Here is a 114567-nt window from a genome sequence, read left to right on the forward strand (position 1 = left end):
GAACGGACGACCTGGTGCGCCGAGCCGATCGCGACATCGCTGACCTTGAGCACGCCGAGATCATGCTGGCTGAGCCGGGCCGAGAGCAACGGGTCGCTGGATCGGAAGTCGAGCTCGAAGATGGCCTCGCAGATCGCCTCGCGCCAGTATTCGACGCTGCTTCCGCTGGCTGTGGCCGCAGTTGACCAAGAGCGCATGTTGTCCTCCACCCCGTGACCGTTGCTTGCGCCGGTCATCGACATAAAGGCTAACCCTAAGGCAGGTTGCCAGCAAGCCAATTGTACGAACTGGTTATGACAACGATTGCTGTCGCACGAAACCGGCCCCGGACCGGAGTCCGGGGCCAGCCTGCGATCGCCTCTGGTGCGCCCTCAGAACCGCTTGGTCACTTCGAAGGTCCAGATCCTGCCCCAGACGTTGTGATTGTTGGTGTCGATCGCATTGGTCCCCGACAGGACGATCGGGGGTGCCTTGTTGCCGAGGTTCTGGACAGTCAGCGCGATGCGGGTACCGCCCAGGATCGGGCTGTCGTCATCAAAGTCATAGGCCAGGTTGGCGTCGAGCGTGGTCCAGGCCGGGATCCTGGTGTCGGGCAGCCGCACCCCGGCAACGGTGATCGTCGCGTTATTCAGGTAAGATCCTACGTAGTTCGCCGCGAGAGCAGCATGCAGCCCGCCATTGGCATAGCCGATCTGGCCGCGCCCGCGCCCGCTCACCTGGAAGCCGAACGTGTCGAGCGCGTCGAACAGCGGCCCGGACCGGGTCAGGCTCTTCTGGAGATTGAGGATCTTGGAAAAGGACCCGTCGAACGTGAAAGTCCCGACCGGCGTCTCGTGCTTCCAGTTGAGCGTGAAGTCCAGTCCGCTCTGTTTGACCCGGCCAAGGTTCTGCCGTCCGCCGTTGACGATGCCTTCGAGCTGGCAGTCGTTGGTCGTGAACGGGGTGAACACGGCATTGGGGTCGTTGAGAAACGGCAGGTAGGCCGGGTTGTAGGTGCTGAAGTTGCCGTTGACGCAGGTTGAGGGCTGCGGGGCGACGATGAAATAGTCTTTGAACAACGCCTGGTTGGTCGGGCTCGAGATGACCAGCGCGGTCGCTGCGGTCTGGTTGGGCAGGTTCTCGATGCGATCCTTGTAGTCGACATTGTAGTAGGTGACACCGAACCGCAGGTCCGGCGCGAAATCGGGCGCGAAATCGGCACCGAGCGACCAGATCTTGGCCGTTTCCGGACGCAGGCCCGGGGTGTTGCCGGTGCGGTTGAGCACCAGGGTCTGCCCGGTGGCGACGTTGGTCACCGGGATGGTGGTCACTCCGTTGGGGATGAACACGCGGTTGGTCTGCCCGATCGTGGCGGGGTTGTTCTCGATCAGCGTCGGCATGCGGAAGCTGCTGCCCCAGCTCGCGCGGATCTTGACCCCTTGGGTTGGCTGCCAGGTCAGGCCGAACTTGGGATTGAGCGAGTGCGCCGTGGTGAGGGTCTTGGGAGCCCCGGCGGCCAGGTACGACCGGATGAAATCCGAATAGTCGTCGTAACGCACCGCGGCCGACAGGTCGAGCTGGTCGAACAGCGTGGTCGCATTGCTCGATCCGAAGATCGGGACGAACACCTCGGCATAGAGCGACTTGACCTTGCGCCCGCTGTCGGTGTTGCGCGAGATCTGGAACGTGTTGGTGAAATTGAGCTTGTTCTGCGCCTTCAGCGAGAACCAGGTCTGCATGTACTCGCCGCCAACCGCGATCTTCGCCGACCCGCCGGGCAGGTCGAACAGGGCGCCCGAGAGCTTGGTGCCGGCATCGAGGGTGCGGAACACGCCTTCCTGGAGGAAGCCCGCGATCAGCATCTCGGCCGCGCTCTGCGCCCCGCCGACATAGGGGTTGAAGCCCGCGTTGTACCCGGTCAGCCCGGGGTTGGCGATGTTCGCCGCGATCGTGGTATTGGCCTGGGCCTGGCACACGTTGCAGCCGGTGCTCACCCCGTAGGAGACGAAGCTGTCGAGCGAGAACCCGCTGAACACCTTGGCGCTCAGCTCGAAGGTGGAGTTGAACGTGTCCTCCTTGTTGCGCTGGGTCAGTTCGCGGTCGTTCGCGAAATTCAGGCCCAGATTGTAGACATAGGTCTGGTTCGCGGTCGGGTTGGGCAGGCCGCTGATGTAGAAGGGACTCGACGGAGTGAGGCGAACGGCGATGTTCTGCAGCGCCTCGGTCGCCCGGGCCGAGCCCTGGCGGCGGTTGTAGTTGACCGTCAGCTTCGCCTCGACGGCATCGCCGAACTCCTGGTGGGCCTTGAGCAGCGCCGAGAGCTGCTGGCGGCTGGCGAAGTAGTCGTAGAAGTTGCCGGTATCGAACAGGAACGAGTTGTAGAGGGCGGGATTGCTCGCCGCCAGAGCTGGATTGAGCAGCACGGCCTGCGCCGCGGTGGGCTTTGCTCCGTTGGTCACCGGCAGCCCATAGACCGAGGTGCCGATGATCAACGCGCCGCCCGCCGCCGGGGTGACCGAGGTCCCGACCAGACGGTTGTCGTTGCCGCCATAGGGGCGCAGGTCCTGCAGCAGGTAGGGCCGCTCGTTGCGCTTCACCCGGTTGCGGTCGAGATAGGAGAAGCCGACCATCAGGCCGCCGGTGTCCCACTTGTGCCCGACCACGCCTTCGATGGTGTACTGGTTGTAGAGCGTGGAGTTGAGCCGCGCGGTCACCTCCGCGCCTTCGTAGTCCTTGCGCAGGATGTAGTTGACCACACCGGCCACCGCGTCGGAGCCGTAGATCGCCGAGGCGCCGTCGGTGACCACCTCGATCCGCTCGATCGCGGCGAAGGGAATGATCGTCGGGTCCGAGATCTGGTCGACCACGCCCTGTGGCACCCAGCGGTGACCATCGAACAGCAGCAGCGTGGCATTGTTGCCAAGGCCGCGCAGGTTGACGCCCTGCTGGCGTCCGCCGGTCGAGTTCTGGCTGGTTCCAAGGTTGGAGCCTTGCGGCAATAGCGCGATGAGCTGGCTGGTGTCGCGGATGCCGCTCTGCACCATGCTGGTGCGATCGAGCGTGACCGTGGCCGAGCCGACCGGTGCGACGCCCTTGATCGCGGTGCCGGTGACGATGATGTCCTGGGTCGCCTCGTCTTCGGCGGCGGATGCGGGGGCCTGCTGAGCCGCCGCGGCCAGCGACCAGCCGGCAACGACGAGGCCAATCAAGGACGCGCCAGTCCTGGCGGCGGTGCGGATGGAAATCACGTCGGGTCCTCCCTCTCTCCGAGCATGTCCCGCTTTTGCGGGCTTTGCCGGAACGGCGCGATGCAGCCGTCCCATTGCCGGTCTTAGAGGGGCAGGCCGGGACCGGGGCGTGCTGGTGCTGCCCTAGTGCTGGCCCATTAGTGCACTATCGGGCAGGTTCCGCGTCCCGCTCGGCGGGGCTGCGGGCATCGGCCTTGACCAGGCCGAGCGCCCAGCGGATGCCTTGGCGGGCCAGCTCGCGGAACGCGGCATCGTCCCAGACCTCCTCGCGATGGCCAATGGTCAGGTTGTAGACCCGGCCCTTGCCGTAGGTCTTGGCCCAGACGACCGGAATATCACCATCGGGCCGGTGCGAGCGCTGCTCCGGGGTCAGCGCATCGGCATCGAGCCGCAGGATCACGTGCACGTCCTTGCTGGAGAAGGGCGCACGCATGACCGGGAACTGGTCGTTGAAGACGAACCGGCGCGGGAAGGCGCGGGCGCCGGGAAAGGCCGGATCCTCGGTCAGCAGCGCCATCGGCGCTGGGCGGTACTCATAGTCCATGAACCCGCCGATCATGTCGAGGTAGGCCGGCCAGTCATAGTAGGCCACGCTCGCGGCATGTCCGGCAACGAAGCCTTTGCCGTCTTCGCGCACGAACGACAGCAGGTCGGCCTTCTGCTGCTCGGTCAGCGTGCTCGTGCCCGAGCCGAGGAAGAACACCGCATCGAACTGCGTGAGGTTGCGGGCATTGACCGGGCGTCCGGCATAGCGGGTGCCCTGTCCGACGATCGGCGCCTTGGTCAGCAGCTGCGAATCCGTGCGGATCACCGTCGCCCATTCGTGATGCTCGCGGCCAAGCTGTTCGATCACGCCGATCGCGTGATTGATCGAATCGTGATGGAACCCGGTCTGGACGTCCGCGATCACCAGCAGCCGCTTCATGCCCGGCCAGGGGTCGGCAGGATTGATCGCGGCCATCGCGCCGGGACCGGAGGGTGCCGCGGCGGGGCTGGCGGCCGGCGCGGGGCTGGCGGGCGCGGCGGGCTGGCCAAGCGCGGCCGCCGGGGCAAGGGCGATGGCGGCCAGGGCGGCGGCGGCGGCGACGCAGGCGGCGGGGCGGCTGGGCATGGCGGGGTCTCCGGGAGGTCAGGGCAGGCGGAAGGCGACCAGCGTGTCGGACATGTCCGGCCCGCCAGCCGTGGTTCCGCCGCCCGCGGCGACCACCACGTACTGCTTGCCGTCCTGGCCCATATAGGTGATCGGCGTGGAATGGGCGCTCGCCTCGAGCGGCGCCTCCCACAGCAGCTTGCCGCTGCGTGCGTCGAAGGCCCGCAGGCGGCGGTCGTTGGCCGCGCCGATGAACACCAGTCCCCCGGCCGTGGCGATATTGCCGCCGAGGTTCGGGGCGCCGGTGGTCAGCCCCGCCTTGCCGAGCGCGGGCGTGGTGCCGAGCGGCACGCGCCAGGCGATCTTGCGGCTGTTGACGTCGACCGCGACGAGCTCACCCCAGGGCGTCGCGCCGCAGGTCAGCGTCAGCCCCTCGGGGGTGGTGTAGCTGAAGCCCTGCGGCGGGCGCGGCCGCGCGGCGCGCGGCCCGGGCGGAGCGCTGCGGTTCATCATCGCGGGACCGGCGCCCGGCGCGGCCTTGGGGCGATAGGTCGGCCGGTTCTGCACGTTGACGAAGTAGTAGCCAAGCGCCGGGTTGTACGAACCGCCGCCCCAGTTCGGACCGCCGGTGGGCGAGGGATAGGTGATCACCGCCGAACGCGAACTCTGCCGCGGGGCATAGAGCGGCGCGCTGACGATCCCGTTCTCGTCCCAGAAGCGCTGGCAGGCGGCCTTCATGCCGGGCACCAGATCGGGGATTTCATCGCGGGTCATCTGGGTGCGGGCGATCGGGCCGGGCGCTTCGGGGAACGGCTGGGTCGGCCAGATGCGCGGATCGGGCCCGTCGGGATGCGGCGTCTCCCGCTCGGCCACGCCGTTGAGCGGTTCGCCGGTCACGCGGTTGAACATGAAGAACAGGCTGTGCTTGCCGGCCACCAGCAGGGCCGGGACCGGCTGGCCGCCGATCGTCAGATCGACCAGCGCCGGCGGGACCGGGGCGTCCCAGTCCCAGATGTCGCCATGGGTCAGCTGGTGGTACCATTTGAGCTTGCCGGTCGCCGCGTCGAGCGCGACGACCGACGAGGAGTAGAGCTGCGAGCCGGGCGCGTCCGAGTTGGCGTCGCCGGTCGGAGCATAGAGGATGCCCCGCTCGGCATCGATCGCCATGGTCGACCAGACATTGCCACCGGTGACGTCGCGCCAGTCGTCGCCCGACCAGCTTTCGTGGCCCGGTTCGCCGGGCTGCGGGATCACGTGGAAAGTCCAGACCAGCCGCCCGGTGCGGACGTCGAAGGCGCGGATGTCGCCGCGCGGTCCGGGCGGTCCGGCCTCGCCCGGGCGCGCCCCGGTGATGACCAGGTTGCGCCAGATCGTCACCGGGTTGGGGATGGTGAAGGAGTTGCGGCGCGATTCCCCGACGATTTCGGAGGCCACGCCGATATAGGCGTCGATCGCGCCGTCCCGGCCGAAGCCGCGCGCCGGTTGGCCGGTGGTCATGTCGAGCGCGACGAGGTAGCCCTTGTCCGTTCCGAACAGCAGCCGCGGCGCCGTGGTGGCATCACCCGGCCAGTACGCCAGGCCCCGGCCATGGATGTTCAGCGGGCTTTCGTACTTCCACAGCACCTCCCCGGTCTCCGGGCGCAGCGCGACGACCGAGGCCTTGAGGTCGGGCTTGAGCGGTGAGGCGGGGGTGGACACGTAGAGCACCCCGCCGATCAGCAGCGGCGTGCCCTCGAAGCGGGCGTCGAGTCCCTGGTCGCCCGCGGTGCTCGGCCCGGTCCCGTAGCGGTAGGTCCAGGCCGGCTGGAGGCGGGCGACGTTGCGGGTGTTGATCTGCTGCAGCGGCGACCAGTTGGTGTTGGCCCCGCCGCCGCCATAGGCAGGCCACTGATCGGGTCCGTTCGGTCGCGGAAAGCGCGGCGTGGCGGCGGCCACCGGGCCGGATGGCGGCACCGCCACCGGCGCGGTCCCGCCGCCAGCCGGCTCGGTGAGCTGGTAATGAGCCAACAGATAGCGCTCCACCGCGGCATTGTCGGCGTCGGAGATGACCAGGCCGAGCTGGCGCATCTTGACCAGTAGCTGGCGCCATTCGTCGGCCGAGCGGCGCTTGGCGACAACGTTGCCGAGCGCATGGCAGCGCACGCAGTTTTCCTCGACCAGCGCGCGGCCTGGTCCATCCGGCAGCCGTGGCGCGCCAGGTCCCGGGGCTTGTCCCTGCCCCTGCGCCAGGAGCGAAGCCGAGAGCAGCAGCCCCGCGGCGCCGATCGGCAGTCCGTAGCGCCCTGCGGGCCGCCCGGTGCGTGTTCGGTTTGCCGTCGCTCGACCCATCTCAGACTCCCGGGATTATCCTGGGCTCTGCCTAGACCACCCCGAGCGCCCTGCAACGTGCTGCCGCTGAACCAGCGATGTGCCATGGCTGCACTGGGCTGGCAGGACCGCAGCGGGGGGCGCCGACCGGGCCTGGCGCGGCGCCGCTGCGCTGGTCGTGGCGGGGGGCGCGGATCCAGGCCCAAGGCGAACGCTGCACCGCCCCGACGGTCAGTCCTCGCGCCGGCGCCTCAGCCCCCGGGGATGCCGCCCGGGTGCGCCGGTCCGGTGTGATGGTCCAGCCGCAGGCGGCATGGCTGCAGGTCGGACGCTGCCAGCGTCTGGCCAAGCTGCATGAGGCAGAGGGTCAGCGGTCCCACGGCGTCCTCCTCGACCAGCAGCTCGACGCTGTGCCGGATCGCACTGGCCGGCCGCTGGCCCAGATCGCCGACCAGCGCGACGATCAGGGCCTCGTGTTCGGACACCTGCGGACAGGTCAGCGCACAGAACCCGAACGTCTCGCGGCCATGCCGGTTGAACAGCGCCATCATCCGCAGGAACGGCGGCAATGCACCCAGGAGGCGCCAGCGCGCAAAACCGGGCGCGATCGGAGCGGCCGGACAGGTCCGAGCCCGCATCGCCTCCACCCAGCGACGCATCGCCCAGACCAGCAACTGGCCGCCATGGTTGAGCGAGGCCACGGGACGGTCGACGTAGTCGTACATGACGGAGCTCCTTGGTCTGGTTGGGCGCGGCAGCCGCTGGCGGCTGACCGGCCGTTCAGGGCTGACGGGTCGTTTCGGCGATCAATCGCCGCGCCGCCGCGCTGGCCTGCGGCGTGGCGGACTTGCCGGTCAGCACATCATCGGCGAGCTGCATCAGCCGCGCGCTGATCACGGTGCCGGTCTCGGCCTCCTCGGCAATCGCGATGCCGCCGCGTTCGCGGGCCACGCGCTCCCACTCCTGCCGCACGGCTGCCCAGTAGTCGCGCGTCGCGGCCCAGTATTCATCGGCGGCCCGGGCGTTGTAGCTGTCCGAGCGGGTGTAGGTATTGAGGACGTATTCCTGCACGATCGGCGCCAGCTTGCCGTCCTTCGGCCCCAGCTTGGTGTTGTCCTGCCAGTGGATCCAGCCATCGGGCGTGATCTGGTGCCGGTTGATCGCCAGATAGCGGTCGTAGACCGGGTGTCGCACGGCATCGCGGCGGGCGAGCGGGCGCCAGGTCCAGTTCGAGCGCCAGCGCCGCACCCCGCCCTGCGTCTCGAACTGGCCCCAGCCGCCGTAACGCGGGCTGTCGTCGACCTGGTAGACCGTCTGCGCCCAGCGACCGGTGCGCATGGCCTCGGGGACGGTTTCCCAGCGCCAGGTTCCCGTGTCGGCATAGACCAGCACCCGGGCGGGCTCATACTCCCAGTCCTGCCGCCAGTGCTTGATCACCACGTCGCGTCCGTCCGCCTGCACCACCAGCAGGTGCTGCAGGACGATCCGGCGGCCGTCGTCCACGATCACGCGCACGGATTCGTAACCCCCCGAGGTCTTGGCGGCGAGCGGGGTATAGCCCGCGTCCCAGCGGGTCGATTCCTGCATGTCGAAACGGACCTTGTAATTGCCGGCCATCGCGAGGATGTCGGCGCGGTCCTGGGCGAAGCTGGCGGCGGCCTGTTCCGCGGCGATCGGCGGATGGGCGTGGGCCGGGCCGGCGGTGGTGGCGAGCGCCACGGCGAGCAGGCTGGCGCGCAAGACGGTGGAGATGCGGTTCATCGGAAGGCTCCCTGTCGATCAGAAACGGTAGCTCAGCGAGACGCTCGCGTTGCGTCCCGGCTGGGTATAGGCGTCGGTCACGGTCGAGCTGGCGGCGAGCCCGCGCACGTCGCTCCACCAGGCGTAGGTGCGGTCAAGGATGTTGAAGAGGCCGGCGCGCAGCGTCAGCGCGTCGCTGGCCTTGAGGAAGACCGTGGCATCAAGGATGGTGAAGGCGGCGGGTCGATAGGCGCCTGCCACGGCGCGGCTTTCCTCCTTGCGCGCGGCATGGGTCAGGGTCAGCTGCCCGCCCAGACGCTCGGCGGGGTCGCGCCAGCCCAGGCCCAGCACCAGCTTCAGCGGATCGATCGAGGCGAGCGGGGTGGCAACGCCGCCCCGGCGGCTGTCGCCCCGCGCCCAGGACACCGCGACCTGACCCGTCAGGCCATGGCCGGCCGCAAGGTCGAGCTTGCCCTCCAGGCCGTCGATCCGGACATCGGTCAGATTGATGAACTGGAAGATGATCGGATCGGCAACCGTGCCGGTGCCGCGGATCGTTTCCTGGCTGATGAAGTTGTCGAAGCGGCCGCTGAAGGCGGTCAGGCTGGCGACGACGCGCGGGCTGGTCAGCCGCAGACCGCCCTCGATCGTCCGGCTGGTTTCGGGCTTCAGCGCGGGGTTGGTGATCGAGCGATAGGCCCCGAACTGGGAGCCGGGGTTCTCGAAGAACTGGTTGACCTGCGAAGGGGCCGGGGCCTTGAAGCCGTGCGCATAGTTGGCGAACAGGCTGACCGCCGGCACGATCGTCACGACCGCGCCGATCTTGGGCGATACCCGCGATCCGCTTTGCCGGGCTGCGGCGAAGCCGGGGAGCAGCGGGTCGGCCTGCGGGCGCAGGGCATAGTGATCGAAGCGCAGGGCCGGGTAGAGCTGCACCCGTCCGCCGGCCAGCGTGATGCGGTCGGACAGGTAGGCCCCCGCCAGAATGAAGTCGGTCACCGGAAAGGCCCGCGTCGGGAACACGTCGGGCGGTGTCGGCACGGTGCCGTCGCGCAGCCCGGTCTGGCGCGTGATCGAAGCATCGGCGCCCCAGGCCAGTTGGTGCGCGAGCTGCCCCGTCACAAAATTGCTGCGCAGCTCCGCGGCACCGCCGATTACCCGGTTGCGGAACAGGTTCAGCCGGGTCCGGTCGGCCGCGCTATTGCGATCCTCCGCGGTGAACTGCCGGCTCTCGCCGTCCTGCCAGTAGAGGGCGAGCTGGATGACATCGATGGATCCCGCCGCCTCCCGGCGCCAGTCGAGCGCAAGGCGCTGCCGTGCGGTCGTATCGCGGGCGGTCAGGGCGATCACGCTGGTGGCAGCCGAGGCGACCGGCGCGACGCCGCTCAGCACGTCGGTGGCGACGGTTCCGCGCTCGTATTCGCCGGTCAGGCGCAGCCGGCTGGACGGCCCGGTTTCGAGCACGAGCTTGCCCAGCAGCGCATTCGTGCGGGTGTCCTGCGGATTGGGCGCGGTGCGGGTGGCATTCGGGGCCGTTATCGTCCCCTGGTTGGCCAGTTCGTGCCCGTCGCGCCGGGAATAGGCGATCATCCCCGAGAGCGCCCCGCTCCTGGCGGCGATCAGGGCAGTCTCGCTGAACTCGCGGTCGGCGGCCTCATAGCCGGCCTGGACCCGTCCCCCCAGCATCGCGCCGCCGCGCAGCAGGTCGGCCGGGTCCGCCGTGGTGAAGCTGACCGCCCCGGCCAGGCCATCGCTGCCATAGAGCGCCGAGGCCGGACCGCGCAGGATCTCGACCGACTTGATCAGCCCGAGATCGACATAGTTGCCGCGCCCTGCCGCCTGCGCGCCGAACTCGAAGCCATCGGGGACGCGGATCCCGTCGACCTGGATCAGCACGCGGTTGCCCTCAAGACCGCGGATGGTGAAACCCGAGGCGCCATCGCGTCCGGTCGCGCCCAGCGTCGCCCCGAACCGGGCAGGGGCCTGACGGACACTCACGCCGGGTTCGAACCGGACCAGGTCCTTGATGTCCGAAACCAGTTCGTCCGCGATCTGGGTGTCCGTCTTGATCGTCACGAAGGCTGGCACATCCTGCACGCGCACCGGGGTGCGGGTGGCGGTGACCACAATCTGGTTCATCCGCTCAAGCCAGTAGAAGCCGTCATTGTCCTGCGCCCGGGCCGGACCTGACAGCAGCGCGAAGGCCAGCGCCAGGGCCGCGCAGGCGGGACGGGCCTGCCGGTGCAGCCGCGGCGTCCCGGCCGCGTCCCTGCAGGTGTGGCCGCAAGGCGACGAAGGCTGGACATGCGTGATTGGCCCCATGTTTTCCTATCCAATATGCTAATGCGAATCAGTCGCAATAAAAGCGGGATAGAGACGGGCCGTGGGTCTGGTCAAGCGTTAATCGTTGGCTGGGCGCGCGCCGGGCTCCGGGCGCGGCGCGGCGCCTGCGCCGCTCCCGGCGGGGTGCGAGGGTCCGTCTCCGGGCCGCGTCACGCGATGCCCGGTTGGCGCTGGACGGGCGACCTGGCCGGGCCGCGTCACCCAGGGGACAGGATCAGGCCCGGGAGCCGGGCGCCGCGCGGGGGAGGTCTTGCCCCGCGAGATGGGTGCCGAGGCGGTGGCCCGAGAGCCAGGCCGCCTCGACCCGCGGACCGATCAGCCAGTCGCCGCAGACCGCCAGCCCCTCGGCCGGGGCATGGCGGAACCCCGGCCCGCCAGCCGCGCCCGAGCGCGCATAGCGCCAGCGATGCGATCCGGCGTGGACCGGCGTCGGCAGCGCGATCCCCAGCGCCGCGCCGAGTTCGGCGGTCAGCGTCGCGGTGACCCAGTCCGCCGCGGCCTCGAGATGGGCGCGCGACCACGCGGGACTGGCCTGGACCACCCAGCTCTCCGGTCCCGTGCGCCCGGGCTTGCCCGAATTGCGCGCCGCCCAGCCGATCGCTCCCTGGTCGCGCAGCGTGGCGGCCGGCGTGGGCAGGGGCGCGGCAAAGGCCAGCATGGTGGTCCAGCACGGCGCCGAAACCGTCGCGCCGGCCTCGGCCGCCAGGTCGGCGTGCCACGGTTCGAGCAGCACGGCGGCCTGTTCGGCCGGGAGCGCGACGATCACCGCGGCGAACGCGTCGTCCGGCAGGCCCTCGCCGATCAGCTGCCAGCCGCCGGCGATGCGGGTGAGCCGGTCGACCCGGGCAGACCAGCGCACGGCCTGCGCCGCGGCCATATGCCGGACCGGCGCATTCATCGCCGGCACGCCCACCCAGGCCTCGTCACCGGCCTCGGGCCAGCGCGCGGCCAGGCCCAGCGCGGCCCAGCGCGCCACGCAGGCGTGGAAGTCCGGGTCCCTGACCGTGAAGTACTGCGCCCCGTGATCGAAACTCGCCTCGCCCATGGCCGTCGCCACCCGGCGGGTCGACATCCGCCCACCCGGCCCGCGCGCCTTGTCGAACAGGGCCACGCGATGGCCGGCACCGGTCAGGACCTCGGCACAGGCCAGCCCGGCGAGGCCGGCGCCGACGATCGCAACTGAGGTGGCGGGCGCGGCGGCAGGGCCGGGGGCGGGCAGGTCGGGCAGGTCGGGCGGGGTCATGCCCCGGCCATAGGCACGCGGCCGGCCCGGCTCCACAGCCCGATGGGGCGGGATCGCAGATCACGCCCATGATCCCGCCCGGATCGACAGGCGCTGGCCTTGTCGCCCGATCCGGGGGTACAAGGCCGGCAACGCGCAGCAAGCGCGGCAGGGCAGAGGAGCGCACACGATGGCACGGATCAGCATTCCCGAAGACCAGCAGGCCGACCCCTTCGGCTATACCGCGCGGACGCATGCCGTGCCGATCGTGGCCGCCAGCGGCGCCTTCGCCGCCGCGGTCTATCGCCATAGCGCGCTGCCCCTGCGCGAGTTCGAGGGCGCCCGGATGCGCACGGCGCAGATCAACGGCTGCATGGTGTGCAAGAGCCTGCGGGCCGAGCGCGACGTGCCGCAGCTCTACAGCGTGGCGGGCGATCCGAACCAGCCGCTGGTCACCGCGAACGGCCCTGCGCCCGACGAGGCCTTCTATGCGGCCATTGCCGAGTGGCGCACCTCGCCGGTGTTCTCCGTGCGCGAAAGGCTCGCGATCGAGTTCGCCGAGCGCTTCGGGACCGAGCCGCAGGCCCTCGCTGCCGACGAGCACTTCTGGGCGCGGATGAACGCAGCCTTCAGCGATGCCGAGATCGTCGACCTGGCGCACTGCACCGCGGCCTGGGCCGGGCTCGGCCGGGTCGCCCATGTGCTCGGCTTCGATACGGTCTGCCTCGCCGGGCTGAGCGGGGCGCAGGCGGCGGCCTGAGCCCCGGCCAGGGCTGGTCGCGGCCCTGACCCGGAGCCGCTTGCCTCGCCGTATGCCCCCCCCGCGCGACAGCGGTGCGGCGGTTCGGCGTTGACGGCGCCGTCCGCTTGTGTGCAAGGGGCCGGCTCGCACGACCGGGCTGGTTGCGTGGGTTGAACGCAACAGGTCCGTTCGCGCCGGCAAGCCTGGATGTCCATGGGCGGCAGCACCGTCCTTCTCAGGCGCAAGGCACAAGGCATGGCAGGATACAAGGCTCCCGGGTTCGCGGAGCGGACAGCAGCGGCAGCCGCCGCGCGCACGGCCGCGCTGGCGCGGCTCAAGGCGGTTCCGGCGCCCACGGCCGAGGAGCTGGCCGAACGCGCCCGCAAGGCGGCCGAGCGCGAGGCGCTGGCCGCGGGCAAGCGCGATGCCGCGCGTGCGGCGCGCGAGGCCCGCGAGCTGGTCGCCCGGGAGCGCAAGCAGGCGGCCGAAGCCGCGGCACAGGGCAAGCCGCAGCCCACCGAGGAGGAGCGCAAGGCCGCGCGCGACGCGCGCTACGCCGCGCGCAAGAACCGGGCGAAGTAGCGCGGCGGGCCGGCTGGGCGGCGGCCGGAACGCGCCGCAACGGGGGCGAGACAAACCGCCACACGGTGCACGGGCCAGCAACACTTCGCACACAAAAATGCAATAAAACCATGGACTAGAGTGCAGGGTGCCGCTCTTGGGACGGCTCCCTATCTCCGCCTCGCTGCGAGATGCGGCGGGGTTCACCCGGCGTGTTTCCCGGCGTCAACAGACCTAGCGGGAGTCCTGATATGCGCACATCCATCGGCCGCAGCCTTGCTGCGGTGGCGATCCTTTCCGCCGCCAGCCCGGCGCTGGCCCAGGAGGCCAGCTGGTCCGGCCCCTATGTCGGCGCGACCATCGGCGGCAATCTGCCGCACGGCGGCGATGCCCGTACCGTGGGGACCCCGGCGTTCCTGACCCTGGTGCCCTCGCTCGCCCCGGCGACGCTCGATACCAGCCGCAACTCGATCGCGGCCGGCGCCCACATCGGCTACAATCTGGAATCGGGCGGTCTTGTCTATGGCGTGGAGGCCGATCTGAGCTATCTCGGCGCCAAGAAGACCAGCAGCTTCACCAGCACGGCCACCGTGCTCGGCACCACGCTGTCCACCACGGCGGCCCACCAGATCGACTACCTCGGCACGGTGCGCGCCCGACTGGGCTATGCGCCGAACGCCAAAGCCCTGGTCTATGCCACCGGCGGTCTCGCCTATGGCCGGGTCAAGGACACCGCCACCGTGATCGGCAATGCTGCGCCCAGCTCGCTGGTCTGGAACGGCGTGTCGAGCGGCACCCGCACCGGCTTCACCCTTGGCGGCGGCGCCGAGTTCAAGGTCGGCGACCGGGTCTCGCTGCGCGGCGAGTACCTCTACTACGACCTCGGCAGCCAGACCACCACGGCTGCCGGCAGCGCCGGCGTGCGCGGGATCGCGGCGCTCAACGGCATCGACTACAGCCAGCGCACCTCGGCCAAGGGCTCGATCGTGCGGGTTGGGCTCAACTTCGCCCTGTGATCGGGCGGTCTCCCGCCGGGCTCCATCCGGGCGGGAGACAGCGGCCACGGCCGGTGGCGGGCTGCGGGCCCGGCCACCGGCCGCTGGCTCCGGACGTGCCCCGCCGGCCGGTGTGGTCAGCCTAGGACAGGCCAGCCCGGGACAGGCCAGCCCGGGACAGGTCAGCGGGCCGGGCGGGGTCCGGAAACCGGCGCGGGCAGGAACTGCCGCACCTCGGCGATGAACCGGGTCGGGGCGTCGAGCATGATGAAATGGGCGGAATCGGGCACGCGGGTCAGCGTGACCTGGCGCAACGCGGCATATTGCGCCTTGTACAGACCGTCGAACTGCTCGTCCGGCACCGCCGCCGCCATGGCCGGCTTCACATAGAGCACCGTCACCGGCACCGTCACCGCGGCCAGCTCGCTGCGCAGATCGGTGCCCTGCAGATCGGCATAGGCGCGGGCCACCAGGGCCGGATCGCTGGTCCGGGCATCGTCGATCACCGCCGGACGTTCCGCCGCGCTGTTGACCATCCCCGCGATCATCTGGGTCATCATCGTTCTGGCGCCCTCGGGATTGCTGGCCATGCTGGCCTGCATGCCCATGACGATCGCCCGGGCCGAGGGTCCGTCCTTGGCGCCGAAGAAGGCGCCGCTGAACGGCACCATGTCCACCACCATCAGCCGGCCGAGCGCGGCGGGATGCCGACTGGCCAGCATCATGCCGATGGTTCCGCCGAGCGAATGGCCGATCAGGCTGGGGGCGACCAGCCTGTCCTCGCGGATGTAGCGGGCCAGTTCCTCGGCCACCGCGGCCGCAACGTCGCCCTGCGCATTGGCTGCGGGCGCCGTGCCGGAGAAGCCGCGGACCTGGATCCGATGGTAGCGATAGCCCGGCACGGCGGCGACCATCGCTGCATAGATCCGGGGATTGGAGGTGAGCCCGGGGACCAGAATCACGTCGGGCCCGGAGCCCTCGACCGTGACGATGATCCGCTCCGAGGTGAAGGCCGCGGCCGGGACGGCGAACAGGCTGGCAACAAGCATCGCGGCGGCGACGAGGTGGCGGAACATCGGGTCGTCTCCTCAACAGGCAGGCGGGGAAGGGTGCCGCTGCGGGCGCCCGTCCGGTGGCACGGGATCGCGCCCGCGCCGAGATTTCATGACGCGTAGCCGGCCAGCGCGCTGATGTCCGCGGCGGAACGGGCCACCGCTGCGATCAGGCGGGTCGTGTCGGTCTCGGCATAGTACTGCGCGGCGCCAGCGATCGAGATGGCCATCACGATCCGGCCCTTGGCGTTGCGCACCGGCGCGGCGATCGAATGGACCCCGTCGCCCAGTTCGCTGTCGTGATCGACAATCTGGCGCCGCCGGCTGTCGCGCATGCGATCGATCCAGCGCTGGATCTCGGCCTCGGTGACGTGGCCGGCACGGGCGGCGACGTAGAGCCGCCGCCAGCTTTCCTCGCCTTCATCGAGCAGCAAGGCCTTGCCAAGGCCGGTCTCGGCGATCGGGCGCACGTCTCCGGGGATCGTCGCGACGCGCAGGCGTTGCCGCCCGTTGACCCGGTCGAGATGGCGCGACCAGTCACCCTCGCGCTGGCCGGCGAAGGAACAGAAGCCGGTTTCCGCACTCAGCGCCTCCAGGATCGGGCGGGCGAGGCGGACCAGATCGGTCTGCGATTCCGCCAATGCCCCAAGCTGGAGCAGCTTGGGCCCCAGCGCGAAGCCGTCGGGGGTGATCGACAGATAATCGCGCGATTTGAGCGCGTGCGCGAGGCGGTGCGCGGTGGTCTTGCTCATGCCGAGCTTGCGGGCAATGTCGACGGCCTTGATCGGGCCGGCGATGACCTCGTCGAGGATGTCCAGCGCACGCATCAGCGTTTGCGCGCCCTTGACCGCATAGCGCGCGTCCGCGTCAGGCACCGCCCCGCCGGCCATGACTGGGTCGGCCAGGACGGTGTCGGGGGCGCTGTCCAGCGGGTCGCGTGAGTCGGTCATTGGCAGCATGTTCCCCTGCGCCCCGCGATGGCTGGGGGCCTTGTCCACGCGCGGCTGTACCGTGCCGGAGGCCGCCGGCGCAATGCACAACCCGCCTATCCCGACGCGATGATCCTTTATATGGAATATTCTCGCACATTACGGAACAGGATTTCACCCCATGGCCGTTCACGCCTTTCGCATGCAGCTCAAGCCCGGCACCATCGCCGAATATCGCCGCCGGCATGATGCCATCTGGCCCGACCTGGCCGCGCTGCTGCGCGCGGCGGGGATCAGCGACTACCGGATCTTCGTCGATCCGCAGAGCCATGCCCTGTTCGCCTGTCTGACCGTGGCGGAACCCGACCGCCGGGGCGGCCTCGCGCACGCGCCGGTGATGCAGCGCTGGTGGGATCACATGGCCGATCTGATGGAGGTCGATCCGGCCGGGACCCCGCCCAACCGCCCGCGCGAGTGGCCGCTCGAGCCGGTTTTTCACCTTCCCTGATCGTCCGCCGATTCGGGGTTCGGTGCAATGTTCGTGCATCTCGGGTTCACAAAATGGGCACAAATCGATCGAATCCACCCATTTCGTCCCACAATATGGATTTGCACTTCACATTTTCCTTTACAGGCGGATCAATGCCCGGCATCTAGGCTGGGCAACAGACGGCAAAGCCGTTGATGTCCGGGGGCAGGATCAGGTGTCGGCAGTGGCCCTATTCCGCCTCCCGTTGGTCTTGAGGGAGGATGACATGATGGCCCCGATGAACCCCGTTTCGCGCCTGCGCCTGGCTCAGGTGTCCTCGGCCACGCTGGCCGTGGCGCTGGCTGTGGCTGCGGCCAGCCCGGTCGCGGCCCAGACCAAGCCGGCTGCCGATGCGGCCGTGAACGAGGAGGCCGAGGCCATCGTCGTTCAGGGGTTCCGCGCCTCGCTGGAAAGCGCCGTCGCCGCCAAGCGGCTCTCGAACAACATCGTCGATGTCATCAAGGCCGACGACATCGCCTCGATGCCCGACGCCAACCTCGCGGAATCGATCCAGCGCATCCCCGGCGTGTCGATCCAGCGCGACGCGGGTGAAGGCCGCAACGTCACGGTGCGCGGCCTCGGCGGCGATTTCGTGCGGACCACGCTGAACGGGATCGAGGCCTTCTCGGCCACGACCGGATCGACCCTCGGCGTGGTTGCGGGGATCAACCGGACCCGCGGTTTCGACTTCTCGACCTTCGCGTCCGAGCTGTTCAACGCGATCACCGTGAGCAAGTCGCAGTCGGCCGAGATGGACGAGGGCTCGCTGGCCGCCACGATCGACCTGCAGACCGCCAAGCCGTTCGACAAGCCCGGCTTCCGCGCCGCCATCAGTGCCCAGGGCGCGTACTATGACAACAACCGCACGGCCGCGCCGCGCCTCGCTGGTCTGCTCAGCAACACCTGGGGGGATTTCGGGGTGCTGGTGTCGGCCGCCTATTCCAAGCGCAAGGCGCAGGAGGATGGCTACTCGGATACGTCGCAGTCGGACTATTCGGACGCGCTCAACGGTTTCTGCGGCACGGCCGCGGACATCGCCAGCCAGGCCGGCAGCCAGGTCGTCAACACCGCGATCCCCTTCGTCAACCCGCTGGCCGGAACCGGCAACCGCCCGGCCAACCAGTGCTTCTCGGGTCGGCCGTCGGACGCGACCGCCTATGCCGCGATCAACCAGCCCAACGTGTTCCTGCCGCGCAACCCCGGCCTCGGCCGCTTCAACCTTGACCAGGAGCGCATCGGCCTGACCGGGGCGATCCAGTACCAGCCGTCCGACGCGACGCACATCACGATCGATGGCGTGTTCTCGCAGTTCCGCCAGGATCGCACCGACTATGCCCTGTCGCTGGCTTCCAACAACCGCAACGTGAATGGCGCCTCGGCGGCGTTCCCGCTGTTCGCCGGCCGCGTCGACAGCCAGATCATGGAAGTGAACGTGCTGCCCACCGGGCAGGTCGACTACATGAAGCTCAACAATGTCGACATCAAGCACATCCAGGAGCGCACCAAGAGCACCACGCGCACCTACGAGCTGGCGCTGCATCTCGAGCAGACCCTGACCGACCGGCTGAGCTTCGACGGCAAGGTCGGTTTCGCCGGATCGGACTACAACCAGCCCTACACCGTGCTGATGTCCTATGACGGGTTCAACAAGGACGGCTACGTCTGGGACAGCCGCGAGGACCCGCGCCGGCCCTTCATCAATTACGGCTACGACGTCACCAACGTGAACAACGTCACCTTCACCAATGCCGGGACCGGGCTGACCCCCGACATCCGCATCACCCGGGCGCGGGTGAAGAACTACATGAAGACCGCCGCCGGCAACTTCAAGTTCGAGCTCAATGACCAGTTCACGCTCAAGGCCGGCGTGATGTACAAGGACTTCACCTTCCGCTCGGAACAGACCCAGCGGCTGTTCGGCAACAACGGCCCGCCGTGCACGGTGTCCTCGACCAACACCAATGCCGCCGCCTGCACCGCGGCCGGGGCCTATCCGACCTTCAACTTCGCCCAGTTCGCCGCCGACTTCCCGACCCTGGGCGGCTTGAGCGAGACCCTGACCGGGTTCGGCAACCAGCTGGGCCTGCCGGCCGGATCGGTGACGAGCTGGGTCGTGCCCAACGTCGCCGCCTACATCGACAAGCTCAACCTGCTGTGCAACTGCGCCAACAAGTACGGCGACTTCACCCTCGCCATCAACTCGGCGCTGGGCAACAACCGCTCGGTCTCGGAAAAGGACCTGTCGTTCTACGGGCAGACCGACTTCGACATCGATCTGGGCGGCCATGCGCTGCGCGGCAACTTCGGCCTGCGCTATGTCCGCACCCGGGTCGCCTCGACCGGCTTCACCTCGCTGACCTCGCAGATCACCGTGCCCAACTCGTACACCGACCTGCTGCCCTCGGCCAACGTCAGCTACGAGATCCGCAGCGACCTGCTGCTGCGCGGCGCCTTCGCCAAGGTGATGGCGCGCCCGGGGCTGGGCTCGCTCAACCCCGGCGGCTCGCTCAACACCAACTTCGGCGCGCAGTCGGCCGCGATCGGCAACCCGCTGCTGGCCCCCTACCGGGCCAAGAACTACGACCTGAGCCTCGAGTGGTATCCGCGCCGCGGCATGTTCTATGCCGTCACCCTGTTCTACAAGGACGTCGGCAGCACGATCCAGAGCCTCGCCGCCCAGGAGCCGTTCGGCAACACCGGTCTGCCGGTCAGCCTGCTGCCCACCGGGCAGGATGCCTCGACGATCTACATCGTCACCCGCTTCCGCAACACCAGCGGTGGCTACATCAAGGGCCTCGAGCTCAGCATGCAGCAGCCGCTCGACTTCCTGCCGGGGCCGCTCAGCCATCTCGGGGTGGCAGCGAACTACACCTACGTGAAGTCGCGGGTGCTCTACTTCCTGTCGAGCGGGCTGACCGCGACCACCACGCGCGACCAGTTCATCAACGTCTCGCCCCATTCGGTCAACGCCACCGTCTTCTACGACGACGACAAGTTCTCGGCCCGCGTCTCGGTGGCCTACCGCGATGCCTACCTGACCGCCCTGCCGTTCCGGGCCGAAGTGCCTGACGGGAACTACAGCTACGCAACGACCAACGTCGACGCCGCGCTGTCCTACCGGCTCACGCCGCGGCTGCAGCTGACCGCCGACCTGCTCAACCTGACCAACCAGGCCTCCGACCAGTTCAGCGGCGCGGTGCGCCAGTCGCAGCGGGTGTTCTCGACCACCGGCCGCCAGTTCTTCGTGGGTGCCTCCTACACCTTCTGATCCCCGCCCAACCCTGAGCCTTGGGCCCGTCCGGCATTCGTGCCGGGCGGGCCTGCTTGTCGAGATCGGGATCCGCGCGGCGAAAGGTCGGCTGGCGCGGCGGGAGGTTTGCCTCAGCGGATCACGACTGCCGGCAGTCCCGGGTGCGCGGCTGTCCCGGCCAGCCCGGCGTGATCGAGCCCGGGCGCATCGACCGCCTCGAGCAGGTGGGTGAAGCTGTCCGGCGGATTGGGCCCCCAGTTGACCTGCGAGCGCCGGATCGTCACCCGGTCGGCGTGACGGATCGAGACGCCGCAGGTGGCATGCGGCTCGAGCGGCTCGACCACCCGGGTCGGGCGGTTGTCGAACACCCCGCCGGGATAGGCCGTGGTGCGCTGCAGCGTCACGGCCACGCCGTCGAGCAGGATGTCGGACACGCGCGCGCCGCCGAGGCCCTCGATGCGGATCGCGTTCTCCGCGGTGCCGCGCACGTTCTCGACCCGCACGTTGCGGATCGTGCCGACCCGGGTGGCGGCATCGCGCGGGATCGCGGTGAACGAGATCGCCTCGCCGCGGCCCCACCACGGCGCCGAATGATAGCGCGCGGCGAAAGTGATGTCGCGGAAGGTGATGTCATGCACCGACCCGCCGTCGCGCAGCTGGATGCACAGGCCGCGGCAACCGGTCACGATGCGGCAGCGCTCGAACACCACGTCGTGGATGTCGCGGTGCGTTTCGGTGCCGATCTTGAGCCCGCTGTCCTGGGTGGTCAGCACGCAGGCGCTCACCCGGATCGCGTGCGACCCGCCATAGTGCTCGTGCCCGGCAGTGGCCTTGATGACGATGGCGTCGTCGCCGCAGGTGATCGCGCAGTGGCGGATCACCACCTGCTGGCAGTGGTCCGGATCGATCCCGTCGCAGTTCGGCACGTCGGGCCGGTTGCGGATCGTCACGTGCTCGACCAGCACCTCGCGGCAGCCGAGGAGGTGGACCGTCCAGCTCGGCGCGTCGCGCAGGGTGAGGTCGCGGATGGTCAGCCGCCGGCAGTTCTCCAGCACCACCAGGCGCGGGCGGAAGCCCTTGGGGATCCACCACTCGTCCGCGGCGTCATAGCGCTCCATGAAGGCCAGCGAGCGGCCGTCGATCGTGCCGGTGCCGCTGATCGTCAGGTCATCGGCGCCGAAGGCGTGGAGCAGCGCGCCGGGCCCGGAGATGCCCTCGGCGGCCAGCCCCGAGGGGCCCGCCGCGGCGGCATAGTCGGCCGGATCGGTGCTGACCAGCAGCCGCGACCCGGCGGCGAGGTGGAAGTCGATCCCGCCGCGCAGGGTGAGCGAACCGGCCAGGTAGGTGCGGCCGCGGGCCAGCCGCACCTGCGCCCCGCCGCCGACCGCGGCGGCCGCGTCGATCGCGCGCTGGAGCGCGGCGGTGTCGTTGGTGGTGCCATCGCCGCGGGCGCCAAAGCGCTCGACCGCGAAGACCCGCCGCGATCCGCCCGCGCGCCCGGCAGCGGCGGCGAGCCGGCTCGCGGCGAGGCCGGCGGCGCCGAGCGCCAGGGTCGAGCGGAGCAGGAGCTTGCGACGGATCATGGCGGTGGATCTCCGGTGAACGAGACATCCCAGACCTTCTCCCGGCGCGCGCGGCCCTGCGGCCCCGACACCTCGAGAGTGACGACGAACTTGCCGGACTGGGCATAGCGGTGGACCGGCGCGGCCTCGGTCGAACCGGTGCCGTCGCCGAAGTCCCAGCGCCGCGCCGTGACCGTGCCGCGGCTGGTGTCGGTGAAGGCCACGGTGCGGGCAGCCGGGTCGAGGATCCGGAACGACCAGTCGGCCGCCAGCGCGGGCTGGCGCGGCGGCATCAGGCGGAAGGCGCAGAGCTCCGCCGCCTGGCCGTACATGGTGTGGCGCGGGGAGAGGTTCCAGAAGTGGTTGCGGGTGCCCTCCGCCCCGTCGCGGTCGATCAGCGCCCAGGCCATGGCGATCACGCCGTTCTCGCGCAGCGGGGTCTCGACCGAGTGCTCCGGCCCCGCGGGATCGGCGCGGTCGAACGGGGTGATCCAGAACTCCAGGGTCAGACGTCCGCCGCCGCCCGGCTGCAGCCGGTGGCGCGAGGCGAAGTTGGCCCAGGGTAGACGCTTGATCCAGTCGGCCTGCGGACCCCAGGCCATGGCCGGATCCTTGTCCCCCGGCGGGGTGAAGATGTGGTAGTTCTGCGCGTGGATGTTCTGGAAGCCGAACCAGGCCTGGGCCGCATCCAGTCCGCCGGGTCCCGCGGCGTTGAGCGCGGGATGGAAGCGGGCGATCAGCGGGCCGCCCGACCGGTCGCCGTCGACCACCAGCTCGAAAATGTCGTTGCGCAGCCCGGGACGGCCGAAGTCCCAATCGTCGTCCTCCACCTCGTAGAGGAAGAACAGCCGGTTGAGGCCGCGGACCCAGCCGACGCGGATCCGGCCCGACAGGCTGGCCGGATCCGGCCGCCGGCCCGAGCCGTCATCCGCCGCCAGCCGCTCCACCCCGATCGCCTCGTCGGCGCCCACCTCGGCCCAGTCCGAGGGATCGCCGTCGATCCGCGGGATCGCATCGGCGGCGAACTGGTGAATCGCAAACTCGCCGCAGGGCAGGGCCGCGCCGGCTGGCCCGGGCGCCGCCGGGCTGGGCGCCGACCCGGCCAGCCCAACCCCTGCCAGCGCCCAGGCCGCAACCCTCGCGACGCGCAGGGCTGCCCGGTTCGGTGCTCTCCATGGCATCCCTGTACCCCTATTTTATGGGTTCACAATATGGCATTCAGTGTTACAAATTGGAAATTGCAAGTCAAACACGATTCCGTCTGGCCTGTTTGCGCGGGCATGGAGGGAACGGCAGGGCCACCAGGACGCGTGGCAGGAGATGGAGAGGCCGATGATCGGAACGCAGCGCATCGCCATGGCCGCCGCCGCTGCGCTGGCGCTTGCCAGCTTCGCGCAGGCGGCACCGCCGGCCCCGCCGCCCGCCGCCATGACCACCACCGGACCGGAGGCTGCCTGGGTTGACCCGCGCACCGGGCACCGGCTGATGCGCGTGCTCGATGAACCCGGTGCGACCGCGCTCTATTTCAACGAGCAGGCCTATACCCCGCAGGGCGACATCATGCTGCTGCGCAGCGACCGCGGCATCTTCGCGGTCGATCTCAAGACCTGGCGGCCACGGCTGCTGGTGCCGGGGGCGGGGTTGCAGCTGCTGTTCGCGGGCCGCAAGAACCGCACCGCCTATTATGCGGTGCGCGGCCCCGCCCCGGCCCGGTCAGGATCAACCCCGTCCGGACCGGCCGGCAAGGATGGCGATACGCGCCCGATGCAGGTCTGGGTGGCCGACGTGGACAGCGGCAAGACCCGCCGCATCGCCGAGGTCGCCGGCGGCTCGATCGCCGCGCTCAACGCCGACGAGACCCTGCTGGCGGGCGTCAGCGCCGAGCGGGCCATGCCGCTCCAGCCCGGCGCGCCGGGCCGCGACAGCCGCTTCGATCAGGCCGCCTATGCCGCGACCGGTCCGGACGGCAAGCCGCTGACCTATGCCGAGGCCAAGGAGGTCCGGCTCAACGACCGGCTCGAGGCGAAGATCCCGATGGAGATCTTCACCATCGACGTGCGCACCGGCGCGCGGCGGACGGTCATCAGATCGACCGACTGGCTCAATCACCTGCTGTTCTCGCCCACCGATCCGGGCCTGCTGATGTTCTGCCACGAGGGGCCCTGGCACAAGGTCGACCGGATCTGGACGGTGCGCACCGATGGCAGCGACCTGACCAAGATCCACACCCGCACGATGAACATGGAGATCGCCGGGCACGAGTTCTGGGCCCCCGACGGCAAGACGATCTGGTATGACCTGCAGACCCCGCGCGGCGAGGTGTTCTGGCTGGCCTCCTACGATCTCGCCACCCGCCAGCGGCGCTGGTACGCGGTCGAACGCAATGCCTGGTCGGTGCACTACAACATCTCGGCCGATCAGGCGGTGTTTGCCGGGGACGGCGGCGACAGCGAGATGGTGGCCCATGCGCCGGATGGCAAATGGCTTTACCTGCTGCGCCCGCGCGACATTCCCGACGTGGCCGGGATCCACGCCCCCGATGCCGAGACCCTGATCAAGCCCGGCACCTTCGAGACCGAGCGCCTCGCGGACTTGAGCCGCCATGACTACCGGCTCGAACCCAACGCCCGCTTCACCCCCGACGGCCGCTGGCTGGTGTTCCGCTCGAACCTCGAGGGGCGCAACGCGGTCTATGCCGTGGAGGTCGCCAAGGCCAAGCCATGACCCTGCGCCGCCGCGACGTCCTGTCCCGTGCCGCCCTGGTCGGAGCGGTCGCGACCGCCCCCGGCGGGGCCTTGCTGGCGCGTGCGGCCGGGATCGCGCCACCGGGCAGCGGGATGGCCGGGGCGGGGCAGGCGGACGTCACGGTCGGCTGGCTGGACGGCGCGCCGCCCGCGCGCGACGAGGGCCAGTGCTGGGGCCAGCCCTGGCCGCGGGGCACGGCCTATGCGCGGCGCGGCTATCACCTGGTCCAGCCCGATGGCACTGTGGTGCCCTTGCAGACTTGGCCGCTCGCCTGGTGGCCCGATGGCTCGGTGAAATGGACCGGCCATGCCGCCCCGGCCGATGCCATGCGGACGGCGGGTGGGCAGGTGCGGCCCGGACCCGCGCCGCTGCCCGTGCCGCTGGTCCTGAGCGAGAGCGAGGCCGAGATCGCCGTGACCTGCGCCGGCGTCACCTGGCGGGTGCCGCGTCGCGGCACCGCGCTGATCGCTTCGGCCACGCAGGACGGGACCGTGCTGCTCGCCGATGTTGCCCTGACCGCAACCGCGCAGGACGGCCCCGCTGCCGAACCGGGCGAGAGCAGCCGGACCGAAGCCTTTTCCGGCATGGTCCGGCGCGCCATCGTGGAGCAGGGCGGGCCGGTGCGGGCGGTGATCCGGCTCGAGGGCGATCACCGACCCGCCGGATCGCCCGCTGCCGAGGGTTGGCTGCCGTTCAGCCTGAGGCTCTACTTCCACGCGGGCTCGCGCTGCGTCCGCATTGTCCATTCGCTGGTGTTCGACGGCGATCCCGCGGTCCGCTTCGTCAAGGGGCTGGGGTTGACCGGCCGCGTCCCGCTGCGCGGCGCGCTGCACGATCGCCATGTCCGTTTCGGCGGCGAGGACGGCGGGCTGTGGGCTGAGGCGGTCCGCCCGCTGACCGGGCTGCGCCGCGATCCGGGCGAGCCCTTCCGGGCGGCGCAGGTTGCCGGGCGGGCGGTACCCCCGCTCGAGACCATGGCGCCCGTGCTGCGCGGCAGGCTCGATTACGTGCCGGCCTGGGGCGACTTTACCCTGGCCCAGCCCAATGCCGACGGATTTACCATCGTCAAGCGCACGGCCCCCGGCCATGGCTGGGTCGATGTCGACGGCGCGCGCCGCGCCCCGGGATTCGGGTATGTCGGCAGTCCCGCGGGCGGGGTCGGCTTCGGCCTGGCGGACTTCTGGCAGCGTGCCCCGGTCCGCCTCGACATCCGCGATGCCGCCAGCGACACCGCTCGCTTTGCCCTGTGGTACCATGCGCCCGATGCCCCGGCGATGGACCTGCGGTTCTATCACGATGGCCTCGGCATGGCGGACTACTACCGCCAGAACCAGGGCCTCGACGCCACCTACGAGGACTACGAGCCCGGCTGGGGGACGGCCCAGGGGATCGCCCGCAGCACCGAGTTCCGGCTCTGGGCCCTGCCGGCGACGCCCCCGCGCGCCGCGCTGGCGCAGATGGCGCAGCTGGTCGCCCGGCCGCCGCGGCTGATCGCCCGCTCGGCCGCGGTCCACGTCGCAGGGCTGTTCGGGCCCTGGGCCGCACCCGACCGCTCGTCGCCGGCGCTGGCCGCGCTGGAGGACCGCGCCCAGAGCGAGCTCGACTTCTATCTCGGCCAGGTCGAGCAGCGCCGCTGGTACGGCTTCTGGAACTATGGCGATGTCATGCATTCCTATGACAACGACCGGCACGTCTGGCGCTATGACATCGGCGGGTTCGCCTGGGACAACAGCGAACTCTCGACCGACCTGTGGCTATGGTATGCCTATCTCCGCACCGGCCGGGCCGACCTGTTCCGGCTGGCCGAGGCGATGTGCCGCCATACCGGTGAGGTCGATGTCTATCACACCGGCCGTTTCAAGGGGCTGGGCACCCGCCACGGGGTCCAGCACTGGGGCGACAGCTCGAAACAGCCGCGCATCTCCAACGCGGCCTACCGCCGCATCCACTATTACCTGACCGCCGACGAGCGCAGCGGCGACCTGATGCGCGCGCTGCTGGGCAGCGAGGAGCGGCTGCGCGAGATCGACATCGAGCGCAAGACCGGCGACGTCGAACGGCCCGGCGGAAAGCCGCGGCCGCAGCGTCCGGCCGGGCAGGTGGAGATGGCCTTCGGGACGGTCTGGTCCTCGCTGGCGGCGGCCTGGCTGGCCGAATGGGAGCGCACCGGCGACCGCCGCTGGCGCGACCGGATCGTGGCCGGGATGGAATCGATCGCCGCGCTGCCGCAGCGCTGGTTCGCCGGCTACGCGGTCTACGATCTCGCCTCGGGCCGGTTCAGCGGGGGCGAGACGGTGCGGATCAGCCATCTCAACGGCGCCTTCGGCGCCTTCGAGCTGCACGCCGAGCTGCTCGAGCTGGTCGACATGCCGGCCTATCGCGAGGCCTGGCTCGACTATTGCGAGTTCTACAATGCCCCGGCCGCGGCCTTCACCGCGAAGACCGGGGCGCGGGTGAGCCCGGGCGGGCTGCGCCAGGGCCATGCCCGCTTCACCGCCTATGCCGCGGTCCACCGCCGCCGGCCCGACCTGGCCCGGCGGGCCTGGGCCGAGTTCGCCGAGCAGGGCGATCGTCCCGACCGCGTGGCGAGCCGCCCGGCACGCCGCGTCGACGGGGCCGACGTGCTCAAGCCGGTCGACGAGATCATCGGCATGTCCACCAACGATGCGGCGCAATGGGGGCTGGGCGCGATCCAGCTGTCGGCGCTGATCGGTCGCTTCGCCCCCAGCCCGGCCAGTCCCCTTTCCTCCGGAGTATCCTGACGTGACTACATCTGCCCTGTCCAGCCCCCCGGCTCCGACCACCCGCGCGACGGTGATCGCGACGATCGGGCTGCTGATCGACAACCTGGTCAACATCCACGACGAGACCGGCGAGTTCCTGCTGCACCTCGAGGACGGCCGGATCATCGACACCAAGGGCTGGGCCGGGTGGGAATGGACCCACGGCATCGGCCTGTTCGGGATGTGGCGCTATTACGAGCAGAGCCGCGATCCGCGCGCGCTGGCGGTGATGCGCCAGTGGTTCGCCGACCGCTTCGCCGAGGGCGAGACGACCAAGAACATCAACACGGTCGCGCCGTTCCTGACCCTGGCCTACCTGCACGAGATGGCGCCCGATCCGGCCAACCTGCCGCGCTTCCACGACTGGGCGGAATGGCTGATGGCGCCCGATGGCCTGCCCAAGACCGAGGATGGCGGGTTCCAGCACATCGTCTACAACGACGAGAACCCCGGCGAGATGTGGGACGACACGCTGATGATGAGCGTCCTGCCGCTGGCCAAGATCGGGCTCCTGCTCGATCGTCCGCACTATGTCGAGGAGGCCAAGCGCCAGTTCCTGGTCCACATCAAGTACCTGTTCGACCGCAAGACCGGGCTGTGGTTCCACGGCTGGACCTTCGAGGGGCGCCACAACTTCGCCGAGGCGCTGTGGGCGCGGGGCAACTGCTGGATCACGATCGCGATTCCCGAGTTCATCGAGCTGCTCGGCCTGCCCCCGGGCGATGCGCTGCGCACCTTCCTGCTCGATACCCTCGCCGCGCAGGTCCGCACCCTGGCCGCCACCCAGCACGAGAGCGGCCTGTGGCACACCCTGATCGACGATCCGACCAGCTACCTCGAGGCCTCGGCCACGGCCGGGTTCGCCTATGGCATCCTCAAGGCGGTGCGGCTTGGCTACCTGCCCGAGAGCTACGAGGCGGTCGGTCTGCGCGCGGTGGCCGGGGTCATGGCGAACATCGACGCCACCGGCGAGCTCCAGCAGGTCAGCTTCGGCACGGCGATGGGCGACAGCCTGCAGTTCTACAAGGACATCGCGCTCACCTCGATGCCCTATGGCCAGAGTCTGGCGATCTGCGCCCTGGCCGAGTACCTCCGGCGCCTGTCCTGAGCGTGGCCGGCGGCGGAGACCAGGGGGGAGACCAGGGGTGAGCCAGAGCATGACCGCGACCACGGCCGCGCCGCGCCCGGTGCGGTTGATCAACTATCTCGCCTATGGCGCCAACGACGTGCTGGGCGCGGGCGCGATGGCCGTGATCTCGGCCTGGGTGCTGGTGTTCTACACCCAGTTCTGCGGGCTCAGCGCCAGCCAGGCGGCGCTGATCTTCGCCACGGCGCGGATCCTCGACGCGATCGCCTCGCCGCTGATCGGGCATGTCTCGGACGGGTTCGGCCGCACCCGGCTCGGGCGCCGCTTCGGCCGGCGCCGGTTCTTCATCCTCGCCGCGATCCCGCTGCTGCCCAGCTTCGCGCTGATGTGGCTGCCGGGGATGGGCTTCGTCTACTATCTCGTCAGCTACGTCCTGTTCGAGCTGGTCTATGCCTTGGTGATCATCCCCTACGAGACGCTCGCCGCCGAGATGGGCAGCGACTATCCGACCAAGGCCAAGTTCGCCGGCTTCCGCATCCTCTTCGCCCAGGGCTCGGCGGTGCTGGCCGGGTTCCTCCCGCTGTGGCTGATCGAATGGCTCGGCCGCGACAGCGCGGACACCTTCTTCTACATGGGGGTGGTCTTCGCCGGGCTGTTCATGCTCGCGGCCGGCGGGCTCTACCTGTTCAGCTGGGAGCGCGCGGCCGTGGCCGCACCCGAGCCGGCGCCGGGATCGCCGCTGGCCGGGCTCTACCGCAATCTCGCCTCGACCCTGCGGATCCGCGCCTTCCGGCTGCACCTCGGGCTCTACCTCGGGGCCTACATCAGCCAGGACGTGTTCAACGCGGCCTTCACCTTCTTCGTCATTTTCGCCCTGGCCGGCTCGACCCAGATCGCCTCGGGGCTGCTGGGGACGATGTACATCGTCCAGTTCGTCGCCGTGCTGATCGCGATCCAGGTCGCGCTGCGCGCCGGCCCCGCGGCGGCCTACCGGGTGGCCGCGGCCAGCTTCGCGCTCGGCGTCGTCACCCTGCTGGTGCAGTGGACCCTCGGCATCCCGGTGACCAGCGCGCTGATCTGGCTTGGCATCGGCCTGGTCGGGCTGGGCCGCGGCGCGCTCAACTACATTCCCTGGGCGACCTACAACTACATGGCCGACATCGACGAGATCGTCACCGGCAAGCGCCGCGAGGGCAGCTTCGCCGGGGTGATGACCTTCGTGCGCAAGGCCACCCAGGCGGTGGCCGTGGCGGGAGTCGGCCTGCTGATGGATGCGGGCGGCTTCGTCCCCAAGGCGGCGGTGCAGAGCGCCGGGGCGGTGCACACGCTCGCCGCGATCCTCGGGGTCGGAACGCTCTGCGTGCTGGCCGCCGGGGTGCTGATCTCGCTGCGCTTCCGGCTCGGACCGCAGTCCCATGCCGTGCTGATGCGCGAGATCGACCACCTGCGCGCCGGCGGACGGACCCCCACCAGCCCGCAGAGCCGGCAGATCGTCGAGGATCTCTCGGGCTGGCGCTACGATCAGCTGTGGGGCAACAATCCGGTCGGGAAATGAGGGAGATCGTCATGCCGCGCCGCGCCGTGCCGCTTGCCGCGCTGGCCCTGGCCGCCGCCGCCACCACCACCGCCGCCGCCGCGGGTTCCGCGCCCGCCGCAGGCGCGGACCCGGCGGCGGGCGGGCGCATCCTGATCGCCGGGGATTCGACCGCGCAGAGCTATGGCCCCGAGCGCTACCCGCTGTCCGGCTGGGGCCAGTTCCTCCCCTGCGGGCTGGTCCCGGGGGCCGAGGTGCGCAACCGCGCGATGGCCGGGCGCAGCACCCGCACCTTCATCGCCGAGCAGCGCTGGGCCGCCCTGATGGCCGAGCTGCAGCCCGGCGATACCGTGCTGATCCAGTTCGGTCACAACGATGCCGCGCGCGAGAAGCCCGAGCGCTTTGCCGATGCCACCACCACCTTCCGCGACAACCTGCTGCGCTTCGTCTGGGAAACGCGCGGCCACGGCGCGGTGCCGGTGCTGGTCACCCCGGTGGCGCGGCGCTCGTTCTGGGACAACGGCCAGACCCGCGCCGACTTCGCCGAATGGTCGGCGGTGACCCGCGCGGTCGCGGCGCAGACCGCCACCCCGCTGCTCGACCTCGAGGCGGAGTCGCGCGCGCTGATCGACACGCTCGGCGCCGAACCCGCGCGCGCGCTCTACCTGCACTACCCGGCGGGGCGCTGGCCCAGCTATCCGCGCGGGATTGCCGACGATACCCATTTCAGCGAGATCGGCGCGCGGCGGATGGCCGAACTGGTCGCCCGCGGGCTCGCCGCCCTGCCGGTGCCCGCGGCCCGGCTGGTCGCGCCCGACCGTCCCGACCTGGCCCGCACCGAACCGCTCGGAGCCGGCCAGTGCCATTGAGCCTGGGCCGCCGGGACCTGCTGGGCGGGGGCTTGCTGGGCGGGGGCCTGCTGGGCGGTGCCCTGCTCGGTTTCCCGGCCGCTGCCGCAGCGCCCGCCCCGCCCGCGGCCCCGCCGTTCACCACCCTGCCGCTATGGCCCGGCGGCCCGCCCGGCGGGATTCCGGCCGGGCTGGCCGAACGCGAGATTCCGCGCTCGCCCAGCGGTCCGGCCGACGATACCGCCTTCCTCCACGTCACCGCCCCCACGCTGACCTGGTGCCAGCCGGCCCGGCCGAACGGCGCCGCGATCCTGCTGGTGCCGGGGGGCAGCTATGCCCGCGTCGCGATCGGCCACGGCGGCGCCGCGCTGCTGCGGGCCTTCGCCGGGCTCGGCTATGCCAGTTTCCTGCTCAAGTACCGCCTGCCGGGCGATCCCTGGGCGGCCGGTCCCGACGCACCGCTGCAGGACGCCCAGCGCGCGCTGCGGCTGATCCGCTCGCTGGCCCCGCGCGCCGGCTTTGATCCGCGCCGGATGGCGGTGTGGGGCGGATCGGCCGGCGGGCACCTCGCGGCGCGCCTCGTCAATTCCGCGCAGCCCGCCTATGCCCCGGCCGATGTGATCGACCGGATCCCGCTCGGCGTGGCGGCGGCGCTGCTGCTCTATCCGGTCAACCTGATGACCGGGCCCTTCGCCCATGCGCCCTCGCGCAGCGAACTGCTGCGCGGGCGCGCGGGGGTGGAGCCCGCCAGCCTGACCGCCGAGGCCGGGGTGCACGCCGCCAGTCCGCCCACCCTGGTGGCCCACGCGCTGGACGATACGGTGGTGCCGGTCGAGAACGGCCTGTCCTATTTCGCGGCGCTGCGCCGCCACGGCATCCCCGCCGAACTGCACGTGCAGGAGCGCGGCGGGCATGGCTTCGGCTGGGCGGACGAGACGGGCAGCCCGCTCGCCTGGACCGCGCTGGCCGCCGCCTTCCTGACGCGCCACCTTGCCTGAGGCGGATCAGCTGCCGTCGGTGATCAGCGTGCCGCCATCGACCACCAGGTTGTGGCCGGTCACGAAGGCGCCGGCGGGCGAGGCCAGGAACAGCGCCGCGCCGGCCACCTCCTGCGGGGTGCCGGGACGGCGCAGCGGGGTCATCGCCATGCGCCGGGCCATGAAGTCGGCGTCGGCCAGCAGCGGCGCGGACAGCTCGGTGGCGATGAAGCCGGGCGAGATCGCATTGACCCGGACATTGCGCGGTCCCCATTCCACGGCGAGATTTCGCGCCAGCTGGGCCACCCCGGCCTTGGCCAGCGCATAGGCGTTGATCCGCTGGTTGCCGCGCAGCCCTGACAGGCTCGAGACCAGGATCGCGGCCCCGCCGCCACGCGCCGCGATGTGCGGCAGGGCCAGGTTCGCGAGCACCACCTGCGAGCGCAGGTTGATCGTCATCACCCGGTCGAAATCGGCCATGTCGACCTCGGCGAAGGGGCCGGGCCGACCGGTGATCCCGGCGTTGCAGACCAGCAGGTCGAGCCCGCCGCAGGTGGCCAGCGTGCCCTCGACCAGCCGCGCCAGTGCGGCCTCGTCCTGCACGTCGGCGGCGATCCCGGGCATGGCGAGGCGCGCCGCGACCGCGGCGGTGTCGGGCCCATCCTCGCTCGAGATCATCACGCGGGCGCCGGCCGCGATCAGTGCCTCGGCGATCGCCAGGCCGATTCCCCGGGTCGAACCGGTGACAAGGGCGACCTTGCCGTCGAGCCGGAACGCTGCGCTCATGCCTGGGTGTAGCGCGCGTCGACCTGTTCGGGCTTGGCCTCGTCGAGCGGCACGCCATTGTGCCGGTAGGCCGGGGCCTCGATCAGGATGAAGGCGATCCGGCAGGGCCGGTCGGTGGTGTTGCGCCACAGGTGGTTGGTCCCGCGCTGGACGATCACGCCGTGCTCGCGGATCGTGGCCTTGCGTCCGTCCTCCAGCTCGAGCTCGACTTCGCCCTGCAGCACGATGCCGTAGTCGATCGAGTTGGTCCGGTGCATCGGGCTTTCCTGCCCGGGCAGCATGTCGACGATGCGGAAGGCCGAACCGCCCTTCAGCGTGGTGCCGACGTCCCGCTCGCGTCCGTCGGTCTCGTCATTGTTGTCGGCCGGGACCGTGGCCGTGGTCCACACCTGGAGAAAGGCGGCATCGCCGGTCGGGATCAGGCGGGTCGGGCTGAAATCCTCCGAGCGGACGCAGGCGCGCCCGTTCGCGTCGTGGCCGGTGACCACGCGCTGGACCAGCGGCAGACCCGAATCGGACACCTCGTTCATGGCTGGCTCTCCCACTAGACCTCCACCCGGCCACACCGGCGGGCAGCGCCGATCTTCTGCCATTGCTCGTCTGCCGCCTTATGGCGCCGGTGATGGCCGGGCAAAAGCATAGGATCGATAAGATGCCATCGATACTATGCGATGGTCGTTCCGCCGACCGACCGGCATGGACCGCTCGAGATGTCGCGTCGGCGGCCGGGCCTTGGCGCCCGGCGGCCGCGGCGGTGCCCGCCAGGAGAACCAGACCGCATGTTCGAGCCCTTTCCCGGAAACTATGTCTGGAACCTTGGCATGAACCTCGCGCTGGTCTGCGGCGGCAACCACGGTGAACTGGACGAGGTCTGCCGCCCGGTCCGCGAGGCGGCGACCCGCGGGGCTGACGCCAGCTCGGCCGAGCTGTTCGCCAGCTGGATCGCGGTGGCCGACCAGGTCGCCGCCAATGCCGCAGCCGACGAGGCGGCCGGCTACCGGCTCTCGGCGGGCAGCAAGTTCCTCCGCGCCGCGGGCTACTATCTGGCCGCCGAGCGCCTGCAGAGCCGCGACTATGCCCCGCGCTGGGCCGCCTATGACCGTGGGCTGGAGCTCTATCACCACGGCAGCGCCCTGCGCGGCCTGCACGTCGAGCGGGTCGAGATTCCCTACGCGGGGACCAGCTATCCGGCGATCTTCGTCCACGACGGCTCGGGCACCCCGCGACCGACGCTGGTTTCGGTCAACGGGCTCGATTCGATGAAGGAGCAGGTCAACATGGCCGGGCACGGCCAGGCCAACCTCGAGCGGGGCATGAACACGCTGTTCGTCGACCAGCCCGGCACCGGTGAGGCGATCCGCAAGCGCGGCCTGCCGGCGATCTACGATGCCGAACGCTGGGGCACCCCGGCGCTCGACTATCTGCTGACGCGCAGCGACGTGATCGCCTCGAAGATCGGCGTGTTCGGCCTGTCGTTCGGCGGCTACCACGCCCCGCGCATCGCCGCCAACGAGCCGCGCTACGCGCTTTGCGCGGTGATGGGGGCGAACCACGTGTGGGGCCAGCGCCAGCGCGAGCGCGTGCTGAATGAGGGCGAGAACCCGGTGCCGCATTACTGGGACCACGTGATGTGGGTGTTCGGCATGGAGGATCGCGACGCGTTCCTCGCCTATGCCGACCAGATCACGCTCGATGGCCAGGTGGAGAAGATCCGGGTGCCGTTTCTGGTCACCCACGGCGAGAACGACCGGCAGATCCCGGCCTACAACGCGCAGATGAGCTACGACCAGGCGGTCAACAGCCCCAAGCGGCACCTGCGGATGTTCACCCGCGCCGATTTCGAGGTGGAACACTGCGGCGCCGACAATGGCACCGGCATGCGCGACTACATCGCCGACTGGTGCGCGGAAACCTTCGCGGAAATGGCCTGAGGCCTGAGGCCTGAAGTCTGAAGTCTGAAGTCTGGGGTTTGGGGTCCGGGGCCATGGCCGAATTCAGCTTTCACCACGGCGGCGTCTCGGTGCCCGACCTCGCGGCGGCGATCGCCTGGTATGACCGGGTGCTGGGCTTCGCGCTCGAGCGGCGCTTCACCATCGCGCCCGGTTGCCGGGCCGCGATGCTGCGCAAGGGCGCGCTGCGCTTCGAGCTGTTCGAGGTCGACGGCGCGGCACCGCTGCCCGAGGACCGCCGCGTCCCGCAGCGCGACCTGCGCACCCACGGGACCAAGCACCTGGCGTTCCGGGTGGCCGATCTCGACGCGTTCCTGGACGAGATGGCCGAACGGCAGGCCGATGTGGCGCTGGTGGTGCGCGAGGCTTTCGGCTCCGGCTGCTTCATCCGCGATTGCGCCGGCAACCTGATCGAGTTCGTCGCCGAGCCGGACGGCTGATCCGCCGGGTGCACCAACGACAACGGGGCCGGCACTGGCGTGCCGGCCCCGTCGCTGTGCGCTGCGCTCAGAAGCTGGCGTCGAACGACAGGCCCACCACCCGCGCGGTCAGGCCGCCGACGGGCCAGGCGCGGATGCCGCCATCGATGGCGCCGGCGAACGAGTTGGCCAGATAGGCGGTGGGTTCGCGCTGCTTGGTCAGGTTGCGCACGAAGATCGATGCGCGCCAGGCGTTGTCGGAATCGCGCAGACCGATCGCGCCGCCGATCGTGGCGTGGGCGGGGAAGTTGTAGCGCGGGTCGACCCGGGCGGCGAGCAGGGTCGCGCTCTTGTAGACCACGTTGGCGTTGAGGAAGGCATCGACCTTGCCGAACGCGGTGCGGAAGTATTCGCCCGAGAACGAGGCCTTGTGACGCGGGGCGAAGACCAGCTGGCGGCCGCCGATGTTGGCCCCGTCGTCCGACAGGAAGCCGCTCGGATACTTGACGACGTTGTACTGGTAGCCGGTGTTGAAGGTCACGTGATCGCCGAGCCGGCCGAAGGCGCTGAGCTCGATGCCGCGCGCCGACACCGAGGGGATGTTGTTGGCGACCGAGACCAGCTGGGTGTTGATCAGCTGCGAGTTCTGGCTCTGGAAGTTGCGGGTCTTGTTGTAGTAGGCGTTCGCCTCGAGCTGGATGCCCGGCGCCACCGCGTACTTCACGCCCACTTCGAAGGCGTCGGCCAGCTCGGCCTTGAGATTGACCGTCGCCACGCTGGGATCGGCGTTCACCACTAGCGCCGGGCTCTTGTAGCCGCGGGCATAGGAGGCATAGACGTTGAGGTCGCTGTTGGGCTGGTAGCGCAGGCCGATCCGGCCCGACAGGTTCTTGTCGTCGATGGTCGAGGTGTTGGTCGTGGTGGTGCGGTTGAGCCCGATCCCCAGCGAGGTCGAGAAATCGGTGTAGCGCAGGCCACCGAACAGGTCGACCTGGTCCGTCAGGTTGACCGTCACGTCGGCAAAGGCGGCATAGGTGGTGCTCTGCGTGTCCTCGCGGGTGAAGGTCGGGGTGCCGGCACCGGGGATGCAGAAGGTGCCCGCCGCGGTGCAGATGCTGAAGCCGACGCGGGTGTCGGGGGTGCGCGATCCGAAGGTGCCGCCCAGCGGCAGCTGGTCGAAGTTGTAGCGCGCATAGAACAGGCCGCCGACCACGTCGAAGCCCTTGCCCTTGTAGGTGCCGCGCAGCTCCTGGGTGAACTGGTTGACCTCGTTCAGCAGGTTCTCGCTGCGGGCCGAGGCCGCGCCGGCGAGCCGGGTGAAGTCCTGCCGGACGACCTCGCGGTCAAGCTTGCGGTACGAGGTGATCGAGGTGAGCGTGAGATCGCCCAGTTCGAGATCGACCATGCCCGAGAGGCTCAGCGCCTCGGTGCTCTGGGCCGGCTCGAGCTCGGAGCAGTACTGCTCGGCGCGGGCGCTGATGGTGATGCCGCAGTTGCCGGCCGGATTGGTGAAGGCGTTGTTCGAGGCCACGCTGTTGGCCGCCCCGGTGGGGGCGATGGCGAGGACGAAGAAGTTGGTCCCGCGCGTGCGGTTCTTGTTGTACTCGGCGGTCAGGTTGATCGTCAGCGTCTCGGTCGGCTTGGCCAGCAGGCGGCCGCGCACGCCGATGTCGCGCACATTCGAATCGTTGCCGAGCCTGATGTTGCGCTGCAGGCCCTTCTCCTGACGGAGCTGGCCGGCCACGCGCACCGCGACGGTATCCGACAGCGGCGCATTGACCGCGCCGCGCAGCACGAGCAGGCCATATTCGGCCCCGGCCGTGCCCTTGTCGGCGAAGTCGATGCCGACATTGCCGCTGAACCCGTCAAGGCTCGGCGCCACCGACCTGACGTTGACCACGCCGGCCGAGGCCGACTGGCCGAACAGCGTGCCCTGCGGACCGCGCAGCACTTCCACCTGGCCCATGTCGAACAGCTGCGGGAAGGCGAGGTTGCCCTGCGGCACGTCGTCGACCACGAAGGCCACCGACGGGGTCACCGACGAGTTGAACACCGCGGTGCCCAGGCCGCGCAGGCGCGCCCCGCCGTTGTTCTCGCCGCCCGAGGTCTGGCTGACCTCGAGCGCCGGGGTCAGGCGCTGCAGGTCGGTCAGGGTATAGACCTGGTCGCGGGCGAGCTGCTCGGCCGTCGCCACCGAGACCGAGACCGGCACCTGCAGCAGGGTTTCCGCGCGGCGCCGGGCCGTGACGACGATCGCCCCGTCCTCGTCGGCCGTGGCGCTGGCCTCGTCCGCGGCGGTGGCCTGGGCTTCCCCGGCGGCCCAGGCCGGGGCGGCGCAGGCCAGCACCAGCAGGCTGGTCGAGGCCAGAACGGCGTGCTTGATCATTCTCATGGACTCAATCCTCCCCTGTTCACCCGCCTGCAATCGCAGGTCGGTCACGATGATCCGGCGGCGGCCGCACTGCCCTCATGCAGTGGCGGCGGCCAGCCCTGATCCCGTCCTCTACCGCAGCCTTTTCAATCGGAAAACGCGGGTAATTCCTATCTCATCATAGTCAGAAACTATGGATAGACGAAGGCAGGCCGGATCACCGACCCGCGTCCTACCGGCTCGCGCGGGGGAAGGCCCACCCATTGTGTGGATGGGTTGCTATCCACTGGGCCGATGGCTGGAGCGCGTCCGCGCCCGATCGGCCGGGCTCAGGCCCGGGCGGTGTCGGCCAGGCCGCACCCCAGGGCGGTCAGCGCCGCCGCGGCTGAGGCTTCGGCGATGGCCTGGTAGAGCGCGAAGGGATCGAGGATGGGCCGCCCGATCGCGGCCTCGAGCTCGGCCTGCGACGAGACCGCCGTGGCATTCGCCTGGTCCGCCTCGGCGAGGTTGGAGCGGAAGATGCCCGCAGCGCTGACCGGGAGGAAATCCTCGTAGGTGATCGGCTCGGCGGTGATCAGGCCGCGCGCGAGCGCTTCGGCCAGACTGGCCGCGGGGCCCGCCCGCCCGGTCGGGACATAGCGGGCATAGGCCAGCCCGGCGGCGTGCAGCGCCGCGAAATCGTCGGGGAAGGCGGCGAAGGCCGCCTCGGGCGCGGCGCCCTCCTCGCGCAGCGCGGCGAGGCAGGCGTCATAGCGTGCGCGGCCTGCCGGGGTGAGCGCCGCCCCGCGCTGCTCGACCTCGCCGAACCGCGCGGTGTGCCGCAGCGGCGCCGTGGCGGGGTCGGCCCCCGCCGGGACGAAGGCTTCGGCCACGGCGCTGAAACTGGTCTGGCGCAGCAGGATCGGCACCCGGCGCCGCGGCGGCCCCTCGATCGTCGCTTTGGCCGGCAGTCCGCGCGCCGCCATCTCGGCCTGGACCCGGTCGATGTCGCGGCTGTGCGGGGTGAGGTGGTTGATGTGCGGCCCGCCGAAAGCGACCACGTCGGCGACCAGCCGGTGCGCGCCGAGCAGGCGCTGGTAGGTCGCCGCGTCGACCCGCGCGGTGCCATGCCAGCGGAACACGTCGAGCGCGCCGGCGATGAAGGCTTCGGCTTCCCCCGGGGTCAGCCCGCCGGCCGTCTCGGCGCGCTCGACCAGGGCCAGGGTGGCGGGCGCCACGATCGTCCGCCGCGCCAGGATCGCCGCGGCCTCGGCGCGCAGCGCCGGATCCTCGACCAGGTCGAGCCGGAGCAGCGAGGTGAAGACCCGCAGCGGGTTGATCGCCAGGGCTTCGGCCGTGATCGGGCGGAACGCGGTTGAGTGGACCGGAACCCCGACCGGGGCGAGATCGTAGTAGCCGACCGGATGGAGCCCCATCACCGCGAACAGCCGGGCGACCAGCCGCATCTCGTCCGGCGTGCCGACGCGGATCGCCCCGTGCCGCTCGACCGCCCCGCCGTCGCTGCCGCCGGCCATCTCCGCCTCGACCGCGGCGACGATGTCGCGGAGCGCGGCGTAGAGCGGCACCTCGGCCCGGTAGAGCGCCGAGAGCCCGGCCGCGAAGCGCGCGCGGATCTGGTCGGGCGAGACGAAATCGGGGACGGCAGAGACCATGGACACCTCGCAGGGGAGCGCGCCCGACCCGGTTCGGGCTGTCCCGGCTGCGCAACTTAATTGCGCTGTTCGGCAATGTCGACCGGGTTCACACCGGGGTCAGCGCGCGCCCTTCGCGGAACCAGGCGAGCAGGTTGCGCGCGACCAGTTCGCCCATCGCGGTGCGGGTCTGCACCGAGGCCGAGCCGACATGGGGCAGCAGCACGGCATTGGGCAGGGCAAGCAGCGCCTCGGGCACGGCCGGCTCCTCGGCGAAGACATCGAGCCCGGCGGCGAGGATCGTCCCGTCCTGCAGCGCCGCGATCAGCGCCGCCTCGTCGACCACGCTGCCCCGCGCGACGTTGATGAACACCCCCTCCGGCCCGAGCGCGGCAAGCACGGCGGCATCGACGATGTGCCGCGTCGCCGCGCCGCCGGGGAGGATTGCGATCAGCGTGTCGCAGGCCGCGGCCAGGGCCTGGGCCGAGGGATACCACGGATAGCCGACCCCCTCCTGCCGCGTGCGTCCGTGATAGGCGATGTCCACCCCGAAGCCCTCGAGCCGCCGTGCGATCGCCTTGCCGATCGCGCCAAGCCCGAGCAGGCCGATCCGCCGGCCGCGCAGCGTGGGCGAGAGCGGGAAGGGGCCCTGCCGCCAGCCGCCCGCGCGCAGGAACCGTTCGGCCTGCGGCAGTTGGCGGACCGTCGCCAGCAGCAGGGCCACGGCCAGGTCGGCGACCTCCTCGTCGAGCACTCCGGGGGTGTTGGTCACGACCAGTCCGCGCGCGCGCGCCGCGGCGACATCGACATTGTCGTAGCCGACGCCGAAGTTGGCGACGATCTCGAGCGCGGGCAGGCGGTCGAACAGGTCGGCGCCGACCGGCCCGGCCAGGGTGCTCACCGCCAGTCCGCGGATCGCCGCGCCATGCTCGCGCAGCCAGGCCGCCGGATCATCCTGTTCCCACAGCCGGTGGAGCGGGACATGCGGCGCGAGCAGGGCGGTCACCGCCGGATGGATCGGTGCCGGCTGCAGGACGGCGGGCGGCAGGGCCGGTTGGATAGGGGGAAGCGTCATCGCGGCAGGCTAGCCGCTGGCCGCGGGGGTTTGAACCGGTTTGTCGCCGCAAGTCAGGCCGCGCTGCCGGCCAGCAGCACCCGCCGCACCAGCGGCCGGCCGGCGAGGAGCAGCAGCACCGCCAGCAGGTAGAGCCCGGCCATCATGCCGAATCCCGCGCCCAGCCCGGTGTGCGTGGCGATCGCGGGCAGGGCGACCGTGGCGATCCCCGCGCCGAGAAAGCCCATCATGGTCATCAGTCCGGCGGCCGTGGCCCGCGCCGCATCGGGCATGACATCGTGCATCGCGGCATAGATGCAGCCGTCGAACAGGCCCTTGCCGAAGCTGGTGGCGAACAGCAGCGCCCCGACCATGGTGGCCGACCGGGCCCAGGGGAAGGGGAGGAGGAAGGTGGCGGCGATCGCCAGCCCCAGGGCCAGCACGGTGAACCGGCCCAGCGCGCTGCGCGCGGCCAGCACGTCGGCCAGCCAGCCGCCCACCAGCACCGCGGTGAACCCGGCGGTGGTGATCATCACCGGCCCGACCAGCGCGCTTTCGGCCAGATTCAGCCCGAGCACGTCGTGGGCATAGGTGTTGCTCCAGTTGAGCACGGCCGAATAGGCCGCCGTCGCCAGGCAGAACACCGCGCAAAGGAGCAGCGCGGCGGGGTTGGCCAGGATCAGGCGGAGCGGTTCGTCAGTCCCGCCGGCTTCCGCCGCCCCCGCTCGCACCAAGACCGGGCGGGCCGCCGCCGGGGCATCGTCGCGCAGGGTGCCGATCAGCACCGCGAAGACCACGAAGCCCAGCGCCGAGAAGACCAGGAACGGCATCCACCAGCCATGGACATCGGCCAGCCGCCCGGCCGCCCAGCCGCCGATGCCGCCCCCGGCGAAGACCGCGGTCTGGTGGATCGCCAGGGCGCGGCTGCGCTGGCGCGCGGGGTGCCAGGCGCTGATCAGCGCGGTGGCGGTGGGATAGTAGGTCGATTCGCCGACCGCGACGAGCGTGCGCATCGCCAGCAGCATGGCGAAGCCGGTGGCCAGCGGCATCAGCCCGGTTGCGGTGCTCCAGAACACCAGCCCGAAAAGGATCATGTTGCGCCGCCGGACCGAATCCCCGATCCGTCCGAACAGGAAGGCGCAGACCGCATAGGTCCAGAAGAACACGGTATCGACCAGCCCGAGCTGGACGTCGCTGATGGCAAAGGCATCGCGCAGCAGCGGCTTGACCGAATTGAGGATCGCCCGATCGGCGGAATTGAGGAACGAGACCATCCACAGCAGGCCGACCACCAGCCAGGGATAGCGCGCCGAGGGCGCCTCGGCGAAGCGGCCGGCCAGTCGCTCGGCGAGCGTCCGCCCGCGGATCGCCGGCCCGGTCATCGTCCGCACCAGGCCAGCCACATTGCCGCGGTCCACGAGAAATCGCCCCCGCCCGAGCCCTCGCCGGTCTCGGGGCTGAAGCTTTCGTAGAACCCGGCCGCCTCGATTAGCCGGGCCGAATCGCGGCGCAGCCGTTCGGACCATGCGGCCTCGCCGTGCTCGGCCAGACCCAGCGCCACCATGTAGCTGACCACCAGCCAGATCGGGCCGCGCCAGTAGCGGCGGTGATCGTAGTCGCGGCTGCCGGCCTCCAGGCTGGGCAGGAGGAAGCGGGTGCCCGCCTCGATCCGGGCCAGCGCCGCGATCAGCCGGGCGTGCCGCGCCGGCGTGCCGACCCCGGCGTAGAAGGCGAGGAAGCTGGCATTGGTGACCAGCGCCGAGCTGGCGCCGGTGGTCGCATCGCGCGAGCAGTAGGCGCCGACCTCCTCGTTCCACAGCCAGTCCATGCCCTGTTCGGACAGGGCGATGCGCGCGCGCAGCTCGGCCGCGGCGGGCGCGTCGCCGATCGCCTCGGCCAGGATCAGGAGATCGCGGTTGGCGCGCAGCAGGATCATCGAGGTGCCCACGTCGATCATCCGGAAGGGGCCTTCGTCGGCGATCCTGCGGTGGTCCCAGCCGCAGTCGCGGCCGAACTGCAGGATCGCGACATAGCGGTCGTACTCGCTCTGCTTCGGCCGCATGGCCGCATCGACATGGCCGGTGTCGCGGCGCTGGTAGGAGCCGACCCCGCTGGTGTCGACGCGGGCGAGGGCCTCGTCCCACTCGCTCGAATTGTCGCGCCCGGTCTCCCAGTTGTGCGTCACCATGGCCAGGCCGTTGCCCAGCGGATCGCGATAGGTGTGGAACCAGCGATGGCTGGCCAGGCAGGCCCGGTAGAGCGCGCGCATGCGGGGATGGGCGGGATCGGCGCCCTCCTCCTCCCACAGCCGGCGGACCACCGTGGCGAGCACCGGGGGCTGGGTGATTCCCGAGGTCGGCGGGGTCTGGCCGGTGGCCCAGACGCCGGGGCCGGGAAAGTAGCCCTCGTCGTGCTGGTGGAACACGATGTGCGGGATCATCCCGTCGGCCCACTGCGCCGACACCAGCGTCTCCAGTTCCTGCCAGGCGCGATCGCGGTCGAACCCGGCGAAACCCAGCGCGACGAAGGCCGAATCCCAGTTCCACTGGAACGGATAGAGGCCATGGGTCGGCACGGTATAGCCGCCACGATCATTGCGGCACAGGATGTCGCGGGCGCGGTGGTCCAGATCGGTCATCGGTACTCTCGTTGCAGATAAGGACTGGGCGGTCATGGGTTGGGCGGTCATGGGTTGGGCGCTCACGGGCTGGGCACTCACGGGCTGGGCATCCCGGCGCCGCCGGCGCGCGCCGCGGCGGGGCCAGGCCACCGGGTCATGTCCCGATCACCGCGATCATGCGGATGTCGTTGACGTTGGTGCGGGTCGGCCCGGTCTTGATCAGTCCGCCCAGCCGCTCGAACAGGTCATAGCTGCGGTTCGCCGCCAGCGCCGCGGCGCAGGCCTCGGGCGCGGCGCGCGAGGCCGCGTCGAACCAGCCGCCGGCATTGTCCTCGCTGCCGTCGATCCCGTCGCTGTCGCAGGCCAGCGCGGCCACGGGAGCCCCGGCGGGCAGGGCGGCCATCAGCGCGGTGAGATATTCGAGGTTGGGGCCGCCGCGCCCGTCGGCGGCGCGGACCCGGACGGTCAGCTCGCCCCCGGTCAGCAGCAGGTGGCGCCCGGGCTGTCCGGCCAGCGCCAGCGCCTGCGCGGCGTGGGCCCGGCCGGTCTCGGCGGCATCGCCGGTCAGCGCGTCGCCGGGGCGCTGCACCTGCCAGCCATCGGCGCGGGCGGCCTGCTCGATCGCATCGAGCGCGGTGCGCCCGGTGGCGATCACCTCGAGCGGGTGGACCGGCGCGCTGGTCCCGGGCCAGGCCCGGACTGCGGCAGCCAGCTCGGCGCCAACCTCCCAGCCCGACCCGGCGAGGATCGCCAGCGCGCGCTCGGGCTCGAACGGGCAGGCCACGGTCGGGCCGGAGGCGATCGCCGCCGGATCATCGCCGGTCACGTCGGAAATCAGGAAGCTGTGCATGTCGTCCGCGGCGGCCGCGGCCGCGGCGGCGAGCCGTCCGCCCTTGACCTGCGAGAGGTGGCGGCGGACGCAGTTGATCTCCTCGATCGCGGCGCCGGACTGGACGAGGTGGCGGGTGATGCGCGCCTTGGTGGCCAGATCGAGCCCCGGGATCGGATCGCACAGCAGCGCCGATCCCCCGCCCGAGATGAGGAACACGACGCGGTCGCCCGGCTGCGCCGAATGCGCCAGCGCGCGGATGGTGGCGCCGGCCGCGAGGCTGGCGGCATCGGGCACCGGGTGGCTCGCCTCGATCACCCGGATCGCGCCGGTCCCGCCGCGGGCGCCGTGGCCGTAGCGGGTCACCACGCAGCCGCTCACCGCCCCGGGCAGCTCGGCCGCTGCCACTTCCGCCATGGCGGCCGCGGCCTTGCCGCAGCCCAGCACCAGCGTGCGCCCGCGCGCCGGCCGCGCCGGCAGCCGTCCGGCCAGCGCCTGCGGCGCACTGGCCGCGCGGGTCCCCGCAAGAAAGTAGCCGGTCAGGGTGTCTCGAAGCGTCATGGCGGTCCTTACCGGATGCCGTCCCGGATGAAAGCCGCGCCTAGCACGCGGCCCGGCACGGTGGCAGGTCCACCGTGCCGGAACGGGCTCAGAACGAGTAGGCGATGCGCCCCATGATCCGCCGGGGCAGGACCGGCCGGCCGACGAAGAAGGCCCCGTTCGACGTCTGGTTGTTGTCCTGCCGCGGCGAGCCTTCGGTGACCGCGGCCGAGTTGAGCAGGTTGAACACGTTGGCGCTCACCCGCACCGAGCTGGCTCCCAGCGGGATGCGGTAGCCGGCATCGAGGTTGACGACGTGCCAGCCGCGCAGCCGGATCGTGTTGTTCGAGGCGGTGAAGTTGTCGCCGGTGTAGTTGGTGAACACCGCGGCATCGAGCGCGCCGTCGTCGTAGTAGAGCCCGGCGTTGTAGAGCACCTCGGGCTGGCGCTCGACATTGTTGCCGATGAAGGCCGGGGTGGTGTCGAAGGCGGTGTACTTGGCGCCCTGGATGGTCAGGTTGCCGTTGAACCGCAGGTTCTTGAGCAGGCGCAGGTCAAGCGTCGCCTCGACCCCGTAGCTTTCGGTGCCGACCAGATTGACCCGCTCGATGAAGCCGCCCGCCCCGTCGTTCACGAACAGCACCTGCCGGCGGTTGTCGAGCTTGGTGTAGATGCCGGCCACGGTCATCGAGAACTGCGGCTGGCTGATCTTGATGCCCGCCTCGGCCTGCTTGATGATCTCGGCGGTGTAGCTCTGCATGCCCGGGGCGAGGCTGGCGTTGGCCGCCGTGCCGGTGGGCAGCGGCTTGAACGCGGCCGAGCGCAGTTCGGGGAAGAAGAACCCGCGCGAGCCGTTGGCATAGAGGCTGACCCGGTCGGTCAGCTTGTAGAGCGCGCCCACCGCGAGGGCCCATTCGGTGGTGCTGACCTTGCCGGTCAGGACCCCGCCGTTGCCCCAGATCACGTCGCGCAGCGCGGCCGAGAGGTTGGGGGTGGTGGAATCGGTGACCGTGGTCGAGGTGCGCTCGCGGCTGATGTCGCCCTTGATGGTCTCGATCCGCCCGCCGATGTCGAGGTTGAAGCGCTCGCCGATCTTCATCTGGTCGGCAAAGTAGCCGGCGTAGCGCTCGGCCTTGTGCCAGTTGTTGACGTAGCCCGCGCCGGCGTTGAGCAGGCCGTTGTTGCTCACCACGGTCTGGGCGCTGGTGGTCGGGTTGGTCACGGTGAGGTTGATCAGCCGCGGCCGGTTGTTGAACTCGGCGAGGAAGGTGGTGGTGACGTTGTAGTCGCCGGCGCTGGCGCGGCCGTAGAACCCGCCGAAGGTGAGCGCGTGGTCGATCCCGCCGGTCTGCAGCGTCTTGGTCAGGTTGAGCTCGGCGGTGGCATCGCGCGCCGGGCGCACGCGGTCGGTGAAGCGGTTGGCGAAGACCAGGAAGTTGCCCGGCACCGCGCCGCCGCCGACGAAGCTGAACTGGGCATTGGCCGTGCTGCCGAGCCCGCGGTTGGTGAGGAAGCTCTGCAGCGTCTCGGGCACGTTGATCACGCCGTCGCCGTCCGACCACAGGCCGAACTTGTGCTTGTAGTCGCTGACCTTGAAGCGGCCGTTGAGCGCCCAGCCGCTGTCGCCGAACTCCTTGTCGAAGATCAGGCCGACCATCCCGCCCTTGGTGGCGACGCCTTCGTTGATCTCGGAGGTGAAGCTGCCGGTCGGGGTGCGGAAGCCGAGCCCGGCGGGGTTGAACGCGTTCTGGACCGAATTGACGATCTGGCCGTCGTTGCCGGCCAGCCGCTCGCGGGTGCTGCCCTGCAGCGGGATCGGCAGATAGAACTGGACCTGATCGTCGATGTACTGGCCGAGCACCCGCACGCTGCCGCTGCCGTCGCTGAAGCGGTACTCGAGATTGCCGCGGATCTGGCCGCCCTTGGTGTCGAGATTGGTGCGGACCGGGCCCTTGTCGGTGCGGTAGAAGCCCGAGACGGCGAAGTAGAGGTTGTTGCCGAGCGGCCCGCTCAGCGCGACATCGCCGCGATAGCGGTCGCGCTGCGCGACCTCGAGCTGCACCGTGCCCTCGAGCCGGTCGCTGCCGGTCTTGCTGATGTAGTTGATCAGACCGGCGACCGAGCCCGGGCCGAACAGGTTCGAGACGCCGCCGCGGACGAATTCGAGCCGGGCGATGCCGAGGTCGTTGCGGGCATAGACGTCATAGGCCGACGAGTTCAGCCCGAACGACGACAGCACGGCGATGCCGTCGTACATCAGCGGGGTGAACTGGTACTGGCCACCCGAGGGCAGGCCCTTGACGAAAATGTTCGCCGCAACTTCGCCACCGCCGCCGTCGGCCTTGATCGTCGGGATCGTGTTGAGGATGTCGGCCTGGCTCGAGACACCGGCGCGGGTCAGCGCCTGGGTGTTGAGCTGGCTCACCGCCAGCGGCGTGTCGAGCGCCACGCGCGACCGGCTGGTGCCGGTGACGATGATCTCCTCGGTCGGCGGTGCGGCGTCTTCCTCGGCTGCCGCGGCCGGAGCAGCCGCAGACTGGGCCTGGGCGATGGCCGGGGCGACGGCGAGGGCCGATGCACTGGCAAACAGGGTCAGGGCGATGCGCTTCATGGTATCCCTCCTTGGTGACGCGCCCTTGGCTCAGGACGTCGGTTGGCTACCCGTTACCACCCTCGCAACGCATATTCAACCCACGCCAAGTATTAAACGTGGTTTTAATATCGGCCCGGTCGGCGGGGCGGGCCGCAGCGGTTCGGCGGGGCACCCGGAGCAGCACCTGTGCAGTGCGGTTGTAGGGCCGTTCCAGGCCCATTGCTTCGCGGCTTGCAAACCTGTCCGCAGGTGGCCGTCATGGCCGCAGCCCCGCATGGCGCGGCCGTGACGGCACAGGTCCTGCCGACCAAGCCCGCCCGGACAAATTAACATAATACATATTATCGAAATTAAAGACCGATGCCGGATGGGCAATCGGCCCGTCCCGCCCCGATGGCGGCCGACGGGCCGGTGACGCTCAGTCCTCCTCGGGCCGCGACTGCAACTGGATGTAGTTCTCAAGCCCCATCCGCGCGATCATGTCGAACTGGCGCTCGATCGTGTCGACATGCTCCTCCTCGCTGGCGAGGATATCCGCGAAAAGATCGCGGGACACGTAGTCGCGGACCTCCTCGCAGTGGGCGATCGCCTCCTTGAGCTGGGGCAGCGCCTCCATTTCGAGCGCCAGATCGGCCTTGAGGATCTCCTCGACGGTCTCGCCGATGCGCAGACGGCCAAGGTCCTGGAAGTTGGGCAGTCCGTCGAGGAAGAAGATGCGATCGGCCAGCCGGTCGGCGTGCTTCATCTCGTCGATCGATTCGCCATACTCGTACTTGGCCAGCCGCTCGACCCCCCAGTGCTTCAACATGCGATAATGCAGGAAGTACTGGTTGATGGCGGTCAGCTCGTTCTTGAGCGCCTGGTTGAGCAGCGCAATGACCTTCACATCGCCTTTCATCGGGGGCCTCCACGGTTACGCCCCCACTATAGAGGGTCGCGCCGGCTTGGCCACTCCTGCCGCAGAGCGCGAACGAAATCAGGCCGGGACGCAGGCTTCCTCGTCGATGAGCTGCTGGGCGAAGGTCAGGCACTGACCGCAGTTCGGCTGGCAGCCCAGAAAGGCATAGGCCTCTTCGACGTCGTCGATTCCGGCGCGCGCGGCCTCGCGGATCTGGCGCTCACGGATGGCATTGCAGCTGCAGACGATCATGCGAATCCTCCAGCGTAGGCCCCCTTCTTGTACGCTATTGCGAATTAGATGCAATAATCATCTGCATTCTCTGCGTCGCTGTCCGGGTCGTCATCCCGGGGTGCAGCGGCGCGACGAAAGCGGCATTGACCCGGATCAACCGGCGCTAGCCAAGCGCCGTGCCCACGGTCTATCAGCAGGGGATGCAAGCTGACCCGTCCTGCTGGCACTTCTGGGTGGATCGCGGCGGGACCTTCACCGATGTGGTCGCGCGCGCGCCGGATGGGCGGGTCCTGACCGCGAAGCTCCTGTCCGAGAATCCGGGCCATTATGCCGATGCCGCGATCGAGGCGATGCACCGGCTCACCGGGATGGATCCCCTCCCCCCGCTGCGGGCGCGGATCGGCACGACCGTGGCGACCAATGCCCTGCTCGAGCGGCGCGGCGAGCCGACCTGCCTGGCGATCACCCGCGGCTTCGGCGATGCCCTGGCGATCGGCTACCAGGAACGCCCCAGCCTGTTCGTCCGCCGGATCGACAAGCCCGCTCCGCTCTATGCCCATGTCGCCGAGATCACCGAACGGATCGGCGCCGACGGCAGCGTGGTGACCCCGCTCGATGAAGCCCAGGCCCGCGCCAGCCTTGCCGCGGCGCGCGCCAGGGGCATTGCCGCCGTGGCGATCGTGCTGATGCACGGTTACCGCTTCACCCGGCACGAGGAGCGGCTCGCGGCGATCGCCGCGGACCTCGGCTTCACCCAGATCTCGGTCAGCCACCGCGTGGCACCGCTGATCAAGCTGATCGGCCGGGGCGATACCACGCTGGTCGATGCCTATCTTTCGCCGGTACTGCGCCGCTATGTCGACGGCCTGCAGAGCCGCGCCGGGGATGGCGCCGCGCTGCTGTTCATGCAGTCGAGCGGCGGCCTCACCACCGGACCGGCCTTCCGCGGCAAGGACGCGATCCTCTCGGGCCCGGCGGGGGGCATCGTCGGCTTGGCGCGCACCGCCCAGCAGGCCGGGTTCGACGCGGTCATCGGTTTCGACATGGGCGGCACCTCGACCGACGTGTCGCACTTTGCCGGCCACTACGAGCGCGACAGCGAGACGATGGTCGCCGGGGTCCGGGTGCGCGCGCCGATAATGCGGATCCACACCGTGGCCGCGGGAGGGGGATCGATCTGCGCCTTTGATGGCGCGCGGCTGACGGTCGGTCCGCGCTCGGCCGGCGCCGTCCCGGGGCCAGCGGCCTACCGCCGCGGCGGCCCGCTGACCGTGACCGACTGCAATGTCCTGCTCGGCAAGATCGTGCCGCACCATTTCCCCGCGGTGTTCGGCCCCGCGGGCGATGCCCCGCTCGATACCGCCGCGGTGGCGCAGGCCTTCGCCGCGCTGAGCCGCGAGGTGACCGCGGCGACCGGCGAGGCGGTTACCGCCGAGGACCTCGCCGAGGGGTTCATCGCCATCGCGGTGGCCAACATGGCCAATGCGATCAAGACCATCTCGGTCCAGCGCGGCCATGACGTGTCGCGCTACACGCTCGGCTGCTTTGGCGGCGCCGGGGGGCAGCATGCCTGCCTGGTGGCCGAGGCGCTGGGCATGTCGCGGGTGATGATCCATCCGATGGGCGGGGTGCTTTCGGCCTTCGGGATGGGGCTGGCCGACCGCAGCCTGCTGCTCGAGCGGACCCTTGGTCTGCCGCTCGCCGCGGACCAGGTCCCGGCGATCGCGGCGGCCGTGGCCGAGCTCGCCGCCGCCGCCGAGGCCGAATTGCGCGGCCAGGGCGCGGCCGGCCCGCTCACGCGGCAGGTCCGGCTGTCGCTCCGGCATGACGGCACCGACAGTCTGATCGCGGTCGAACACGGCCCGCCGGAGCAGATGATCGCCGCCTTTCACGCCCAGCACCGGGCGCGGTTCGGCTTCACCGGCACGGCGCCGATCATCGTTGATACGCTGCATGTCGAGGTGATCGAGCCCGGCGAGAGCGGGGCGACGACGGTCGCGGAGCTGCCGGCGGTCTCGGCGCCCCCGCGCGAGCAGGTCGCCTGTCATCTGCGCGGCACCCGGCGGATGGTCCCGCTCTACGAACGCGCCGCTCTGGCCGCCGGGTTCGCCGCGCCGGGGCCGGCGATCATCGTCGATGCGGTCTCGACCACCGTGGTCGAGCCGGGCTGGTCGGTCGCCGTCGACCGCCACGGCAATCTCCTGCTCGAGCGCGACCCGGCGGCGGCGGTGCGGGCCCTGCCCGCCGCCGCCGCGGCCGATCCGGTCCGGCTCGAGATCATGGGTGGGCTGTTCATGGCTATCGCCGAGGAGATGGGCGCTGCGCTCCAGCACAGTGCCTCGTCGGTCAATATCCGGGAAAGGCTGGATTTTTCCTGTGCCTTGTTCGATGGCGAAGGCCATCTCGTGGCCAATGCGCCGCATATGCCGGTGCATCTCGGCTCGATGGGGGAAAGCGTTCGCACGATCCTGCGGCGCCGCGGCGGCGCAGCCGACGGACGCGGGATCCGCCCCGGCGACGTCTATGCGCTCAATGCCCCCTACGAAGGCGGCACCCACCTGCCCGACGTGACTGTGATCATGCCGGTGTTTGTGCCCGGAGAGCTGCCCACCGACCGCCCGGTGCCGCGCTGGTTCGTGGCCGCCCGCGGCCATCATGCGGATATCGGCGGGATCTCGCCCGGCTCGATGCCGCCCGACAGCCGCAGCGTCGAGGAAGAGGGGATCCTGCTCGACAACGTGTTGATCGTCGAGGACGGCCGGTTGCTGGAAGCCGAGATCGCGGCGCTTCTCTCCACCGGCCCCTGGCCTTCGCGCAACGTGGCGCAGAACCTGGCCGACCTGAAGGCGCAGGTGGCGGCTTGCGCGCGCGGTGCCGCCGAACTCAACCGGGTTGCCGCCGAGCAGGGGGCCGACCGGGTCTCGGCTGCGATGCGCGATCTGCAAGCCTATTCCGAGGCGGCCGTGCGCAAGCTGATCGGCCGGCTCAACGCAGGCACCTTCTGCTATCCGCTCGACAACGGTGCCGAGATCCGGGTCGATGTGCGGATCGACCGGGCGGCCCAGGGGATCACCTTCGACTTCACCGGGACCAGCGCGCAGCTGCCCGGCAACTTCAATGCGCCGCTGCCGGTGGTACGGGCCGCGGTGCTCTACGTGGTCCGCACCCTGATCGACGAGGCCGTGCCGATGAACGAGGGTTGCCTGCGCCCCGTGACCCTGCGTGTGCCCGAGGGGTCGATGCTGAGCCCGCGGTACCCGGCGGCCGTGGTCGCCGGCAATGTCGAGACCAGCCAGGCAGTGACCGACGCGCTGTTCGGGGCGCTCGGCACGATGGCCGCGGCGCAGGGCACGATGAACAACCTGACCTTCGGCAATGCGCGCCACCAGTATTACGAGACGATTGCCGGGGGCGCTGGCGCCGGACCCGGCTTCGCCGGCGCTGATGTGGTCCAGACCCACATGACCAACAGCCGCCTGACCGATCCCGAGATCCTCGAGACCCGCTTCCCGGTGCGGCTGGAAGCCTTTGCGATCCGGCCCGGTTCGGGCGGCGCGGGCGCGTTCCGCGGCGGCAACGGCGCGGTCAGGCGCCTGCGCTTCCTGGCGCCGATGCGCGCCGGGATCCTCTCCAACCGGCGCCGGGTGCCACCCTTCGGCCTTGCCGGCGGCGCGCCCGGAGCGCCGGGGCGCAACAGCGTCGAGCGGGCCGGCGGGGCGATCGAGCCGCTCGGCGCTACCGCCGGGGTCGACATGGAGCCCGGCGATGTGCTGGTGATCGAGACGCCCGGCGGCGGCGGGTATGGCGCGGACTAGGACGCAGGCGGCATGTGGGTCCTCTCCGGCATCGTGATCATCATCCTCGGCTTCGCGCTGCGGCTCAACCCGATGGTCGTGATCCTCGCCGCCGCCGCCGCCACAGGGCTGGCTGGCGGGCTGGACCTCCACGCGATCATCGCCGCCTTCGGCAAGGCCTTCAACGAGGCCCGCTACGTCAGCATCATCTGGATGATCCTGCCGGTCATCGGCCTGCTCGAGGCGCACGGCCTGCAGGAGCGCGCGCGCGAGATCATCACCCGGCTCAAGGGCGCCACCACCGGCCGGATCCTGCTCGGCTATCTCGTCCTGCGGCAGCTCTCCGCGGCGATCGGCCTGACCTCGATCGCCGGCCACGCCCAGACCGTGCGGCCGCTGCTGGCGCCGATGGCCGAGGCCTCGGCCGAGGCCCAGGCCGGCGCGCTCAACCCGGCGCTGCGCGACGAGATCCGCGAATGGTCGGCCGCGACCGACAATGTCGGGCTGTTCTTCGGCGAGGACATCTTTCTGGCGATCGGCTCGATCCTGCTGATGAAGGGCGTGATGGAGCAGTACGGCATCATGCTCGAGCCGTTCGAGCTCTCGGTCTGGGCCATTCCCAGCGCGGTGGCGGCCCTGCTGGTTCACGGCTGGCGGCTGCGCCGGCTCGACCGCCGGCTGGCCGCGCTCGGCCGGGCAGCCGCCTCCGGGAACAGCGCGGCATGATCACGCTGCAGTGGGTCTATGCCCTCGCGGGGCTGTTCTTCGCCGCGGTCAGCCTTGCCGGCCTGCGGCAGCGCGACAACCCGCGGCGCTGGGGGACGGCTGCGTTCTGGGGGCTGCTGGCGCTGAGCATGTGGGCGGGCGACCGCATCGGAGATTTCGGCAATGGCCTCTTGGTGATTGCCTTGACCCTGATCGCCGGCACCGGCCAGCTCGGCCGTCCCGCAGACGGCCCGCGCGCCCTCACCCGTCCGCTCGCCCCGGCGCTGCGCATCTTCGCCATCGCGCTGATCGTGCCCGCCACGGCCCTGGTCGGCGGGTTCGCCCTCAAGGCCGCGCCCGCCCTGGCCGAGGGCAAGCAGGCAACGCTCATCGCGCTCGCGCTCGGCACCCTGCTGGCGCTGGCGGTCGGACTGCAGTGGCTGGGCGCGCGCCCGCGCATCGCGCTGGACGAGGGCAGCCGGCTGCTCGGGGCGGTCGGCTGGGCGGCGATCCTGCCGCAGATGCTGGCCAGCCTGGGCGCGGTCTTCGCGCTGGCCGGGGTGGGACAGGTCGTCGGTGGGCTGATCCGCGGGGTGATCCCGTCGACCAGTCTGCTCGCGGCGGTCCTGGCCTATGGCCTGGGCATGGCCCTGTTCACGATGGTCATGGGCAATGCCTTCGCGGCGTTCCCGGTGATGATGGCCGCGGTCGGCCTGCCGCTGCTGATCACCGATTTCCACGGCGATCCGGCCATCATCTGCGCGATCGGGATGCTGGCGGGGTTCAGCGGCACGCTGATGACGCCGATGGCCGCCAACTTCAACCTGGTCCCGGCCGTGCTGCTCGGCCTGCGCGACCGTAACGGAGTGGTGTGGCGGCAGGTCCCGACCGCCCTGCCCCTGCTGGCGATCAACTGCGCGCTGATCTATCTTCTCGCCTTCCGTCCGTGAGTGCCATGACCCAGCTGACCCCTCCCCTCGCGGCCCGCTTCATGGATCTGACGCTGTCGCATCTCGGCCGCCAGTTCCCCTACAAGATGGATTTCGTGTTCGAGCGGCCCGAGGACGCCGGCCTGCCGATCGATCATCACCCGATCTTCCACGGCAGTTTCGATTGGCACAGCTGCGTGCATGGCTGGTGGCAGGTGCTGCGGCTCGCGCGGCTGTTCCCCGCTCTGCCCGAGGCCGCCGCGGTGCGCCGCCGCGCGGACGCCACGCTGGTGCCCGACAAGGTCGCCGGCGAGCGGGCCTTCCTCGACCGGGCGAGCGCCCGGGGCTTCGAGCGCCCCTATGGCTGGGCCTGGCTGCTGGCACTGCATGACGAGGCCGCCTGCCACGATGCGCCCTGGGCCGCCGCGCTGGCCCCGCTGGCCGCGGCCTTCGCCGCGCGGTTCCATGACTTCCTGCCGCGGCTGACCTATCCGCTGCGGGTCGGAACGCATTTCAACATCGCCTTCGCGCTGGTGCTGGCGCGGCGCTGGGCGGCGGCGCGTGATGGCGCGCTGGTGGCGCTGATCGACGCGCGGGCGCAGGCCTGGTTCGGCGCGGATGCCGATTGCCAGGCGTGGGAGCCCGGTGGTGACGAGTTCCTCTCCTCCGCCCTCACCGAGGCCCTGCTGATGGGCGAGGTGCTGCCGCCGGCCGCCTTCCGGACGTGGTTCGCCCGGTTCCTGCCGCGCGCGGCCGAGGGTGCTCCCGCCAGCCTGTTCACGCCGGCCGTCGTCTCCGATCGTTCGGATGGCAAGATCGCGCACCTCGACGGGCTGAACCTGAGCCGCGCCTGGTGCTGGCGGAGCATCGCCGCGCGTCTGGGCGAGGCCCATCCGGTGAGCCTGCCGGCGCGCACCGCGGCCGAGCAGCACATCGCCGCCAGCCTGCCGCATGTCGCGGGCGATTACATGGGCGAACACTGGCTGGCCACCTTCGCCCTGCTGGCGCTCGAATAGGCGGGCCGAGGGGCCGCCCCGCCCGGATGCAGGTCAGGCCGAGACCAGTCCGGCCAGCCGGCCGCGGATCAGCGCCTCGGCCTCGGCGACGATGCGGCCGACCAGTTCGGCGCAGGTCGGCACGTCGTGGATCAGGCCCTGGACCATGCCGGCCCAGAAGATCCCCTGGTCGAGGTTGCCGGTGCGCAGCATCTCGCGCCCGGCCGCGCCCGAGACGAGGTCCTTGACGTCGTCGAAGGTCGCGCCGGGCTGGTCGAGCCGGCGCGCCACCTCCTCCGAGACGGCGCTGCGCCCGACCCGCGCGGTGTTCCTGAGCTTGCGGAAGATCAGCACGCTGCCGCGCTCGTCGTTGTCGAGGTAGGCCTGCTTGATGTTGGGATGGATCGGCGCTTCCTGCGTGGCGCAGAAGCGGGTGCCCATGTTGATCCCGTCGGCCCCCAGCGCCAGCGCCGCGGCCAGCCCGCGGCCGTCGCCGAAGCCACCGCTGGCCAGCAGGGGGATCTTCACCTTGTCGGCCGCCGCAGGGATCAGGATCAGCCCGGGGATGTCGTCCTCGCCGGGATGGCCGGCACATTCGAACCCGTCGATCGAGATGATGTCGCAGCCCGCGCGCTCGGCCGAGAGCGCATGGCGCACCGCGGTGCACTTGTGCAGGATCGTGACGCCGTGCGGCTTGAGCATGTCCCAGATTTCGCGCACCGCCGGGGTCCCGGCGGTTTCGACGATCCGCACCCCGCCGTCGATCACCGCCTGGGCATAGCCCTGATAGTCGGGCGGGTTGATCGTCGGGAACACGGTGATGTTCACCCCGAACGGCTTGTCGGTCATCGCCCGGCAGCGCTCGATCTCGGCGCGCAGCGCCGCCGGGCTGGGCTGGGTGAGCGCGGTGAGGATGCCGAGGCCGCCGGCGTTCGAGACGGCCCCGGCGAGCTCGGCCGTACCGACGCCCTGCATGCCGCCCTGGACGATGGGGTGCTCGATGCCGAGCAGCTCGGTGATACGGGTGCGCAGGGCCATCTCAGTGTGCTCCGCCGGCCTCAGCCCATGGTCGGGATGACGAAGGCGTTCGCGCCGTCGAAGCCCCCGTCCGGCCAGCGCGCGGTGACCTTCTTGGCGCGCGTCCAGAAGCGGATCCCGTCGAGCCCGTACTGGTCGGTGTCGCCGAAGCCCGAGCGCTTCCACCCGCCGAACGAATGGTAGGCGACCGGCACCGGGATCGGCACGTTGACCCCGACCATGCCCACCTGGACACGCGACGCGAACTCGCGCGCCGCATGGCCGTTGCGCGTGAAGATCGCCACGCCATTGCCGTACTGGTGCTGGCTCGGCAGGGCGAGCGCCTCCTCGAAGTCCTTGGCCCGCACGATCTGCAGCACCGGGCCGAAGATCTCGTTGTGGTAGCTGGCCATCGCCGGGGTCACCCGATCGAGCAGCGTCGGCCCGAGGAAGTAGCCCTGTTCGTGGCCCTGCAGGGCAAAGCCGCGGCCGTCGATGACCAGCTCGGACCCTTCGTCGATCGCGGTCTGGATCCAGCGCTCGATGGTCGCCTTGTGCTGCGCGGTCACCACCGGACCGTACTGGGCGTCCGGATCGGTCGACACGCCGACCTTGAGCTGCTCGATCGCCGGGATCAGCTTGGCGCGGAGCCGCTCGGCGGTGTCCTCGCCGACCGGGACCACCACCGGCAGGGCCATGCAGCGCTCGCCGGCCGAGCCGAAGGCCGCGCCGCACAGGTCGTTGACCACCTGGTCAAGATCGGCATCGGGCATGACGATGCCGTGGTTCTTGGCGCCGCCCATCGCCTGGACGCGCTTGCCCGCCGCGGCGCCGCGCTGGTAGACATAGTTCGCGATATCCGACGAGCCGACGAAGCTGACCGCGCCGATCGCCGGGTGGTCGAGGATCGCGTCGACCATCTCCTTGTCGCCGTGGACCACCTGGAACACCCCCTCGGGCAGCCCGGCCTCGCGCCACAGTTCGGCGATGCGGTTGGGCACCGAGGGATCGCGCTCGCTGGGCTTGAGAATGAAGGCGTTGCCCACGGCCAGCGCCACCGCACCCATCCACAGCGGGATCATCGCCGGGAAGTTGAACGGAGTGATACCCGCACCGATCCCGATCGGCTGGCGCATCGAGAACACGTCAATCCCGGGGCCGGCGCCCTGGGTGTATTCGCCCTTCTGCAGATGGGGCACGCCGCAGACGAACTCGACCACCTCGAGCCCGCGCTGGATGTCGCCCTTGGAATCGGCGATCACCTTGCCATGCTCGCGCGAGAGCATCAGCGCCAGTTCGTCCATGCTGGCCTCGCACAGGCGCTTGAACTCGAACATCACCCGCGCGCGGCGCTGCGGATTGGTGGCGGCCCAGGCCGGCTGCGCGGCCCTGGCGGCGGCCACGGCACGCTCGAGCGCATCGGCGGCGCCCAGCACCACCTCGGCCTGCTGCGCGCCGGTGTTCGGGTCCATCACGGCGGCGCGGCGGCCATTCGCAAGACCGGCGGTTCCCCCGGCGATGACGTGATCGATCAAACGCATGCTGCTGCTCCCGCTGCCTTCGGCCGAGCCCTGCACCGCCGGCCCCGCCCGGGCAAGCCGCGCGCGGCCCCGCCGGGGCGGTGCCGGTGCAAAGAACGCTCAGGCGATTGGTCGCTGCCCCGGCGCAGGCTCACTCCGCACGAACCGCAAGGCGCCGCCGACGATCGTGCCCCGCACCAGCCCGGCCTCGAGGCGCGAGCGCGCCTGCTGCCATGGGCGGTCGAGCAGGCAGCAATCGGCCGGCTCGCCCACCGCGATCCGGCGCTGGCGGCCAAGGTCGCGGGGGTCGGCCAGGAACAGCGCCAGCGCCGCCTCGGGCGTCAGCGCCTCGGCGGGTCCGAACGGGGTGCCCGCGGCGGTCCTGCGCTCCACCGCGGCGCGCATCGCGGCCCACGGATCGAGCGGGCCATAGGGGGCGTCGCTGCCAGCAGCGAGCACCAGCCCGGCCGCCTGCAGGCTGGCCAGGCGATAGAGCGAAGGCCAATCCGCCGCGGGGATGTCGGCATGGTACTGGTCGCCCCGCACCGCGACGAAGGTGGGCTGGACCACCACCGGCAGCTCCAGCCTGACCAGGGCCTCGAGCAGCCCTGCCGAGATCACTGAGCCATGCTCGATGCGATCGCCGGCGGCGGGGCCGAGCTCGTCGAACAGGCCGATGGCGAAGGCCAGCTCGGCCTCGGACACGCAATGGACCGCGGTGCCGCGGCCCTGTTCGCGCGCCTGGCGCATCGCCTGCAGCGTCGCCTCCCAGTCGGGCAGGTGGTGCTCATGGAGATGCAGCTTGAACGGACCGCGGGCGAGATCCGGCCGCTCGGGCAAGCCCGCGAGCGCGAGCGAGCCGGCCAGCAGCACGCGCTGGGGCAAGGCGCCCGCGGCCTGCTGGGCAGCGAAATGGTCCGCCTCGGCCGCGGCATTGGCCGGCGACATCTCGGTCAGGCCGGTGACCCCCCAGCCCAGCAGCGCCGCACCGACCGGGGCGAACGGGGGCGGCGTTCCGGCCAGGGCATCGCGCAGCCAGCGATCCTCGTCGAACAGCCGCCCGGTCCAGGCGCCGTCGCGCTGCTCGAGCCCGGCGGGCAGCGGCAGGCCCGCGGCGAGCAGAGCCTCGATCCCGGCCGAATTGAAGAACCACATCCGCCCCGAGCGATGCTGCACGCGGACTGGCCGGTCCGAGCGCATCGCGTCGAGCACGTGCCGGTCGAGCAGGCCGGCGATGCTGTCGTGATAGCCCACGCCGCGCAGCCAGCCTGATCCCGGGGCCTCCGCCAGCGTGCGGGCCAGATCGTCGGCCGTGGCGACTTCGGGCGGCCCGCAGGGCACCGACTGCAGGGCCACGCTGCTGGCCGCGACATGCATGTGGTGATCGTGCAGTCCGGGGAGCAGGCAGCCGCCCGCGGCATCGAGGGTCACCGCGCCATCCGCCGCGAGCCCCTGCCCGATCGCCCGGATCACGCCGTCCGCCAGCAGCACGTCGCCCACCGCGCCCCCGGCCAGCTCGGCCCGGCGGATCAGCAGTGCGGGCGGGTGGGCAGGCGGGTGGGCAGACGACACGGTACGGGGACCTTGCGGCGGGAGAGACGGGCCTGCGCGGCTATGCCACGGATACCGCCACCTCGACCACACCCTCCGTGACCCGCACCGGGAACGTCCGCAGCGCCTCGGTCGCGGGCGGGCCATAGACCTCGCCGCTGGCCAGATCGAAGCGCGCGCCGTGGGCCGGGCAGGCGATCCAGCCGTTGCGGATGCGCCCGCAGGTCAACGGCTCGTCGGCATGGGTGCACTGGTTGGCGATGGCATGGAAGCTGTCGCCGCTGCGGCAGACCAGCACGGCCGTGCCGTCGATCTCGACCGCGAGCGCGGCATTATCTGCCAGCGTCGCGGCGCCGGGGACAGGGACAAAGCGGCTCACGCCGGGTCTGCCGCCAACGCCAGCACGCTGCCTTCGGCGTCACCGGCGATCAGCAGGGTCCCCTCCGGGTCGCAGGCGATCCCGGCGAAGTTGATCATCGGGCCGGACATGTCGCCGATCGGGCCAAGGAAATGCGGGACCACGCCGGGCGGGGTGCCGACCGGCAGGCCGCTGGCCAGGGCGGTGACGCAGCCGGACGCCGGGTCGATCGCAAGCACCCGCTTGCCGGCGGTATCGACCACACAAACCTGGCCGTCGCGCAGACACAGGCCCTCGGGGCGCCCCAGCCCTTCGGCGAGGGTCTCGGTCGCGCCCGAGGCGGTAATGCGGGTAACGCGCCCGGCCCCGGCCTCGGCCACGATCACTTCGTCGCCGAGCAGGGCTAGACCCATCGGGCCATCGAGCCCGGCCGCCAGCCGGCGCACTTCGCTGCCTTCAAAAAGGTGGACGCAGCCTGCGCCATATTCGGCAAAAGCGACGAGCCCCGAGGCGGCCCGGTCGACGCCCATCAGCTGATCGAAGCCGCTGGCAAGGATGTCGCTGGCGCCCTCGGCCGGGCGATAGAGCGCCACCGCGCCAAGCCCGGTGGTGATCACCCATTCGCCGGTGGCAGCGCCCGCCGCCACACCGCGCAGATAGCCGGGGCAGCCGGGCCAGAACACCATCGCGGCCAGCCGCAGCGCCTCGGGGCCGGCCGCGGTGCGATCAACCTGGTAGCCGAACACGCCGTCGCAGACGAACACGCTGCCATCCCCCGCCGCGGCGATGCCGAGCGGCCATTGCAGCCCGCGCTCGATCAACGGCCGGACCGAACCCGGCGCGAGGATCTCGGTGATCGATCCGTTGATGCTCGAGACGAACAGCCGCTCGCCGACAAAGGTGACATTGTCGAGCCCGGGCCCGAGATTGGCGAGGACCTCGCGCTGGCCGGTCTGCGGATCGATCCGCAGGACTTCGCCGCTGGCGACCTGGGTCGAGACGATGCGGCCCTTCGCATCAAACTTCACGCTGTCCGGCACGCCGAGGTCTCCGGCGACCACCTCGTGCGCCCCGGTGGCCAGATCGACCCGCCAGATGGCGTTCGCGCCCATCACCGGGACATAGAGCTTGCCGTCGGGGCCGACCTGGAAGGCGTTGGCCATCGGCACCCCTTCGAGGATCACCCGCGGCGCGCCGCCGGCAAGGTCCAGCTCGAGCAGCCGTGCACCGATCCGGCACTCCCCCGCGAACAGGCGACCCTCGTGCCAGGTGATCGGATTGGCCACGGGGATGTCGCCGCGCAGCACCCGGGTGCGCCCATCGGGGGACCGCACCGCGACGCGGCCGAGCGTGATTTCGGTGAGGTAGAGGTTGCCGTGGTCGTCGAACGCGAGATCATCGGGCGCGACGATGTCGCCGCCCATCGGGCTGATCACCTCGACCGCGCCGGTATCCGGATTGATCGCGCTGACCTGGCTGGCGGGCACCTGGGCCACCCAGATGCGGCCATCGGCCCCGGTGGTGATGCCATTGGCACCATGCAGGCGACTCGGCGGGGTCAGCCGGGCCAGGGTCCAGCCATCGGCCACGGCCATGGCAGTGGGGGCGGTGTAGCGGCTCGGCATCATGACGGGGGGATCCTCAACCGATGATCGACTTGACCTCGAGATATTCGTGGAAGCCATGCTCGCCCCACTCGCGCCCATTGCCTGAGCGCTTGTAGCCACCGAACGGGGCGTGGAAGTCGAACCCGCCGTTGACCCAGATCGCACCAGTGCGCAGGCGTCGGGCGAGGCCGATGGCAAGGTCGCGGTCCTGCCCGCTGACATAGCCGCCAAGCCCGAACGGGCTGTCGTTGGCGATGGCGATGGCATGGTCGAGATCATCGTAGCCGATGATCACCAGCACCGGGCCGAAGATCTCCTCGCGCGCGATGGTCATGGCGTTGGTGGCCTTGAACACGGTCGGCTTGCAATAGAAGCCCTTCTCCAGCCCCTCGGGCCGCCCGGGGCCGCCGGCGACCAGTTCGGCGCCTTCCGCGATCCCCTTGCGGATATAGTCCTGCACCACGTTCCACTGGCCCTTGGAGACCACCGGCCCCATCCCGACATCACCCTGCGGGTCACCCACGGCGACGGCCTCGGCCGCTGCCCGTGCGGCCTCTAACGCCTCGGCCAAGCGCGCATTGGGCACCAGCAGACGCGAACCGGCCGAGCAGGTCTGGCCGGCATTGACCATCATCCCGCCGGTCGCGGCCGCGACATTCGCCGCCAGGTCGGCATCGTCGAGCACGATCCAGGCGCTCTTGCCGCCCAGTTCGAGGCCGACGCGCTTGACCGTGTCCGCCGCGTCCTTGCTGATCTGGATGCCGACCGGCTCGGAGCCGGTGAAGCTGATCATGTCCACGTCGGGATGGCGCGACAGGGCCGCGCCGATCACGCTGCCCTGGCCCTGGATCATGTTGAACACGCCGGCGGGCACCCCGGCCTCGTGCAGGATCTCGGCGAGGATCTGCGCGGAATAGGGCGCCAGCTGGGGCGGCTTGAGCACCGCGGTGCAGCCGGTCGCCAGCGCCGGGAAGACCTTGACCGTCACCTGGTTGAGTGGCCAGTTCCACGGCGTGATCAGGCCGCAGACGCCGATCGGCTCGCGCAGCACCAGCGTGGGGCCCTTCCGCTCCTCGAACCTGAAGCTTTCGAGCACCTCGATCGCGGTCTGCAGGTGTCCGGCCCCAAGCCCGACATGGAAGCCCTGACCCAGCGCGATCGGGGCGCCCATTTCCTCGGTCACGGCCGTGCCCAACTCGGCCATGCGCCGGGTGTAGACCGCCTGGATCGAGCGCAGCAGGTCGAGCCGTTCGGCCACGGTCGAGACCGACCAGCTGGCGAAGGCCCGGCGCGCCGCGGCCACCGCGCGGTCAACATCGGCGGGAGAGCCCAGCGCGATTGTGCCCGACACCGCTTCGGTCGCCGGGTTGATCACCTCGGCGGTCTGCGGCGCGACCGGATCGACCCATGCCCCATCGATGTAGAACTGGGTGTAGTTGCGCATGGTGCTCTCCCGTATGGTCTTATTGGCGCCTGGTCCGCTTACTGGGTGCCCTCGGCATACCAGGTGCGGAAGCGATCGTACTTCGGCATCTCTTCCGAGTTCGCCTTCGGATCGATCGCGACGTGGATGACCGCCGGCCCGCCGTTGGCATAGGCGCGGGCAATGGCCGGGCCGATCTCGTCGGCCGTGGTGACATATTCCCCATAGGCGCCGAGGCCCTCGGCGATCTTGTCGAAGCGCACCTTGTCGCTCCAGTGCGTGCCGGTTTCCGCGGTGCCCTGGCCGAAGGTGCGCTTGTAGACGCCCACCTCGAGACCCCACTGGAAGTCAACCGCGACCACGCAGACCAGCGGCAGGTTGCGGCGCACCGCCACCTCGAGCTCGGCGATGTGGAACAGGAACGAGCTGTCCGAGGTGACCAGCATGCCCGGGCGGACCTTGCCGGTCTCGGCCTGGTCGGCCAGCATGGCGCCGGTGGCATAGGGCAGCCCGGTGCCGATGTGGCCGTAGTTCTGGTTCCAGATCACGTCGTTCGGCTTGCACTGGTTGTAGGTCCAGCCGAACACGACCGAGGCGCCGCCGTCGCGGATCATGATGCCGTCCTGGGGGAAGGCCTTGGTCGCCTCGACGATGAAGCGCGAGGTGTGGATCGGCAGGTTGCCGCGTCCGTCGCTCTTGCTCAGCGATTCGACTGCGAGGGCATCGAGCTCGGCCTGGCCGTCGCGCATGAACTTGGCCAGGTCCTCGCCCGCCGGACGGCCCGCGCCCAGCGCCCGGGTCAGCTGCGGCACGACGGCCCGCACGTCGCCCACCAGCGGCACGTCGATCGGGCGGTTGACGCCGATCGCGGTCGGATCCTGCTGAACGTAGATCCACTTGCGATTGGCCTCACCGGCATACCAGTGGCGCCAGCGGCCGAAGTGCACCGGTTCGCCCAGTTCGGTCGCCAGGGCGACCACGCAGTCGGAGGCCTCGACCGCTTCGATCGAGGCATCGGAGAACACGTACTGGAAGGTGCGGTCCTCGATGCCCTTGATGTAGCTGGTCCCGCCCGAGGTCTGGATCACCGGGCAGTTCATCTTGAGCGCCAGCTCGCGCACGGCATCACCCGACTTGGTGGTGTGGACCGCATGGCCCACCAGCAAGATCGGGTTCTTGGCCTTGAGGATCAGCTCCGCCGCCTCGGCGATGCGATCGCCGTCGGCCCCCTGGTTGACCAGGCGGTAGCGGTGCGGCGGCAGGATCTCGGGCGCATCCAGCTCCTCGAGGATGACGTTGCTGGGATATTCGACATAGGTCGGCCCCGGCGTGCCCGACATGGCGATACGGATCGCCTCGCGGATCACCTCGTCAGTCTGGTCGGCATATTCGATCGCGCCCGAATACTTGACCGAATCCTCGATCATCGGCTCCTGCCGGACGAACTGGATGCGGCCGCGACGCACGCGGCGCTCGGTCACGCGGGCGCGCTGGCCGCCGAGGAAGATCACCGGCGAGTTCTCGACCTTGCAGCACTGGATTGCCGGCATCATGTTCGCCAGCCCCGGGCCGAGCGTGCCGAAGCACAGCGCCGGCTTGCCGGTGATGCGGCTGGCCGCCTCTGCCATGAACCCGGCCGCGGCCTCGTGGTGCGGCGACACGACCGTCCAGCCGCGCCGTTCGGCCTCGAGGCAGAGGTGGACGAAGTTGGGATCGGGGATGCCGAACAGGGTGCGGATGCCCTCGGCCTCGAACAGGTCGAGGATCCGCTTGTAGACAGGCACACCGCCGGCCTTGACCTTGAGTTCGCTGGTGGCGGTGACCGGCTTGGGATCGTCGTAGCTCATCGGGGTGCCCTGTCGCTGATGGTGTCGCTGATGGATCCCTGCCGGGATCTCTGGAACGGAGTTTGGTAGGTCGATTGCCGTCGTTCATGAGGACCGGCAACGGATATCGCGAGCCTGCCCGACATCATCGCCGGAGGGATGCCCGGGGCCGGTTCAGCCGGTCGGTTCGTCCGTTCCGCGCAGCACCACCGGCGCGCCGCGGCCCATGAATTCGGCCAGGTTGCGGTGCATGTTGATGATCTTCTGTTCCTGGTGCGGATTGGGTAATGCACCCCGGAAACCACGGGATTTCATGCCCTTGTGAACCCACCGCATGTTGGCGAAGTCCTGCGCGAGGACCAGCCCCCAGTTCTCCTGCGTGGGTTCGGCATAGACCCATTCGGTCTGCGGCTCCTCGCCCTCGGGATAGCGCTCGAGCGCATAGGCCTCGAAGATGCAAGTGTCCGGATCGTTGCCATAGGGCCGGGCGCGGTAGCACAGCGCGAAGGTCACCCCCTGAAGGATGTTCTGGTTGGGGAACAGGCTCCAGGCGAGCCCGGCCTCGGCCATCACCGCGGGCGGGATCTCGGGCCAGACCACTCCGCGCGCCGCGTCGTCGGCCTTGGCACTCTTCATCCAGTGCGCCATCACCTCGCCCACGGTGGCGGTTTCGGGCAGCTCGTCCTTGAGCCGGGCGGCCGCCGCGATCAGCGTGTCGGTCGAGGCCGAGTAGTTGATCGTGGTGTAGTTCTCGCGGGCCAGTTCGTAAGTCGAGACCCGCGGGTCATCGCCCTTCCCGGCGCGGCTGACCGAGCCGCCCTGCGCGGTGTTCTCGGCCTGCTTGCGCTGATCGAAGCCCGAGACCGAATGGAGCCCGTAGGCCTTCGAATAGGCATAGAATTCGGCGTAGGCAGTCAGCTGGTTGTGGGTCGTGGTGGTGTGATAGGGCTCCATGAAGGCCTCGAGCGAGGTCTTCCAGTTGGCCGGATAGATCACCCATTGGCGCCACTTGTAGCGCATCTTGTCGAGTTCGAAGTGCTTGAGGATGCGTCCGGCATCGCCGAGGAACTCCTCCAGGCTTTCTCCCTCGGGACGCATGTCGACATAGATGAAGCCGCCCCAGGTATCGACCCGCACCGGGCTCAGCGCGGTGCAGCTGGGGTCAAGCGCCCCGTGCCAGTCGTCCTGGTCAAGGATATAGGTGCACTGCCCGTCCAGATTGTATGTCCAACCATGGAAGGCGCAGATGAAGTTGCGCGCCTTGCCGCGCACCCCGTTGCTGGTCGCGGGCGTGTCGACCAGCTGGCGACCACGGTGCGAGCAGACGTTGTGGAACGCCTTGATCGTCTCGGGACCCGTTCGCACGATGATGATCGAATCGTCGCAGATGTCGTAAGTCAGGAAGTCACCTACCTCGGGGATGTCCTCGAGCCGTCCCGCCATCTGCCACACCCGCGGCCACAGGCGCTCCTTCTCGGCCGCGGCATAGTCCGCCGAGAGGAAGGCCTCGGTACCATAGGTCGCCGCGACCTCGGCGGCGAGATCGGCCGCCGTCAGGGGGCTGTCGTGATTGTCGCCCATCGTCTTCCCTCCTCGCGTGGCTCGGCGCCGGTCAGGACTCCAGGTCCATTCCCGCCATGTCACCCTTGGCCCGCCATTCGGCGAGCATCGCCTCGAAGTTGTCCCAGCCGTAGCCCCAGCCGGGGAACAGCGCCCACTTGGGATTGGCCTCGCCCTCGTTGTTGAAGTAGCCCGGCGGGCAGCGCTGCTGCAGCGCCGAGACGTCCGGCTTAATCGCGGTGTAGGTCGCGACATAGCCGTCCATCGCCTCGCGCGTCGGCTCCACCCTCGTCACCCCGCGCTGCAGGCACTGCGCGAAGATCCATGCGGCATGGGCGCCCTGGCGGCCGAAATGCTCGGTGACCGACGAGTTGATGCCCCCCTGGATATAGCCGATGAAGGCCATGTTCGGGAAACCGTGGGTGGTGATCCCGTGGAAGGTCAGTGGGCCATCGCGCCAGTGGTCGTAGATCGACAGCCCTTCGGCGCCCTCGAACTGGGCGATGCCCCAGCGCCGGTCGAGATCGGAAGTGACCTCGAAGCCGCTGGCGAAGATCACGCAGTCGACCGGATGCTCTTCGCCATTGGCGATGAACCCGCGCTCGGTCAGCTCCTGGATGCCCTGGGTGTCCGAGACGTCGATCAGGGTCACGTTCGGGCGATTGAACGCGGGGTAATAGTCGTTGCTCGACAGGGGCCGCTTGCACATGTGGTGATACCACGGCTTGAGCGCCTCGGCGGTGCGCGGGTCGTCGATCAGCTCCTCGCAGCGTGCGCGCAGCCGCTCCATCACCTGGAAGTCCATGATCTCGCGCCGGGCCATGTACTCCTCGAGCGAGATCTCGCGTCCTTCGGCGGCGATCTGTGCCGCGAGGTTGCGGTTCACCTCGGTCCAGATGTCGCAGATCAGGTCCTCCTCGCCGAACTGGAAGACCTCCTGGGCGCCGCGGTGGAAGTTGGCGATCCGCTTGGCCTGCCAGCCCGGCTCGAGCTTGGCGGCCCAGTCCGGATCAGTGGGCGGGTTGGGCCGCTCATCGACGGTCGAGGGGGTGCGCTGGATGACGTAGAGGTGCCCGGCGTGGCGCGCCAGATGCGGCACAGCCTGGATCGCGGTGGCGCCGGTGCCGACGATCGCCACGCGCTTGTCGGCAAGCTTGTCGAGCGTCGGATCGCCCGGGGCCCCGCCGGTGTAGCCGTAGTCCCAGCGCGAGGTGTGGAACAGCTTGCCCTTGAAGCTGTCGATGCCCTTGATCGCCGGCAGCTTGGGCATGTTGAGCACGCCCGGCGCGACGATCACGAAGCGCGGCCGCAGCGTGTCGCCGCGGTTGGTGGTGACGATCCAGCGGCGCAGGCCCTCGTCCCAGCGGAAGCTTGTGGCCTGGGTGTGCAGCAGCGCGCGGTCGGCGAAGCCGAAGCGCTCGGCGATCGAGCGCGCATAGGCCTGGATCTCGTCGCCGTCGGCGAACTTCTTCGAGGGGAGGAAGCCCATCTCTTCGAGCAGCGGCAGATAGCAGTAGGCGTCGTTGTCACACTGCACGCCGGGGTACTTGTTCCAGTACCAGACTCCGCCGAAGTCGCCCGCGCTGTCGACGTTGCGGAAGTTGGTGACCCCTTCCTTGGTCAGGTAGTAGGCGGCCTTGATCCCGCCCCAGCCGGCACCCAGCACCAGCACGTCGAGCTCCTCGTCCAGCGCCGCGCGGGGCGCGACCGGCGTATAGGGATCGACCGCGTAGTCGCCGGTGCCGCCATCACCGAGCCTGACGTACTGGCCCTGCCCCTCCTTGCGCAGCCGGCGTTCCTTCTCGATCCGGTAGCGTTCACGGATTGCGGGAATGTCCAGGGTCTCTGGCGACGGCACTGTCGTCGGCTGGCAGGTCATGGCAGGTCCCCTCTCGGCATGCGGTTCTTGTGTCCGGGCCGTTATCAACAGTACTGTTCATTATGGTCAATTGGGCGTGGCCCGCCGCGCCGCGCTTAACGCTCCGGCGATATCAGGACGGGCGCACGTAGGTCGGCTCGTCGGCCTCGGGGAAGCCCGGGAAGGCGCCATAGTCGGGCGTGTCGACCCAACCGCCGGTCAGGTCCGGCGGGCCCCGGTACTTGAAGCTCCAGTGCCGCGAGGCGAACCGCCACAGCCCGTCTTCCTCGGCATAGCGGTCGTGATACCAGCCGAAGGTCATGGCGGTGGAGCCATCGTGCATCGTCGCGAATTCGGTCACGTTGTGGCGGCCGAGCACCGCCTCGCCCTCGGCCTGCAGGATCGCGGGACCGATCAGCAGGTGGATCCGGCGACACCGGCCGAGCAGCCTCTGGCAGGCCTCGGTCAGGGCGGCACGGCCGCGCACCTCCATCCCGGCGATCTTCCACAGCCCCTCGCGCGTCCAGCAGTTGGCGAAGGCCTCGGCGTCCTGCCGCCACACCGCGTCGATGAAGCGCGCCTGCAGCTGGCGGATGCCGAAATCGGCGGCCATCAGGTCGGTCATTCCCCCCCCTCCTCGATCCAGCGCGAGGTCAGCGCGCGTGGGCTCAGGTACTTGGTCTTGGTCCAGCCGCCGTCGACGACGATCGACTGGCCGTTGATCATCTCGGCGCCGGGCGTGCACAGGAACGCGATCGTGCTGGCCACGTCCTCGATTTCGGCCAGACGGGGATAGGGCGTGGTCTCGACGTTGTTGCGCCTGAAGGTCTCATCGCTGAAGCGGTGGCGGACCATGTCGGTCATGGTCACGCCGGGGGCAACGCAGTTCGAGCGGATGCCGCGCGGGCCATATTCGCAGGCCATGTGCTCGGTCAGCGATTTGAGCCCGCCTTTGGCCGCCGAATAGGCGCCGCCGCGGCGGCCGCCGATCATCGCGAAGGTCGAGGTGACGTTGACGATCCCCGACCCGGGGGCAAGGTGCGGGATCACCTCGCGCGCCAGACGGAACGGCGCCTTGAGCATCAGGTCGAGAAACCCGTCGAGCATGTCGTCGTCGGTCTCGTCGAGCGGCTTGGGGCTCCCGGCTCCGGCATTGTTGATGAGGAAGTCGATCCGGCCAAAGCGGGCCAGCGCCAGCGCGACGATCTGCAGCGGGGCGTCCCGTGCGGTGACGTCGAGCGCCAGCGTGGCCACCCGCGCCGGATCACCGATCGCCGCCTCGAGCGCCGCCAGCTTGTCCGGATCCCGGCCGACGCCGACCACTGCCATGCCCTGATCGCGCAACATCAGCGCGGTCCCGAGTCCGATGCCGCTGCCCGCTCCCGTGATGATCGCTGTTTTCATGGCGGCCATGCGACCGTTTTGGCCGGGGCATGTCAAGCAAGCCCCCGGGACTCATCGCCCGAGCGGTTTGACCGGCCCCGGGCCGGGGGGATAGCCAAGCCAGCGGTAGAGGAGAGACCATGGGCAGGCTGGATGGAAAGGTCGCGGTGGTTACCGGGGCCAGCCGCGGGATCGGCAAGGGCATCGCCCTGGCGCTCGCGGCCGATGGTGCCACGGTCTACGTGACGGGACGCACTGCCAGCCCGGGGTCCCACCCTCTGCCGGGCACCGTGGGCGAAACCGCTGCGCAATGCACCCAGCGCGGCGGCCAGGGCATCGCGGTGCAGTGCGACCATGCCGACCACGCCCAGGTCGCCCGCCTGTTCGACCAGGTGCGCGCCGAGCAGGGGCGGCTCGACATTCTCGTCAACAACGCCTTCGTCATCCCGGACGATCTGCTCGAGCCGCGCGGCTTCTGGGACAAGCCCCTGTCCAACCTCGAGATGATCGACGTCGGAGTGACGTCCAACTTCGTCGCCGCCTGGCATGCGGCGCGGCTCATGGTGCCGCAGGGCAGCGGACTGATCGTGGCGATCTCGGGCTATGCGGCGGTCACCTATACCTACGGCGTGCTGTTCGGCACGTCCAAGACCGCAGTCGGGCGGATGACCCGCGACATGGCGATCGAGCTGGAACCCCACGGGGTGGCCGCGGTCACCTTGTGGCAGGGCCTGACCCTGACCGAGCGCGCGCGCGACAACCTGGCCCGCGTGGCCGACAAGATGACCCGCTCGATCACCGGGCAGAAGGGCAGCTCAGTCGAGCATCCGGGCCGCGTGATCGCGGCCCTCGCCTGCGATCCGCAGATTATGCGGCGCAGCGGCGGCGAATTCATCACGGCGGAGATCGCGCGCGACTACGGCGTGACCGATGACGACGGAACCTGGGTCGAATCGATGCGCGCCCAGCGTGGCGCGCCGCTCTGGGCGCCGATTGCGGGAGACAACACATGACCAGCTTGCGATTCGACGACCGCGTGGCGGTGATCACCGGCGCCGGCCGGGGCCTTGGCCGGGCCTATGCCCTGCTCCTCGCCAGCCGGGGCTGCAAGGTCGTGGTCAACGACAACGGCAGCGCCAAGGCCGGCGACACGATCGAGGCCAATCCAGCCCAGGACGTGGTCGACGAGATCCGCGCCGCCGGCGGCGAGGCGGTGGCCTGCACCGCCAGCGTCGCCACGCCGCAGGGCGCGGCCGAGATCATCCGCGCCGCCACGGACACCTGGGGCCGGATCGACGTGCTGATCCACAACGCCGGCAACGTGCGCTACGGCCCGATCGCCGAGTTGTCTGACGCCGATCTCGACGCAGTACTCGACGTCCATCTCAAGGGCGGGTTCTACCTCGTCCGCGCCGCCTTCCCCGCGATGGCGGCGGCCGGCTATGGCCGGGTCGTGCTGACCGGCTCGTGCAGCGGGCTCTACGGCAGCCAGACCACGGTCAACTACGGCATGGCCAAGGCCGGACTGATGGGGCTCAACAACGTCACCGCGCTCGAGGGCGGGCCGCACGGCATCCGGTCGAACACGATCATCCCGGCAGCCGTCACCCGCATGGCCGACGGGCTCGACACCAGCGCCTATCCGCCGATGGACCCCGAACTGGTCGCGCCGATGGTCGCCTGGCTCGCGCATGAGAGCTGCGAGGTCTCGGGCGAGCATTACATCGCCGCGGCGGGGCGCATGGCGCGGGCCTTCACCACCGAGAGCAAGGGCGTGTTCCGGCCCGACTGGACGATCGAGCAGGTCGCGGACGAGATCGCGGCGATCCGCGATCCGGCGGGTGAGCGCTGGACCTTCCCGCCCTATCCTTCGGGCATGGCCGACCACCTTGGCCGCAGCTTCGAATGGGCGCATCGTGAAAGGGCCAAGTGAGATGACGAACGATCGGCAAGCGCAGTTCGAGGCCCTGCTCGACCGCGACGCGATCCGCGCCGCGCTGGTGCGCCTCGCCCGCGGCGAGGATCGGCGCGACGCGGCGTTGATCCGGTCCGCCTGCTGGCCCGACTCGGTGACCGACTACGGCGTGTTCCGCGGCGATTTCGCGGCCTACCTCGCCTGGGTCGTCCCCGGCTCGCCGGCGATCACCAACACCCAGCACGTGCTGGGGCAGAGCCACATCGAGCTGGCGGGCGAGACCGCCCGGGTCGAGACCCAGGTGATCTCCTATCACCGGATCGATTACGGCGGTGGCGATGAGCATGACACCTGCATCGGCGGGCGCTACCTCGACCACTTCGAACGCCGCGAGGGGGACTGGCGCCTCGCCGCGCGGACCATGCTCTACGACTGGTCGCAGGACTGGGGCGCGGCAGCAGACTGGAGCCAGGGGCTGATGGGCATGGCCTTCCGTGCGCCGCATTTCGCCGGCCGGGCCACCGGCGACTGGAGCGAGCGCTTCTTCGGCGGCGAGGCGTGAGCGAGGCGCTGCAGCGGCTGAGCGACCGGCAGGAGATCCTCGACTGCCTGACGCGGTTCTGCCGCGGCATGGACCGCTTTGACCGCGACCTGTTCCTTTCGGCCTTCCATCCCGATGCCGAGATCGCGGCCGGTCCCTTCGTCGGCAGCGCCGCGGGCTGCTGGGACTGGGCCGTGCCGATGCACCGCGCCGGCCAGGTGCTGACGCACCACCTGCTGCTCAACCACAGCGCCGACATCGCGGGCGACACCGCCCATGCCGAGACCTACTACCAGTTCGCCGCGCGCAACCATCCCTTCGCGCCGGACGGCGAGGAGACGGTGATGTTGGCCGGAGGGCGCTATATCGACCGGCTCGAACGGCGCGACGGGGCGTGGCGGATCGCGCTGCGCACCAACCTGATCGAATGGAGCTGTCTGCAGCCGTCGCTGCCGCTGCCCTTCGGAGATGTCCCGGACATCGGCGATAACGGCGTGACGGCGCGCGACCGCAGCGATCCGAGCTATGCCCGGCCGCTGCTCAACCGCCGGGCGCCGCGTTCGCCCTGAGCCTGTCGCGGATCACGGTCTTGAGCACCTTGCCGGCATCGTTGCGCGGCAGGCTGTCCCACAGCGCGACCTCCTCGGGCACCTTGAAGCGGGCGACCCCGCGGGCGGCGAGATGGGCGTCGAGGCTGGCCACGTCCGGCCGGGCCTGACCGCGCGGCACGATCACTGCCACGGCCCGCTCGCCGGTGCGGGGGTGGGGCACGCCGACCACGGCCACCTCGGTGATCCCGGGATGGTCGCCAAGCAGATCCTCGATCTCCTTCGGCGCGATGTTCTCGCCGTTGCGGATGATCAGGTCCTTGATCCGGCCGGTCACGACCAGCCCGCCGCCCGCGCGCCATTCGCCCTGGTCGCCGGTGCGGAAGAACCCGGCGTCGTCGAAGGCACCGTCTTCGTCCGCGGCACGGGCATAGCCCACCAGCATCTGCGGGCCGCGCGCGCGGATCTCGCCAGCCTCGGCGATCACCACCTCGGCGATGCCCGGCCGACCATCGGTGTCCGCTGCCACCGCGAGATCGTCCGCGCCCAGCGCGCCCACGGTGGTGACGGGCACCTCGGTCGAGCCATAGACCCGGCTGACACGGGCCCTGGCAAACCAGTCGGCCGCTTCGCGGATCAGCGGCGGTGGCACCGATGCGCCGCCGCAGATGAACACCTTGAGGTGATCAAGCCGGGTTCCGGCCGTGCGTGCCGCATCCAGCAGGCCCTGCAGGAACGGCGTGGCGCCGGCCATGTGGGTGACCCGCTCGCGCAACATGGTGGCCACGGCGACGGCAGGGTCCCAGGCGTCCATCAGGACGGCGGTGGTGCCCAGCAGGACCGGCATCTCGAAGGCATAGATCGATCCGCCAATGTGGCTGACCGGCGAAGGGACGAGGAACCGGTCGCCCGGGGTGACCAGCCAGTCGCGGCCGATCTGCCGGATCAGCGCCCCGATCGAGTTGTGCGTGTGCAGCACGCCTTTCGGCCGCCCCGTCGTGCCGCTGGTGTACATGACCATCCGCACGGCATCGGGATCGGGCGGAGGCAGCGTCGCCGCAGGGACGCGGTGCAGCAGTTCGGCCCAGGCGGTTTGCCCGGCGGCCGGATCGCCACGCACCACCACGACCTCGGGCGGGGTCTCCAGCCCGGCGCAGACCCGGGCCAGCATCGCGGCATAGTCGTGACCGCGGAAGCGCTGCGGGATGACGATCAGGCGGGTGCGCGCATCGGCCAGGATGAAGTGCAGATCATGGTCGCGCAGCGAGGGCAGGATCGGATTGACCACCAGCCCGGCGAAGGTCGCCGCTAGGTAGATCACCGCGGCCTCGTGCCAGTTGGGCAGCATCACGCTGACCACCCCGCCGGGCGGGATCTGCGCAGCGAGGCCGCGGCCGATCCGCTCGGCCTGGTCGAGCCATCCGGCCGCGGTCAGCCGCGTGTCGCCATCGACCAGGAGGATCCTGCCCGGATCGCGCTGGGCCGTGTCGCGCAGCGCCTCGCCCAGCGTCTCGCGCGACCACCAGCCCGCAGCATAGGCCTCGGCCGCGCGGGCCTCGTCCCAGCGAATGGACCAGCCTCCGGGTGTGATCTTGCGCGGCGTGGGCATGGCCTCTCTTGGCAAATCGCGGCGCGCAGCGGCACCCCGCCCGTGCCAGTCATCGCTGCCACGATTGCACCCGCGCCGACGCCGGCCGGGCATCGCGCCGGTGATGCCGCAGGGGGTCTGCTTGACACCCGCGCGCGCGCTGGGCCTGTTCCGGCGCGAAAGGAATTTCGGATGACACGCTCTCTCAACGGCCGCGTTGCGGTCGTCACTGGCAGCGGCTCGGGCATCGGCCGCGCCATCGCGCTGCGCCTGGCCGAGGATACGGCCCGGATCGCTATCTGGGACGTCAACCTGGCCGGGGCCGAGGAAACGGCTGCGCTGATCCGCGCAGCCGGCGGCACGGCGATCGCGATCGAGGCCGACTGTTCGGACAAGGCCGTGATCCAGACCGCGGCGGACCGGACCCGCGCCGAGCTCGGCCCGATCGCCATTCTGGTAAACAATGCCGGGATCGCGCCCTTCACCCCGTTCCTCGACACCGATGATGACCTGTTCGACCGCGTGATCCGGATCAACCTGCGTGGCCCCTGGCTGGTGACCAAGCAGTGCCTGCCCGACATGCTGGCAGCGGGTTGGGGCCGGGTGATCAACATCACCTCGTCCTCGGTCCAGACCGGCTCCCCGGCGCAGGGCCACTATGTCTCGTCCAAGGGTGGGCTGGTCGGGATGACCAAGGCGCTGGCACTGGAGTTCGCCCCAACCGGGGTCACCTTTAACATGATCCCGCCGGGGTTCATCGACACGCCGATGCTGCGCGCCGCGCCGATCGATGCCGAGGCCTTCGCCGCCCAGCTGCCGATGAAGCGGATCGGCCAGCCCGAGGACATCGCCGCGGCGGCCGCCTATCTGGCCTCCGAGGAAGCCAGCTACATCACCGGCCAGGTCATCTCGACCAATGGTGGCCGCTACATGGGCTCGCACTGATTTGCGTCTGGCCGGCAAGGTCGCGATCGTCACCGGCGCCGCCGGCGGGATGGGGGCAGCGGCGGCGCGGCTGTTCGCGGCCGAGGGCGCCGCGGTCGCTGCGGTCGATCTCGACGAGACGGCGCTGGCCGCGCTGGTCCGGGAGATTGCCAGCGCGGGCGGACAGGCGATCGCGATCCGCGCCGATGTCGCCCGGACCGCCGACGCGGCGGCGATCGCTGCGCGGACCGAGGCCGCGCTGGGCCTGCCGCAGGTCCTGTTCAACAATGCCGGGGTCGATACCGAGGGCAAGCGCTCGATCCTCGACATCGACGAGGCCGCCTTCGACAAGGTGATGGAGGTCAACGTCAAGGGCGTGTGGCAGATGATCCGCCACGTTGCCCCGCTGATGATCCGCGGCGGTGGCGGCTCGATCATCAACACCGCCTCGATCGCCGCCTTCATCGCCGCCAGCTCGGCCGGGTACTGCGCCTCCAAGGCCGCCGTGGTCGGGCTGACCAGGGCCGCCGCGGTCGAGCTGGGGTGCCACGGGATCCGCGTCAATACGCTTTGCCCCGGGGCCACCGAGACTCCCCTGGCCGCCCGCCAGCGCGCCGAGATGGCCGCGGCCGGGCTGCCCACCTCGAACGCGATCATCGACCGGATGGGCGTGCTGGGCCGGATGGCCCGGCCCGAGGAGATGGCCCGCATGGCGCTGTTCCTCGCCAGCGACGACAGCTCCTTCGCGACCGGTGCCGATTTCATCAACGATGCCGGGTGGACCGCGATGAGCGGGATCCGGGTGCAGGATTTCGCCCGCAGCTGATCCCGTGCTGCCGACCCGGTAAAATTGGACGGGCCATTTAGCAGAAGATGACTTACCAAACGCCCCATAACGGTTTGGGGTAGAGAGTCATGGCCTGTTTCCGCAAGTCGCTCATCGGGGTCTCGCTGCTGGTCCTGGCCGCGCTGCCGGGCGCTGCTCAGGGCGCGGACGAGCCGGCCAATCCGTGGATGGCCCCGGCGATCGTGGCCGAGCAGGCGCAAGCCGCCGACGATACCGCGCGCGAGGCCGTGGCCGGACGGCGGGCCAAGGCGCTGGTCGCGGCCATGACGCTGGACGAGAAGCTCCAGCAGCTGACGGGCGCCAAGCCCGAGATCCTGCCCGAGCTGCCGCAGTGCTATGGCGCGCGGCACGTCAGCGGAATCGCGCGGCTGCAGATCCCGACCTTCCGCATCACCAACGGCCCGGTCGGGCTGGGGCAGAACGATTGCGTCTCGGTCGAGGTGGCGCAGGCGCTGGGCAGCAGCTCGCCGATGGGCGTGATCACGCGGGCCTATACCCACCCCAGCTCGGCCAAGGCGACCGCCCTGCCCTCGGCCCTGGCCGCGGCGGCCTCGTTCGATCCGGCGGTGGCGGGGCTCTATGGCGAGGTCATCGCCACCGAGATGCACAACCTCGGCCTGCATGTGTTCGAGGCGCCGGGCGTGAACCTCGCGCGGCTGCCGATCCTGGGCCGCAACTTCGAGTACTTCGGCGAGGATCCCTTCCTCAGCGGGACCATGGCCGTGGCCGAGACCCGCGCGATCCAGGCCCGCGGCCTGATCGCGATGCCCAAGCATTTCCTGGCCAACGAGCAGGAAACCAACCGGATGACGATCCAGACCACGGTCGATCGCCAGACCCTGCGCGAGCTCTATCTCCTGCCCTTCGAGATGGCGGTAAAGGACGGCAAGGCTGCCGCCGTGATGTGCGCCTACAACTATGTCAATGGTCAGCCCTCGTGCGAGAGCAAGGAGCTGCTGACCGATATCCTGCGCACCGACTGGGGCTTCACCGGCTATGTCCAGACCGATTTCTTCGCGCAGAAGAGCACCTCCGCCTCGCTGGTGAACGGGCTCGACCACGAGATGCCCTTGCCGCTGTTCTGGGCGCCGGCCAAGCTCAAGGCGGCGCTCGACAAGGGCGAGGTCACCGTGGACCTGATCGACCGCGCGCTCGAGCGGCGCTACCGGCAGGCGTTCAAGGCCGGCATCTTCGACCGCAAGCTGACCCAGACCCCGATCGACTTCGCGGCCGGGGGCCGCAAGGCGCGCGAGATCGGCGCGCGCTCCAGCGTGCTGCTCCAGAACAACGGCGCGCTGCCGCTGCGCAGCACGCTGAAGTCGCTGGTCCTGATCGGCAAGCAGAGCCAGGTCTATGCGCAGCAGGCGGTGGCCGGCGGCGCGGTGACCGGCGAGCCGATGGGCGCGGGCGGCGGTAGCTCCGACGTGGTGCCGGCCTATACGGTGAGCCCGGCCGAGGGTCTGCGCCGCGCGCTCGCCCAGCTGGGCAATCCCACCGCCACGGTGCAGCTCGTGCTGGTTGACGACGCCAACACCGCGGCCACGATCGACGGCCGGGCGGTCGGGATGAACGAGGCCCTCGCCGCCCTCGCCGCCGCCGATGCCGTGGTGATCATGGCCGGCACGATCGCCGAGGAGGGCGCCGACCGCGCGACCTTCCAGGATCCCAAGGGGCTTGCCCTCGCCGCTCCGGCCGCCGCGGGCCAGAGCCTCGACTGGTATGCCCACCGCTCGAACCTGATCGCCACCGAGACGGGGGACAATGCCGCGCGCAACAGCGGCACGACCGCCCTGATCGCGCAGGTCCTCGCCGCCCGTTCGGCCGATGGCCGGCCGATGGCGCGCAAGACGGCGCTGGTGCTCAAGGACAATGCCGGCCCCGCCCTGCCGGCCAGCCTGGTCGGTCCGGCCGGCCCGGCCATTGTCGAGGCCTGGTTCCCCGGCCAGGAGGACGGCAACATCGTGGCCGATGTCCTGTTCGGCCGGGTCGAGCCCACCGGGCGACTGCCGGTGACCGTGCCGATCGCCGGCAAGAGCTTCCTCGATTACGTCGCGCCCTCGGCCTATCCCGGCACCCCCGGCGAGGGCGGCAAGCAGACCGTGACCTATGCCGAACGGCTCGCCATCGGGTACCGCTGGTACGATCTCGATCCTGACGGGGTCTGCCCGCAGCGCGCCGGGCGCAATCCCTGCGTCGCCTTCCCCTTCGGCCACGGCCTGTCCTACACCTCCTTCGCCATGTCCGCGCCGCGGGTCACTCCGCTGCCGGGGGGCAAGTGGCGGGTTTCGGCGCGCCTGCGCAACACCGGCCCGCGCCCGGGCACCGAGACCGCCCAGGTCTATGTCACCCTGCCGGCCAGCGCCGACCGCCTGGGCGCGAAGCAGCCGCCACGCCGGCTGGTCGGCTTCGCCAAGCTCGCTCTGGCCGCCGGAGCTGCGGGCGAGGTGGCGATCGACCTCGACCCGGCTGCAAGCAACCATCCGCTCGGGGTGTGGGACGAGCAGCGCCAGTCCTGGATCGTGCCGCCGGGCGCCTTCACCCTGTGGATCGGCCGCTCCTCCGCCCCGCGCGACCTGCTGCGGGCCGGAACGATCACCCCGGCCGGCTGAGCGGGGCATGGCTCGGCTGGCCTATCGCGCCGGCGATTGGTAAGTCCGACCCGGTGACCCGGCTTGGTCGCCCGGTGCCGACCTGTAGAAGGCCCGGGTACGCTCATTGCCTGCCGGGGCTTTACCGGGAGAAGGCCATGTCGAACCACTTCATCGCTCGCCGTGGAGAGCTGGGTCGCCGCGCGACCCTGACACGGGAGGCCGCCGATCTGGCCCCGCGGGCACGACGCGCTGTCGGACAGCTGCTTGCTGGCGCCTTGCCGACCCCTGGCTGCCGGATGCTGCTCCGTCCGCTGCTTGCCTCGCTCACGGCCAGCCTCGCGCTCGCGGCCGCGCCGGTCCGGGCTGCCGCCCCGGTGACCGACTGTCCCAACCGCACGGCGCCGTTCTCCGCCTCCTCGCCGCTGGTCGACCTGCTGCTGAGCGAGCCGGCCCGGGCGCTGCTGCGCCCTGTTCTGCCGGGGCTCGACAAGGCTCCGCCCCAGTTCCTCGGCACGCAGCCGCCCACCTTTGCCGCCATCCTGACGCTGCGCGAAGCGCGGGGCTTCGCCGGCGTCAGCCTCGATGCGGTAAACGCGATCGACGCCCAGCTGCGACAACTCCCGGTCACCCCGGCCGACCAGATCGCGCGGTGCGCGCGCTTCGACAACGAGGTGCCCACGGTGACCCGCGTGGCCGGCAAGTCCAACATTCTCGTGTTCGAGAAGATCAACGGGTTCAAGGACACGCCGTCGGTCGACGCGGCTCATGCGATGCTGCTCGCCATGGCCGCGCGCAAGGGCTGGGCGATCACCTTCACCGACCGCGGCGGCGCGTTTAATCCGAAGACCCTCGCCAAGGTTGACGCGGTGCTGTGGAACAATGTCTCCGGGGACGTGCTGACCCTGTCGCAGCGCGCGGCGTTCCAGACCTGGCTGACCCGCGGCGGGGCCTTCATCGGTATCCATGGCGCCGCGGGCGATCCGGTCTACTTCTGGGACTGGTACCCCGACCGGCTGATCGGCGCGCGCTTCGCGGGACATCCGCGCACGCAGCAGTTCCAGCAGGCCACGGTGCGGGTCAATGCGCAGCACCCGCTGGCCAAGGGCCTGCCGACCGACTGGTCGATGACCGAGGAGTGGTACTCGTTCAAGAGCAATCCGCGCCTGGCCGGAGCCCAGCCCGTGCTGCTGCTGGACGAATCGACCTATGCCCCGAACGATCCGCAGATGCCGGAACTGGTCATGGGCGCCGACCATCCGGTAGCCTGGACCAACTGCCTGGGCCGCGGCCGCGTGTTCTATTCCGCACTCGGCCACCGTCCGGAGAACTACGGCCTCGCGCCGCATGTCACATTGCTGGAAAACGCGATCACCTGGGCCGCGACCGACCGGCGCGCGTGCCGCGGGACAGCGCGCTAGGGCCGTCCACCGAGCGGGGGCATTGGACTGACCATGCCCGGCTGGCCGGCGAAACCCGGCCAGCGGGCCGCCGCTTACTCGAGGTTGCGCGGTGCCCCTGCGCCCATGAACCGCGCGAGATTCATGTGCAGGCTGCCGATCGCCCGCTCCATATAGGGATTGGGCAGGGTGCCGCGGAATCCGCCGGATTTCATCCCTTGCTGGACCGCGCGCATGTTGGCGAAATCCTGCTGCAGCACCGGCGGCCAGGCCTCGGCCGGGGTGTATTCCCACTCGGTGGCCGGGGCCTCGCCCGCGGGATAGAGTTCGTAGACCGCCGCCTCGAAGATGCACTGACCGGGATGGTCGCCGAACGGCCGGGCCGCGTAACAGAGCATGTTGTTGACGGCATGGCCGATCTGGAAATTGGGAAAGACCTGCCAGGCCGTGCCGCTTTTCGCCACGTGCGCCGGATCGACCACCGGCCAGTGCACGCCGCGGCGGGCATCGGCCTCGCGCGCCGACTTCAGCCAGTGCGCCGAGACCTCGGCTGCCGGGGTGCCCGCTGGCAGCTCGTCCTTCAGCCGCAGCGCGGCGTCGACCAGGGTGCGGGTGGTGTTGGTATTGGCATTTTCCCAGGTGTAGACCTGCATCTCGGCGGTCGAGAGCCGTGGATCGTCACCCGCGCCCAGCCGGAGCTTGGCCTGATCCTGCTCCTGCCCTTTGGGCGCCTCATACCCGATGTTGGTGTGCAGCCCATGATTGCGGGCCCATCCGCGGAACTGGCCGAAGACGTTGAATTCGGGATGGGTGGTCTGGACATGGTAGGTCTCGTTGAAGGCCTCGAGCGCCACCTTCCAGTTGCAGTCGAACACGATCCACTTGCGCCAGCGGCAGCGCATCTGGTGCAGCGCGAAAGGATCGAGCATCTCCGGGATCGGGCCCAGCCAGTCGCGCAGCGGGGCGCAGTCGGGATCGAGATTGATCCACAGCCAGCCGCCCCAGGTATCGACACTGACCTTGCCCAGCGCGGTGCGCTCGGCGGTCAGGGCACCCTGCCAGTCCTCGCGGTGCTGGGCGAAAGTGCACTGGCCCTCGCGGTCGAAGGTCCACCCGTGGAACCCGCAGATGAAGTTGCGGCGCTGGCCACGCGTGTTGCGCTGGCCCGCGGGCGTATCGACCAGCCGGCGCCCGCGGTGAGTGCAGACATTGTGAAAGGCCCGCAACCCGCCATCGTCGCCGCGCAGCACGATTACCGAATCGTCGCCGATGTCGAAGGTGACGAAATCGCCCGGCGCGGGGATGTCCTCCTCGCGTCCGGCCTGGAGCCAGGCCTTGCGCCACAGCCGGTCGCGCTCGAGCCGGGCATAGTCGGCCGAGACATAGGCTTCGGGCTGGATGGTGAAGGCGTGCTCGAGCTGCTCCGCCTGCGTGACGATGCGATCCGTGTCGCTCATGTCAGCGTCCTTTCCATTGGGGCTTGCGCTTCTCGGCAAAGGCGCGGGGCCCTTCCTGCGCGTCCGCGCTGTGATAGGCCAGCTCGTGCGCGGCATAGCCGGCCTCGATCGCCGCCGACCGGCCCATCTCGGTGGCGAGCATCACCGTCTGGCGCGCCGCCGCGACCGAGAGCGGTGCTCCGGCCAGGACCTCGCGCGCCAGTTCGGTGGCGCAGGCCAGGGCCTCGCCCGGCTCGCACAGCCGGTTGACCAGCCCGATCTCGTAAGCCCGCGCCGCGCTGATCGGCTTGCCCGTCAGGACGATCTCCATGTAGATACGCTGCGGGATCATGTGGATCAGCGGGGCCGACCACGGCGAGCCGCGGCCTACCCGTACCTCGGTGATTGCGAACTGCGCATTGTGGCTGGCCACGCACAGGTCGCAGGCCTGGGCGATCATCCACCCGCCGGCGAAGGCCACGCCGTTGACCGCGGCGATCGTCGGCTTGGACAGCCGCAGGTTCTCGTAGGGTACCGGGAACATGTCGCGCGGGGGGGTCTTGAGCCCGGTCTCGACCATCTCCTTGAGGTCGCCGCCGGCGCAGAACGCCTTGTCGCCGCGCCCGGTGAGGATCGCGATCCCCGCCCCGGTATCGGCCTCGAACCGGGCCCAGGCCTGCCGCAGACCATCGCGGACCTCGCGGCTCAGGCAGTTGCGCTGCTCGGGGCGGTCGATCGTGATCACCGCGATGCCCTCGTCGGTGCAGGTGTAAAGGACAGCATCGCCCATGGTCAGAACCCTCGCCGGGCAATGGCGTGGGCCTCGCGGTCCAGCGCCTCGCGAAAATCGGGGTGGGCGATGGCGACCAGCGCCCGTGCCCGCTCGGCCAGGCTGCGCCCCTTGAGTTCGGCCGCGCCGAATTCGGTGACGATCACGTCGACCTCGCTGCGCGCCGTGGTCACGGGACCCGACAGCGCCGGCACGATCTTGCTGAGGGTTCCGCCCTTGGCCGTGGCCGACAGCGCGATCAGCGCGTGGCCGCCGGGCGAGCGCGCCCCGGCCCGGACGAAATCGACCTGCCCGCCGGTGCCGCCCAGATAGGCGCTGCCCGAGGCCTCGGCATTGACCTGCCCGGTCAGGTCGACCTCGATCGCCGAGTTGATCGAGACCAGCCGCGACAGGCGCGCGAGCACCCCGGCATCGTGCGTGTAGTTGGCCGGACACATCCGGATGGCGGGATTGCGGTGGGCAAAATCGTAGAGCCGCCGGGTGCCGATCAGCGCGCCGTTGATCGAGACGCCCGGATCGATCTCCTTGCGTGCATTGGTGATGACCCCGGCCTCGACCAGGTCGGCCAGCCCGTCGCCAAGCATGCCGGAATGGACCCCGAGGTCCTTGCGGTCGCCGAGCAGGCGCAGGATCGCGTCGGGCACGGCGCCGACTCCGGTCTGGATCACCGCGCCGTCGCCGATAAAGCCGGCGCAGTGCCGGGCAATGGCCGCATCGGTCTCGCTGATCGGCGCAGCCGGGACCTCCACCGGGGGCTGGTCGCAATGGACCGCGACGTCGATTTCCGAGGCGTGGATCGTCTCGCCGAACGTGTAGGGCACCGCCACGTTGACCTCGGCGATCACCACCCGGGCGCGCGCCACGGCCGCGCGGACGTGGTCACTGATCAGCCCGCAGCTGTGCCGGCCGGCCTCGTCGGCCGGGCTGACCTGGATCATCGCCACGTCGCAGCCGATCACCCCGGCCTCGATCAGCGGACCGATCTGGCTGACGTGGCTGGGAATGATCGCCAGGTTCCCGCCCTTGGCCATGGTCCGCAGCTGGCCGATCGCACCCATGCTCGACAGGGCGAAGCTGGCGGTGCTCTCGGGCCGGAACGCGCCCGAGAAGCTGGTGGCGATGAACACAGAGAGGCCGGGGATGGACTGGCCCTGGGACATCAGCGCGGCGACCAGCGCCGGCGGTTCGCCGCAGGCTTGGCCCAGCACGATGCGGTCGCCCGGCCGCACCCAGGCGGCGAGGTCGAGTTCGGCCGGGGTCGTCTCGATCGTCACGCCTGCTCGGCCTGGGCGATCAGCGCGAGGGCCCGCGAGAGGTAGGGCCGATCGAGCATGCCGCCCTTCCAGCCGATCGCGCCGACGCCGGGGTTGGCTTCGAACAGCGCGACGATCTCGCGCGCTTCGGCCAGCTCCGCCTCGCCCGGGGTGAAGGCGGCGTTGATCACCTCGACCTGCGCCGGGTGGATCGCCAGCATCCCGCGGAAACCGTCGCGCCGGACCTTCTCGGCGCGCAGCCGCAGACCCTCGAGATCGCGGAAATCGCCCTGGATCGTTTCGATCGCCGCGACCCCGGCCGTGGCCGCCCCTAGCACGGTCAGGCTCCGCGCCAGCTCGTAGGTGAAGGCGTAGCTGCCATCCGGATTGCGGTTGCTGCTGGCCCCGATCGAATCGGCCAGGTCCTCCGCCCCCCAGGTCAGCGCAATCACCCGCGGCGCGCCCTTGTAGCTGCCGGTGTGGAACATGCCCTCGGCGGTTTCGGTCACCAGCACGATCACCGGGGTCGATCCGCGCGCAATGCCGTGCATCGCCTCGAAAGCGGTCAGATAGCTGTCGAGCAGCTCGACATCGGCCCGGCCATAGACCTTGGGCAGCATGATCCCGCCCGGCCGGCCCGGCATGATCGCGACCAGGTCGTCCAGCGTGTGCGGGCCATCGAGCGGATTGACCCGGACCCAGATGCGGCTGCGCTCGGCCGGATGGGCCGTCAGGAACGCGCGGACCATGTCGCGAGCAAGCGGCTTGGCCTCGACCGCCACGGCGTCCTCCAGGTCACACAGCACCACGTCGGCGGGGCCGGCCAGCGCCTTGGCCATCTTCTTCTCGCTGTCGCCCGGGGCGAACAGCCACGAGCGCATCTTCATCGGGGTCACTGCCGGTCTCCTTGTCGTGACAGCATCGCGGGTGGGATGGACGCTAGTACGATTTGGGCAGGCCGAGCACCTTTTCGGCCAGGAAATTGAGAATCATGTGCGGGCTGACCGGTGCGGTCCGCGGGATCAGGCTTTCGCGCAGGTAGCGCTCGACGTGGTATTCCTGGGCATAGCCCATCCCGCCCATCGACAGCATCGCGGTGTGACAGGCCTCGAAGGCGAATTCCCCGGCGAGGTACTTGGCGGTATTGGCCTCGACGCTGCAGTCCTCGCCCTTGTCGAACAGGGTGGCGGCCTTCATCGTCATCAGGTTCGCCGCCTCGAGCTGGGCCCAGCATTTGGCGAGCGGGTGCTGGATGCCCTGGTTCTGGCCGATCGGGCGATTGAACACGATCCGCTCCCTGGCATAGCGGCTCGCTTTCATGATCGCGGCCCGGCCCAGCCCGATGGCCTCCGCGGCGAGCAGGATCCGCTCGGGATTGAGCCCTTCCAGGATGTAGCGGAAGCCTTGCCCCTCCTCGCCGATCAGATCGGCCTCGGGCACCCACAGATCCTCGATGAACAGCATGTTCGAATCGACCGCGTGGCGGCCCATCTTGTGGATCAGCCGCGTTTCGATCTTGCTGCGGTCGAAGTCGGTGTAGAACAGCGACAGCCCGTCAGTCTTGCGCTTGATCTGGTCGAGCGGCGTGGTCCGGGCCAGCAGCAGCATCTTGTTGGCGACCTGCGCGGTGGAGATCCAGATCTTCTCGCCGTTGACCAGATAGCCACCCTCCTTGCGCTCTGCCCGGACCTTGAGCTGGGTGGTGTTGAGCCCGACATTGGGCTCGGTCACGGCGAAACAGGTCTTGTCCTGGCCCGAGGCGATCCCCGGGATGCTGCGCTGCTGCTGCTCCTCGGTGCCGAACAGGATGATCGGCTCGAGCCCGAAGATGTTGATGTGCACGGCCGAGGCGCCGCTCATCCCGGCGCCGCTCTCGGCGATCGCCTGCATCATGATCGAGGCCTCGGTGATCCCCAGCCCCGCGCCGCCGAAGCGCTCGGGCATGGCTATGCCCAGCCAGCCGGCGTCGGCGAGCGAGCGGTAGAAGTCCTCGGGGAACTCGGCCGACTGGTCGCGTTCGAGCCAGTATTCGTCCGGGAACTGGCTGCAGTGCCGCAGGATCGCCTCGCGGATGTTCAACTGGTCCGGCGTGAAGGCGAAATCCATCGGTCAGCTCCTGTACGCCGCGTGGCTGGCGGCGCGACCGTCGGTAGCAGCGACCGCCCGAGCGGGACAACGCGCACCGGCACATATCGGCCCGGCGAACTGCCCACGCATGGATTCGCCGGTCGACAGGGGATAGAGCGGTGGCAGCTTCAGGAGACACCCATGGCCAGCCAGCCCGCGCCATTCGGCCCACTCGCGGGCATCCGCGTCATCGATCTTACCAGCATGGTGTTCGGTCCCTATGCCACCCAGATCATGGCCGACATGGGCGCCGAGGTGATCAAGATCGAGCCGCCCAAGGGTGACGACACCCGCTACATCAACGCCGGACAGGCTCCCGGGCTGGGGGCGATCTTCGTCAACTGCAACCGCGGCAAGAAGTCGGTCGTGCTCGACCTGCGTGAGGAGGCCGACCGGGCCGCGCTGCGCGGCCTGATCGCGGAGGCCGACGTGTTCATCCACTCGATGCGGGGCAAGGCGATCGCCCGGCTCGGGTTCGACTATGCTGCGGTCAGCGCGATCAAGCCCGACATCGTCTACACCAACTGCTACGGTTTCTCGCGCCGCGGCCCCTACGCAGACAAGCCGGCTTACGACGACACGATCCAGGCCGAATGCGGGCTGCCCTACGTCCAGGGGCTGATGAACGGCGAGCCCGGGTTCGTCGCCACGATCATGGCCGACAAGGTCGCGGGCCTGACCGCGCTCTATGCCACGACGATGGCGCTTTTCCACCGCGAGCGGACCGGCGAAGGCCAGGAGGTCGAGGTCGGCATGTTCGAGACCATGGCCAGCTTCATGCTGGTCGAGCATGCCGGCGGGCGCTTGTTCGAGCCGGCGCTGGGCCCGGCGCACTATCACCGTGCCGCCAATCGGCACCGCCGCCCCTATCGCACCAAGGATGGCTATGTCGCGGCGCTGGTCTACAACGATCGGCACTGGCAGGCCTTTGTCGAGGCCGTCCAGCCCGACTGGGCGACCCCGGAGATGGCCACGCTCGCCAACCGTGCCGGACAGATCGACTACATCTACCAGCGGCTCGGCGAGACCTTCCTGACGCGCACGACCGCCGAATGGCTCGACTTGCTCGGCCGCCTCAACGTGCCCGCCGCACCGCTGCGCAGCACCGACGACCTGTTCGACGATCCCCATCTCAACGCCGTGGGCTTCTTCGAGGAGGTGCCCACCCCGCAGGGCAAGATCCGGTTCCCCGGCGTGCCCACCTGGTTCTCCAAGACTCCCGGCCGGGTGGCCGGGCCCACCCCCGAACTGGGCCGCGACACCGCCGCGGTCCTCGGCGAGCGATCCGGCGACTGAGCCGCCCTGCGGCTCAGCGCATCAGTGGAAGCAGCAGTTCGAGCACGATCGCCGGGTTGAAGTGCTCGCGCACCGAGGCGATCCGACCATCGCGCAGTCTAAGCACGAATACGTAGGTATTGGCATAGGCCGCGCCGCCGCGCAGCGTGGCGGTCGAGCGCGCTTCGATCACCACGCGGTCGGCCTCCGCGGTGATCGCGTCGATCGTGAAGGCCAGAGTGCCGCCGCTCGCCTCGCGCATCCAGGCCAGCGACTGCCGGTATCGGGCGAGGCTGTGCTCGCCCTGGAGGGTGGTCCAGGCGATCATGTCGTCGCAGACCAGGCCCGCGGGGAAGGCCCCCGCCTCCGACGCGGCGATGAAGGCGCGGGCGATCGCGTGCGGGCCGCGCTCCGCGGTCATCCGGGCTTCTTCAGCAGTTCGATCTCGGCCTTGGCGGTGGCCAACACGGCCCCGAACTGGTTGGCCATCTTGCAGTCGACCGCGACCATGTGGCGGCCCTCCTCGTCGAGATACTTGTCGAGGATCGTGCCGGTCATGATGGTGATGTCGCCGGTCAGCGCCGGGCTGCGGTAGTTCGCCACGGAATGGCGCACCATGCCCCATTCGCTGGCCCAGCCGGCGAAGTAGTCGGTGATCCAGGCCCCCATCGAGGCGCCGTAGCCATAGCCGCGCGGCATGCCGATGTAGCGCGCCCAGCGCGGGAAGAGATGCCCGCGCGACGGGCCAACATAGGCACCATCCGTGTTCTCGGGATTGTTGGCTTCCTCGGTCGGGTCCTGCTCGGGCCCGGCCATCGGCCCGACAAAGCCGAGTTCGGCCATGTTGAGGTCGGTGCGGCGGTGCATCGAGCCCCACTGGGTGAAGGTGTAGGCGCGCCATTCGGTGGTGAAGCTGACGATCGAGTGGGGGCCGAACACCCGTTCGGGCAGGTCGGCGCCGACCACCACGTCGTCCCAGTAGCGCGGCGCGTGGCCGAGCTCGTGCAGCATCTTGATCCAGCCATACTTGCGGACCTCGAGCGCTTCCAGCTCCTCATCGCTCCAGACCGGATCGTCCTGCGCCGCAGAACTGTCGCTCTGGCTCGCCTCGCCAGCGGCCTGCGCATAGCGGATCGAGGTGGAACGCTGCTTGGCGACAAGGTCGCCGTGCTGGTTGTAGTAGAAGTTGTCGCCGCGCTGGAAGCAGGTGGGACCGGCGAACTTGGTGTCCTTGATCGTATAGTCGAACGGGATCCGCTCGTTCCATACGCGGTCCCCGCCCTTGATCCGCGGGCCGTAGAACCACCATTCGTCGCCGCCGAACAGCATGTGCGAATTGGGGATCAGACCGATGCAGGACGGGGCCGAGCCGTGACCGTCGTCCATCGACACGGCGAAGCTCTGCGGGGCCACCAGTTCGCCGAAACGGCTCTGCATGGCGTACATCGCATCGTAGTGTAGCCGGTTGGGGTAATGCATTGCCTGGACCCAGCGGCGGATGTCGGTGTTCGCGAAGGGCTCGACCATGCGCGCGGGCTGCATCGGCTTGCCCATGTAGCGGTCGAGATCGGAGCAATCGAGTTTCGGGTCAGGCATGGTCTGGCATCCTTGTTTGCCCGCGGTGCTAACAGAGGGTCATCAGGTGGCAAACGGCGCGGCCCGGCGCCGCGCCACATATCGCCGGGGCAATGACCGGGCGCAGCCCCGGGGCGGCGCGTGTTGCAGTGCGGCAATCGGCCGGGCGATAAGTCCGCGCGCGCTGCGGATCGGCCTTTGTGCGGTCAGGGCGCAGAGCTACCAACCTCCGGATCAGGGCGAACCCGCCGGGAGTATGGACATGCCAGCAAGTGCCGCAGAGACCGGAGCCACCGTGCCCTTCCGCGTGACCGATCCGCAGAAGATCCCGACCCCGCGCTACTACGACCAGGGCTTCTACGATCTCGAGGCCGAGAAGCTCTGGACCCGTACCTGGCAGATGGCCTGCCGGCTCGAGACCATCCCCAATCTGGGAGACTGGGTCGAATACTCGATCCTGGGCCGCTCGGTCATCGTCACCCGCACCAAGACCGGGGTGCGTGCCTTCCACAATGCGTGCCGCCACCGCGGGGTCCAGCTGGTCCCCAGCGGGAGCCATGGCAACTGCAAGACCCAGGGCTTCATCTGCCCGTTCCACGGCTGGCGCTGGAACGGCGAGGGCAAGAACACCTTCGTCTATGGCCGTCACCTGTTTGACGAGAGCCTGCTCGCCGATGACGATCTCAAGCTCCCCGAATGCCGGGTCGAGGAGGCGCTGGGCTGCGTCTTCATCAACTTCGACGACGCAGCCCTGTCGCTGCGGGACACCTGGGGGCCGGTGCTCGACCGGCTCGAGAAGCGGCTCCATGCCAACCAGCGCGCCGAGTGGTGGTTCGCCACCGAGATCCCGGCCAACTGGAAGATCGCGATGGAGGCCTTCATGGAAGGCTACCACGTGATGCGCACCCATCCGCAGCTTCAGCGCGCGGTCCCGGCCCTGTACAACAGCATGTACGGCCACGACACCGGCGGGATCGGCGCGCCGATCGACCCGAACTGGACCAAGGAGCAGAACGTCGCCGCGCAGATCAAGAACCTGGAGCTGCTGAGCGAAGGCATGGCCGGCATGGTCCACGCCAAGGAGGTGGAGTTGGCCCGGCTCGTGCCCGCCGACATCCTGCCCGACGATCCGCAGCAGATGCTGATGCACTGGTTCGGTGCGGTGCAGCACACCATCGTCGAGGGTCTCAAGGCCCGGGGCGAAACCGTGCCCGATCTCAACGCGCTGGCGGTCTCGGACCCGATCCAGGCAGTCGAGTTTCTGTTTCCTCACTACTTCCTGCTGCCCTTCTTCACCAGCACCAGCACCTACCGGATCCGCCCGACCGGCCCGGAAACCTGTCTGTTCGAGATCTGGTCACTCACCCATTTCGCCCCGGGCAGCGAGCCCGCGCCGGTGATGAGCCCCACGGTCCTGCCGCACGACAGCGACCAGTTTCCGCCGATCCCCCGGCAGGACTATTCGAACATCCCGATCCAGCAGAAGGGCGTCCACGCCAAGGGCCTCGAGTTCCTGCGGCTGAGCCGCGAGAAGGAAGGCCTGATCAGCAACTACAACCGGATCATTGACGGCTATCTCGCCGATGCCCCGGCGGACAAGCTGGCCGCGGCCACCCACACGCTGGGGGGCAATTTCGACGGCGGGTTCTTCGCTTACGATTTCTGAGTGCCGGCGGTGCCCTCGGTCCTGATCTTCCTCAAGCGCAAGCCTGGCCTGAGCCAGGCTGAATTCCGCGCCTATTACGAGGACCATCACGTACCGCTGTGCATGCGCTATATGGCCGGGCCACAACGCTATGTCCGGCACTACCTGGAGTCCGGGCCGGAGGACGCCAATCGTCCCTTCGATGTCATCACCGAACTCGGGTTCGCGAGCGCGGCGATGCGAGACGCAGTGCTGGACGCCCTGCGCCGCGATGCGCTTCCGGCCGAGGTAATCGCTGATGAGCACCGGCTGTTCGATCGCAGCCGCAGCCGCGCGGTGGCGGTCAGCGATCACGCTACCGACCTTGTTCCGGGGGAGGTCGCGCGCCATGGGTGAGACCCGGCCCGGCGCCATGGCCGAATGGCGCAGCCACTGCATGCTGCCGCTGGCGGCCGCCTGCGGCTATGCCACCAGCGTGATCCACATCTATGGGCTGGGCCCCTATATCCAGCCGATAGCGGCCACTTTCGGGTGGAGCCGGACCCAGGTCACCGTCGGGGTGACCTTGGCCACGCTGGTCCAGGCGCTGCTGAGCGTGCCGGTCGGGCTCGCGGTCGACCGCTTCGGACCGCGGGCGCTCGGCGTGGGCGGGGTCGTGCTATCGGCCGCCGCCTTCGCCGGGATCGGCACGGCGACGGGCAGCCCGGCGAACTGGTATCTGCTCTGGTTGCTGATGGCGCTCGCCACCCTTCCGGTCCAGGCTACGGTCTGGACCAGCGCGGTAGCCTCGCGCTTCACCGCCTCGCGCGGGCTGGCGTTTGCCGTGACGCTGTGCGGCGCCTCGGTGGCGCAGGCGCTGTTTCCCTACCTCGGGGCGCGGCTGATCGCGGCAGTCGGCTGGCAGCGCGCCATGGCCTGGCAGGCCGGCCTGTGGATCGCGCTTGCCTTCCCGCTGATCTGGCTGTTCTTCCGCGGCGCGCATGACCGCCCGCGCGGCGGCGGTGCCCGACAGGCCGCCAGCGCCGCGCCGCTGCAGACCGGGCTGACCTTTGCCGAGGGGCTGCGCTCAAGCGTCTATGCGCGGCTGTTCCTGACCTGCCTGATGCTGACCTTCGGCATGGTCGCCCTGTCGATCCACTTCGTCCCGGTCCTGACCGCGCGGGGCGCCACGGCCACGGCCGCTGCCGGGATCGCCTCGCTGATCGGCCTGTCCTCGATCGTCGGCCGGCTCGGCACCGGCGTCCTGATCGACCGCTATCCCGCCCGGCTGGTCGGCGGCGGCGTGTTCCTGTTGCCCGCGCTGGGCACCGTGGTGCTCCTGTTCAGCGGGGCGAGCGGCCTTGGGCCGATGGTCGCCGCTGCAGTGATCGGGCTGACCCTCGGCGCGGAAATCGACGTGATCGTCTACATCCTGACCCGCTACTTCGGCCTGCGCGCGTTCGGGGCGCTCTATGGGGCGCTGCTGATCGCGCTGTCGCTCGGCACGGCGCTGGGTCCACTGGCCGCCGCGCGGGTATTCGACCTGACCGGCCGCTACGACCTGTTCCTGTGGAGCACGGTGGGCCTGATGCTGGCCAGCAGCGTGGCGCTGCTCAGCCTCCCGCGCGAACCCGCGGCAGATTGAGCCTCACCCCCACAGCGCGTCAGCCGCGGCCAGGGCCTGGGCGCCGCGCCCGCCGAGCGCGCTGACCAGCAGCTTGAGCCGGTAGGTCCACAGATGCAGTGGATGCTCCAGTGTCATGCCCATCGCACCCATGCACTGGTGCAGGTCGTAGACCACCAGCCGGGCGGACTCCTGCGCGTGGAAGGCGGCCAGCGCCGCGTCGGCGGGGTCGAGCGTGTGCGCGGCCTGCAAGGCCAGCCAGTAGACGCCGTTGGTGCGCACCTGGGCCTCGGCGAGGCGGTGGCGCAGCGCCTGGAAGGTGGCTAGCGCGCGGCCGAACTGCCTGCGCTCGGACACGTGGGCGCAGGCACTGCCAAGCGCCGCGGCCAGCAGCCCGGCGGCTTCAGCGGCCAGCGCGACCTGCCAGTGGGTGCGGCAGGCGGTCGGGGTCAGGGCATGGATGGTGCGCCCCTCGGGCAGGGCCAGCAGGCTCGCCACGGGATAGCCGTAAAGCGCCTCGGGTTCGGGGCGGACCTGTACGGCCTCGGCGGTGAAACTGGTCACCTGATCTCCCAGCACCACCACCGTCGCGCCCGGGGCGAGGAACGGCAGCGGGCGGTGTGGCGCGTCGGCCTCGACCAGACAGACCGGCCCGGGCGCCTCGAGCCCCAGCGCGGGGCGCAGGATCGCCGTGGTCGCCGCAGCGGTGGCCTGCGGCAGGCGGGCCAGCCGCTCGACCACGATCGCCGCCGTGCCGATCCCGAGATCGGGATCGAACCCCACGTCCAGGAACCCGCCTTCAGCCAGGGCGCGGTCGAGCGCGGGGTCGGTCAGGGCGAAGCCGGTCTCGTGCAGGACCACGCTGGCGAACGGCCGGGTCAGCGCCTCGAGCGCGTCGAGGATCGCGATCTGGTCGGAGGTGAGCGACAGGTCCATCAGCGCGGTTCCCGCGGCAGCCCCAGCACGTCGCTGGCGATGATGTTGAGCTGGATCTCGGCCGCCCCCGCGGCGATCCCCGCGACGATGCCGCGCTGGTGGTGCATCTTGAGGTAGGGGTGCGCATCGGCCAGCGCCTCGGGGAGATACTCCACCACGAACTCGGCGACCCGCCGTTCAGCCATGACCGTGGCGAACCGCGCCGAGGAGCTTTCCGGTCCGATCCGCTCGCCCGCGGCGCGGCGGGTGACGATCGCATAGCTGGCGGTGCGCGCGGCCTCGCACAGCGCCGCGGCGTGGGCCGCCTCGATCCGCACCGCCTCGCCCCGCCAGCGGCCCTCGGCACGCAGGATCGCCACCGCGCGGTCGAGCGCGGCGCGGGCCAGGCTGTAGCGCGGGATGCCCAGCCGTTCGTTGACCAGGCTGTAGGCGATGATCTCCCAGGCCTGGCCCTCCTCGCCGAACAGGGCCTCGCGCGGGACCAGCATGTCGTCGAAGAACACCTCGTGGATGTCGCCCTCGCCGATCAGCGAGGGGATCTGGCGCACCGTGATGCCCGGCGTGTCCATCGGGACCAGCAGGATCGAGATGCCGCGCTTGCGGTCCTCCGAGGTGCGGCACAGCAGGAAGCAGGTGTCGGCCAGCCCGGCGTAGGAGGTCCAGATCTTCTGGCCGCTCACCCGGTAGTGATCGCCCTCCAGCACCGCTCGCGTGCGCAGGCTGGCCAGGTCCGAGCCCGCGCCCGGCTCGGAGAAGCCCTGGCACCACAGCGCCCGGCCTTCGGCGATCGGCGGCAGATAGCGCGCCTTCTGGGCCTCGGTGCCGTACTTTATCAGCGTCGGGCCGATCCAGTTGACGTTCATGTACTGACCGCCGCGCGGTTCGCCGGCGATCCACATCTCCTCGGCGAGGATGGTCTGGTGCCACGGGTCGAGCCCCTGCCCACCGAGGTCGACCGGCCAGTGCGGGGTAAGCAGATGCTCTTCGGCCAGCTTGCCGCAGAAGGTCTCGGCGTAGCGAGTCAGGTCGGGTGAGGCCGGACCGTGCTGCGAGAACCGCTCCCACTCCTCGGGCAGCGTGCTGGCGAGAAAGTCCTTCAGCCGCTGGCGGAAGGCCTGCTCTTCGGGCGTCCAGGTAAAGTCCATGGGCCGCAGCCATGCCTCCCGGCCCTGACAACGGCAAGGTTCGCCCGCCGAACCGGCCCGATTGATTGCCGGGGCGATGGCCGAACCGGTGGCGGGAATGGTGGCCTGAGCCCTATCGCCATCGGGATATGTGCGCGCGGCGCTTGCGCTGCGGCGGCCGAGCGGGCCTAGCTGGCGCCATGGCACACCCTACCGATGTCTCTACCACCGCGCTCGCCGGGCTGCGCGCCGACCTGCGCGCCTGGCTCGCCGTCAACCGCCCGGCAGATTGGCGCGCCTGTGCCACGCATGCCGAATTCGCGGCGTCGCAACGCGACTGGTTCCGCAAGCTGGTCGAGGCGGGCTATGCCATCCCGCACTGGCCGGCCGAATGGCCTGGCGGCGGCCGCAGCCTGGCCGAGCAGAAGGTGATCTACGAAGAGCTCGCCCGGGCCGATGCTCCGCGCCTGCTGCTCTCGTTCGTCTCGACCTACCACGCCTTTGCCACCCTGCACGAATGCGGCAACGCCGAGCAGAAGGCCCGCTACCTGCCCGGCATCCTCAGGGGTGAGACCTGGTGCCAGGGCTTTTCCGAGCCCGGTGCCGGCTCCGACCTCGCCGCCGTCCGCACCCGCGCGGAACGCCGCGGCGACGTCTACGCGGTCAACGGCCAGAAGGTCTGGTCGACCATGGCGCAGTATGCCGATCGCTGCCTGCTGCTGGCCCGCACCGCCAGCGAGGGCGCGAAGCAGGCCGGGCTGACCTATTTCCTGCTCGACATGACCGCGCCGGGGGTGACCGTCCGCCCGATCCACCAGATCCAGGGCGACGAGGAGTTCGCCGAGATCTTCCTCGACAATGTCGAGATCCCGGTGACCGAGCGGATCGGCGCCGAGGGTGACGGGTGGGCGGTGGCCCAGGCCACGCTGTCGTCCGAGCGCGGGCTTACCCTGATGGAGCTGGGCTATCGGATGCGCGGCGCGCTGGACCGCCTCGCGGCGCTGATTGGCGAGACCGGGCGCACCGGCGATGCCGGTGTGCAGCGCGACTTCGGCGCCCTCACTGGCCAGGTTGACGCGGTCTGCGCGCTGGCCGACCAGTTCCTCGACCGCCGGATGACCGGGCAGGAGCAGGTCGGCGATGCCTCGGTGGTCAAGAATGCCTATTCGAGAGCGCTGCGGGCTTATGCTGCGCTGGGCGTGCGGCTTGGCGGGATCGCGGCGCAGCGGCGCGAGCCGATCACCTACGGCGATCTCAACAGTGGCAACTGGATGGCCGATTTCATGAACAGCTATGCCTGGACCATCGCCGGCGGCAGTGAGGAGATCCAGCGCAACATCATCGCCGAGCGCATGCTGGGCATGCCGCGCGAACCGAAGGGATGGACAGCGCCATGATGATCTCGCGCGAGGAGCTGCGCGATTCCGCCCGCAAGGGGCTGGGCAGCGATGGACTGGCGCCCGATCCGGTGGCCAGCTGGGACCGGCTGGTCGACATGGGCTGGTTCGCCCTCGCCGTCCCCGAGGAGCTGGGCGGGCTGGGCCTTGGCGCCGAGGCGCTCGCCGCGGTCCATGTCGAGCTGGGCCGGGCGCTGGTCCCGGGCGCGGCGATTGCCCAGATGGCCGCGATCGAGGTGCTTTGCGCCGCGCCCGATTTCGCCGACCGGGCCGCGCTGATCCCGGCCGCCGTGGCCGGTGAGCGGATCGGTCTGTCGCTGGATGCGCCGGGCCGGCCGGCGACCGGATGCGTGATCGATGCCGATCAGGTCCGCCAGCTGCTGCTCGTCTCGCCCCAACGGATCGCCCTGGCGCCGGTGCTGGGCGCGACCATGGTTCCGACCTGGGACGAGACCCGGCGTCTCGGCGATGTCGCGATCGGTGCGGAGACGGTCATCGCTGCTGGTGATGCGGCGCGTGGGCTGTACGACCTGGCGACCACGCGGGTCCTCCTGGCGCTCGCCGCCGATGCAGTCGGCGGGGCCGCGGCGGCGCTCGCCATGACGGTGGACTATCTCAAGACGCGCCGCCAGTTCGACCGCCCGCTAGCTCTGTTCCAGGCGCTCAAGCACCGCGTGGCAGACTGCCAGATCGCGCTGGTCGCCGCCGAGGCGCTGTTGTGGAGCCGGGCTGCTGCGCCGCTGACCGTGGCGATGGCCGGCGCGCTCAAAGCCCGGGCGACGACGATGTTTCGCGATGTGGCGGAAGAGGCGGTTCAGCTCCATGGCGGCATCGGGCTGACCGCCGAGCATCCCTGCCACCTGTTCCTCAAGCGCGCGTTCCTCGACGCGGCGCTGGCCGGCGATGCCGACCACTGGAACGCCGTGGCGGGCCAGTCGGCGCTCGCGCTCGTCCAGCCGGCGAGCTGAGCGCCGGACCGGTCTCCCCGGCCGCCGCCTGCTGGGCGCGCCGAGGAGACCGCACGGATCAGTCCATCAGGGCCTTCGCGGCGGCGACAATCGCGTCCGGCTGCACGATGTAGGCATCCTCCAGCGCCTTGGCGAAGGGCACCGGGCACTGCGGGGCGCCGAGCCGGCAGACCGGCTTCTTCAGCTGGCCGAACAGCTCCTCGTTGATGGTCGCGGCGATCTCGGCGCCCGGGCCGAACGAGCGCACCGCCTCGTGCACGATCATCGCCCGGCCAGTCTTGGCGACCGATTCGAGCACGCAGGCGCGGTCCCACGGCGAGATCGTGCGCAGGTCGATCAGTTCGGCCGAGATCCCCGCCTCGGCCAGGCCCTGCAGCGCCATCTGGCAGCGCAACACTTGCGCTGACCACGACACGATCGTCACGTCGCTGCCCGGCACCACGACCTTGGCCTTGCCCAGGGGAATGGGTCCCTGATCGGCGGCGACCTCACCCGGCACGAACAGGGTCATGCCGCCCTCGATGAAGATGCACGGATCGGGATCGTCGATGCACGACAGCAGCAGCCCCTTGAGGTCTGCCGGGTTTGAGCCGGCGACGACCTTGATCCCCGCGGTATGGGCGAACCAGCCTTCGAAGAAGTCGGAGTGCTGTCCGGCGGTCTGCCAGCCCGCCCCGGTCAGCGTGCGGATGGTCAGCGGCACGCTGGTCTGCCCGCCCGACATGAACCGCAGCTTGGCCGCATGGTTCACGATCATGTCCATGGCAACCGTGGTGAAGTTCATCATCATGATCTCGGCCACGGGCTTGTAACCGGCCATGGCCGCGCCGATCGCCGCGCCCATGATCGCCTGCTCCGAGATCGGGGTGGACTTGACGCGGTCGGTCCCGAACTTGCTCGACAGGCCCTTCATCGTGCCGGTCACGCCGCCGCCCTCACGGTCGCCCACGTCCTCGCCCAGCACCAGCACCTTCGGATCGGCGGCCATCGCTTCCATCATGGCGGCGTTGATCGCCTGGATGCCGTTCATCTGGATCATATCGCTCATGCCGGCATCTCCTCGGCAAAGACATCGCGCCGCAGCTCGTCCAGCGACGGCACCGGGCTGTTCATCCCGAACTCCTGCGCGTCGGCCACTTCGGCCTCGATGGCGGCCTGCAGCGCGGCCAGGTCGGCCTCGCTGGCATGGCCCTCGGCGATCAGGCGGGCGCGCAGCGCGGGCAGCGGGTCGGCGGCCATGGCCGCGGCCTTGGCCTCCTTGTCCATGTAGAAGTCGTCGTCCCCGAGCACGTGGCCAAGGAAGCGGAAGGTCTTGCATTCCAGCAGGGTCGGCCCTTCGCCGCTGCGCGCCCGGTCAATGGCGGCGGTGACATGGGCATACATGTCATCGGCATCGTTGCCGTCCACGGTGAAGCCCGGCATGCCGTAGCCCGCCGCGCGGCGCGCGATGAAGTCGACCGAAGTTGCGTCCTCGTACCGGGTGTGTTCGGCGAAGCCGTTGTTGGCGCAGACGAACAGGACCGGCAGCTTCCAGACCGAGGCCATGTTGAGCGATTCGTGGAAGGCGCCGATGTTGGACGCGCCGTCGCCGAAATAGGCCACGACCACGCGCTTGCTCCCGTCGAGCTGGGCCGCCCAAGCGAGGCCGTTGGCGATCGGCATCGACGAACCGACGATGCCGGTGGTGACCATGATTCCCATGTCGGGATAGGTCAGGTGCATCGGCCCGCCCTTGCCCTTGCAGGTTCCGTCGACCCGGCCGGCGATCTCCGCCCACAGCGGCTTGAGCGGCATGTCCTTGGCGACCATGTCCTGGATGCCGCGATAGATCGTGCAGATCTGGTCTTCCTGGGTGAGCAGGTGCGAGATCGTCGCCGGAATCACCTCCTGCCCGCGCGCCGAATAGTAGGGCATCTGCAGCCGCCCGCGGCGCAGCGCCGCGCGGATGGCGTCGTCGTTGCGCTCGACGCGCAGCATCCGGCGATAGATGTCGACAAGCGCCGGGCCGTCCGGCCGTGCGGCATTGCTAAGCTCTGCCATGGTATCCCCTGATGGCTGGTTCGTGTGTCCCGGACTCTCGGAGCGGGGGGCGGACAGGTCAACCGCGCCACGGCGATATCTTGCCGTGGCCGCGTGGACCGCGCTGCCACGGCGTATAGGGAAGGACCCTTGCTGGCCGCTCCTGCGCCGGCCCACGACGGACCGCTGCCATGACCGAACGCCCGACCATCGAGGATGCCGCCGCGCGGGTGATCTCGCTCGAGGCCGAACTGGAAACGGCCGGTCATGCCACAACCGGCGGCGACGAGCTGGCCGCCACCCGCGCCGCGCTGCATGCCTGGGTCGAGACCGTGGTTGCCGCGGTTGCCTCGCCCGGGGTTGGCCGGGTCACGCTGATCCACGCCAATGGCACCCAGAGCAAGATCGCCGCGCCCGACCTGCCCTTCTTGCTGACCCGGCCGGTGTCGTTCGACCAGCAGGGCTAGGCCCCGCACCCCAAGCCCCGGCCGCCGCCCTGCCCCTCAAGGGGCGTTGTGGAGACCGGCGGCGTCTCGCGCGGCAAGATAGCCGAAGGTCAGCGAGGGGCCGATGCTGGCCCCGGCCCCGACATAGACCCCGCCCATGACGCTCGCGCTCGAGACCCCGCAGGCATAGAGCCCGCCGATGGGCGAGCCGTCGGCGCGCAGCACACGGGCGCGTTCGTCGGTGACCGCGCCGCCATAAGTCGAGACATCCCCCGGAACCACGTCGACCGCATAGAACGGGCCTTCGTCGATCCGTCCCAGCGCCGGGTTGGGCTTGAGGAAGGGATCGCCCAGCCACTGGTCATAGGCCCGGCCCCCGCGTCCGAAGTCGGCGTCGTGTCCGGCATCGACAAAGCCGTTCCAGCGCGCCACCGTCGCCTCCAGCGCCGCCGCCGGGACCCCGATCTGCGCAGCCAGGCCGGCCAGGCTGTCGGCCTCCTTGAGGTAGCCGCTGTCCTTCCACTGCTGGTAGTGCTTGGCCATGCGCACCCCGGCGATCGGATAGAGCCGGGCAAAGCGCGCGTCGAAGATCGCCCAGCTGGGGATCGCCGGCACGGTCTGGTCGCGTTCGAACATGGTCTGGCAGTAGAGCTCGTAGCTCCCGCCCTCGTTCATGTAGCGCTGGCCCGACTGGTCGACGAGGATCGCCCCGGGCTTGCCGGTCAGGCTCTGCGCCGGCGGCTTCACGAAGGCCTGTTCCCAGCCTGGCATGCGGGTCATCTGGTAGCCGACCATCTGGTCCATCTGGCCGAGCGCGGCGCCGATCCGCTCCATCTCGGCGTGGAGGTCGCCGGTATCGCCCTCGGCCGTGTTCGACCAGGCGGCCTGGGTTCCCGGCATGAACCGGTCGCGCATCGCCTGATTGCGGGCGAAACCGCCGGCATTGACCAGCACGCCGTGGCGCGCGGCGATCCGGCGCGGGCGGCCGTCCACCTCGGCCTCGACGCCCGCCACCCGGTCGCCCTCGGTCACCAGGCGGGTCACCAGGCTGTCTACCCGCACCTCGGCCCCGGCCGCGAGCACGGCCTTGAGCAGCCGTCCCTGCAGCGCCGCCCCGGCCGAGACCCACTGCTTGCCGGTGAGCTTGCCGGCGATCACCCGCAGCCCGATGCGCAGCAGCAGCAGCTTGATCGTCCAGCTCCGGCCGACCCAGGCCAGCTTGAGGCCCTCGGACAGCATGGCCGGCTGGCTGACAAAGCCGGGCCGCAGCCGCGCGGCCCATTCGCGGCCGAGTTCGGCCTTGTTGAAATAACGCGCGGTGAGGGTGCGGGTCGTCTTGCAGCCGCCGGGCGCCTCGTCATAGTAGTCGGGCCAGAAATCGGCGCCCCGCGCCAGCTCGATCCCCTGCGCGATCAGGAAATCGATCATCCGCTGGCTCTCGACCACATAGGTGCGGCGCTTCTCCGGGGTCGAGCCCGGCAGGTTCTCAGCCAGGGCTTCGAGATAGGCGATGCCGGCCTCGGTGCTGTCGACATCGCCTGCCTGCTGCATCAGCCGGTTGTTGGGCACCCAGATGACCCCCCCCGACTTGGCCGTGGTCCCGCCAACATAGGGGGTCTTCTCGAGCACGAGCACGCTCTTGCCTGCCTGGCGCATGACCAGTGCCGAGGTCATCGCGCCGGCGCCGCTGCCCACCACGACCCAGTCGAACGTTTCGTCGTATCCGCTCATGGCGCATTCTCCCATGGCCGCGGTTAGACCGCGCGCTGGCTGTGCCGACAAGCCGGCACAGCCCTATCGTCTGCGCTTATCGCCCGGGCGGATGGGAATGACCGCGTCCCATGGTAGAGCAGGGGCATGACCACCCTTCCCGCCTTTGCCACGATCCTGCTGGAGCGGCGCGGCCGCCTGCTGGCGATCACGCTCAACCGTCCGGACAGTCTGAACGCCTTCGATTTGGCGCTGCACGACGAACTGGCCGCGGCGTTGGCCTTTGCCCGCGACGATCCCGGCTCCGACGTGATCCTGCTGACCGGCGCAGGGCGCGCCTTTTCGGCCGGGGGCGACCTGGCCCATATCGCTGCCAGCGCCGCCGACCCGAAGCGGTTCGACCATGAGATCGAGATCGCCCGCGCCATCGTCCTGACCATGGTCGATATCGACAAGCCGGTGGTCTGCCGGATGAATGGCCATGCCGTCGGACTGGGCGCCACCGTGGCGCTGCTGTGCGACGTGATCTTCGCCGCCGATCGCGCCAAGATCGGCGATCCCCATGTGCATGTCGGGCTGGCGGCGGGCGATGGCGGGGCGATAGTCTGGGCGCAGCGGATCGGGCTGGGCCGGGCCAAGGAGTATCTCCTGGCCGGCGATCTGATCAGTGCCGCCGCGGCCGCCGAGATCGGACTGATCAACCACTGCCTGCCGGCCGAGCAGCTCGACGCCGCGGTCGCGGTCTTCTGCGACCGGCTGTTGGCCTTGCCGCAGCTGGCTTTGCGCCACACCAAGCGGCTGACCTCGATCGAGCTGCGCCGGCTGGTCGGGCTGATGCTGGACGAGGGCCTGGCGCTGGAGCGCGAGACCGTGCGCAGCGCCGACCATGCCGAGGCGGTCCGCGCCCTGATCGAGAAGCGCCCGCCGCGGTTCGGTCCGGCCGACTGAGCGGTCAGTCCGCGGCGGACTGTCCGAGCAGCGTCCGCGCCAGCCCGAGGACCGCGTCGAGGTCGCGTCCGGCCGAGGGGATGCCGCGGCGGTAGGTCGCATAGCCGTGGATCGAGCCCACGGCCTCGTGGAAGGCCACGGGCACCCCGGCCGCGGCGAGCGCCCCGGCCAGCGCGCGGCCGCCGTCCCGCAGCGGATCGAGCGAGGCGGTGGCGACCACCGTGGGCGGCAGTCCGGCCAGATCGGCCTGCAGCGCCGAGTGACGCGGACTGCACGGATCGGCGGCATAGGCGGCATTGAAGTAGACCATTTCCTCGGTCGACAGGCCGTAGCCGTCCGCGAAACGGGTCTGCGAGGGATAAGGGCGCGCGGCATCGGCCATCGGATAGATCGGCAGCAGCAGGCGCAGCGGCACCGCCGCGGGCCGGTCGCGCAAGGCCAGGCCCGTGACCAGCGTCAGCGTCCCGCCGGCGCTGTCGCCCGCCAGCACCAGCCCGGTTACCTGCAGGCCGAGCTCCGCCCCGTTCGCCGCGATCCAGCGCGCCGCGGCCTCGGCATCATCGGGCGCGGCGGGCCAGGGGTGTTCGGGCGCGAGGCGGTATTCGACCGATATGACCGGGCAGTCGAGCTGGCGCGCGATCTCGGCGGCCAGCGCGGCGTGGCTGGCCACGCTGCCGAGCACGAACCCGCCGCCGTGGAAGAACACCGCCACCGGCCCCGGCCCCCGCTCGGACCGGGCATCGAACAGCCGCGCCGGAAGATCCCCTGCCGGTCCGGGAATGGTCACGCTGCGGTCCTGCGCGAGCGGCCCGACCGGCAGGTCGATCTCCTGCACCATCTGCGCCATCATCTCGGGCGGGATCTGGCGAATCATCCGGATGCCCGCATCGGTCATCGGCGGGCGCGGCCGGGCCAGCAGAGCCTCGAGGAAGCGCGCCACCTCGGGCCGGATATAGGGGTCGGCATCGTTCACGTCGGACACGGGCAATTCCTCTCGTCTCGGGGCAGGACCTGCTGAGCGGTCGCTCGGTCAATCCAGTACCTTGCCGCGCTGGCGATCCCGACGCGGAGACCCATGGTCACTCCTTTATTCGATGATCGCGATGACGGTGCCGACCGGGTAGGTTTCGCCGACCACACCCTCGATGCGCAGGACGCCGCTGGCCGGCGCCTCGACCTCGTTGGACGACTTGTCCGCCTCGAGCAGGAACAGCGGATCGCCCTCCTCCACCCGCGCGCCATCGGCGACCAGCCATTCGGCGATCTGGCCTTCGTTCATCGAGAAACCGAGCTTGGGAAGCAGCACTTCAACGGCCATGGGATCTGTCCTCGGGATGGCTGATCCCCGGCGGTTACCGCATCGCGGGGCCGAGGCAATTCGCTTTTGCCGCGGCCCTGCGAAGCATCGTCGCCGCGATTGTGCGATCTGGCTTCTAGGACCGCCCGTCGGCCCAGCCCTCGCCCTCGCCCGGCTTGAGCGTGCGCTGCGGCACCTTGCCCGATTGGGTCAGGAGGTCGAACCCGATGCGGTCGGCCCATGGCTCGACCGGAACGCCAAAGGCGGAAAGCGCCCAGCTGGTCATGACGTAGTGACCAATAGTGAAAACCAGATCCATGCGCTGGCGCATGTCGAACAGCGCCTCGATCCGCTGCCAGGTTGGCGCCGAGACGCCGTGGGTGTCGAGCAGCTCGTCGACCGTGTCGATCACCGCTGCGTCGGCCTCGCCCCAGGCGTGGCCCTCGGGGTAGGTCTTGACTGCGGCGATCTCGTCCAGCGTTATCCCGCAGTTGAGCGCATAGCCGACGTGATGGTGCCACTCGTAGGCCGACTTCACCCGCCAGGCGATGCGCAGGATCAGCAGCTCAAGGTGGCGCGTCTCGAGCGTGTTGGCCAGCAGCAGCTGCTTGCCCCAATGGTTGTAGGCCATGCCCAGCCCGGGGTGATGGCCCATCACCGGCAGGATCGAGGTCTTCGAGCCTTCCTCGCGGGCATTGGGCTCGCCCCAGAAGGCGAACACGTCGCGCGCCTCCTCGGTCCACTGGTCCTTGGGCAGGGGCGGGATGCGTTGCGGGGTCTCGGTCATCGGGTTACTCGTGATTCAGTGGAGGGCGGTGGCGGCCGGGCGCGACGCGTCCCAGCTGCCCGAGCGGGCGAAGTCGGCCAGGCAGACCCGGCTGGCGAAGTAGCTCAGGGCGGCCGAGGGAAGGCCCACCAGCAGCACCGCGCGCATCGCCATGCCCAGCGCCGCCGTGCCATAGTGCGGGGTCAGCACGTCGCTGAGCCAGCCGACGAACAGCGGCCCGCCTCCCAGCCCGACGACGTTGATCACCACCATCAGGACGGCCACTGCAACCGAGCGGGCGTGGACCGGGGCGAGCCCCGAGATCACCGCCATCAGCGGCGCGGCCGACAGCCCGCCGATCATCATGTTGAGCCCCAGCAGGAGGAACACGTGCTGCCCCGACCCGGTCAGCATGACGAAGCCGATGCTGGCCGCTCCGATGGCACTGACCACCTGGATCCACAGGTACCAGCGCAGGTCACGCCGGCCCAGCCAGTCGGACAGCGGTCCCCCCACCGAATGGCCGACCAGCGAGCCGAGGAACAGCGCCCCACCCATGCCCAGCCCGGCCTCGCGCGGGGACATGCCGAAACTGCGGTCCATGTAGGCCGGGACCCAGCTGACCAGCCCCATGGTGAGCAGCGTGGTCAGCCCCGCGCCCAGCATCAGCAATGGCAAGGTCGGCACGGCAAGGATCTGGCGCAGAGTAGCCCAGAACGGCTCGGTCCGCGCCGCGGCCGCGGCATTGCCGTCGGCCAGCCCGGGGGGGATCTCGCGCAGGGTGAACAGCACCAGCGGCACCAGCACCACGCCGGGCAGCGCGGCCATCATCATCGCGTGGCGCCAGCCATAGACGCTGGTCAGCCACCCGCCGAGCGCCGGTCCCGTCAAGTGGCCGAGCGAGGCGCCGAGCAGGAAGATGGCGAGCGCGGTGGCGCGCTGGCGCATCGGGAAGAGATCGGCGATCCAGCTCTGCGAGGGTGGGGTGAAGGCGCCCTCGCCCAGCCCGATCGCCGCACGGCCGGCCAGCAGCAGCAGGAAGCTGCGGGCCTGGCCGCAAAGGAGCACGGCAAGGCTCCAGGTCGTCGCCGCCAGCGCGACGATCTTGCGCTTCGACCAGCGGTCGGCCAGCCTGGCCAGCGGGATCACCGCGATCAGGTAGACCAGTGTCACCGCGAGGTCCTTGCTCAGGCCGATCTGGGTGTCGGTCAGCCCGAGCTCCGCCTTGATCGGCTCGACCATCACGGCCATCATGAAGCGCTCGCCGGTGACCGAGGCGGAGACCAGCATCATCACGAACAGGAACCAGCCGCGGTAGGCCATGCTCGGCAGAACGGGATCGCCGGCAGCTTGCGTGGGAGTGGTCGGCGGGGTCATGCGGGGTCCTTGCGGGTCAGGGCGAGCGCGGACTGTTCCGCGCCGCAGGAGGACGGGCGCGTCGGCGCTGCCGCGAGTTCGGCGCGGGCGGCGGCGAGATCGGCTCGGAAGGCGGCAGCGCGGCGGAGCCGGGCGACGACCGGTTCGGCCAGGGCCATGCCCGCGGCGACGTCGCTGCGGAAGTGGACGTTGCAGACCCGGCGGCTGTCGGCGAAAGCGCGGCCGCGTGCCAGCAGAGCCGCGCGCCGGACGGGGAGCAGATCCGCCACGATCAGCGCCCAGCCATAGCCGATCGTGGCATGGCCCGAGGGATAAGAGCCATTGCCGCGCAGGCCTGGCTCCATCTCCGGGGTGCAGGTGGGCTGGCCATTACCCTCAAACGGCCGGTCGCGGTCGTAGCGCTGCTTTACCCCGGCGGAAACCCGGCCGAGGTCGGCGGCGGTCTTGCGCAGCAGCGCATCAAGCCGCGGTGTGGTCGCCGGGCCGATCGTGCGCCCCGCCGCGCAGGACAGGGCGCCCGTGGCCTCGGGCGACCACAGATCGGCATCGCGGCGCGCCAGCTCCCAGCGCGGCGATCCGCGTAGCGCCAGCGCGCGCTGCTCGGCCGCGCGGTCGCGCGCCAGATCCGCCGATTCCGGGGCGGGCGGCGGGGTCAGCAGGCTGGCCGCATCGGGCAGCTCAGCCGGCGCGAGATAGCCCTGCGCTGGCAGCGAGGCGGTCATCGGCGAAGGCGCCGGGCCTTGCGCCGCCCAGGCCGCAGCCGCAGCCAGCCCGGCCGTGATGGCGAACAGCGTTGCCGGTGCCTGTTGCATGGGCTCTCCCTTCCCTTTCGCCACGGCGCGCTACATCGGCGCGGTATCGGTGGTGGGTCGTATCAGCAATTGGGAGACGTTGGCGCGGCGCGGCAGGGTGAGCGTGAAGATGATCGCTTCGGCGATGTCGTCGGCCTGCATCGCCCCTGCCTTGCTGACATGCTGTTGCATCATCGCCGCCCAGGCGGGATCGGAGACGCTACCGGCGATCTCGGTCTCGGTTGCGCCGGGTTCGATCACGCAGACCCGGATGTTCTCGCCGCCCAGTTCCTGGCGGATCGATTCGGTGAAGCCGTTCACCGCGTGCTTGCTGGTCGCGTAGGAGGCGAACAACCCCGCCGCGCGGCGCCCCGCGGTCGAGCTGATGTTGATGATGTCGCCCCCGCCGGCGGCCCGCAAATGCGGCAGCGCCGCCTTGCAGGTATAGATCGTGCCCCACAGGTTGATGTCGATCACCTTGCGCCAGCCGGCGAGGTCGAGCGTGCCGATGCCGCCCGCCTCGTTCACCCCGGCCGAGTTGATCACGATGTCGAGCCGGCCGAGCTGCGCCACGGCCTCGGCCACCGCGGCGCAGGCGCTGGTTTCGTCGGCGACGTCGCTCTGGATCGCCACGGCGTGGCCGCCGGCGGAGGTGATGGCGGCGACCACGGCCTCAAGCCGGTCACGCCGCCGACCGGTGATGGCGACCGTGGCGCCGTGGGCGGAGAGCGCCCGCGCGGCAGCCGCGCCGATCCCGCTCCCGCCCCCGGTGATGAGCGCGACCTTGTCGATCAGCGGATCCTTCATCCATCCACTCCCGAAAGGGCGCCCGGCGCGGGGCCCGGGCGCCGGGCGGCGACGTGGCGGAACTCGTCGTAGGCATTGGCGGGCATGCAGAAGTCCGCCTCGACCGCATTGATCCGGTCCCAGGCGCCAGCGATCTCGTCCATTGTCGGCGGCCGGTCGAGCGGACCGTGCCAGCCGTCGGTCACTCCGGTGAAGACCCGCCCGATCCGCCCGGCAGCCGCCGAATAGATCGCGTGGGTCGAGCCGCAGTCGGGGTGGAGCAGCCAGGCGACCAACCCGGCGGTGAAGGCCGGATCGAAGGTGGCGTGAGCCCCGGCGACCCACGGGTTGCCGCCCAGGCCGCTGCCATCTTGGGCGCTGCGGGCAACCTCGCGGGCCATGCCGCTGGCGGCATTGGGCATGACCGCATTGCAGGTGATGCCATGGGCCCGGCCTTCCTCGGCCAGGACCCCCATCAGCCCGGCGACCGCGCCCTTGGCCGCGCCATAGGCCGACAGCTGCGGCATGCCGAGCATCCCGGCCGAGCTGGTGGTGAAGACGATGCGGCCATGGCCCTGCGCCACCATCGCCGGCCAGGCGGCCTGGGCAAGATGGAACGACCCGCCGAGATGGACCGCCAGCAGGCTCTCCAGATCCTCGGCGCGGGTCTGGGGGAAGGGCGCGACGCGGATCGTCCCGGCGTTGAGCACCAGTCCGTCGATCCGCCCGAACCGGTCGATCGCGGCCTGGGCGAGGTGCTGGCAGCCTGCCGGGTCGGCGACGCTGGCAGAATCGGCCTGGGCATGCCCCCCGGCGCCTACGATCGCCGCGACCACCTCGGCCGCCGCCTCCGCAGCGATGTCGTTGACCACCACGGCGGCTCCGCGGGCGGCGAGCTCGAGCGCATAGGCACGGCCCAGCCCCCCGCCCGCCCCGGTCACCACGGCAACCTGGCCGTCGAGGCGCAGTGCCCCCGTCATGCCTCGAGCCGGGCGAGCACCTGCGGCAGATCGACCGTGGTGCGGATCCCCGGCGGTGCAGCGCAGACCGCGGCCACGGCGTTGACCGCGCGGTGGGCGGTCAGGCCGGGGGTGAAGGCGGCATAGTTCTCCGGCGCGACCGGGAAAGTGATCCCCACGTCGAGCGGGGTGTCGCCCTCGACCCGGATGCGCCAGCCGGATTCGCGCAGCTGCCAGGCATCGGTGATTGCGGTGGTCACGAACCAGTTGGCGCGGAAGCGAAGGCGCGGCGTGCCGCGGTGGAGCCCGTCCACGGTCACCCGCTGCGCGGCCATGGTTCCCGCCTGCACCGGGCCGGCTGCGATCTCGATGTCCGCGCGGGCCGGTGAATACTCTCCAAAGGCGCGCCACTCGTCGATCTCCAGCCCGATCCCGGCGGCCAGCTGGGCCAGCGACGCGGAGAAGTCGGCCTTCACGTGATCGGCGCGCGATTGGTCGAAGGCGGCCATAGGCTGACCGAAGCCCATCACCTCGAACAGCAGCTCGGGCGAGTTTCGGGTCGAGACGTCACCGTATTCGTCGATCGTCAGGCAGTCGAGCCGGCGCGAGAGCGACAGCAGCGGGATGGCCAGCGCCTCGGTGACAAAGCCGGGGCTTGAGCCCGTCGAGTAGATCGAGCTGCCACCTGCCGCGCAGGCCTCCTCGATCGCCTGCCGCTCGGCCGGGTCCATGCGGGGTGGGTGGTGGAAATCGCCGCGCGTGGTCACGACGTTGCGCCCGCTGGCCAGCAGCTGGCAGAGCTCGGCGATGTCGGTGCCCTGGCGCATGTAGAGCACGCAGTCGGCGGGGATCGCCAGCACCTCCTCGAGCGTCCCAACCGCACGGATGCCGGTTTCGGGGAGGCCGCACAGGGTACCGGCGTCGCAGCCGAGCTTGGCCGGATTACTGACCCATAGCCCGGCCAGCTCCAGCCCGGGATGCTCGATCACCGCGGCCAGCGCCCGGCTGCCGATATTGCCCGTGGCCCACTGGACCACTCTCAGCCTCGTCCCCATCCGCTCTCTCCGGCGTGTTGCTGGTCGGGTGCAGGCTAGTCGAAAGCGGCCCCAAGGCTACGGCGCGAAAAGGGGTTTCGGGCATCCCGCGCCGACTCATCGCGGCCGCGATTGGTCCCGCTCCGGGGCCGTGCCATATCCCAGCTGGTCACCGTCCGTGTGGCCTGATCCAGGAGTTACGCGATGCCCGAAGCCTACATCATCGATGCCGTGCGCACGCCGCGGGCGATCGGCAAGGTGGGCAAGGGCGCGCTCTCGCACCTCCACCCGCAGCACCTCGCCGCGACCGTGCTCAAGGCCATTGCCGAGCGCAACGGGCTTAACACCGCCGAGGTCGATGACGTGATCTGGGGCTGTTCGGCGCAGATGGGGCTGCAGGGCGGCGATATGGGGCGGATGGCCGCGCTCGACGCCGGCTATGACGTCAAGGCCTCGGGAGTCACGCTCGACCGGTTCTGCGGCAGCGGGCTGACCGCCACCAACCTCGCCGCCGCCCAGGTGATAAGCGGGATGGAGGATCTGGTGATCGCGGGCGGCACCGAGATGATGAGCCACGTGGTCGACTATGGCGGCAAGGTGCGTGCGGCCGGGGTGGCTGTGGCGAGCGGCCTCGGTACCGGCAATGCCCGGCTCCAGGCGCTCCACCCGCAGTCGAACCAGGGTGTCTGCGCCGATGCGATCGCGGCGCTGGAGGGCATCGGCCGGGCTGAACTGGACGCCTTCGGCGTGGAAAGCCAGCGCCGCGCTGCGCGCGCCCTGGCCGAAGGCCGCTTCGCCCGCTCGGTCGTGCCGGTGCTCGACGATGCCGGCGCCGTGGTGCTCGATCATGAGGAATACCCCCGGCCCGACACCACGCCCGAGGGGCTCGCCGCGATCAAGCCCGCCTTCGCGGCATTCCTCGACATGCCGTCGAGCCCGGGGGGCGAGACCTTCCGCCAGCTGATCAACCGGAAGTACCCTGACGTCGACATAGAACCGCTGCACCACGTTGGCACCTCGTCGGGCGTGGTCGATGGCGCTGCGGCGATCCTGCTGGCCTCGGGCCGCTATGCTGCCGCACACGGGCTCAAGCCGCGCGCGCGAATCGTGGCGACTGCCAACATGGGCGATTGCCCCACGCTGATGCTCAACGGACCCGTTCCGGCCGCGCGCAAGGTTCTGGCCAAGGCCGGGCTGGCCAAGGACGACATCGACGTGTGGGAGGTCAACGAAGCCTTTGCCGTCGTTGTCGAAAAGTTCATTCGTGACCTTGATCTGGACCGGGCACGGGTGAACATCAATGGTGGGGCGATCGCTCTTGGCCATCCTATTGGGGCGACCGGGGCAGTCCTGATCGGCACCGCGCTGGACGAGCTGGAGCGGTCCGGGGGGCGCTATGCCCTCATCACCATGTGTGCTGCGGGTGGGATGGCCCCGGCCATCATCATCGAACGCGTCTAGGCGCACGGATCCGGGAGGCAGCGGCATCGACAGCACCAGGCCTGGACGGCGCGGAGTCGCCTTGCGGCTCGGGATGATCGTGCGGCAATTGCGGCGCGATTTCGACCGCGAGGTGGCCAGCCTTGGCATCACCGGCTCGCAGGGCACGCTGCTGTTCGCCGTCGCCACGGCCCCCGGCGCGACCCAGCGCGGGATCGCCGACATGCTCGAGATGACCGAGGCAGCAGCCGGGCGGCTGATCGACCGGATGGTCGCCGAGGAGCTGCTCGAACGCCGGCCCAAGCCCGATGACCGGCGGGCGCACTGCATCTATCTGACCGGGCGAGCCCAAGCCGTGCTCGAGGCCCTGTCGGCAATGGGCGACCACCATGAGGAGCGGCTGCTGGCCGGGCTCGGAGAGGCCGAGCGCGACGAGCTGCTCCGCCTGCTCGATCACGTCGCGGGCAATCTTCAGGCCTGAACGGCGCGGGTGGCGCCCGCCGGGATCACGCCCAGGCGGGGACCAGGCAGACCACGGCAAAATTCAGCACGGTGAGGGTCAGGGCGATGGTGACGGGAAGCAGCTTGGTCATGGGAGGGTCTCCTGCGGGTCTTCTGGCGAGGCATCGAATGGAGCTCGGTAAGTACTAACCTATATTAGTATCGCAGAGCTTAATGTCAAGATGGCTGGCAAATGCCACCAGGGCCAGAACGCGCAAGGCGTCCCGGCCCTGCCGAGATTCCCGAAGGATATGGGCGCGAGGACGGCTACTTGGGTGGCATGCGGATGCCACCGTCGATCCGCAGGCACTGCCCGTTGAGATAGGTGTTGCGGACCAGCTCGAGCATCAGGCTGGCGAACTCGTCCGGTCGGCCGAGGCGGCGCGGGAACGGCACCGAAGCTTCGAGCCCGGCATAGATCGCCGGGGCCTTGTCCTTCACCCCCAGCATCGGCGGGGTGGCGAAGATGCCCGGTACGATCGCGTTGACGCGCACACCCAGATCCATCAGGTCGCGTGCCATCGGCAGGACCATCGCGTTGACCGCGCCCTTGCCAGCGCCATAGGCAACCTGCCCGATCTGGCCGTCCTGTGAGGCGGCCGAGGAGGTCAGCACGATCGTCCCGCGTTCGCCGTCCGCGTTGAGTGGTTCGGCGCCGGCCATGCCCTGGGCGGCGATCGAGGCGACCCGGTAGGTGGCGACGGCGATGCCCAGCATGGCCCGCTCGAAGCCCTCGGTCGACGCCCGCTTGAGCGCCCCGGTCTCCTTGTCCCAGCCGAGTGTCTTGCCCCCGCCCGCGACCATTGCGCAGTGCACCAGCACGCGCTCCTGCCCGTGCGCTGCCCGCGCCGCGGCAAAGCCGGCCAGCACGCTGTCCTCGGACATGATGTCGACCTTGCAGAACAACCCGTTAATCTCGGCGGCGAGAGCTGTCCCGGCCTCCTCGTTGAGGTCGAACACGGCGACCTTGACCCCGGCGCCGGCAAGCGCGAGCGCGCTGGCGCGGCCGAGGCCCGAGGCCCCTCCGGTGACGATCGCGGCAAGCGAAGGTCCGATCTCCATGTGCCGTAACTCCCCCTGGTTGTCCGGCCCGCTGCGGCCCTTGATCGCCGACCTATCAAGAGATTCCCCAGGACGCTCAAGCGGGCGCGAACGGCCTGTCCCGGATATCGTGCCGGCGTTGCCCGCGGCCGCCAAACGGCGCCTTACGCCGCCCCCTGCGCTCCGCCGCCATCGTGCGAGCGATAGCAGGACCCGACACGCCATTTGGGGTTTGCGCCCCAAGGGGCAAGAACTAGTTGAAGGGTTCGAATTGCGACAGACGCGATCGCGCTAGAGGGCGACGGGGATCGAATGACACAGGTAATGAAGGGCATCCGCATCCTCGAGGTGGCGCAGTTCACCTTTGTCCCGGCCGCGGGCGGCGTCCTGGCCGACTGGGGCGCCGACGTGATCAAGATCGAGCACCCGGTCCGCGGCGATGCCCAGCGCGGCTTCCTCAACATGGGCGGTGTCACGCTCGATCCGCAGCGCCACACCCTGTTCGAGCACCCCAATCGCGGCAAGCGCAGCGTCGGCATCGACATCTCGACCCCCGAGGGCCAGGAGGTCCTGTACGAGCTGGCCAAGTCGGCCGACGTGTTTCTGACCAACTACCTGCCGCACATCCGCCAGAAGAACCGCTTCGATGTTGAGCACATCCGCGCGGTCAATCCCAACATCATCTACGCCCGCGGCAGCGCCTATGGCGCCAAGGGGCCGGAGGCCGGGGTCGGCGGTTTCGACGGCACGGCGTTCTGGTCGCGCAGCGGCGTGGCCATGGCGATGACCCCCGAGGAGCTCCCCGGACCGCTCAACCAGGGTATCCCGGCCTTCGGCGATTCGATCGGCGGCATGTTCATTGCCGGTGGCATCTCGGCCGCGCTGCTCCACCGCGAGCGGACCGGCGAGGCCACGGTCATGGATGTCTCGCTGTTGAGCGCGGCGGCCTGGGCCTCGGGCGCGCTGATCGCGCAGGTGGCCGAGACCGGGGTGTCGACCCGAAACCCCATGCCCGGCCAGGGCGGTGCTGCGCGCAACCCGTTCCAGGGCAACTACCAGACCGCTGATGGCGGCACGATCAACCTGTGCACGCTGAGCCCGACCGGTCACATCCGCAGCCTGTTCGAGCACGTCGGCGTGCCCGAGGCCGCCGACGACCCGCGCTTCGCCGACGCCCGCGCCCTATTCGAGAACGCCGGGGCCGCCAGCGACATCCTGGTCAAGGCCTTCGCCGCCAAGCCGTTCGCCTACTGGCGTCAGCACCTCAAGACCTTCACCGGCCAGTGGGCCCCGATCCAGTCGTTCGAGGACCTGCTCACCGACGAGCAGGCCCTCGCCAACGACATGATCGTCGAGGTCGCCGCCGCCGATGGCAGCGACCGCCCGCTCAAGCTGGTGCGCGGCCCGGTGCAGTTCGACGGCCAGCCGGTGGTCACCACCCGCTCTCCCGAAGCCTCCGAGCACACCGAACTGGTGCTGATGGAACTGGGTTTCGAATGGGAGCGGATCGAACAACTCAAGTCTGCCGGCGCGATCGCCTGAGCGGGGGAACCACGATGAAGCCCGGGATGAAGCTGAAGAGCCAGGTGTGCAACACCGAGGTTATGGTGATCCGCTGCGGGACCGGACAGGTCGAGTGCGGCGGGGTGCCGATGGCCGAGGACAAGCCCGCGGCGCCTGGTGTGCCGGCCGAGGGCAAGGCGGCCGGAACCCTGATGGGCAAGCGCTATGTCGATGCGACGGGCAGCTTCGAGCTGCTCTGTGTCAAGCCCGGCGAAGGCTCGCTTTCGGTTGACGGCGTGATCCTGACGATCAAGGACGCCAAGCCGCTTCCAGCCTCGGACTGATCCGACCCGATGAATCTCGCCCTGTTCCTTGAAATGGCGGCGGAAGCGGCGCCTGACCGGATCGGTCTGGTCTGCGATGGTCGCCGTTGGTCCTATGCCGAGCTGCTCGCCGGTGCACGCGGCGCGGCGCGGCGGATCGTCGCCAGCGGCTGCAGCCATGTCGCCCTGCTCGATGAATCGAGCGAGGCGGCGGTGCTCGCCCTGTTCGGCGCGGCCCTGGCCGGCGTGCCTTACTGCCCGCTCAACTACCGCCTTGCCGATGCGGATCTGGCCGGTCTGCTGGGACGCATCCAGCCGGCGCTGATCGTCGGCGACGTCGCCCGGTCGACCCGGCTGTGCGACGGCAACGTCACCCTGTCGCGGGCCGATTTCGTCGCGGCCGCACTGGCCGAGCCGCCGCTGGACGAGGCGGCGGACGGCGACGGGATCGCCATCCAGCTGTTCACCAGCGGTACCACCGCGGCGCCCAAGGCGGCGATCCTGCGCCATGCCAACCTGGTCTCGTACATTCTGGGCACGGTCGAGTTCGGTGCCGCGGAGGAAAGCGACGCGGCGCTGGTCTCGGTTCCCCCCTACCACATCGCCGGGATCTCGGCGCTGCTCAGTTCGATCTATGCGCAGCGTCGCATCGTGATGCTGCCGGCTTTCACGCCGGAGGCCTGGCTTGCCCTGGCCGCGAGTGAAGCGGTGACCAATGCCTTCGTCGTGCCGACCATGCTGGCCCGGATCATCGACGCGCTGGAGACTGCGCCCACTGCCTTGCCGGCGCTGCAGGCGGTGGCCTATGGTGGCGGCAAGATGCCGTTGGAGGTCATCCACAAGGCGCTCGACCGCTTCCCGGCCACTGGCTTCACCAATGCCTATGGCCTGACCGAGACCAGTTCGACCATTGCCCTGCTTGGCCCCGAAGATCATCGCGCCGCCCATGGGGCCAGCGATCCGGCGGTGCGCGCCCGGCTCGGTTCGGTCGGCAAGCCCCTGCCCACGGTCGAGCTGGAGATCCGCGATGAAAGCGGCCGGGCCCTTCCGCCGGGCGAGCCCGGCGAGATCTTCGTGCGCGGCGATCAGGTTTCGGGCGAGTACCGCGAGCGCAGCGCGCTGACGGACGACGGCTGGTTCCCGACCCGCGACGCAGGCTACCTCGATGCCGAGGGCTACCTGTTCCTCTCCGGCCGGGCCGACGATGTGATCGTCCGCGGCGGCGAGAACCTCTCCCCCGGCGAGATCGAGGACGTGCTGCTGGGCCATCCGGCGATCGCCGATGCCTGTGCCGTCGGCGTCCCTTCGGTCGAGTGGGGCGAGGCCGTGGGCGTGGCGCTGGTGCTGCGCGACGGACATGACCGGCCGGGCGAGGCCGAGATCCGGCAACTGGTGCGCGATCGGCTGCGCTCCAGCCGGGTGCCCGAGGCGATCCGCTTCGAGCCGGCGCTGCCCTACAACGAGATGGGCAAGCTGCTGCGGCGCGAGGTGCGCAAGCTCTTTGCCGCCTGATCCGCGCGCCCTGCCGCTGGCCGACTGGGCCGAGGCCCGGCTGCGGGATCTTGCTGCGCTCCTCCCCTCCCCCGCACTGGCAGCGCTCGATGGCGACCGGCTGCTGGGGATGCGCGCGCGGTTCAATGGCTTCCTCGTGCCGGGTCGTGTGTCAGCCGGTGGCGGCTGTCGCTTGCACCGTACCCGTGACGGCTGGATCGCGCTCAACCTCGCCCGCGCCGACGACCTCAGCCTGCTTCCGGCGCTGACCGGAATGGATGGGCTTGACCGGGCCGAGCCCGAGCGGCTCACGGCCGCATTCGCCGCGCTGTCCAGCGATGACCTGCTGGCTCAGGGGCGTTTGCTGGGGCTGGCCATCGCCGGGTTGGACGAGCAGCCGGCCAGTCCCGCGGTGGTCGAGACGGTGCCGGGGCTGGCCCGGCCAGGCCGCCCCGATCGGGCGCCGCTGGTGGTCGATCTCACCGCGCTCTGGGCCGGGCCGCTTGCCGCACGCCTGCTCGGGCTGGGCGGAGCGCGGGTGATCAAGGTGGATAGCGCCAACCGGCCCGACCCGCTGCGCCATGGCGATCCGGCGCTGCATGACTGGCTCGACCGCGGCAAGGAGCACCTCGCACTCGACCTGCGCAGACCCGCCGACCGTGACCGCCTGATCGCCCTGATCCGCGGCGCTAACGTGGTGATCGAGGCGGCGCGTCCGCGCGCGCTGCACCAGCTCGGGATCGATGCCGAGGCGCTGGTCCGCGAGGTGCCCGGCCTGGCGTGGATCACCATCACCGGGCACGGGACCAGCGGCGCGGCGGCCGACTGGGTCGGCTTTGGCGACGATGCGGCGGTGGCCGGCGGACTGAGCGCCGCGCTGCGCGAGGCCACCGGCAAGATCGGCTTCGTCGGAGATGCCGTGGCCGATCCCCTGAGCGGGCTGGTCGCAGCCGGCGAGGCGGCGAGCCGGCTGGTCGATGGCACCGGCGGCCGGGTGATCGTGGCGATGAGCGGGGTGGTGGCGGCGGCGCTGGCCGATCGGCGCCGCAGCGACCCAGCGGGCCTTAACGCCAGCCTGCGCCGCTGGGCTCAGGCGGTCGGCACGCCGCTGGCCGCGGCCTGAGCAGTCCCGGCCCAGTCGGGCCCGTCGACAATCCGGTCGACGAGACCCCAGTCCAGCGCGGTCTGCGCCGACATGCGGCGCCCGCTCAGCACCAGCCGTGCGGTCAGGGCGCGGCCGATCCGGTGGGTCAGCGCCACACAGCCGCCGGCGCCCGGGATCAGACCCATGGCCAGTTCGGGCAGCTGAAACCAGGCCGAAGGCCGGGCCAGCACGGTGGCGGCGAAGGCCGCCATCTCCAGCCCTGAGCCGACGCAGGCGCCGTGCACCCGGGCCTCTAATCGGCTCGCGCAGCGCACCAGCGCGTGGGCCGGCAGCGTCTGCCGGCGGATGGCGTGGGCTACCAGCGGATCGGTGGTCGTGCCGAATTCGGCCAGCTCGGCGCCGACCGAGAAGGCCCGTCCGCGGCCCTCCAGCGTGACCCGGCGGACCGCCGGATCGAGCGCGGCGATGTCGAAGGCCTCGCGCAGCGCATCGCGCATCGCCCGGTCGATTGCGTTGAGGGCCTGCGGCCGGTCCATCACCACGGCCAGCGTGTCGCCGGTGCGCGTGACCGCGACCG

General features: G+C 70.2%; 96 protein-coding genes (2 of these 96 only partly in view). 39 read left to right on the plus strand and 57 right to left on the minus strand.

Annotation, left to right across the window (positions count from 1 at the left end):
- The 8 genes from H7F53_RS00485 to H7F53_RS00520 form a co-directional block, all read right to left on the minus strand.
- Window positions 1-236: the beginning of a helix-turn-helix domain-containing protein gene (locus H7F53_RS00485; RefSeq protein ID WP_185677506.1), read on the minus strand. Its footprint begins 757 nt before the window's first position; the window shows 236 of its 993 coding nt (coding positions 1-236); it begins with the start codon at window positions 234-236; its stop codon lies off the left edge, out of view.
- 135 nt (window positions 237-371) lie between these two features.
- On the minus strand, window positions 372-3188 hold the full coding sequence (locus H7F53_RS00490; RefSeq protein ID WP_185677507.1) for a TonB-dependent receptor plug domain-containing protein: 2817 nt from the start codon (window positions 3186-3188) through the stop codon (window positions 372-374).
- Between the two features lie 184 nt (window positions 3189-3372).
- A complete protein-coding gene (locus tag H7F53_RS00495) occupies window positions 3373-4338 on the minus strand; it encodes a ThuA domain-containing protein (RefSeq protein WP_185677508.1) in 966 nt (321 codons plus the stop codon).
- Window positions 4339-4356: 18 nt separating this feature from the next.
- Complete coding sequence (locus H7F53_RS00500; RefSeq protein ID WP_185677509.1) at window positions 4357-6645, minus strand: outer membrane protein assembly factor BamB family protein; 2289 nt, start codon at window positions 6643-6645, stop codon at window positions 4357-4359.
- Window positions 6646-6875: 230 nt separating this feature from the next.
- On the minus strand, window positions 6876-7349 hold the full coding sequence (locus H7F53_RS00505; protein ID WP_185677510.1) for a hypothetical protein: 474 nt from the start codon (window positions 7347-7349) through the stop codon (window positions 6876-6878).
- 55 nt (window positions 7350-7404) lie between these two features.
- Window positions 7405-8385 (minus strand): DUF6607 family protein, encoded by a 981-nt coding sequence (locus tag H7F53_RS00510; RefSeq protein WP_185677511.1) that lies wholly within the window; start codon window positions 8383-8385, stop codon window positions 7405-7407.
- An 18-nt stretch (window positions 8386-8403) separates the two neighbouring features.
- On the minus strand, window positions 8404-10686 hold the full coding sequence (locus H7F53_RS00515) for a TonB-dependent hemoglobin/transferrin/lactoferrin family receptor (protein ID WP_185677512.1): 2283 nt from the start codon (window positions 10684-10686) through the stop codon (window positions 8404-8406).
- A 235-nt stretch (window positions 10687-10921) separates the two neighbouring features.
- On the minus strand, window positions 10922-11950 hold the full coding sequence (locus H7F53_RS00520; RefSeq protein ID WP_185677513.1) for an NAD(P)/FAD-dependent oxidoreductase: 1029 nt from the start codon (window positions 11948-11950) through the stop codon (window positions 10922-10924).
- Between the two features lie 169 nt (window positions 11951-12119).
- Between H7F53_RS00520 and H7F53_RS00525 the strand changes: the two genes are divergently transcribed.
- The 3 genes from H7F53_RS00525 (at window position 12120) to H7F53_RS00535 (ending at window position 14248) form a co-directional block, all read left to right on the plus strand.
- Window positions 12120-12689, plus strand: a complete 570-nt coding sequence (locus H7F53_RS00525; protein ID WP_185677514.1) for a carboxymuconolactone decarboxylase family protein — start codon at window positions 12120-12122, stop codon at window positions 12687-12689.
- Window positions 12690-12926: 237 nt separating this feature from the next.
- Window positions 12927-13253 carry a DUF6481 family protein gene (locus H7F53_RS00530; protein ID WP_185677515.1) on the plus strand — a complete coding sequence of 109 codons (327 nt, stop codon included), beginning with the start codon at window positions 12927-12929 and terminating at the stop codon, window positions 13251-13253.
- A gap of 230 nt (window positions 13254-13483) precedes the next feature.
- Window positions 13484-14248 (plus strand): outer membrane protein, encoded by a 765-nt coding sequence (locus H7F53_RS00535; protein ID WP_185677516.1) that lies wholly within the window; start codon window positions 13484-13486, stop codon window positions 14246-14248.
- 161 nt (window positions 14249-14409) lie between these two features.
- Here the strand turns inward: H7F53_RS00535 and H7F53_RS00540 are convergent, their stop codons facing one another.
- Both H7F53_RS00540 and H7F53_RS00545 read right to left on the minus strand, forming a co-directional pair.
- Window positions 14410-15303 (minus strand): alpha/beta fold hydrolase, encoded by an 894-nt coding sequence (locus H7F53_RS00540; protein ID WP_185677517.1) that lies wholly within the window; start codon window positions 15301-15303, stop codon window positions 14410-14412.
- Between the two features lie 86 nt (window positions 15304-15389).
- Window positions 15390-16229: an IclR family transcriptional regulator gene (locus H7F53_RS00545; RefSeq protein ID WP_246438374.1), complete on the minus strand. Its 840-nt coding sequence runs from the start codon at window positions 16227-16229 to the stop codon at window positions 15390-15392.
- Window positions 16230-16389: 160 nt separating this feature from the next.
- On the opposite strand from H7F53_RS00545, the gene H7F53_RS00550 reads away from it, so the two are divergent.
- Together H7F53_RS00550 and H7F53_RS00555 are read left to right on the plus strand one after the other, a co-directional pair.
- Entirely contained in the window at window positions 16390-16716 is a 327-nt protein-coding gene (locus H7F53_RS00550; RefSeq protein WP_185677518.1) for an L-rhamnose mutarotase, read from the plus strand.
- Between the two features lie 247 nt (window positions 16717-16963).
- The gene (locus tag H7F53_RS00555; protein WP_221773499.1) at window positions 16964-20005 is read left to right on the plus strand and encodes a TonB-dependent receptor; all 3042 of its coding nucleotides are present in this window, start codon (window positions 16964-16966) and stop codon (window positions 20003-20005) included.
- A 113-nt stretch (window positions 20006-20118) separates the two neighbouring features.
- Here H7F53_RS00555 and H7F53_RS00560 read toward each other — a convergent pair whose 3' ends face one another.
- Complete coding sequence (locus tag H7F53_RS00560) at window positions 20119-21570, minus strand: glycoside hydrolase family 28 protein (protein ID WP_185677519.1); 1452 nt, start codon at window positions 21568-21570, stop codon at window positions 20119-20121.
- Window positions 21567-22730, minus strand: coding sequence for a PKD domain-containing protein (locus H7F53_RS00565; RefSeq protein ID WP_185677520.1), 1164 nt, complete (start codon window positions 22728-22730; stop codon window positions 21567-21569). The genes H7F53_RS00560 and H7F53_RS00565 overlap by 4 nt, the downstream gene beginning before the upstream one ends.
- Window positions 22731-22881: 151 nt before the next feature.
- Between H7F53_RS00565 and H7F53_RS00570 the strand changes: the two genes are divergently transcribed.
- From H7F53_RS00570 to H7F53_RS00595, 6 genes are read left to right on the plus strand one after another with little or no spacing between them, the layout of a single operon-like run.
- A complete protein-coding gene (locus H7F53_RS00570) occupies window positions 22882-24273 on the plus strand; it encodes an oligogalacturonate lyase family protein (RefSeq protein WP_343061831.1) in 1392 nt (463 codons plus the stop codon).
- Window positions 24270-27056 (plus strand): exo-rhamnogalacturonan lyase family protein, encoded by a 2787-nt coding sequence (locus H7F53_RS00575; protein ID WP_185677521.1) that lies wholly within the window; start codon window positions 24270-24272, stop codon window positions 27054-27056. The genes H7F53_RS00570 and H7F53_RS00575 overlap by 4 nt, the downstream gene beginning before the upstream one ends.
- Window positions 27057-27072: 16 nt before the next feature.
- Window positions 27073-28185: a beta-galactosidase BglB gene (gene bglB / locus H7F53_RS00580; RefSeq protein WP_185677802.1), complete on the plus strand. Its 1113-nt coding sequence runs from the start codon at window positions 27073-27075 to the stop codon at window positions 28183-28185.
- Window positions 28186-28234: 49 nt separating this feature from the next.
- Complete coding sequence (locus H7F53_RS00585) at window positions 28235-29719, plus strand: MFS transporter (RefSeq protein ID WP_185677803.1); 1485 nt, start codon at window positions 28235-28237, stop codon at window positions 29717-29719.
- 11 nt (window positions 29720-29730) lie between these two features.
- The gene (locus tag H7F53_RS00590) at window positions 29731-30567 is read left to right on the plus strand and encodes a rhamnogalacturonan acetylesterase (protein WP_185677522.1); all 837 of its coding nucleotides are present in this window, start codon (window positions 29731-29733) and stop codon (window positions 30565-30567) included.
- Window positions 30564-31544, plus strand: a complete 981-nt coding sequence (locus tag H7F53_RS00595; protein WP_185677523.1) for an alpha/beta hydrolase — start codon at window positions 30564-30566, stop codon at window positions 31542-31544. The genes H7F53_RS00590 and H7F53_RS00595 overlap by 4 nt, the downstream gene beginning before the upstream one ends.
- Before the next feature lie 6 nt (window positions 31545-31550).
- Here H7F53_RS00595 and H7F53_RS00600 read toward each other — a convergent pair whose 3' ends face one another.
- Entirely contained in the window at window positions 31551-32309 is a 759-nt protein-coding gene (locus H7F53_RS00600) for an SDR family NAD(P)-dependent oxidoreductase (protein WP_185677524.1), read from the minus strand.
- Complete coding sequence (locus H7F53_RS00605; RefSeq protein ID WP_185677525.1) at window positions 32306-32839, minus strand: cupin domain-containing protein; 534 nt, start codon at window positions 32837-32839, stop codon at window positions 32306-32308. The genes H7F53_RS00600 and H7F53_RS00605 overlap by 4 nt, the downstream gene beginning before the upstream one ends.
- 249 nt (window positions 32840-33088) lie before the next feature.
- Here H7F53_RS00605 and H7F53_RS00610 point away from each other — a divergent pair, with 249 nt between their 5' ends.
- Window positions 33089-34240 (plus strand): alpha/beta hydrolase family protein, encoded by a 1152-nt coding sequence (locus tag H7F53_RS00610; RefSeq protein WP_185677526.1) that lies wholly within the window; start codon window positions 33089-33091, stop codon window positions 34238-34240.
- A 53-nt stretch (window positions 34241-34293) separates the two neighbouring features.
- Window positions 34294-34698 (plus strand): VOC family protein, encoded by a 405-nt coding sequence (locus H7F53_RS00615; protein WP_185677527.1) that lies wholly within the window; start codon window positions 34294-34296, stop codon window positions 34696-34698.
- Window positions 34699-34765: 67 nt separating this feature from the next.
- Here H7F53_RS00615 and H7F53_RS00620 read toward each other — a convergent pair whose 3' ends face one another.
- The 9 genes from H7F53_RS00620 to H7F53_RS00660 all read right to left on the minus strand — a co-directional run bounded on the left by H7F53_RS00620 (window position 34766) and on the right by H7F53_RS00660 (window position 47465).
- Entirely contained in the window at window positions 34766-37069 is a 2304-nt protein-coding gene (locus tag H7F53_RS00620; RefSeq protein WP_185677528.1) for a TonB-dependent receptor, read from the minus strand.
- A gap of 308 nt (window positions 37070-37377) precedes the next feature.
- Complete coding sequence (locus H7F53_RS00625; protein WP_185677529.1) at window positions 37378-38700, minus strand: VOC family protein; 1323 nt, start codon at window positions 38698-38700, stop codon at window positions 37378-37380.
- An 88-nt stretch (window positions 38701-38788) separates the two neighbouring features.
- On the minus strand, window positions 38789-39754 hold the full coding sequence (locus H7F53_RS00630) for a 2-hydroxyacid dehydrogenase (protein WP_185677530.1): 966 nt from the start codon (window positions 39752-39754) through the stop codon (window positions 38789-38791).
- Between the two features lie 53 nt (window positions 39755-39807).
- On the minus strand, window positions 39808-41115 hold the full coding sequence (locus H7F53_RS00635; RefSeq protein ID WP_185677531.1) for an MFS transporter: 1308 nt from the start codon (window positions 41113-41115) through the stop codon (window positions 39808-39810).
- Window positions 41112-42371, minus strand: coding sequence for an MGH1-like glycoside hydrolase domain-containing protein (locus H7F53_RS00640; protein ID WP_185677532.1), 1260 nt, complete (start codon window positions 42369-42371; stop codon window positions 41112-41114). The genes H7F53_RS00635 and H7F53_RS00640 overlap by 4 nt, the downstream gene beginning before the upstream one ends.
- 136 nt (window positions 42372-42507) lie before the next feature.
- Window positions 42508-43743, minus strand: coding sequence for a glycerate kinase type-2 family protein (locus H7F53_RS00645; RefSeq protein WP_185677533.1), 1236 nt, complete (start codon window positions 43741-43743; stop codon window positions 42508-42510).
- 88 nt (window positions 43744-43831) lie between these two features.
- Entirely contained in the window at window positions 43832-46333 is a 2502-nt protein-coding gene (locus H7F53_RS00650; protein WP_185677534.1) for a TonB-dependent receptor, read from the minus strand.
- A gap of 400 nt (window positions 46334-46733) precedes the next feature.
- Entirely contained in the window at window positions 46734-47213 is a 480-nt protein-coding gene (gene bfr, locus H7F53_RS00655) for a bacterioferritin (protein ID WP_185677535.1), read from the minus strand.
- 78 nt (window positions 47214-47291) lie between these two features.
- The gene (locus H7F53_RS00660; RefSeq protein WP_185677536.1) at window positions 47292-47465 is read right to left on the minus strand and encodes a (2Fe-2S)-binding protein; all 174 of its coding nucleotides are present in this window, start codon (window positions 47463-47465) and stop codon (window positions 47292-47294) included.
- A gap of 182 nt (window positions 47466-47647) precedes the next feature.
- Here H7F53_RS00660 and H7F53_RS00665 point away from each other — a divergent pair, with 182 nt between their 5' ends.
- The 4 genes from H7F53_RS00665 to H7F53_RS00680 are packed head-to-tail and all read left to right on the plus strand — an operon-like array spanning window position 47648 to window position 53891.
- On the plus strand, window positions 47648-51262 hold the full coding sequence (locus tag H7F53_RS00665) for a hydantoinase B/oxoprolinase family protein (RefSeq protein ID WP_185677537.1): 3615 nt from the start codon (window positions 47648-47650) through the stop codon (window positions 51260-51262).
- Between the two features lie 12 nt (window positions 51263-51274).
- Window positions 51275-51967, plus strand: a complete 693-nt coding sequence (locus tag H7F53_RS00670) for a DUF969 domain-containing protein (protein WP_185677538.1) — start codon at window positions 51275-51277, stop codon at window positions 51965-51967.
- Window positions 51964-52896: a DUF979 domain-containing protein gene (locus tag H7F53_RS00675; RefSeq protein ID WP_185677539.1), complete on the plus strand. Its 933-nt coding sequence runs from the start codon at window positions 51964-51966 to the stop codon at window positions 52894-52896. The genes H7F53_RS00670 and H7F53_RS00675 overlap by 4 nt, the downstream gene beginning before the upstream one ends.
- Before the next feature lie 5 nt (window positions 52897-52901).
- The gene (locus H7F53_RS00680) at window positions 52902-53891 is read left to right on the plus strand and encodes a DUF2891 domain-containing protein (protein WP_185677540.1); all 990 of its coding nucleotides are present in this window, start codon (window positions 52902-52904) and stop codon (window positions 53889-53891) included.
- Between the two features lie 33 nt (window positions 53892-53924).
- Here the strand turns inward: H7F53_RS00680 and H7F53_RS00685 are convergent, their stop codons facing one another.
- From H7F53_RS00685 to H7F53_RS00735, 11 genes are all read right to left on the minus strand, one after another.
- Window positions 53925-54908, minus strand: coding sequence for an NAD(P)H-dependent flavin oxidoreductase (locus H7F53_RS00685; RefSeq protein WP_185677541.1), 984 nt, complete (start codon window positions 54906-54908; stop codon window positions 53925-53927).
- A 20-nt stretch (window positions 54909-54928) separates the two neighbouring features.
- Window positions 54929-56428: a CoA-acylating methylmalonate-semialdehyde dehydrogenase gene (locus H7F53_RS00690; protein ID WP_185677542.1), complete on the minus strand. Its 1500-nt coding sequence runs from the start codon at window positions 56426-56428 to the stop codon at window positions 54929-54931.
- 99 nt (window positions 56429-56527) lie between these two features.
- Window positions 56528-57979: an amidohydrolase family protein gene (locus tag H7F53_RS00695; RefSeq protein WP_343061834.1), complete on the minus strand. Its 1452-nt coding sequence runs from the start codon at window positions 57977-57979 to the stop codon at window positions 56528-56530.
- Between the two features lie 40 nt (window positions 57980-58019).
- On the minus strand, window positions 58020-58337 hold the full coding sequence (locus tag H7F53_RS00700) for a Rieske 2Fe-2S domain-containing protein (protein WP_185677543.1): 318 nt from the start codon (window positions 58335-58337) through the stop codon (window positions 58020-58022).
- Complete coding sequence (locus tag H7F53_RS00705) at window positions 58334-59944, minus strand: NHL repeat-containing protein (RefSeq protein ID WP_221773500.1); 1611 nt, start codon at window positions 59942-59944, stop codon at window positions 58334-58336. The genes H7F53_RS00700 and H7F53_RS00705 overlap by 4 nt, the downstream gene beginning before the upstream one ends.
- Before the next feature lie 13 nt (window positions 59945-59957).
- Window positions 59958-61367, minus strand: a complete 1410-nt coding sequence (locus H7F53_RS00710) for an aldehyde dehydrogenase family protein (protein ID WP_185677544.1) — start codon at window positions 61365-61367, stop codon at window positions 59958-59960.
- A gap of 38 nt (window positions 61368-61405) precedes the next feature.
- Window positions 61406-63193 carry a thiamine pyrophosphate-binding protein gene (locus H7F53_RS00715; RefSeq protein WP_185677545.1) on the minus strand — a complete coding sequence of 596 codons (1788 nt, stop codon included), beginning with the start codon at window positions 63191-63193 and terminating at the stop codon, window positions 61406-61408.
- 153 nt (window positions 63194-63346) lie between these two features.
- A complete protein-coding gene (locus tag H7F53_RS00720) occupies window positions 63347-64753 on the minus strand; it encodes an aromatic ring-hydroxylating oxygenase subunit alpha (protein WP_185677546.1) in 1407 nt (468 codons plus the stop codon).
- 31 nt (window positions 64754-64784) lie between these two features.
- On the minus strand, window positions 64785-66611 hold the full coding sequence (locus H7F53_RS00725; protein WP_185677547.1) for a flavin-containing monooxygenase: 1827 nt from the start codon (window positions 66609-66611) through the stop codon (window positions 64785-64787).
- A gap of 112 nt (window positions 66612-66723) precedes the next feature.
- Complete coding sequence (locus H7F53_RS00730) at window positions 66724-67215, minus strand: nuclear transport factor 2 family protein (protein ID WP_185677548.1); 492 nt, start codon at window positions 67213-67215, stop codon at window positions 66724-66726.
- Window positions 67212-67994: an SDR family NAD(P)-dependent oxidoreductase gene (locus H7F53_RS00735; RefSeq protein ID WP_185677549.1), complete on the minus strand. Its 783-nt coding sequence runs from the start codon at window positions 67992-67994 to the stop codon at window positions 67212-67214. Before H7F53_RS00735 ends, H7F53_RS00730 begins: the two co-directional genes overlap by 4 nt.
- Before the next feature lie 119 nt (window positions 67995-68113).
- Here H7F53_RS00735 and H7F53_RS00740 point away from each other — a divergent pair, with 119 nt between their 5' ends.
- Genes H7F53_RS00740 through H7F53_RS00755 form a run of 4 tightly spaced genes read left to right on the plus strand, consistent with a single transcriptional unit; the run spans window position 68114 to window position 70998 of the window.
- A complete protein-coding gene (locus H7F53_RS00740) occupies window positions 68114-68986 on the plus strand; it encodes an SDR family NAD(P)-dependent oxidoreductase (RefSeq protein ID WP_185677550.1) in 873 nt (290 codons plus the stop codon).
- Window positions 68983-69906: an SDR family NAD(P)-dependent oxidoreductase gene (locus H7F53_RS00745; RefSeq protein WP_185677551.1), complete on the plus strand. Its 924-nt coding sequence runs from the start codon at window positions 68983-68985 to the stop codon at window positions 69904-69906. The genes H7F53_RS00740 and H7F53_RS00745 overlap by 4 nt, the downstream gene beginning before the upstream one ends.
- Before the next feature lies 1 nt (window position 69907).
- Window positions 69908-70450 (plus strand): nuclear transport factor 2 family protein, encoded by a 543-nt coding sequence (locus tag H7F53_RS00750; RefSeq protein ID WP_185677552.1) that lies wholly within the window; start codon window positions 69908-69910, stop codon window positions 70448-70450.
- Window positions 70447-70998 carry a nuclear transport factor 2 family protein gene (locus H7F53_RS00755; protein ID WP_343061836.1) on the plus strand — a complete coding sequence of 184 codons (552 nt, stop codon included), beginning with the start codon at window positions 70447-70449 and terminating at the stop codon, window positions 70996-70998. The genes H7F53_RS00750 and H7F53_RS00755 overlap by 4 nt, the downstream gene beginning before the upstream one ends.
- On the opposite strand, the gene H7F53_RS00760 is transcribed toward H7F53_RS00755, so the two are convergent.
- Window positions 70970-72586: an AMP-binding protein gene (locus H7F53_RS00760; protein WP_185677553.1), complete on the minus strand. Its 1617-nt coding sequence runs from the start codon at window positions 72584-72586 to the stop codon at window positions 70970-70972. The two genes, H7F53_RS00755 and H7F53_RS00760, sit on opposite strands and share 29 nt — an antisense overlap.
- A 171-nt stretch (window positions 72587-72757) precedes the next feature.
- Between H7F53_RS00760 and H7F53_RS00765 the strand changes: the two genes are divergently transcribed.
- From H7F53_RS00765 to H7F53_RS00780, 4 genes are all read left to right on the plus strand, one after another.
- Window positions 72758-73510, plus strand: a complete 753-nt coding sequence (locus tag H7F53_RS00765) for an SDR family NAD(P)-dependent oxidoreductase (RefSeq protein WP_185677554.1) — start codon at window positions 72758-72760, stop codon at window positions 73508-73510.
- A 1-nt stretch (window position 73511) separates the two neighbouring features.
- A complete protein-coding gene (locus tag H7F53_RS00770; protein WP_185677555.1) occupies window positions 73512-74315 on the plus strand; it encodes an SDR family NAD(P)-dependent oxidoreductase in 804 nt (267 codons plus the stop codon).
- 89 nt (window positions 74316-74404) lie between these two features.
- Complete coding sequence (locus H7F53_RS00775; protein ID WP_221773501.1) at window positions 74405-76945, plus strand: beta-glucosidase family protein; 2541 nt, start codon at window positions 74405-74407, stop codon at window positions 76943-76945.
- 278 nt (window positions 76946-77223) lie between these two features.
- Window positions 77224-78345: a ThuA domain-containing protein gene (locus H7F53_RS00780; RefSeq protein WP_185677556.1), complete on the plus strand. Its 1122-nt coding sequence runs from the start codon at window positions 77224-77226 to the stop codon at window positions 78343-78345.
- A 74-nt stretch (window positions 78346-78419) separates the two neighbouring features.
- Here the strand turns inward: H7F53_RS00780 and H7F53_RS00785 are convergent, their stop codons facing one another.
- The 5 genes from H7F53_RS00785 to H7F53_RS00805 are packed head-to-tail and all read right to left on the minus strand — an operon-like array spanning window position 78420 to window position 83909.
- Entirely contained in the window at window positions 78420-79781 is a 1362-nt protein-coding gene (locus tag H7F53_RS00785; RefSeq protein WP_185677557.1) for an aromatic ring-hydroxylating oxygenase subunit alpha, read from the minus strand.
- Between the two features lies 1 nt (window position 79782).
- The gene (locus H7F53_RS00790) at window positions 79783-80550 is read right to left on the minus strand and encodes an enoyl-CoA hydratase/isomerase family protein (RefSeq protein WP_185677558.1); all 768 of its coding nucleotides are present in this window, start codon (window positions 80548-80550) and stop codon (window positions 79783-79785) included.
- 2 nt (window positions 80551-80552) lie between these two features.
- Complete coding sequence (locus tag H7F53_RS00795; RefSeq protein ID WP_185677559.1) at window positions 80553-81824, minus strand: acetyl-CoA hydrolase/transferase C-terminal domain-containing protein; 1272 nt, start codon at window positions 81822-81824, stop codon at window positions 80553-80555.
- Complete coding sequence (locus H7F53_RS00800) at window positions 81821-82690, minus strand: HpcH/HpaI aldolase/citrate lyase family protein (protein WP_185677808.1); 870 nt, start codon at window positions 82688-82690, stop codon at window positions 81821-81823. The genes H7F53_RS00795 and H7F53_RS00800 overlap by 4 nt, the downstream gene beginning before the upstream one ends.
- Window positions 82691-82742: 52 nt before the next feature.
- Window positions 82743-83909, minus strand: coding sequence for an acyl-CoA dehydrogenase family protein (locus H7F53_RS00805; protein WP_185677560.1), 1167 nt, complete (start codon window positions 83907-83909; stop codon window positions 82743-82745).
- Between the two features lie 162 nt (window positions 83910-84071).
- On the opposite strand from H7F53_RS00805, the gene H7F53_RS00810 reads away from it, so the two are divergent.
- Complete coding sequence (locus tag H7F53_RS00810) at window positions 84072-85226, plus strand: CaiB/BaiF CoA transferase family protein (RefSeq protein ID WP_185677561.1); 1155 nt, start codon at window positions 84072-84074, stop codon at window positions 85224-85226.
- A 13-nt stretch (window positions 85227-85239) separates the two neighbouring features.
- On the opposite strand, the gene H7F53_RS00815 is transcribed toward H7F53_RS00810, so the two are convergent.
- Both H7F53_RS00815 and H7F53_RS00820 read right to left on the minus strand, forming a co-directional pair.
- Complete coding sequence (locus H7F53_RS00815; protein ID WP_185677562.1) at window positions 85240-85626, minus strand: nuclear transport factor 2 family protein; 387 nt, start codon at window positions 85624-85626, stop codon at window positions 85240-85242.
- Window positions 85623-86801: an FAS1-like dehydratase domain-containing protein gene (locus tag H7F53_RS00820; protein WP_185677563.1), complete on the minus strand. Its 1179-nt coding sequence runs from the start codon at window positions 86799-86801 to the stop codon at window positions 85623-85625. Before H7F53_RS00820 ends, H7F53_RS00815 begins: the two co-directional genes overlap by 4 nt.
- Before the next feature lie 241 nt (window positions 86802-87042).
- Here H7F53_RS00820 and H7F53_RS00825 point away from each other — a divergent pair, with 241 nt between their 5' ends.
- The 3 genes from H7F53_RS00825 to H7F53_RS00835 are packed head-to-tail and all read left to right on the plus strand — an operon-like array spanning window position 87043 to window position 90049.
- The gene (locus tag H7F53_RS00825) at window positions 87043-88446 is read left to right on the plus strand and encodes an aromatic ring-hydroxylating oxygenase subunit alpha (protein ID WP_185677564.1); all 1404 of its coding nucleotides are present in this window, start codon (window positions 87043-87045) and stop codon (window positions 88444-88446) included.
- On the plus strand, window positions 88447-88821 hold the full coding sequence (locus H7F53_RS00830) for an EthD domain-containing protein (protein WP_185677565.1): 375 nt from the start codon (window positions 88447-88449) through the stop codon (window positions 88819-88821).
- Window positions 88814-90049, plus strand: coding sequence for an MFS transporter (locus H7F53_RS00835; protein ID WP_185677566.1), 1236 nt, complete (start codon window positions 88814-88816; stop codon window positions 90047-90049). The genes H7F53_RS00830 and H7F53_RS00835 overlap by 8 nt, the downstream gene beginning before the upstream one ends.
- 3 nt (window positions 90050-90052) lie before the next feature.
- Here H7F53_RS00835 and H7F53_RS00840 read toward each other — a convergent pair whose 3' ends face one another.
- Complete coding sequence (locus tag H7F53_RS00840; protein WP_185677567.1) at window positions 90053-90964, minus strand: acyl-CoA dehydrogenase family protein; 912 nt, start codon at window positions 90962-90964, stop codon at window positions 90053-90055.
- Complete coding sequence (locus H7F53_RS00845) at window positions 90964-92109, minus strand: acyl-CoA dehydrogenase family protein (protein ID WP_185677568.1); 1146 nt, start codon at window positions 92107-92109, stop codon at window positions 90964-90966. Before H7F53_RS00845 ends, H7F53_RS00840 begins: the two co-directional genes overlap by 1 nt.
- Before the next feature lie 179 nt (window positions 92110-92288).
- Here H7F53_RS00845 and H7F53_RS00850 point away from each other — a divergent pair, with 179 nt between their 5' ends.
- Together H7F53_RS00850 and H7F53_RS00855 are read left to right on the plus strand one after the other, a co-directional pair.
- Window positions 92289-93485 carry an acyl-CoA dehydrogenase family protein gene (locus tag H7F53_RS00850; RefSeq protein WP_185677569.1) on the plus strand — a complete coding sequence of 399 codons (1197 nt, stop codon included), beginning with the start codon at window positions 92289-92291 and terminating at the stop codon, window positions 93483-93485.
- The gene (locus H7F53_RS00855) at window positions 93482-94453 is read left to right on the plus strand and encodes an acyl-CoA dehydrogenase family protein (protein ID WP_185677570.1); all 972 of its coding nucleotides are present in this window, start codon (window positions 93482-93484) and stop codon (window positions 94451-94453) included. Before H7F53_RS00850 ends, H7F53_RS00855 begins: the two co-directional genes overlap by 4 nt.
- Window positions 94454-94511: 58 nt before the next feature.
- Here H7F53_RS00855 and H7F53_RS00860 read toward each other — a convergent pair whose 3' ends face one another.
- Entirely contained in the window at window positions 94512-95501 is a 990-nt protein-coding gene (locus tag H7F53_RS00860; protein WP_185677571.1) for an alpha-ketoacid dehydrogenase subunit beta, read from the minus strand.
- Window positions 95498-96493 carry a thiamine pyrophosphate-dependent dehydrogenase E1 component subunit alpha gene (locus tag H7F53_RS00865; protein ID WP_185677572.1) on the minus strand — a complete coding sequence of 332 codons (996 nt, stop codon included), beginning with the start codon at window positions 96491-96493 and terminating at the stop codon, window positions 95498-95500. The genes H7F53_RS00860 and H7F53_RS00865 overlap by 4 nt, the downstream gene beginning before the upstream one ends.
- 170 nt (window positions 96494-96663) lie before the next feature.
- Here H7F53_RS00865 and H7F53_RS00870 point away from each other — a divergent pair, with 170 nt between their 5' ends.
- Window positions 96664-96939 (plus strand): hypothetical protein, encoded by a 276-nt coding sequence (locus H7F53_RS00870; RefSeq protein ID WP_185677573.1) that lies wholly within the window; start codon window positions 96664-96666, stop codon window positions 96937-96939.
- A gap of 36 nt (window positions 96940-96975) precedes the next feature.
- Here H7F53_RS00870 and H7F53_RS00875 read toward each other — a convergent pair whose 3' ends face one another.
- Window positions 96976-98649, minus strand: a complete 1674-nt coding sequence (locus tag H7F53_RS00875) for an FAD-dependent oxidoreductase (protein ID WP_185677574.1) — start codon at window positions 98647-98649, stop codon at window positions 96976-96978.
- Between the two features lie 126 nt (window positions 98650-98775).
- On the opposite strand from H7F53_RS00875, the gene H7F53_RS00880 reads away from it, so the two are divergent.
- Window positions 98776-99576, plus strand: a complete 801-nt coding sequence (locus tag H7F53_RS00880) for an enoyl-CoA hydratase/isomerase family protein (RefSeq protein WP_185677575.1) — start codon at window positions 98776-98778, stop codon at window positions 99574-99576.
- 4 nt (window positions 99577-99580) lie between these two features.
- On the opposite strand, the gene H7F53_RS00885 is transcribed toward H7F53_RS00880, so the two are convergent.
- From H7F53_RS00885 to H7F53_RS00920, 8 genes are all read right to left on the minus strand, one after another.
- Complete coding sequence (locus H7F53_RS00885; RefSeq protein WP_343061838.1) at window positions 99581-100558, minus strand: alpha/beta hydrolase; 978 nt, start codon at window positions 100556-100558, stop codon at window positions 99581-99583.
- A gap of 105 nt (window positions 100559-100663) precedes the next feature.
- A complete protein-coding gene (locus tag H7F53_RS00890; RefSeq protein ID WP_185677576.1) occupies window positions 100664-100894 on the minus strand; it encodes a biotin/lipoyl-containing protein in 231 nt (76 codons plus the stop codon).
- A gap of 115 nt (window positions 100895-101009) precedes the next feature.
- Window positions 101010-101660, minus strand: coding sequence for a carboxymuconolactone decarboxylase family protein (locus H7F53_RS00895; RefSeq protein ID WP_185677577.1), 651 nt, complete (start codon window positions 101658-101660; stop codon window positions 101010-101012).
- Window positions 101661-101675: 15 nt separating this feature from the next.
- Window positions 101676-103016 (minus strand): spinster family MFS transporter, encoded by a 1341-nt coding sequence (locus H7F53_RS00900; protein ID WP_185677578.1) that lies wholly within the window; start codon window positions 103014-103016, stop codon window positions 101676-101678.
- Window positions 103013-103828 carry an acid phosphatase gene (locus H7F53_RS00905; RefSeq protein ID WP_185677579.1) on the minus strand — a complete coding sequence of 272 codons (816 nt, stop codon included), beginning with the start codon at window positions 103826-103828 and terminating at the stop codon, window positions 103013-103015. The genes H7F53_RS00900 and H7F53_RS00905 overlap by 4 nt, the downstream gene beginning before the upstream one ends.
- A gap of 30 nt (window positions 103829-103858) precedes the next feature.
- Window positions 103859-104614: an SDR family oxidoreductase gene (locus tag H7F53_RS00910; RefSeq protein ID WP_185677580.1), complete on the minus strand. Its 756-nt coding sequence runs from the start codon at window positions 104612-104614 to the stop codon at window positions 103859-103861.
- Complete coding sequence (locus H7F53_RS00915; protein WP_185677581.1) at window positions 104611-105573, minus strand: SDR family NAD(P)-dependent oxidoreductase; 963 nt, start codon at window positions 105571-105573, stop codon at window positions 104611-104613. Before H7F53_RS00915 ends, H7F53_RS00910 begins: the two co-directional genes overlap by 4 nt.
- Complete coding sequence (locus H7F53_RS00920; RefSeq protein WP_185677582.1) at window positions 105570-106607, minus strand: NAD(P)H-dependent amine dehydrogenase family protein; 1038 nt, start codon at window positions 106605-106607, stop codon at window positions 105570-105572. Before H7F53_RS00920 ends, H7F53_RS00915 begins: the two co-directional genes overlap by 4 nt.
- Before the next feature lie 183 nt (window positions 106608-106790).
- On the opposite strand from H7F53_RS00920, the gene H7F53_RS00925 reads away from it, so the two are divergent.
- Window positions 106791-108047 carry an acetyl-CoA C-acetyltransferase gene (locus H7F53_RS00925; RefSeq protein ID WP_185677583.1) on the plus strand — a complete coding sequence of 419 codons (1257 nt, stop codon included), beginning with the start codon at window positions 106791-106793 and terminating at the stop codon, window positions 108045-108047.
- 73 nt (window positions 108048-108120) lie between these two features.
- On the plus strand, window positions 108121-108507 hold the full coding sequence (locus H7F53_RS00930) for a MarR family winged helix-turn-helix transcriptional regulator (RefSeq protein WP_246438376.1): 387 nt from the start codon (window positions 108121-108123) through the stop codon (window positions 108505-108507).
- Between the two features lie 287 nt (window positions 108508-108794).
- Here H7F53_RS00930 and H7F53_RS00935 read toward each other — a convergent pair whose 3' ends face one another.
- On the minus strand, window positions 108795-109589 hold the full coding sequence (locus tag H7F53_RS00935) for an SDR family oxidoreductase (protein WP_185677585.1): 795 nt from the start codon (window positions 109587-109589) through the stop codon (window positions 108795-108797).
- A gap of 291 nt (window positions 109590-109880) precedes the next feature.
- Here H7F53_RS00935 and H7F53_RS00940 point away from each other — a divergent pair, with 291 nt between their 5' ends.
- Genes H7F53_RS00940 through H7F53_RS00955 form a run of 4 tightly spaced genes read left to right on the plus strand, consistent with a single transcriptional unit; the run spans window position 109881 to window position 114008 of the window.
- The gene (locus H7F53_RS00940; protein WP_185677586.1) at window positions 109881-111110 is read left to right on the plus strand and encodes a CaiB/BaiF CoA transferase family protein; all 1230 of its coding nucleotides are present in this window, start codon (window positions 109881-109883) and stop codon (window positions 111108-111110) included.
- Window positions 111111-111136: 26 nt separating this feature from the next.
- A complete protein-coding gene (locus H7F53_RS00945; protein WP_246438377.1) occupies window positions 111137-111415 on the plus strand; it encodes a hypothetical protein in 279 nt (92 codons plus the stop codon).
- A gap of 9 nt (window positions 111416-111424) precedes the next feature.
- Complete coding sequence (locus H7F53_RS00950; protein ID WP_185677588.1) at window positions 111425-112906, plus strand: class I adenylate-forming enzyme family protein; 1482 nt, start codon at window positions 111425-111427, stop codon at window positions 112904-112906.
- Window positions 112896-114008 carry a CoA transferase gene (locus H7F53_RS00955; RefSeq protein WP_246438379.1) on the plus strand — a complete coding sequence of 371 codons (1113 nt, stop codon included), beginning with the start codon at window positions 112896-112898 and terminating at the stop codon, window positions 114006-114008. Before H7F53_RS00950 ends, H7F53_RS00955 begins: the two co-directional genes overlap by 11 nt.
- On the opposite strand, the gene H7F53_RS00960 is transcribed toward H7F53_RS00955, so the two are convergent.
- Window positions 113975-114567: the 3' portion of an enoyl-CoA hydratase/isomerase family protein gene (locus H7F53_RS00960; RefSeq protein WP_185677589.1), read on the minus strand. 415 nt of this gene lie beyond the right edge of the window; the window shows 593 of its 1008 coding nt (coding positions 416-1008); its start codon lies beyond the right edge, outside the window — the gene reads right to left on this strand; it ends in the stop codon at window positions 113975-113977. The two genes, H7F53_RS00955 and H7F53_RS00960, sit on opposite strands and share 34 nt — an antisense overlap.

It is taken from the genome of Novosphingobium piscinae (genome assembly GCF_014230355.1).
In the GTDB taxonomy this organism is placed as follows: domain Bacteria; phylum Pseudomonadota; class Alphaproteobacteria; order Sphingomonadales; family Sphingomonadaceae; genus Novosphingobium; species Novosphingobium piscinae.

Bases quoted from the DNA above. Each gene is read 5' to 3' on its own strand.
- H7F53_RS00495 (WP_185677508.1), bottom strand. From the start codon at position 4,338: ATGCCCAGCCGCCCCGCCGCCTGCGTCGCCGCCGCCGCCGCCCTGGCC.
- H7F53_RS00500 (WP_185677509.1), bottom strand. From the start codon at position 6,645: ATGGGTCGAGCGACGGCAAACCGAACACGCACCGGGCGGCCCGCAGGG.
- H7F53_RS00505 (WP_185677510.1), bottom strand. From the start codon at position 7,349: ATGTACGACTACGTCGACCGTCCCGTGGCCTCGCTCAACCATGGCGGC.
- H7F53_RS00510 (WP_185677511.1), bottom strand. From the start codon at position 8,385: ATGAACCGCATCTCCACCGTCTTGCGCGCCAGCCTGCTCGCCGTGGCG.
- H7F53_RS00515 (WP_185677512.1), bottom strand. From the start codon at position 10,686: ATGGGGCCAATCACGCATGTCCAGCCTTCGTCGCCTTGCGGCCACACC.
- H7F53_RS00520 (WP_185677513.1), bottom strand. From the start codon at position 11,950: ATGACCCCGCCCGACCTGCCCGACCTGCCCGCCCCCGGCCCTGCCGCC.
- H7F53_RS00525 (WP_185677514.1), top strand. From the start codon at position 12,120: ATGGCACGGATCAGCATTCCCGAAGACCAGCAGGCCGACCCCTTCGGC.
- H7F53_RS00530 (WP_185677515.1), top strand. From the start codon at position 12,927: ATGGCAGGATACAAGGCTCCCGGGTTCGCGGAGCGGACAGCAGCGGCA.
- H7F53_RS00535 (WP_185677516.1), top strand. From the start codon at position 13,484: ATGCGCACATCCATCGGCCGCAGCCTTGCTGCGGTGGCGATCCTTTCC.
- H7F53_RS00540 (WP_185677517.1), bottom strand. From the start codon at position 15,303: ATGTTCCGCCACCTCGTCGCCGCCGCGATGCTTGTTGCCAGCCTGTTC.
- H7F53_RS00545 (WP_246438374.1), bottom strand. From the start codon at position 16,229: ATGACCGACTCACGCGACCCGCTGGACAGCGCCCCCGACACCGTCCTG.
- H7F53_RS00550 (WP_185677518.1), top strand. From the start codon at position 16,390: ATGGCCGTTCACGCCTTTCGCATGCAGCTCAAGCCCGGCACCATCGCC.
- H7F53_RS00555 (WP_221773499.1), top strand. From the start codon at position 16,964: ATGATGGCCCCGATGAACCCCGTTTCGCGCCTGCGCCTGGCTCAGGTG.
- H7F53_RS00560 (WP_185677519.1), bottom strand. From the start codon at position 21,570: ATGATCCGTCGCAAGCTCCTGCTCCGCTCGACCCTGGCGCTCGGCGCC.
- H7F53_RS00565 (WP_185677520.1), bottom strand. From the start codon at position 22,730: ATGCCATGGAGAGCACCGAACCGGGCAGCCCTGCGCGTCGCGAGGGTT.
- H7F53_RS00570 (WP_343061831.1), top strand. From the start codon at position 22,882: ATGATCGGAACGCAGCGCATCGCCATGGCCGCCGCCGCTGCGCTGGCG.
- H7F53_RS00575 (WP_185677521.1), top strand. From the start codon at position 24,270: ATGACCCTGCGCCGCCGCGACGTCCTGTCCCGTGCCGCCCTGGTCGGA.
- H7F53_RS00585 (WP_185677803.1), top strand. From the start codon at position 28,235: ATGACCGCGACCACGGCCGCGCCGCGCCCGGTGCGGTTGATCAACTAT.
- H7F53_RS00590 (WP_185677522.1), top strand. From the start codon at position 29,731: ATGCCGCGCCGCGCCGTGCCGCTTGCCGCGCTGGCCCTGGCCGCCGCC.
- H7F53_RS00600 (WP_185677524.1), bottom strand. From the start codon at position 32,309: ATGAGCGCAGCGTTCCGGCTCGACGGCAAGGTCGCCCTTGTCACCGGT.
- H7F53_RS00605 (WP_185677525.1), bottom strand. From the start codon at position 32,839: ATGAACGAGGTGTCCGATTCGGGTCTGCCGCTGGTCCAGCGCGTGGTC.
- H7F53_RS00610 (WP_185677526.1), top strand. From the start codon at position 33,089: ATGTTCGAGCCCTTTCCCGGAAACTATGTCTGGAACCTTGGCATGAAC.
- H7F53_RS00615 (WP_185677527.1), top strand. From the start codon at position 34,294: ATGGCCGAATTCAGCTTTCACCACGGCGGCGTCTCGGTGCCCGACCTC.
- H7F53_RS00620 (WP_185677528.1), bottom strand. From the start codon at position 37,069: ATGAGAATGATCAAGCACGCCGTTCTGGCCTCGACCAGCCTGCTGGTG.
- H7F53_RS00625 (WP_185677529.1), bottom strand. From the start codon at position 38,700: ATGGTCTCTGCCGTCCCCGATTTCGTCTCGCCCGACCAGATCCGCGCG.
- H7F53_RS00630 (WP_185677530.1), bottom strand. From the start codon at position 39,754: ATGACGCTTCCCCCTATCCAACCGGCCCTGCCGCCCGCCGTCCTGCAG.
- H7F53_RS00635 (WP_185677531.1), bottom strand. From the start codon at position 41,115: ATGACCGGGCCGGCGATCCGCGGGCGGACGCTCGCCGAGCGACTGGCC.
- H7F53_RS00640 (WP_185677532.1), bottom strand. From the start codon at position 42,371: ATGACCGATCTGGACCACCGCGCCCGCGACATCCTGTGCCGCAATGAT.
- H7F53_RS00645 (WP_185677533.1), bottom strand. From the start codon at position 43,743: ATGACGCTTCGAGACACCCTGACCGGCTACTTTCTTGCGGGGACCCGC.
- H7F53_RS00650 (WP_185677534.1), bottom strand. From the start codon at position 46,333: ATGAAGCGCATCGCCCTGACCCTGTTTGCCAGTGCATCGGCCCTCGCC.
- bfr (WP_185677535.1), bottom strand. From the start codon at position 47,213: ATGAAAGGCGATGTGAAGGTCATTGCGCTGCTCAACCAGGCGCTCAAG.
- H7F53_RS00660 (WP_185677536.1), bottom strand. From the start codon at position 47,465: ATGATCGTCTGCAGCTGCAATGCCATCCGTGAGCGCCAGATCCGCGAG.
- H7F53_RS00665 (WP_185677537.1), top strand. From the start codon at position 47,648: ATGCAAGCTGACCCGTCCTGCTGGCACTTCTGGGTGGATCGCGGCGGG.
- H7F53_RS00670 (WP_185677538.1), top strand. From the start codon at position 51,275: ATGTGGGTCCTCTCCGGCATCGTGATCATCATCCTCGGCTTCGCGCTG.
- H7F53_RS00675 (WP_185677539.1), top strand. From the start codon at position 51,964: ATGATCACGCTGCAGTGGGTCTATGCCCTCGCGGGGCTGTTCTTCGCC.
- H7F53_RS00680 (WP_185677540.1), top strand. From the start codon at position 52,902: ATGACCCAGCTGACCCCTCCCCTCGCGGCCCGCTTCATGGATCTGACG.
- H7F53_RS00685 (WP_185677541.1), bottom strand. From the start codon at position 54,908: ATGGCCCTGCGCACCCGTATCACCGAGCTGCTCGGCATCGAGCACCCC.
- H7F53_RS00690 (WP_185677542.1), bottom strand. From the start codon at position 56,428: ATGCGTTTGATCGATCACGTCATCGCCGGGGGAACCGCCGGTCTTGCG.
- H7F53_RS00705 (WP_221773500.1), bottom strand. From the start codon at position 59,944: ATGATGCCGAGCCGCTACACCGCCCCCACTGCCATGGCCGTGGCCGAT.
- H7F53_RS00710 (WP_185677544.1), bottom strand. From the start codon at position 61,367: ATGCGCAACTACACCCAGTTCTACATCGATGGGGCATGGGTCGATCCG.
- H7F53_RS00715 (WP_185677545.1), bottom strand. From the start codon at position 63,193: ATGAGCTACGACGATCCCAAGCCGGTCACCGCCACCAGCGAACTCAAG.
- H7F53_RS00720 (WP_185677546.1), bottom strand. From the start codon at position 64,753: ATGGGCGACAATCACGACAGCCCCCTGACGGCGGCCGATCTCGCCGCC.
- H7F53_RS00725 (WP_185677547.1), bottom strand. From the start codon at position 66,611: ATGACCTGCCAGCCGACGACAGTGCCGTCGCCAGAGACCCTGGACATT.
- H7F53_RS00730 (WP_185677548.1), bottom strand. From the start codon at position 67,215: ATGACCGACCTGATGGCCGCCGATTTCGGCATCCGCCAGCTGCAGGCG.
- H7F53_RS00735 (WP_185677549.1), bottom strand. From the start codon at position 67,994: ATGAAAACAGCGATCATCACGGGAGCGGGCAGCGGCATCGGACTCGGG.
- H7F53_RS00740 (WP_185677550.1), top strand. From the start codon at position 68,114: ATGGGCAGGCTGGATGGAAAGGTCGCGGTGGTTACCGGGGCCAGCCGC.
- H7F53_RS00745 (WP_185677551.1), top strand. From the start codon at position 68,983: ATGACCAGCTTGCGATTCGACGACCGCGTGGCGGTGATCACCGGCGCC.
- H7F53_RS00750 (WP_185677552.1), top strand. From the start codon at position 69,908: ATGACGAACGATCGGCAAGCGCAGTTCGAGGCCCTGCTCGACCGCGAC.
- H7F53_RS00760 (WP_185677553.1), bottom strand. From the start codon at position 72,586: ATGCCCACGCCGCGCAAGATCACACCCGGAGGCTGGTCCATTCGCTGG.
- H7F53_RS00765 (WP_185677554.1), top strand. From the start codon at position 72,758: ATGACACGCTCTCTCAACGGCCGCGTTGCGGTCGTCACTGGCAGCGGC.
- H7F53_RS00775 (WP_221773501.1), top strand. From the start codon at position 74,405: ATGGCCTGTTTCCGCAAGTCGCTCATCGGGGTCTCGCTGCTGGTCCTG.
- H7F53_RS00780 (WP_185677556.1), top strand. From the start codon at position 77,224: ATGCTGCTCCGTCCGCTGCTTGCCTCGCTCACGGCCAGCCTCGCGCTC.
- H7F53_RS00785 (WP_185677557.1), bottom strand. From the start codon at position 79,781: ATGAGCGACACGGATCGCATCGTCACGCAGGCGGAGCAGCTCGAGCAC.
- H7F53_RS00790 (WP_185677558.1), bottom strand. From the start codon at position 80,550: ATGGGCGATGCTGTCCTTTACACCTGCACCGACGAGGGCATCGCGGTG.
- H7F53_RS00800 (WP_185677808.1), bottom strand. From the start codon at position 82,690: ATGAAGATGCGCTCGTGGCTGTTCGCCCCGGGCGACAGCGAGAAGAAG.
- H7F53_RS00805 (WP_185677560.1), bottom strand. From the start codon at position 83,909: ATGGATTTCGCCTTCACGCCGGACCAGTTGAACATCCGCGAGGCGATC.
- H7F53_RS00810 (WP_185677561.1), top strand. From the start codon at position 84,072: ATGGCCAGCCAGCCCGCGCCATTCGGCCCACTCGCGGGCATCCGCGTC.
- H7F53_RS00815 (WP_185677562.1), bottom strand. From the start codon at position 85,626: ATGACCGCGGAGCGCGGCCCGCACGCGATCGCCCGCGCCTTCATCGCC.
- H7F53_RS00820 (WP_185677563.1), bottom strand. From the start codon at position 86,801: ATGCCTGACCCGAAACTCGATTGCTCCGATCTCGACCGCTACATGGGC.
- H7F53_RS00825 (WP_185677564.1), top strand. From the start codon at position 87,043: ATGCCAGCAAGTGCCGCAGAGACCGGAGCCACCGTGCCCTTCCGCGTG.
- H7F53_RS00835 (WP_185677566.1), top strand. From the start codon at position 88,814: ATGGGTGAGACCCGGCCCGGCGCCATGGCCGAATGGCGCAGCCACTGC.
- H7F53_RS00840 (WP_185677567.1), bottom strand. From the start codon at position 90,964: ATGGACCTGTCGCTCACCTCCGACCAGATCGCGATCCTCGACGCGCTC.
- H7F53_RS00845 (WP_185677568.1), bottom strand. From the start codon at position 92,109: ATGGACTTTACCTGGACGCCCGAAGAGCAGGCCTTCCGCCAGCGGCTG.
- H7F53_RS00850 (WP_185677569.1), top strand. From the start codon at position 92,289: ATGGCACACCCTACCGATGTCTCTACCACCGCGCTCGCCGGGCTGCGC.
- H7F53_RS00855 (WP_185677570.1), top strand. From the start codon at position 93,482: ATGATGATCTCGCGCGAGGAGCTGCGCGATTCCGCCCGCAAGGGGCTG.
- H7F53_RS00860 (WP_185677571.1), bottom strand. From the start codon at position 95,501: ATGAGCGATATGATCCAGATGAACGGCATCCAGGCGATCAACGCCGCC.
- H7F53_RS00865 (WP_185677572.1), bottom strand. From the start codon at position 96,493: ATGGCAGAGCTTAGCAATGCCGCACGGCCGGACGGCCCGGCGCTTGTC.
- H7F53_RS00870 (WP_185677573.1), top strand. From the start codon at position 96,664: ATGACCGAACGCCCGACCATCGAGGATGCCGCCGCGCGGGTGATCTCG.
- H7F53_RS00875 (WP_185677574.1), bottom strand. From the start codon at position 98,649: ATGAGCGGATACGACGAAACGTTCGACTGGGTCGTGGTGGGCAGCGGC.
- H7F53_RS00880 (WP_185677575.1), top strand. From the start codon at position 98,776: ATGACCACCCTTCCCGCCTTTGCCACGATCCTGCTGGAGCGGCGCGGC.
- H7F53_RS00890 (WP_185677576.1), bottom strand. From the start codon at position 100,894: ATGGCCGTTGAAGTGCTGCTTCCCAAGCTCGGTTTCTCGATGAACGAA.
- H7F53_RS00895 (WP_185677577.1), bottom strand. From the start codon at position 101,660: ATGACCGAGACCCCGCAACGCATCCCGCCCCTGCCCAAGGACCAGTGG.
- H7F53_RS00900 (WP_185677578.1), bottom strand. From the start codon at position 103,016: ATGACCCCGCCGACCACTCCCACGCAAGCTGCCGGCGATCCCGTTCTG.
- H7F53_RS00905 (WP_185677579.1), bottom strand. From the start codon at position 103,828: ATGCAACAGGCACCGGCAACGCTGTTCGCCATCACGGCCGGGCTGGCT.
- H7F53_RS00910 (WP_185677580.1), bottom strand. From the start codon at position 104,614: ATGAAGGATCCGCTGATCGACAAGGTCGCGCTCATCACCGGGGGCGGG.
- H7F53_RS00915 (WP_185677581.1), bottom strand. From the start codon at position 105,573: ATGACGGGGGCACTGCGCCTCGACGGCCAGGTTGCCGTGGTGACCGGG.
- H7F53_RS00920 (WP_185677582.1), bottom strand. From the start codon at position 106,607: ATGGGGACGAGGCTGAGAGTGGTCCAGTGGGCCACGGGCAATATCGGC.
- H7F53_RS00925 (WP_185677583.1), top strand. From the start codon at position 106,791: ATGCCCGAAGCCTACATCATCGATGCCGTGCGCACGCCGCGGGCGATC.
- H7F53_RS00930 (WP_246438376.1), top strand. From the start codon at position 108,121: ATGATCGTGCGGCAATTGCGGCGCGATTTCGACCGCGAGGTGGCCAGC.
- H7F53_RS00935 (WP_185677585.1), bottom strand. From the start codon at position 109,589: ATGGAGATCGGACCTTCGCTTGCCGCGATCGTCACCGGAGGGGCCTCG.
- H7F53_RS00940 (WP_185677586.1), top strand. From the start codon at position 109,881: ATGACACAGGTAATGAAGGGCATCCGCATCCTCGAGGTGGCGCAGTTC.
- H7F53_RS00945 (WP_246438377.1), top strand. From the start codon at position 111,137: ATGAAGCTGAAGAGCCAGGTGTGCAACACCGAGGTTATGGTGATCCGC.
- H7F53_RS00950 (WP_185677588.1), top strand. From the start codon at position 111,425: ATGAATCTCGCCCTGTTCCTTGAAATGGCGGCGGAAGCGGCGCCTGAC.